This window comes from Arthrobacter sp. HLT1-20, assembly GCF_054510895.1.
On the sequence record NZ_JBTNDR010000002.1, the window covers coordinates 1 to 115,003 of the forward strand.

The window sequence follows — 115,003 nt, forward strand, 5'->3', positions numbered from 1 at the left end:
AGTACCCCCCCTCCCCGTTCGGCCCGGGTTTCACTCCATTTTTAAGTTGGCCCCACATCCGCCGGCAACCGTGCGCAGGCGCAAAGACTTATTGCCCGATTTCGGTCCGCACCGCAAACAACTCCGGGAAGAACGTCAGTTCCAGCGCGCGCTGCAGGAAGCCGACGCCGGAGGAACCGCCCGTGCCGTGCTTCATGCCGATGGTGCGCATCACGGTTTTCATGTGCCGGAAGCGCCACAGCTGGAAGTTGTCCTCCAGGTCAACGAGCTCCTCGCAGGCCTCGTACAGGTCCCAATGCTCATCCGGGGCTTCGTAGACAATCTTGAACAGCTGCACCAGTTCGGCGTTGAAGACATGTGCCTTGGTGACGTCGCGGTCAAGGATTTCGGCGGGGACGGCAAAGCCGCGCCGTGCCAGCAGGCGCAGGAATTCGTCGTAAACGCTGGAGCTTTCCAGCAGCTCCGCGAGCAGGTTCTGGGCTGCGGGATCCCCGGCGAACACCTTGAGCATGCCAGCGTTTTTGTTGCCCAGCAGAAACTCCACGGCACGGTACTGGTAAGACTGGAACCCGGAGGAGGCGCCCAGATCGCCACGGAACTGTGCGTATTCGCTCGGCGTCAGCGTGGCCAGCACGCTCCACTGCTCCGTCAGGGAGCGCTGGATGTGCTTGATCCGGGCCACGCCCTTCATGGCCGCCCGCAAATTGTCCTCGGCGAGGTACACGCGGACCGCGCGCAGCTCGTGCAGCACCAGTTTCAGCCACAACTCTGAGGTCTGGTGCTGGATGATGAACAGCATCTCATCATGGTGTTCGGGCGTGCTGACGGGCTGCTGGGCGCTGAGCAGCGTATCCAGGGCCAGGTAGCTGCCGTAGCTCATCTTGTCGCTGAAGTCCGTCTCAATGCCGGATTCGATCTTGCGGGTGTTCTTGGGCATGCCTGTTCCTTTTCCCTCAGGTGTTCACCACCAACCCTACGCCCGGCCCAGCAGCCCCAGCGCAAGCTCCCGGCAGACGGCGTACGACGCCGAGCCGACGTCGATCAGGTCCATGTGGCCCCCCGGCACCCTGACGAGCCGCGCGTCTGCGCCCGCCGCCACCGCAGCGGCAACGTAACTTTCGCTCTGGGAGGCGGGGACGTCGGCGTCGTGCACGGCATGGACGGCAAGAACCGGCACGGGCAGGGGAATCGCGGCGAGCGGATCCGCCAGCGCAACGTTCGGCCCCAGCAGCGCCGTCACGGCATTGTTGCTGAGCCCCAGCGCCTGCGCCTGGCCCAGGTTCAGCAGCCCCGATTGACTCACGACGCCGGTCACCGCCACGGCGGGCTGCGCACCCACCGCTCCGGCCGGGAAGGTGGACCGGCCCGCGGCCCAGACGCCCAGCTGCCCGCCGGCGGAATGGCCCAAGGCCACCACGGAGCCAAGGTCCAGGCCGTGCTGGGCGGCCACGATGGCCAGGGCGTCAATGCCCGCGGCAATGTCCCAGAACGTGGTGGGCCAGCCGCCGCCGTTGCCCATCCGCCGGTACTCCAGGTTCCACGCGGCCACCCCGTGCCGGGCCAGATCGGCCGCCAGCGGCGCACCCAGATCGGCCGAGTAGGCGCTGCGCCAGTACCCGCCGTGGATCACCACCACCACCCCTGCCACTCGCGGTCCGGCCGGGAGGTATAGCTCCGCCCATTGCGCCGGATCGGGCCCGTAGGCATGGCGTTGCACGGTGATGTCGCTCATAGTGGAAGCCTACAGTCCTGCCCGCAAGGCATCCGTCCGGGCCCCAGTTTCCGCGGATTTTCCACCAGTCCCGCTCAAACGGTTATGGACCGTCCAGTACAAAATTTTCCGCAGTGGGGAATCATCGGCACGACCCGCGGGTTTGCACCTACATAAGCCAAGGTATTCCCACGACGACAAGGACTAACACCATGAGTTCAACCATGAAGGCCATGACCTACGCACAATACGGCGGCACCGAGGTTCTGGAACAAACCGAACGCCCCACCCCCAAAGTTGCTCCCGGCGCGGTGCTGATTCGCGTCAAGGCGGCAGGGGTCAACCCCGTTGACTGGAAGATCATGTCCGGCGGGCTGGACCCGTACATGGACCTCAACTTCCCCGTCACCCCGGGCTGGGACGTGGCCGGCGTGGTGGAGGCCGTGGGCTTTGACACCCCCGAATTCACGGTGGGCGACGAGGTTTACTCCTACGGGCGCCGCGACACCGTCCAGGGCGGCAGCTTCGCCGAGCTGATCGCGCTGCCGGCAGCCATTGTGGCGCACAAGCCCAAGTCCCTGTCTTGGGAACAGGCGGCCGCCCTGCCGCTGACGGGCATGACAGCCCAGCGCACACTGGATGCCTTGGGCGTGGCAGCGGGCCAAACCCTGTTGATCCACAACGGTTCCGGCAGCGTTGGCCGCACGGCCATCCAACTGGCAGCACTGGCTGGCGCACGCGTCATCGCCACGGGCTCGGCCAGGAACCACAGCCGCCTGCGCGAACTCGGCGCCGAGCCCGTGGAATACGGTGCGGGATTGGTGGAGCGCGTGCGCGCACTGGCCCCCGCAGGGGTGGACGCCGTGGCTGACTTTGCCGGCGGCGTCCTTGAAGACACCTTGGCCCTGCTCAAGGACGGCGGCCGGCACGCATCCATCGCGGACTGGACTGTGCTTGGCCACGGCGGGCAGTACATTTGGGTGCGCCCGGAGGCTGCGGAACTGGAGCGCCTGAGCATGCTGGTTGAGGACGGCAGCCTCAGCGTGGACGTTGCGCAGACGTTCCCCCTGGAGGAAGCTGCCGCGGCGTTCGCGGCCAGCATGTCGGGCCACGGCGCGGGCAAGATTGTGCTCACGCCCTTCACCGCCTAACCCCTTTCCGCCGAACCGCCTTCCGACGCTATCGCAGCAATGGTCAGAAATTTGCGGACGCTATCGCAGTCAGTGCGATAGCGTCCGCAAAAATCCAGCCATTGCCGCGATAGCGTGTGTTGGGGTGGGCAGCGCGGCATCGGCATTGGCGCTACCTTTAAGGGAACCCTCCCGCGAACCCCAAGGAATGCAGTGGCCAAGAAGCCCAAGAGCACCAAGAAGTCCCGATTCGGCAACCCCGCGAAGGCGGCTGCCGACGCGGCCACCCGCGCCGCTGAACGACCGTCGGCCGATGCCCGTTTGGAACGGGCCATGCTGGCCCTGTCGCCGGGCTTTGTCGCCTGGCTGGAATCCCAGGGCCGCCCGAACAAGTCGATCGACATGAGCCTGCTGATCCTGGACGACTTCTTCGACATGTACCGCATTGTGGAGCCGCACATGGACCCCACGGCACTGGTGCCCGCAGCGGTCCAGGAGGTCATGGATGTGACGGCCGACGCCAACCCCGTGGGCGTCATGGGCATGCGCAGCGGCGTGCGCGACTATGTGAACTACCTGGAGTCGATGCGGCTCTGGACCGGCGCACCGGAGGACCTGATTGTTGTCCGGGACGTGTGCCACCAGACTGGCGGTCCCGGCGCGGACTTCGAAAGCGCCGAAGCGGGCCCGGCGGACTGGGAGTTCGCCGATGTCTTCATCCCGGAGCTCAGCCGGGAGGAAATGGTTGAAACGGCCACGACTTCCCCGCTATGGAAGAACACGCAGGCCCTGCTTGCCTGGCTGGGTGAGGGCCGCGAGTTGACCGCCGACGGCGTCATGGACGCGCACCCGGACGCCCTCGCAGCCCTGGCACACCACGGGATGGGCAAGCTCGCAGCCAACGCCACCACGCCCGAGGACGAGCTCGCCGCCCGGTTGGACCTGTATTGGGAACTGTTGAACGTGGTGGGTCTGGTCTCCGTGGCGGACAACTACCTCCGCCCCACCCCGGCCGCGTTGGCCCTTGGCGGCGAGGACGACATGCTCCTGGCCATGCGTGACCTCATGGGCCAATTCATCTACATCATGACCCTGGAAGGTTCCGAGGAAGGCAGCTACGAGGAGTGGCACCTGGACATGGCCGACTGGCTGACGCAGGCCGCTTCCGAGTCCCCGCCCGAGGCCGCGTTGCTCATCCAGGCGCTGGCGGAGCCGGACGCCGCGGACCCGGATGTGCTGGCGATCGCCCAAAACATTGCCCAGTGGGCGCAGGAGGGGCTGGTCACCGTGGGCGAGTTCGTTCAGGTGCCGCCGGCCTGGCGCCCCGATGTTTTCGACATGCTCAAGGACGATTTCCCCATCAAGGCCACAGGCCCCGGCGCTGCGGACCAGATCCAGCCGGGCACCGACTGATTTTCCCTTAAAGTACGACGGCGGCAGGCATCTTCCACACGGAAGGCGCCTGCCGCCGAAAGAACTTTCGAAAGAAGTCAGTGCCCCACCAGCGTGGCCAACTGGTCAAGGGTGTTCTCGTAGCGCTCCTGAACAATCCGGGTGTGCAGCCAGGTATCCACATGGCGCACGCCATCGAGGGACCGCAGCTGGGCCACAATTTGGTTGTAGTCGTGCTGGGAGTCCGCGGCGATGGTTGCCACCATGGAATACCTGCCAATGGTCCGGGCCACAAATTCAACTCCGTCAATGGTGGCCAGCAGGCGCACCACCTCCGGCGACGCATCACCCACCAGTGAGATGCCGCAGCCAAAAACTATTGACCCGGATGTCCCGTTGCGCCGCGCTATGGCCCCAATTTGCATGACGTTGGCGTCAATGAGCCGCAGCGCGCGCGTCCTGCAGGTACTCATGGAAACACCCACGGCCTCCCCAATCTCGGCAAAGCCCATCCGCCCATCCTGCTGCAGGATCCGCAGGATGTCGATGTCCGTCTGGTCCAGGGACAGGCGTTCCAGCACAGGCTCCTCACCGAGGAAAAGGCTGCGGATGACCCGTTCGTAGAGCAGGACGTTGACGCCGGTGACTGCGGGCAGGGCGCTGACAAAGGCCACCGTTTCATACAACTCACCCATGGTGCCCATGCGGACTTCAACCACTATCTGGTGCGACCCTGTGGTTTCGGAAATGTAGACGGCCGAATCCAGCGAATCAATCCCGAGCAGCGCTGCCTCATTGTTGCCGGACACTTGCACGGCCAGGTGGGCCAGCACTTCCAGGCCAAGAACCCGCGGATGCACGGCAGCAATGACCTTCACCTTGCCCGAGCCCAGCAGGTCATTGACCCGGGCGGCCACCAAGGCGCGGTTGCTGCCCACAGACTTCGCCAGGTCGCTGTAGGAGGCCCTCCCGTCGGCTTGCAGCTGCAGTACAAGCGATCTGTCCAAAGTATCCATTCATTCTTTATATCAGCCATCCCCACCGTGCTGACAAATAATTAACAAGTTTGCCGAAATTCCAACATCTTGCACGCACTTACTGGCAAATCCCCTGCAACTTTGGAGAAGATTTTGAGATATGCCAATAATTTGTTGACTTAACGTGCCTTGTGTCACACACTTGAAGGAGACGCTCCTTGCTATGCACCACCCCACCTGGCCTACCTTTCGGACGTCACGGAGTCCGAGTATGTCCGCCAACAAGCCCAAAACGTGGCCTCGTGGAAGTCCACTGGACGCCCGGACTCGCCCGTCGTCGAACTCCCCTAAACCATTCACCCACCCTCCGATTCCCAGGAGAGAAGTTCTTGCGTAAACTCACAGCCTTTGAAAGCCGCCCGTTTGGGCACCGCCCCACCATCGTCACGGCCGGGCTCATCCACACCATGGACCCCGCAACCCCCACCGCCGAGGCGTTCTTGATGATCGGTCCGGAGATTGTGGCCGTCGGATCCCTGGCGCACTGCCGCAGCGTTGCGGCCGGGCACGGCAGCCAGGACCCGGATGTCCGCGACTTTGCCGGGGCCACCATTGTGCCCGGGTTCATTGACGCCCACGCCCATCCCCTCATGTACGGGCAGATGATGAGCTGGGTGGACTGCGGGCCTGACAAGGCCTCCACGATCGGCGAAATTGTGGCCCTGCTCCAGGAGGCGGCCGCGACAATCCCCAACGGCCTGCCCGTGCGCGGCTACGGTTATGAGCACAGGAACCTCCTCGAGGAACGCCACCCCACACGCTTTGAGCTCGACGCCGTCGCCCGTGACCGTGAGGTGTACCTGATGAACGCCTCCGGACATGGCGGCGTGGTCAACTCCTACACCTTTGAGCTCAACGGCATCACCGCCCAGACCCCCAACCCGGACGGCGGCGAGTTCTTCCGCGACGCCAACGGCGAGCTGACGGGTGAACTCTCCGACGCCGCCTGCAACATCCTCACGGGCGTTGACGGGGTCAAGATTGGCCACCACGGACCCAACTTCCACCTGGCCGACGAGCCTGCCGAGCACCTGCGCCAGCTCGGTGTGGCCCAGGAGAGTTTCCTGGCCGGAGGTGTGACAAGCATTGGCGACGCCCAGGTGTCCCGCCGCGAGTTTGACATGTACCTGCGCCTGGCCGCGGCGGACCAGCTCAAGGTTCGTGTGAGCATGTACCTGCTCTCCCACCTGCTCGACGACGCCCTCGACATGGGCCTGCACAGCCAGTTTGGCAACGCCCACCTGAGCTTCGCCGGCATCAAGTTGTACGCCGACGGCACCTTGGGCGGCTGGACTGCCTACTTCCCCGACGGCTATGTGGGCGATCCCTGCCGCACCGGCCAGCTCTACCACGAGCCGACAGCGTACAAGGAGCTGATCCGCAAGGCCCACGCGGCAGGCTTGCAGACAGCAACGCACGCCCAGTCACCCACGGCCATCGAAATGGTCATCGATTCCATCGAATCGGCGCTGGCGGAGCATCCCGACGCCGACGCCCGCCACAGGATTGAACACTGCGGGCTGCCCACGCTTGAGCAGATTGGCCGGATGGCCGCGGCCGGGATCTACCCTGTCAACCAGCCGCAGCACTACTACAACTGGGGCGAAGGCGTGCAGCAGGCCATCGGCACCCCCGGCGAACGGTTCAACCCGCTGGGTGAATTCATTGCCGGCGGGGTCCCCGTCACCATCAGTTCAGACGCCCCTGTGGCCGAGCCCCGCCCCTTGGAAGCCATTCAGGCCGCCGTGACCCGGGTGACCCGCAACGGCCACAAATTGGGTGCCAACAACCTGTGCATCACAGCGGCCGAGGCGCTGGCCGCCCACACCATCAATGCCGCCAAGGCGTTGGGGCGTGAGGATGATCTGGGTTCGCTCGCCGTGGGCAAGAAGGCGGATTTCGCCGTCCTGGCCCACGACCCCCTCACCTTCGCCGCCGATCGAATCTCCTCCATTGGCGTCCTGGCCACCTGGATCGACGGGACCTGCCAGTACACTGCCGATCAGGCTGCTGCCAGCAACCCGGCCCAACAGGTGCCGGCCCACCCCGCTTCCGCCCTTCACACAGTGAATTCCTGACAGGAGAACCCCATGCAGACCCAAGCAACAGAGCTCACCACCGCCGTTGAGAGCATGCCCATCACCGACAACGCCGGTTACTCCATCCTGAAGACGCTGCGCAACTATGGCGTTGACACCATCTTTGGGATTCCAGGCACCCACAACCTTGAGTTTTACCGCCACCTAGCCCCCCTGGGCATGCGTCCGGTCACCACCCGCCACGAGCAGGGCGCGGGCTACGGTGCCGACGGCTGGGCCCAGCAAACAGGTTTGCCCGGTGTTGTCATCACCACTTCCGGCCCCGGCCTGTTGAATGCCCTCTCGGCTGCCGGCACCGCCTACTGCGAGTCACGGCCCCTGATCATCCTCTCTCCCGGTGTCCCCGAGGGCGAGGAGTTTGCCGACATTGGTTCGCTGCATGAAACCAAGGATTCCACGGCGGCTGCCGGAGCCATTGTGGAGTGGAGCCGCCGCGTCCACTCGGCCACCGACGCCGTTGCCGCTATTCACGACGCCTTTGAAATGTTCCGCTATGGCCGCCCGCGCCCCGTGCACATTGAAGTGCCGCTGAACATCTTGGAAAGCGCCTCCGATTGCGACGCTGAGTTGCTTGCGGCCCGGCCGTTGCGCGCCGGCCAGGGCGCCGAGGCGGAAGCCCTAACCACGGCGGCAAAGCTCCTGCGCGAGTCGGCCAGCCCCGTCATTTTGGCAGGCGGCGGCTCCATCCGCGCCGGCGCCCACCTGGCTGCCTTGGCACAGCTGCTGCAGGCACCCGTGGTGACAACTCTCAACGGCAAGGGCAGCTTGCCCGAGTCGCACCCGCTATCCTTGGGCTCGGACATCCGGCTCCCAGCCGCGCAGGACCTGTGCGACGACGCCGACGTCCTGTTGATCATTGGTTCCAAGGTGGGCGAGTCCGAAATGTGGGGTGGCAAGCTGGCCCCTCGCGGCACGGTGATCCGCCTGGACATCCTGGGCTCGCAGGCCAACAAGAACGTCAGCTCGGATGTGGCCCTGATTGGCGATTCGGCCGTGATTGTTGAGCAGCTGATTGCAGAAATTGGTAGCCAGGACCGCCCCGTGGCGGATGTAGCCGCAGTGCGCGCAGCGTTGCGCACCCAGGCCCGGGCCCTGTCCCCGGAGTTGAGCCGCATCGCCGAGGAGGCTGCCTCGGTGGTGCCCGCCAACACCATTGTGGGCGGGGACTCCTCGCAGATCACCTACTTGGGGACGGCGTCGTTCATCCCGCAGGACCACCCACACTCCTTCCTGTACACCCCGGCCTATGCAACGCTGGGGTACGGCCTGCCGGCGTCGATCGGGGCAAAAATTGCCGCCCCGGACCGCCCCGTGGTCTGTATTCTGGGCGACGGCGCGCTCATGTTCGCCGTGCAGGAGCTGATCACGGCCGTGGAGCAGCGCCTGGACCTGGTGGTGGTGTGCGTTGACAATGGCGGCTACGCGGAGATCCGCTCCAACGAGGCCGACCGCGGCATCCCAGCCGTGGGCGTGGACCTGGTCCAGCCCGACTGGGCGGCACTCGCCACAGCCTTCGGCGGCACCGGCCACCGCATCACCGATGCTGCCAGCTTTGCCCCCACCTTGCAGCGGGCAGTCCAGGCCCGCGGCCTGCAGCTACTGCACGTGCCCGTGGAACTGTTCAGCGCCGTCGCACCCTTCACTCCGGAAGGGAACTAGGAAGCCGCCATGACCCTTTCTTCAACGGAACTCGACGCCGGCCCAGCCCTGAACGCCGAGGCCAAGGCCACCGCGCAGGCGTGGATCGATGACAACATGGACAGGCTCTCCGTGTGGCACAAGCACATTTGGGACCTGGCCGAGCCTGCCTGGCGCGAATACAAGTCAGCCCAGTGGTATGTGGAACTGCTGCACGCCGAAGGATTCGCCGTGGAGGCCGGCAGTGCCAACATGCCCACAGCCTTCAGCGCGGAATGGTCCTTGGGCAGCGGCGGCCCCGTGCTGCTCAGCTACGCAGAATACGACGCCGTGCCCGGCAACTGCCAGACCGCCGGCACCGAACCGGCACCCCGTGGCGGTCTGAGCCCCTACGCCCCCGGGCACACCGACCCGCACTCCGCCCTGGGCATCTCCACCCTGGCCGGGTTGCTGGGCACCAAGCACGCCATGGAGGTGCACGGCATTGCCGGCACCTTGAAGTACACGGGCGAGCCCGCCGAGAAGGTGCAGGGCTCCAAAGTAGTCCATGGCCTGCGCGGCTACTACGACGGCGTTGACGCCATTGTCAGCTTCCACCCCTTCTACATGCTGCCGCTGTGCAACACGGCCCGCTGGGACACCCAGTGCGGCAGCTACTACAGCAAGGTGTACACGTTCGTGTGCGACGAGCCGGAGACTTGGCAGCTGTCCGCCAACCCGAACTCACCCATCCCGGCGTCGCACTCGGCCGCGCGGGCTCCGGGCGCCAATGTTGCCTTGATGTCCATGTACACGTCCTCGCGGATCATGCAGGATGCCATGCTGCCCAGCTTTGGCGGCTGGTCTCTCTCCGATGCCATCTTCACCCAGGGCCAGGCAACGGCGGACAACCTGCCGGCCCGCATTGCGCAGATCCAGTATTCCTGGCGCTGCCCCACCCTGGACATGGCCGAGCACGTGCTCACGGTGCTTGACCGCAACGCCGAGCACGCGGCCGCCATGGCGCACTGCCGGCTGGAAACCACCTGGGTGGCCCGCAACCGGCCCGGCCGCACCAACCATGCGCTGGCCCAGGCGCTCTATGACAATCTGGAGCGGGTGGGTGCCCCGCAATATGGTGCCGACGCCATTGCCGCCGCCCAGCAGATCCAGAAAACCCTGGGCCTTGAGCCCATGGACAAGCCGTTCCTGGACGAGTGTGAATCTTTGATCACCCCGCAGGATGCCGAGGCTGCGCTGCGTGAACACTTGGCCCCGTGGCAAAAGAACTGGACCAGTGATGACTATGTGGAGATGACCCACTACGCCCCCACAGTCCGCTTCTACGTGTCCCGGCCGGCGCTGAAGCCCGCTCCCGGACAGGGCGCCTACCCGGGCTGGGTCATGAACGCCCTGGGCGGGATCGCGGCAACCATTGACCCCACCATCGAAGTGGCAGGCAAAACCATTGCCGGCACCTTTGTTGACCTGTTGACCCGCCCCGAGCTGGTGGCGGCGGCCAAGGGCGAATTCGACCGCCGTACGGCCGAAGATCCCATGCCGGCGCTCCTGCCCGTTGACTTCATGCCACCCACGGAATTCGCCTGGCCCGACTATTCGCTGGCCCCCGGCGGCGAGCGAGTCTGGTACCCCAAGGTTGCCGGGCCGTAGTCTTTTGCAGCCTCGTGCCTAGCCTGTGGCGTGGGATGGTTCAACGCTTGTCCATGGGGCATGCTTTGAAGCATCCCGCGCCACAGCCGTTTAGCAGCCCCACCACCATCTTCAAAGAAGAGGACGCCCCCGTGCCCCAAGCATCAGTTCCCAGCAACAGCTCTTCCCTGCGCTACCGGGTCACCAACCCGGCCACCGGCGCCGTCGTCGAAGAGTTCCCCACCGCCACGGACGCCCAGATCCAGGCGGCCCTGGCCCTGTCCGAGCAGGCGTTCAACACCTGGCGTCAGGTCCCCATGGCCGAGCGTGCCGCCGTCGTATCCCGCATTGCAGAGCTGTTCCTGGAGCGCAAGGAGGAGCTGGCCGCCATCATCACCGAGGAGATGGGCAAGCGGCTCGCGGAGTCCGTGGGCGAGGCCGAGTACTGCGCCGAAATTTTCAACTACTACGCGCAGGAGGGCCCTGGGCTGGCTGCGGACCAGCCCATCAAGGCCATCGGCGGCGCGCGGGCGCTCATCCAAAAACGCCCCATTGGCCCGCTGCTGGGGATCATGCCCTGGAACTACCCGTACTACCAGGTGGCCAGGTTTGCGGCCCCCAACCTGGTGCTAGGCAACACCATCATTCTCAAGCACGCAGAGAACTGCCCGCGTTCGGCACAGGCCATCGAGGCGCTCATGCTCGACGCCGGCCTGCCCGCGGGCGCCTACATCAACCTTTTCGCCTCCCACGCGCAGATCGAGACCATCATCTCCGATCCCCGCGTCCAGGGCGTTTCCCTGACCGGTTCCGAGCGGGCGGGGGCAGCCGTGGCCCAAATCGCCGGGCGCAACCTGAAAAAGGTGGTGCTGGAGCTGGGCGGCTCCGACCCCTACATTGTCCTGGCCAGCGACGATGTAAAAGCCTCCGCGCAGGCCGCCTTTGCCACCCGGATGGAGAACGCCGGGCAGGCCTGCAACTCCAATAAGCGAATCATTGTCATGGCTGATATTCACGACGAGTTTGTGCAGGAACTGGCGACCCAGGCTGCCGCCCTGACGCCGGGGAACCCTGTGGAGGGCGACGCCGAAACGTACGTTCCGCTGTCATCCGAGGCTGCCGTGGAGGGCCTGCTGGCCCAGATCAACGATGCTTTAGGGAAGGGTGCAACCCTGCATTCCGGCGGTGTGCGGGCGGATACGCCGGGCTACTACCTGGCCCCCACTGTGCTCAGCGGTGTCACCCCCGCGATGCGCGCGTTCAGCGAGGAGCTCTTTGGCCCCGTGGTAGTTGTTTACAAGGTCTCCAGCGACGCCGAGGCCGTGGCCCTGGCCAACAATTCCGACTACGGCCTGGGCGGTGCGGTATTCAGCCCCGACAGTGAGCGCGCATTGGCTGTGGCACATCAAATCAACTCCGGCATGGTGGCTGTCAACGCGCCCTCCGGCGAGGGTGCCGGCATGCCCTTTGGTGGTGTGAAGCGCTCGGGCTTTGGGCGGGAGTTGGGGCCGCTGGGCATGGAGGAATTCGTCAACAAGCAGCTCCTGTTCGTGGCCCAACCCTGAGACCCTCTCGCAGCAATGGTTGGTTTTTCCCGACGCTATCGCAATGGTGGGCGGCGGGCTAGGCCGGGGTCATGAGCCGGAGACGTTGTTGGGGATCGCTGGCCAGATCCACGCAGGTCCAGGCCATGGCCAGTGCCCCGTCCCAGACGACGCGGTCCCCCTGCACCGAGGCTGCAACATCAGCAAAGGAGCTGTCGTGGATACCCGGGCAGCCCTCCCCCAAGCTGATCATGGGGTGGATGGTGGGATAGGCGTGCGAAACATTCGCCATGTCGGTGGAGCCGCCGCGCCTTCCGGCAGGTTTGAGCGGCCGGCCCAGACGCGCCGAATTTGCGCCAAACAACCCGGCCATGGCGGTGTCGGTGCGCAGCTCCGCGTAAATGGGGCCGTGCTGGACCATCTCCAGCCGGGCTCCCGTTGCCAGCGCACCAGCTTCCATGCAACGCGTCAGAACAGCTGTGGCCCGAGCCAGTGATTCAACATCGTGGGCACGGACCATCCACTCGCCCGCGGCATGATCGGGGATGACGTTGGGCGCGGTGCCGGCGGAGTCAATGTAGCCGTGAATTTGCTGGCCGGGTTCCAACTGCTGCCGCGCCAAGCCCACCGCTGTCATAGCAACCGTCATGGCGTCCAGCGCATTGATGCCCTCCCACGGGCTCGCCGATGCATGGGCTCCCCTGCCAAAATACTGGATCTGATAGCCGGCACAGGCATAGGGGAGCATTTCCAGTTCATCAACATCCCCGGGATGGATCATCATGGCCGCGTGCGTGCCTGCAAAATCCCCCTGCTCCAGCATGAGGACTTTGCCACCGCCATTTTCCTCCGCCGGAGTGCCCAGGAGCCGCACTGTCAGACCTAGGACATCCGCCACAGGTGCCAAGGCAATGAACGCCCCCAAGGCCGCCGCGGCAATGACATTGTGACCGCAGGCGTGTCCCAAGCCGGGAAGGGCATCGTATTCGGCACAAATGGTGAGCACCAGTGGCCCGTTTCCCACCTCCGCCCGCAACGCAGTGGGCAGCGAACCAAGACCTGCCTGCACCCGTGAGCCCGGCACCGCAGCAAGCTCCTGCGCCAACCACTGAACGGCTTGGAATTCCTCGAAGCCCAGTTCCGGGTTCTCATGGAGATTGTGACTGAAAGCCAACACCCGGGGCAGATTCTCCCGCAGTGTTTGTTCGGCCAGGGCTTTGTGGTCAGGGGCGTTCTGCAAGGTCAAGGGCATACTTTCCGTAGGTTTTGGCGGGCCTGCTCCATTGCAGCCGTGCTACAGCACTTTGGCTAGGAAAGACTTGGTGCGCTCATGCTGGGGGTTTCCCAGCACCTCGTGGGGATCGCCTTGTTCAACAATGACACCGTTGTCCATGAAGACCACAACGTCGCCCATTTCGCGTGCAAACCCCATCTCGTGGGTAACAACTATCATCGTCATGCCGTCCCGTGCCAGTTGCTTCATCACGTCCAGCACCTCACCCACCAGTTCGGGGTCCAAGGCGGACGTGGGTTCGTCAAAGAGCATGACTTCGGGTTTCATGGACAACGCCCTGGCAATGGCCACCCGTTGTTGCTGCCCGCCGGAGAGCTGCGAGGGGTAGTTATCCATCCGGTCGGCGAGGCCAACTTTCTTCAACAATTCCTCGGCGTGCGCCTGCGCATCCTTTTTGCTCATCTTGAGCAGTTTGATGGGCCCAAACATCACGTTTTCCTTGGCCGTCATGTGGCCAAAGAGGTTGAATGACTGGAACACCATCCCAATCTTGGAGCGGCGCCTGTTGATCTCCAGCTGTGACGCCTCCCTGAGCCTGTCGCCGTGCACGTCGTAGCCGATCATGCGCCCGCCCACGGTGATGGCCCCGGATGTTGTCATCTCCAGATGGTTGACGCACCGCAGCAGGGTCGACTTCCCGGACCCGGAAGGACCAATCAGGCACACCACCTGCTGCTCTTCAACCGTCAGGTTGATGCCTTTGAGGACTTCCACCGGGCCAAAGCTCTTATGGACGTTGAGAAATTGCACTGTGGACATTATCTTTGGGCCTTTCCAAGCAGGAGGGCGTTGCCTTTGGAGTACTTCTTTTCCAGCCGGGACTGGCCAAGGGTCAAAATGGTGGTCAGCAGGATGTACCAAAGGCTGGCGACGATGAGCAGCGGGATCTGCTTGAGATTCTGGGCGTAAATCTGTTGGGTGTTGTACAGCAGGTCGCCCACACCGATAACTATCACCAGCGATGTGGTTTTCAGCATGGAGATGACCTCATTGCCCACGGGCGGGATGATGACCTTCATGGCCTGTGGGATCACCACGAACCTCAGGGTGCTCATATGGCTAAAGCCCATGGCTCGGGATGCCTCCGACTGGCCGGGCGAAACACTGAGCAGGCCGGCCCGCACAATTTCCGCCATGTAGGCGCCCTCGTTCAAGCCAAGCCCGAGGATTGCTGCGGCAAAAAGCGGGATCAGGTCATTGGTGTTCCACTCAACAAAGGTTGGACCCCAGGGGATTCCCAAGCCAATCGTGGGAAAAAGGACTGCAGCGAAGCCCCAAAACAGCAGCTGGACAAGGAGCGGCGTCCCACGGAAGAACCAAATGTAGGCGCCGGAGACGCCGCGCAGCAGCCAGTTGTCCGACATGCGCATGACAGCCACCACCAGCCCCACAACAAAGCCGATCACCATGGCGATGATAGTCAGTTCCAGGGTGACCACCAGGCCGCCCAGGATGCGCTTGTCAAAGAGATACTTGCCCACAGTGGGCCAGCCAAATCCCGGGTTGGTGAACAGGACGTAGACACCGTAAACAATGGCGAACAGCACCACAACAACGGCAACAAGCTGGCCCGGTCGGCGCCGCTTGAGGATCGGCTTGGTGGTCAGGGATAAGAAATCGTGGGAGCGGCCCACCGGGATATCCACTACTGGTTCAGCCATCTAGCTCGCCACCGTCGGGTTGATCTCTGAAGACTCGATCGATGAGGGGGCCAGATTCCAGGCCCCCATGATCTTGCCATATGTGCCATCATCCATGAGTGACTGGATGGCTGCCTGGAAGGCCTTGGCCAGTTGTCCGTCACCCTTGGCCATCGCCACGCCCACCAGGGACGGATCCACCAGGATGGAGTCGATCTGGGCAAACGCCTCCGGCTGGATCTGGGAGTAGTAGGCCGTCAATGCGTTATCGGCCAGCATGGCCTGGGCCCGGTTGGAGGCGATGGCTTGGTTGGCACTGTCCTGCTGCGGGAGCAGGAGGGGCGTGATGGGTTCTTTTCCGGCGTCGATGCAGGCTTTTTCAAAGGCCGGCATCACTGTCAATGCCTGGGTTGTACCGGTTTGTGCCGTCACAGTCTTGCCGCACAAATCAAGCTGCTCGCGGAAGTCCCCCTCGGTGCCCCGCTTGACGATCACTGAGGTGCCACCCTTCATGTAGCTGACCATGTCCACCACGGCAGTCCGGTCCGGCGTGATGGAGAAGGCTGCCCAAGAGGCGTCGAAGCGCTTGGATTGCAGGCCTGCAAGAATTCCGTTGAAATCGCCCTTGCTGATCTCAATTTTGATGCCCATCTTGTTGGCCACAGCTAAAGCCATATCCGGCTCCAGGCCAATGATGTTGCCGTTATTGTCGGTGAAATCGATGGGAGCGTAGGTGGGGTCGGTCACCAGCTTCATGGTTCCAGCGGCCTTGATATTCGCTGGCAGCAACGCCTGCACGGCGGCATCGGCTTGGACAGCCTTGGCCGCGTCCTGACCTCCCCCTCCCAGGACTTGGGCTGTGCCGCCCGATGAGTTGGCCACCGGCTCCGGGGCCTCCGAATTGGTGCAGCCGGAAGCGGTGAAGACCAATGCGGCGCATGAGATGACCAGTACTGTCCTGGTCACGAGGGTGTTCTTATTCATCAGGTCTCCAGGGGGGAAATGTAGAGTTGTGTAAATAATATGTGTAACTTATTATTTATGTGACAGGGAACACTGTCAAGCTTTCAGTTGGACCAACTTACGGTTTACTGAAAACTGATCGGGCAGGCAGTGGCCCGATCGAAGGCACGCCAAGCAGCATCCGCGGGTGGGCATCCAACCGTTGAACTCCAAGGGGGACACCATGAAGCAAGAGTCACGCAAGCGGACTCACGCCGTGACGGATGAGGCCATTGCAGAGCGCCGCGAAACCATCGTGGCCCATGCTGCGGGCATCATCGCCAAGAAGGGCGTGGATCGCTGCACCTTTGGTGCGGTTTCCGAATCCACCAGCTTCAGCGTGGGAATGATCCAGCACTACTTCCGGACCCGCGAGCGCCTGGTCCTTGCCACAGTGGAATACCGGACCAGCGCCTCGGTGCGGGAATGGCAAAACATCCATTCGGCTGGCACGGGCACCTTGGAGCGACTGTACGATCTGCTGACATTCGCCGTCGAGGGTGAAACAAGCTTTGAGCAGGCTTGGGGGTTCTGGATCGAGGTTTATTCGGCTGCGCACAAGGATGAGAACATCCGGGCGCACGTGGCGAAGGCGCTGCTGGCCTGGCGGGGCATCTTTGAAGCGACCCTCGATGAAGCCGTCCAGGAAGGGCTCATCCGCCCCTTCCACGATCCGGAGGTGCTGGCCACGCTCCTGCTTGCGGTGGTTGACGGGCTGGCCATCCAAACACTCAGCGGCATTTACAACCACAGCCCGGCGAAAATGATCGAAACCCTCAGGCGCTTCGCGGCCCATGAATTTGGCATTGACGAACAAGATTTTGTCAGCCACAAACCACACGCCGCGGCAGCCGCGCACTAACCGTTGCCCGACCCACCCACCACTTCCCAAAGGACGTCATGACTGAGATTGCCACCGCATCGTTGCACACCCACCGTTTTGCCGACCGGGCTGATGGCTACCACCCGTCCCCCGTACGTGAAGTTTTTGAAGTCTCCATGCAGCCCAACATGATTTCCCTGGCCGGCGGCAACCCTGACCTGACCGGCCTACCCATTGGGCAGATTGCGGATATGGCGCACACCGTCATTTCCGAGCACGGCCTAGACGCCCTGCAGTACGGTTCGGGCGCCGGCACCCCCGAGCTGCAGGCCCTGATCTGCCAGGTCATGGCCGTGGAAGGCATCACGGCCCAGCCGGAAAACGTCCAGGTGACGTCCGGTTCGCAGATGGGCCTTGAACTCATCACCAAGCTGTTTTGCAATCCCGGGGATGTCATCCTGGCCGAGGGACCCACCTATGTGGGCGCCCTGGGAACCTTCGAAGGATTGCAGGCCGACGTCGTCCAAGTCGCCATGGATGAGAAGGGGCTGGTTCCGGAGCTGCTCCAAACAACCATTGACTCACTCACGGCGGCCGGGAAAACCATCAAGTTTCTGTACACCATCCCCAACTTCAATAACCCGGCCGGAATCACTCTTGCCGTGGAGCGGCGCCAGCGCATTGTGGACATCTGCCGAGCCGCGAATGTGGCCATCGTTGAGGACAACCCCTATGGGCTGCTGAGTTTTGACGGCTCCTACACGGCCGCCCTGCACACCCTGGATCCCGAGAACGTGATTTACCTGGGCTCGTTTTCAAAGATTTTTTCACCGGGGTTGCGTGTGGGCTGGGTTCTTGCCCCCGACGAGGTGCGCCGGCGCCTCCAGCTGGCGGCCGAGGCAACCACGATCTGCCCCTCAGTGCTGAGCCAGATGCTGGTGGAAAGCTACATCACCGGATTCGACTGGCGCCAGCATGTCAGGGAAGCCTGCCTGATCTATGCCAGGCGGTGCGACGCCGTCATGACCGCCCTGGCGGAGTTCATGCCTGCCGGCACCACCTGGACCAGGCCAAGCGGCGGATTCTTCACCTGGATCACCCTGCCTGAGGGAATTTCAACGGATGCCCTGCTTCAGCCGGCCATTGCCTCCGGCGTGGTCTTTGTCCCGGGCAGCGCCTTTTTTGCCCATTCCGCAGGAGAAAACCAACTGCGCGTGGCCTTCTCCTTTGAAACGGAGGAAGCGCTGCGTGAGGGTGTCCGCCGGCTGGGTACGGCCATGAAGACCCTGCGCTAGCCGTTGCTGCGCGAGCGTTGAGCAAAAACCAACCATTGCTGCGAGAGGGTTTGATGCGGGCGCAACGGCGTCACGCTGCTGGCCCGGGGCAGCCAACGGAGCGTGCGGAGAGGTCAGCCGCCAAACGCCTGGCCGGGCCGCTCGTGGTACCCCTCCCGGACATGCGAATAGTCGCGCGCCGTTTTCGCGAGGCCAGCTTCATTGAATGTCAGGACTGTGCAACCGTAAACCGTTGTTGGCTGGCCGTTGATATGGATGACGGCCCAATATTCGACGTACGCTCGGCCCCCGTCCACGGCAGGTTCATCGAACCAGGTTTCAGCGGGCTGGGTCTCTTCGGCGAAGCATTGCTCCAGGTACTTGCGTAGGCCGTTGCGCCCCCGCAATGGCCTGAACATGGAAGCCCAGTGGTCACCGTCTTCGGCTTGCAGTTCCGCAATGGCTTCGACGTCTTTGATTGGCCAGGCCGCGGCCCACGTCCGTGCCCACCGTTGCGCCGCTTCGATGGTTTGCATGCAGGTCTCCTTTGACATCGCTGGTCAGCCGCCGGCCGCGACGAGCTCAATTTCGAAGCCGTCGGAGTTCACCAGATACGCGGCATAGTGGTCCGGACCGCCTGCGTGGGGAAACTTCTCCGCAAAGAGGGGCTGCCAGCCGTTGGCCTGGCCGTCAGCCATCAGGGCGTCGACCCGTTGCCTGCTTCCGGCATGAAATGCCAGGTGATTCAAACCCGGCGCCGTTCGTTGATGTTCGTTGCTGCTCAGCGCTGGCGATTCCTCGACGACGATGTAGGTGGCACCGCGCCGCCAACTGGTCCCCTGGTCCCAGTCTTGATCCGTGACGTATCCCAAACTGCCTAGGATCCAGCCCCATTCTGCCTTGGCGCGTTGAAGGCTTGGCACCCACAGCTCTACATGGTGCAGGGCACCCATTGAATCGTCGTCCACTTCATCAGTCTCACACACCGGGGCTCGCCGCAGTGGGAGCGGATTCGCAGGGACGGTCCGTGGCCTACATCCCTGACACGGTGTAGCTCCTTTTGGTGCCGGCCGTGGCATGACCCCAACCCGGTCACACATCCGGGATTGACGTGGCCCGCGAGCAATCCCAATGCCGCAGTCAGTCTACTGACCTGGGCTCCGGAGGCGGACGAGCGGGACCGGATTGACTACGTTTTCCACCTTCCCGACGCTCGTTTGAAGCTGAAGGACGCATCCGTCGTTGGACCGCGGGAAACTATTGTGCGGAACCGGCGGGTCCTTGAGTCCGGAAAAGACCCGTTCGTGCTGGCCGTCGCGCAGTGGCCAACGGACCACAAGGGTGTTCTGGCGAGCTACACAGTACGCGGATAGGTCTTTCCCTGTGTACCTGTAACCAGCTGGTTGCTGGTGCACAGACCCGTGCCGCCCGCGGCTCGGCTCTTCCTCGCTGCATGAATCCGCCGTAGGTTCGCACGTGGGCTGCGTAGGTAAAACAAACGCTGGGAGGCTGTGCTCATGTCACGGATCATTCGCTTCGACCACGTCGGTGTCACCGTTCAAGATCTGGAGAAGGTAGCGGCGTTCTTCGTCGGACTCGGGCTCGACATCGAGGGCCGGACCTTCGTGGAGGGCGAGTTCATCGACACCGTCATAGCGATCCCTGATTCGCGCACGGAGATCCTCATGTTGCGAACGCCCGACGGCGGCACGGCAGTGGAGCTGTCCCGCTTCGTCCGGCCTGACCCCGTGGAGGGCTCGGCCGCCGCCATGGCCAACGAGCTCGGGCTGCGCAGTTTGTCCTTCGAGGTCGATGATCTCCAAGGACACGTCGATCGCATGGCCGCTGAGGGCTACGGGCTGGTCGGCGGCATCGGCCAGTACGAGGACGTTTGGCGCATGGCGTACGTGCGCGGCCCGGAGGGGATCATTGTGGCTTTGGCGCAGCGGCTCGGCTGACCGCGTCGTGGCGGCAACGCACGGCTTCTTCCGGGCAGTCAGCCGAACCCGACCATACAGGCACTGCGGGTTTGCGTTGGCGGAGGCCCCAGCGGCGCACCTTTCGTTCCGGAAAAAACGGCGCCGGCTATGACTTTGAACCTCACCCCCATGCGCCGTAAGGGGGTCCCTGATGAAACCCCTTTTGGTCGCAGACTCCCTCGTGACGTCGGGACATGATGATATATGAAAGGAGAGCAAGAAGAACCATCGCGGGAGCACGGTCGAACCATCCCCGGTACTCAGCGGACATCAAGTCCAGCGCCGCAGTAACGATAAACCTTGGAAGGGATACCACCATGGAGTACGCACACCTTGGCCGCACCGGCTTGGACGTGAGCAGGATCGCCCTGGGCTGTATGAGCTATGGAAACCCGGGTGCCGGGCTGCACCAATGGACCCTAAACGAGGACGCTTCCCAGCCGTTCTTCCGCCAAGCCGTTGAACTCGGCGTGACGTTCTGGGACACCGCGAACGTCTACCAGCGCGGCAGCAGCGAGGAGTTCGTTGGGCGCGCCATCAATCGCTATTCTCGCCGGGAGGACACCGTCCTCGCCACGAAGGTCAGCGGCAAAATGCACGACGGCCCCGGCGGACACGGGCTCTCCCGTAGGGCGATCCTTGAGCAGGCGGATGCCTCCCTGCACCGCCTGGGCACCGACTACATCGACGTCTACTACATCCACCGTTTCGACCCGATGTGCCGGTCGAGGAGACGATGGAGACCCTGCACGACGTCGTCACGGCGGGCAAGATCCGCCACCTAGGTGCCTCGTCCATGTTCGCGGGGCAGTTCGCGAAACTGCAGGCTGCGGCTGCTGTTGGTGGCTGGACTCCGTTTTCCGCAATGGAGGATCAGTACAATCTGCTCAAGCGCGAGGAAGAAAGGGAAATGATTCCGATGTGCGCCGATATGGGTGTCGGCCTGACCCCGTACTCCCCGCTCGGGAAGGGCAGGCTGACCCGGCCATGGGGTGCGCAGACCAACCGTGCGGACTCGGATGCCGTAGCCAGAACCTTCGACTCGCCCGTCGATGAACCCATCGTCAATGCAGTGCGAGACGTTGCCGACGCCCGTGGCCTTCCCAAGGCCCAGGTTGCCTTGGCCTGGGTGCTCCACAACCCCGTCGTGGCCTCGTCCATCGTCGGCGCCACCAAACCCCACCACCTGGTCGATGCAGTTGCCGCGCTCAACGTGAAGCTCACCGAAGACGAGGTCACACTGTTGGAGCAACGGGATGTGCCACAGGTCCCCTATTGGTACTAGCCTGATCCGCTACCCGGTCGCATCCAGGCCACACCGAATTGGCCAACCCTCACTATCGGCAGCTGTTTGAAGCGCTAAAGGAACCCGCGAAAGACCGCCAACCGAGGTTTACAGTCACTGGCGCCACGCTGGGGCGTGCGCGCCGAAACTAGGTGCCATACCTCTATTAGATGATGGCCGCCCTGGCCCGAAGCGGGGCGTCGGCGAAGCGAATGTGCCCCATGCCGACGCATTCGCGTGCCAGTTCGATCGTGTCGAAAAGCGTCTTCTCGTCGGGGCACCACGGCGATTTCGCCACGAGGCTTCCATTGTCGGTGACCACCTTAAACCGAAAACCACGTTGTTCATCCGCGAAGACGATGAAATTTCCCGACATATTGCCTGCCGCTCCTCTGCTGGTCGGGTTAGTTCTCACGCAACCCATGTGTCCCGCGCCACTAAGGCGCTCCTTACGAGTTTGCGCCACGGCCCAAGGTACTACCAAGTAACCGACGCAGGCCCGCCATGCCGCGCGGGGTGCCGCACGGGCCGGATTCCTGGCAGCCCGGACGACCCCGAGGACCGCTCCATTCATGGGTGCCTGGAGCCACGGCAACCCCCGGACAGTGGCCATCGGGTCCGCCGGCTACAGGTCCTGGCAATACGCTCAGAACCGTGCGGCCGGGCGCGGCGGATGACTCGGGTGGCCGCAGCGTCGCGACCACCCCTGAACGGACGAGGCAGCATGAACCACAAACTCCGGGTATTGGTTCGCGTCGGCTTCGACCGGAGTTGCGCCCGCTTCGAGAACCGGGGCAGGTGCCCGCCGGCGGTGTCCAGGCCCTCTGCACCATTGCTAGGCGTGCCAACCCCCTTGTGCCCGGCACTACTCTCGGGCTTAATCTGACGCGCCCCATGAGACAGTCACCCGACACCCATAGCGTAGGTGCGATTGTTCAACTCGACGATCTGCTGCTTCTCCTCGGCCGTGAGGTCCGGGGCCGCCAATCGGTCCTGAAGTACTGCAGACTTCCCCGCTATGGAGCGAACCACGTCCAATGTCGGCATCGCTCGCGAGTTGCCTTTTCATTTCTGCATATTGGCCTCGGAGCTCCGCTCTTCGGCAAAAGTAGCCTTGCGACCGTAAGTATTCAAGTGGCTTGCACGAGGCGTTGCTGAAAGCCATCGAGTATGAGGTCGAGGCCCACATCGAACTCGTCGGCAAATGAGTACGTTCCGTCGCTCATGAGCTCGCCGAGCATCCGCACGAGATACGGGTACTCCTCTGGACTCGGCGCGACATCCTCGGCGAATGTCCTCTCCGCCCCGTCGGCGGGGGTGAAAGGAAGGGTGGACTCCGTGAGGGCGAACCCGTACACGTAGGCATCGATCGCCGAGAACATGTGTGTGGCGAGAGCGGCCGAGAAACCGGAATTCAAGAGACATCCGTAGACTCGATCGAAGTTCCGGAGCAGCGGTGTGCCGGGCCGAGGCCGCGCCTCAATCATGCCGAGCGCCCACGAATGCCGCACGAGCACCGTTCGCGCCGACTGTGCCCGGCCGACCATCGCCGGTCGCCAGGGGGTATCGACTTCGGGAGCGCTGATCTGCTCGAATGCCCAGTCTGCGAGTGAGTCCAGCAGCGCGTTCTTGTTCGCGACGTGGTGATAAAGAGACATCGCCTCCACGCCCAGTTCGGCAGCAACGGAGCGCATGCTGACCGCATCGATGCCGCCGCGATCCGCGACCAGCGCGGCCGCCTCCACGATTCGTTCCTTGCTGAGTACCGCTCGTGTATTCATATTCCATTGACTCCTTACGAGTGTAAGACTACTATCATTTTCATCCTTACAGTCGTAAGGATGAAGCAACGGAGCCCATCGTGAAAACTCGTCAACCCGCCACCACCCTGGAAGACCAGCGGATGCCGGTACAAGCCAGGCTCGCGACAGCCTGGACCAGCTTCATGTTCCTGGTCATCTACGTCGACTACTTCGCCCTCTACAAGCCCGGCTTCATCGACGACCTCCGCGTCGGCGTCGTATTCGAGTTCGACACCAGCCCGGCGCTGATGACCGCGTTCCTCGCGCTCATCGCGATCCCGAGCCTGATGGTGGCGCTCTCCATGATGCTTCCCGCCAAAGTGAACCGCGCCACGAACGTCGTCGTGGCATCGCTGTACATCCCCGTTTCGATGTACAACGCGGTAGGTGAGTCCTGGTCCTGGGCCTCCTTCTATGGCCTCTCCATCGGAATCGAGGTGCTGCTCCTGGCCTACATCCTGCGCTCCGCCTGGACCTGGCCCCGCGCCGCGGGGCGAAACCTGGAACGCGTGAATGACCGCGCCGCCTACGCCACGACTATAGAAGGAAGCCCCCGGTGACCGGCGTGATCGAGGTGCACGACCTCACCCAGCGTCACCGCGCGACCCTCGCGGCACAGAACTTCGCCACCAGCGGGAATGTCCGCCTACTTGGCATTAAACCGTACGAGAACGCCAAGGCCTTCTCGCGCATGCGCATCGGGCGTGAGAGCCAGATCGCGACATGTCCCAACAGATGAGGGCCACCCGCCCCATTGCTGAGCAGCAGGGAGAGCGGCAGCGACCGAAGAGCGGATGGCTGGCAATCACCGGCCTCCTGCTGCTCAGCGCACTCCCCGTGCTGGGCGGCGCGCTTCGCCTGAGGGACGTGAGCGCCGAACCCGAAAGTACACTGTTCTTGGCCTCATCGGCGCCGATAGTTGCGCACATCGTGGCGATGAGCGTGTACTGCCTTCTCGGCGCATTCCAGTTCTCTCCGGCATTGCGAACTCGGCGTGGTTGGCACCGTACCGCCGGCCGTGCACTGATTCCCGCTGGATTCATCGCGGCACTGTCAGCCGTCTGGCTCGCTGTCTACTTCGGTGGCCCCCTCGATGAGCTTGCACTTGCGATGGTTCGTCTCGTCTTCGCCGTAGCGATGACCATGTTTCTTGTGTTGGGAGTGATCGCGATCAAGCGTCACGACTTCGCTGCGCACGGTGCATGGATGACGCGGGCCTTCGCCATCGCTGTCTCCGGCGGAACCCAAGCGCTCGTCTTCGCGCTGTGGACGATCATCATCGGTGAGGTCGACGTATTCGGCGAGGCAAGGCTCGTTGCGGCGGGTTTCGTGATCAACAGTGTCGTAGCGGAGTTGCTCCTCCGACGACGGTCCGGCCGGCGGATGCGCGGGGCGCCGTGCCCCCTGTCATTTTCCGAAGACGACTGCACGGAGTGTCTGAAGTCCTCTGCACTTGAGTGCCGCGGCTGCAAGCCGAACGGTCTGCGGGACACTACCCGCGAAGCTCTCCCCAACCGAACCCACTCTCCGCAACGAAATCCTGCAATTCGCTGCGCAAACGGGCCGTGAATCCGCTGGCGCCTTCGGGCGGATAAAGCCAGAACCCATTTGCTCCTCGTACACGAAGACTCGCAGAAGCAAGTCCTCACTGATGATCGTTGCCTGCGTGACCGGCTCGCCCTTCGTCGTCACCACAACCATACTGGTGCGCTCAAGTTCATTCGGAGTCAGAATAGCCTCAAGCGCTGGCCGTGCAGCGAGCAAAACATCTTCCACGATCATCATGTGTCCATGCTCGCAGCCGCCGAGAGCCTGGGCAAGGGAGGTGCCTGTTCAAGGAACCTCCACCGGGATAGCTCGCGTTGCCCGGCACGCGATCCCCCACTGAATCCTGCTCATCGGTCAGCGAAAGGTCGACGGGCATTGGCGGCGCAACGACGCACCGCACCGTGGCTTGAAATCGGAGCCAGGCACAGCAGTGCCGTAGTACATCACGGAAGGTCTGTCGTGGCGGTGCCTGGTTGTCTGCGCCGGGTGGTCAGCTCAGGAGTCCGCGAGGGCGCGCACTGCGCGTTCAATGGCGGGGCGCATGTCAAGCTCGGGGTCGACGGTGAGCCGGTGCAGGAGCAGTCCGTCACCTAGTGCCATGAGTGCCCTCGTCGCAGGCACGGGGTCGGCGATACCGACGGCGATTACGATCCCCTCAGTCCACCGCTCGAACTCGCGTCGCTGCCGCCGCAGCGGCTCGCCAAGCTCAGGGTCGTCGGCGAGTTCGAGGAAAAGGGCGTAGCGTGCGCGGGTGCGCGCGGCGAATGGCCCTGTCTGCAGTTCTGCCATGGCGCACAAGCCCTCGATCAGCTCGTCGACTCCCGAGATCGTAGGCATCGCGGCCGGCTGCAGATCGGCGCGCTCACGCTCGGCGATCCAGTTGACAATGCCGCCAAGTAGCGCCCGGCGGGTACGGAACCAGTTCGAGGTGGTCCCGGGCGGCAGGCCCGCTCGCTCATCAACCCGCGCATGGGTCAACGCGCGCACGCCCTCCGCGCCAAGCAATTCCACGGCCGCCTCAAGTCCGCGCACCCGGGTAGTTGCAGTCATCGACACCCCCTTCGGAAAGGTCTACTATGAACATAGTATCTCCGCCGCACCAAGGAGTCGCCATGTCAACGCCCACCCCGGCCTGGTCGCCACCGCTGCCGGAGGCCCCCGGCTTCGACCATTTCGTTGTCGAGACACCCGGTCTGCACACTCACCTCGCCGTAGTCGGCGAGGGCGAACCGGTCGTGCTGTTGCACGGATTTCCCCAGCACTGGTGGCAGTGGCACGCCATAGCTCCAGTCATAGCCGCAAGCGGCTACCGTGTCTACTGCCCCGACCTGCGCGGGGCCGGCTGGACCGTGTCCGACGACCCGCGCGTCGAACGCGAGACCCGTCTCCAGGACCTGCTCGCCCTCTTCGATGCTCTCCACATCGAGCGAGCCCACCTCGTCTCCCACGACATGGGTGCCATCACCGCGATGCAGTTGACCTACGAGCACCCCGAACGGGTTCGCACGGCAGTGGAACTCTCCGTGCCGCCGGGCTTCATGACGTTTAGCCCGAAGATCGCCTCGGGCTTCCGGCACCTGCCCCAGTTCATCTGGCACCGTCCCGGCACCTCGCTCCGTGGAGTCTTCTCCGAGGCGTACCTCGCCCACCCGATGTCGGAGGCAACCGCCGAAGCCCACCTCGCCCCGATGCGCCGACCCGACATCGATGGCGCGGTCCGTCCACTGAACCGTGGCATGATCCTGCCCGAAGCCATGCGCTTGAGTCGCGGAGTCTACCGCCGCCGGCGGCTCACTGTGCCGACCCTCTTCGTATTCGGCCGCCGCGACCAACCTTGGACGGAGGAGAATATGGGGCGCATCTGCCGCAATCCGGAGCGGTACGCCGATCGAGTCGAGTTCACTTACGTCGACGACGCAGCGCATTTCATCGCCGACGACGCCCCCTCCGCAGTCGCCGACCTCGCGATCGACTGGTTCGAACGAGCAGCTTGACGGGGCGCATCGCCGAACAGCAGGTCCGTTCCGGTCGAGGAACCCTCAGTGGGACGGACTCGTCCTCCGTTCGGAGATGACCGTCGTGTCGTGGACGGACTCATCTACCGGTCCCGGACCACCACGCAGTGGCGCAATGTGCCGCGGCAAGAGCTCGGGTCCTGGCAGATGCACGATTCGCGGCAGCTATTGCTCGACCGCCATCAGGCCCGGACGAATCACCTCATGCCGCTGGCGCTGTTCGATTCCCTACTCGCGGCCTTGGGAGAAGTCCGGGACCATGACGCTGGTTTCGTCGTCACGGTCGACCGCGGAGTAGGCGAGCTGGTTCGGGAAATCGTGCAGTGGATGCCGGCGCTCGGTCCGTGAGTGAGAAGTTGCTTAACCATTAGTTAAGTGATTGACTTAACCGCATGGAAAATCATTTGGAGGATCGGCGTGACCCGGCATCCGTGCGCGGGGCGCTCGAGACGATCAGCACTGACCGCGGCCGGATCGGCGAACGGGTTACCGCCGAAACATGGTGGGGTGCGCCTGCGCAGGGCTTGGGTGTGGCGCTTATGGTCGTGGCTCCCGCGGCCGGGCTGGCTTGGGCGTGGTTGCCCTTTGTCTTCAGCGTGGGGATCTTCGTCGGTGTTGAGGTGCTCTTTCGTAAGCGCAGTGGCCTCGGCATTACCCGACCGGCTGGTCCGCGCGGGCTCTGGTTGTTGGTTGCGCTCTTCTTGATCATCTTCTGCTCGTTTATGATCAGCATGGGACTCGCCCTGTTCGGCCTGACCGGATGGGTGGTTGCCATCGCTGTGGCTGCGGGTGTCGCCACCGCGCTCGTCGTCGTGGCATATGACCGCGCGTATGCTGCCGAGGTGCGCCGTGCGGGCTGACCCCCGTTTTGACGAGGCGATCCACGCGCCGACGCGGCTGCGCCTGTGTGCGATGCTGCGCCCCCTCGCCGACGCGGACTTCGCGGCGATTGCCGCGACGCTGGAGCTCAGTGAGGCAAACCTTTCAAAGACCGTGAGAAACCTCGTCGAAATTGGCTATCTCGTCACGAGCAAACAGGCCTCCCCGCAGCGGACGGACGCGCGCCAGACGACCACAGTCAAACTCACCGCGCAGGGTCGCCGCGCCTTCGATGGGCACCTCGCGGCGCTGCGGGCGATGGCGGGCGATTAAGGCGGGCCTCCCACTGGTGCCTTGATTGACGCCCGAGTCTGAGTGTGTGGCTTCTACTCTGGGTTCTCTTTCTCGTCGTTTGGGTAGCCTCCAGTGGGACAGCGAATCCAGTGGAGCCGTCAGAGGGCAAGCCGTCAATCGCCCGCACTTGGCGGCAGTTCGTCTCGATCAGCTCGCACCGACGAGCTGTCGATTCGGGGATCGTGTACTAGTGGCCGAGAGATGCGTGACTCGGCGGCCACGATCAACGACTCTGGGTGTAGCCGACCACCCCAATCGCATCACGCAGGGCGTTCGCGGTTTCTTCATCCACCTCGCCCATGCAGGAGAGGAGGCCGTGAACGGAAGGCTGATCCTCGGCGAGGAAGGCAGGCAAAGGCGCAGCATCGGTAGGTCACGATGCGTTGCCGGGATGAAATCGCGCGCCTGAGTCGCCCATCCTGACATCACAACTGGGCGGGTGTGTCATGGTCAGAAGGCGTCAGCACAGGCGGCCCCGTTCGTAGGCGGCGCGTTGAGCGGGATGTTTCATGTCAGGACGAGCTTGTTGCGTTCGGAAGCGGCTTGCTTGGTCTGGGTTCCTGCTACATTCGTGGTTACAGCCGGGATCGTTCTATGGGGGGAAATTTAATGTCTGAATCCAATGTACTCATGCCCACCACGCTTGAACTTTTGGTGACGCTGGGGTGGATTGCTTCTGCAATTCTGTTTGTCTGTGCACTCATTAGCCTGGGCCGCCACAGCAAGACACTAACGACTGGCGCGACGTCACTTTGGGCTGCAGTGATCATCGTTTTCCCATTTATTGGAGCAATCGCATGGTTGGATGCTGGCCGTAGGTCAGCTCGGCGACTCAACGCGACTCCGTAGAAGAAAAGTAAAGTCCGAGCCTGCCAGAGGGTATTGCGTCGATCGTTCAGCATGACGAAGCCACGCACAACGCCGTATCTGCAACAGGCACTAACCCCGTCGCAGCATGATCCCATCGAAGAATGCTGTCAGCTGCCGCGTGACCCCCAGCGGCAGCACGTTCGCAACATACTGGTCCGGACGGACCACCACCACGGCACCGCCGCGGCTGATCCCGCTGGCCTCGAAAATGTCGCGGGCAGGATCGGAGGCGTACACCAGCTCGTAGTCGATGAGCCCAAAAGGACCGGTGCGCGGCATGAACGTTGCCGGCACCCGGCGCAGGTCAACGCCTTCAAAGTCCTGCTGGGCAATGAGTTTCACGTCAAACACACTGTCAAGGTCAGCACCCGCAGGCGTGTACCGAAGCAGCGGTGACCCTGGCGAAAAGGACAGCCAACGCGCCCAATCCGCCAGTAAGGACGGCTCCCCCACGGCCGGGGAATCCGCAAAGACGTAGATGCGCCAGCGGCCGTCGGCCCGGTGGTGGTGGCCCAGCTGCACCGGGTTGGCATCGGCCACCCTGAGAACCGGCGCGGATTTGAACCGCTTGCCAATGGGAAACCCCGTGGCCAAGTCTTGGTGCACGGCGTCGCCAATAATCATGGACGGCTGGTACTGGGTCATGAAGCCTGCCGGAAACTCAAACGTCCGCACGTAGAAGTCCTCAAGCTCCGTGGGGTCCTCCATGTCCTCCGGCCGCATGGCCATGAGCGCTGACCACTGGAGGTCAAAGTCGATGAGGTTCTTGGCGATGACCTTCCGCTCAGCCGAATAGGTGGCCAGCAAGCTCGCGGGGCTGCGACCCGCCAAAACGTGCGCAATCTTCCACGCCAGGTTGAAGCCGTCCTGCATGGAAACATTCATGCCCTGGCCAGCCTTGGCGCTGTGCGTGTGGCAGGCGTCGCCCGTGATGAAGACCCGCGGCAGGCGGGTGTTGAGCTGGTCCAGTGGGACGTCGTCGAACCTGTCAGTGAGGCGGTGGCCCACCTCGTAAACACTGTTCCAGGCAACGCTCTTCACCTCCAGCGTGTAGGGGTGCAGGATCCGGTTGGCCTTGGCAATAATCTGCTCAACCGTGGTGTTGCGGACGCTGCCCATGCCGCCCTCCACCACATCGCCGAGGTCCACATACATGCGGAACAGGGAGCCACCCTCGCGCGGGATCAGCAGGATGTTGCCGCCGTCGCCGGACTGGATGGCGCATTTGGAGCGGATGTCCGGGAAGTCCGTGACGGCCAGAACGTCCATGACACCCCACGCGTGGTTGGCATGAATGCTGCTGTGCTTCGCCCCGATCGATTCACGAACCACACTGTGCGCCCCGTCAGCCCCCACCACATACTTTGCGTGGACAACCCGTTCGACGCCGGCCGCCTCGCCTTCCGTGCGCACCAGCGTCACGGCGACCGGATAATCACCCGAATCTGCAATGGACAGGCTGCGGAATTCCCAGCCGTAATCGGGTTTGATGCGTGCCGGTGAGTACGCCATGACCTCGGCAAAGTAGTCCAGCACCCGCGCCTGGTTGACTATCAGGTGCGGAAATTCGCTGATGCCCGTGGTGTCATCCGCGGCCCGCGCCGCCCGGACAATGGTGCTGTGGTCCGCGGGGTCCGGCTTCCAGAAAACGGTGGCCGTGATCCGGTAGGCCTCGGCGGTGATGCGCTCGGCAAAACCAAACGCCTGGAAGGTCTCAACGCTGCGCGCCTGAATGCCGTCGGCTTGGCCAATCGCCAACCGCCCGCCGCGGCGCTCCACAATGCGGGTGTTGATGTCCGGGAACGCGGACAGCTGGGCAGCGGTGATCATGCCCGCAGGCCCCGTACCCACAATCAGCACGTCCATCACCTCCGGCAACTCCGCCGGCCTGCTGATCCCTGTCCCGGCCGCGGGCTTGATGCGCGGATCCCCGGATACATAGCCGTGCTGGTGGAACTGCACCATCAACCCCTTCGCCGCGCACTCGATTCACTGTGATCATCATGTGCCACCTACGCACCCCAATCAAGGGGCGGAGGAGCTTCCTGCTCGCACGACGGCGTGGCTCGCCCGCGCCCGGACCCTCACCCCCACGCCGGAATCCGGCTACGGTTGAAGCTAACAGTCTCCGTCCCCAAAGGAATCACGTGGCCAAGAAGTCCAAGACGTCCAGCTCCGGCAATCCGGCAGCGTCCGCCAAGCCGAAAACAGTCCTCTCTTTCACGGATGCTGTGGCGCAGCGGGCACTGGATCCCCTCATGCCCGGGTTCCGCGCGTGGGCCAACGCAGAACGCGTGGACCCTGACCAACTCGACTGGCTGTGCAATCTCTTGGTCAGCTTCTTCAAGAACTACGCCCAAAACGTCCCTGCCGTGGAGGCATGCAACCTTGAGGTCCCCATGACGGCCAAGATTCTTGAATCTGCGGGCGAATTCCACCCTGAAATGCGTCTGGGGTTCGGCTTGGCACTGAACTCTTACCTGGAGTTCCTGTCATCAACGCGCACCTGGACGGGCACGCAAAACGATCTGACACAGCTATTGCACATGACAAACCCGGAACGCGCCGCAGCCAGTCACACGCTGTCGAAATATGTGGCACTGCCACAGCTCACGCCGCAGGAGGCCGGCGACGCACGCGCGGAACTGCCTTTCGTCCAGCGCGCCGTGGCCCTGCTGGAATGGATTGGCGAGGGCCGCAAGCTCACGGACACGCGCCTCTTGCCCCGCAAGGACATCGCCGAGGCTGCGGCCTGTGTCGGCATGAACGCCGTCGGATCAAATACCTCCCGGCACGACCCCCTCGCAGCGGCCGACGCTCCACGGCGCGTGACCTCCATGGTCCAGCTGCCGCTCCTGATGCAATATTGGCAGGCACTGATTGACACCAGGTTGATGGTGGTCTCAGCCAATCACGTCAAAGTGACCCGAATCGGCAAGGAACTGTGCGCCAATCCGGCCGCTGCCGAGCACGACACAGCAGTTCTGGCCTACTTCCTGTTCTACGACTTCGTCATCCCCTACGGCACTTTCGATCCCCAGGAATCCTTCCAAGCCTTGGTTGCCATCGCCCTGGCGGACGCCGCATCCAACAAGCCGGTGGAAGCGGAAACCCTCTTTGGGTCAGGCATCCTCACCGATCCCAAGGCGTTTCAGGCAGTGGCGGTGGCTTCCCAGCTCCGGCAGGCAGCCGAGCAGGGACTGGTGGAGATCGGCACGCACATCGTGGTCCCGCCGGCCCTGCGCAGCCCACTCGCCTCGGCGCTCCGACTCCTCGATGACAAGTGCGCTGAATTCGCCGCGAAAACCGCAGACCAAACCCGAGCAGCCAACCGGGCGCCGTCGGAAGCCACCTACCAACTCAAGATCCAGATCGATAACATCATCCCGGCCGTGTGGCGCACCGTGGACGTCCCCGCCGCGATCGCCCTGGACGAGCTACACCACGTCATCCAGCGCCTGTTTGCCTGGGAGGACACACACCTGCATGAATTCCGAATCGGCGACCACACCACAGGGGTTCGCTATGCCCCCGACGACCCCGAGGCCGATCACTGGGGCATAGCTCCCCTTAACGAAAGGGATGTCCCCTTGAATTCCCTGCTGGCCGCCCCCGGAGCAGCCATGCACTACCACTACGACTTTGGCGACGATTGGGAGCACACCATCACGCTGGCGGAAATCCTGCCGCCTGCCGGCCCGGGCAAGCTACCGCAGCTCACCGAGGGTGCCGGCCACGCACCCCAGGAAGACTCCTTCGGACCGCACGGTTGGATGGAAAAGGTGGCCATTTCCGGCGACCCCAGCCACCCGGAGCACCGGGACATCCGCGCATGGCTGGGGCTGCGGAAGGGCCAGGACATCGACCCGGACGCGTTTGACGCAGGCGCCGTCAAGAAGCGGCTGAAGGGGCTGGCCCTGTAGAGCTGCGGGCTGCACCTGCGGCAGCCAGGCTGCATGGGCGGCAGCTGTCTCCAAAACACTAGGTAGCGGCCAGTCTAGTTCGGCGGAACTCTGAACGTCTCGACCGTGAAATCAAGCAGCGCCTGTGCGCGGGGGCTGAGCCGGGAGCCTTCGAGCCAAATAGCCGACATGGTGGTCCGGCTGACCGGTGGATCCAGCGGGCGCACGGCCACGGGGAATCCCTCGAGGCTGACCGGAGCCCAGTTCGGACGGGACATCAAGAGCCCGTAGCCCAAACCGCGACCCACAAGGGCCTGGACCAAGATGACCTGTGGCATGTGTGCCACGATGGTCGGATGCAGGCCACGGTCAGCAAAGACTCGGTGGGTGTTGGCAGTACTGGGACTGGAGTCGTACATGATCAGCGGTTCCGGGGCCAGCTCGGGCAGATCGACGGTTTTCTGCCGCGCCAGCGGATGGTCAATGGGCAGCACCGCCTGCAACTCGGTCTCGTAGATGGTTTGGCGCTGGAACCCAGGCGGCAGCTCCATATCGTAAACAATGGCCAGATCCAGCCGGCCGTTCTCCAGCGCGGGCAGCAACTCGTCGTGGGTCCCCACCACCACCTCCACATCCACGCCGGGATGTAGCTTGGGGAATCCTCCCAATATGGCGGGCAAAACACTGGCGGCAAAACTGGCGAAGCAGCCCAGTTTCACCGGCCCCTTCAGCTGCCCGGCCGCCCCGCTCATCTCAGCCACCAGGTCCTCCGCCTCGGTCAGCAGTGCCCGGGCCCGCACGGCAAAGTATTCTCCGGCAGGGGTCAGCTTCAGCCCCCTCGCCTTACGGCGGATGCACAGCTGCTCACCTACGGCGCGTTCCAGTCGTGTGATTGCCTGTGAGAGCGCGGACTCGGAGAAATGCAGGGAGGCGGCCGCTTCGCTGAGCGTGGCAAAGTCAGCCAGCGCCACAAACAGCTCCAACTGGCGGAGAGTGAACTTGGACAAGGCATCCTACTTTCATAAAACCGAATAAGTTTGTCTGATTTTATAAGTTTACCCACGGAAATCTTGCTGTGACACTGATTACATACCGCCACTCGGTCCGCAACCGCAATGGTGCACATGGGCCGGCCGGTATCTTCGGACCAAATTCAAGGACTACGACCATGAGCAGCTCAAGAGCAGTCGACACACGGCGCACGCAGCGACGCGTCGCGTTTGCAACCCTCATCGGCACCACCGTCGAGTGGTACGACTATTTCATCTACGCCACGGCCGCCGGCCTGGTGTTTGCCCAGCTATTCTTTGGGCCGGCCGGTGCCCAGATCGGACTGCTGCTTGCCTTCGCTTCCGTGGGCATCAGCTTTCTGTTCCGTCCGCTCGGCGCTTTTTTGGCCGGCCACTACGGCGACAAGATCGGCCGCAAGGCCATGCTCGTGCTGACCCTTTTGCTGATGGGCCTCAGCACCATGCTCATCGGCCTGCTGCCCACCTATGCGACGGCGGGCGTGCTGGCTCCCGTGCTGTTGCTGATCCTGCGCATCCTGCAGGGCATCTCGGCAGGTGGCGAATGGGGCGGCGCAGTCCTGATGGCTGTCGAGCATGCGCCCGCGGACAAGCGCGGACGGGCTGGCTCGTTCCCGCAGCTGGGCGTCCCGCTGGGCCTGCTCCTGGCCTCCGGCATCATGGCGCTGATGACAGGAGTCATCGCCCCCGGTGATGCCTTCCTGGAGTGGGGCTGGCGCATCCCATTCCTGCTCAGTTTCGTCCTGATCGGCGTTGGCTACTTTGTGCGCCGTGCCGTGGAGGAGAGCCCGGTGTTCCTGGAAATCGCGGAAAAGAAGCTGCAGCCCAAGGTTCCCATCATCGAGTTGTTCCGCAAGCATTGGCGTCTGGTCATTCTGGCGGCCCTGGTCTTTGTCGGCAACAACGCCGCCGGTTACATGGCCACGGGAGGCTTCATCCCCAGCTACGCCACCAACCCCGATGGAATCGTGGGCCTGGAAAAGACGCCCGTGCTGATCGCGATGACCTTTGCGGCAGCCACTTGGCTCATCTTCACGGCCTTGGCGGGCGGCATGGCCGACAAAATTGGACGCAAGCGCACCTACATTATCGGTTACATTGTCATGGCCCTGACGGTGTTTCCACTGTTCCTGCTGATCAACACCGGCGAACTCTGGGCCTTGTACCTGGCGCTGCTGCTGCTCACTTTTGGCCTCGGCCTGACCTACGGCCCGCAGGCCGCCTGGTACAGCGAGATCTTCCCGGCCTCGGTGCGCTTTTCCGGCGTTTCCATCTCCTACGCCCTCGGCGCCATTCTGGGTGGCGCATTCTCCCCCTTGATCGCCCAGTGGCTGCTGCAGGCCACCGGCACCAGCCTCGCCATCTCCGGCTACCTGCTGCTCACCACGCTTATCGGCCTGGCCGCGGTCATCATGCTCAAGGACCGCTCCGGGATCGACCTCAGCATTACTAACCAGCCAGAGCAGGAGGTTGGTGCCACCATCTTTGACAAGCGCCAGCCAGCCGCGGTTTCCGCGCGGTAGTACTCAAGAAAAGTACGACGGCGGCACCCACCTTGCGTGAGTGCCGCCGTCGGGCGTTAAGACAACGGTCAGGGACGGGAAAAGCTTCTGGCCGCGCAGTCCCGCGAGCGCCGCATCGCCCACGCTGCCAGCATTGCCACTGCAAGCTCAAGGGCAATCACACCCAGCATCGCGATCGGCTGCGGATGCGAGCCAGTCGCCCGGGTGACCATCGACCCCCTGCCAGCGTGGTGGGAGCCCGCCATGGAACTCGACCCCAGCAGCAGAGCAGTGTGCAGGGCAACCATAAACAACGCCATCACGAAAAGAGCCTGCACTGCCCGCTCGTGGCCGCGGCGCCACACGGCCACGGCGCACGGAAGGCAGGCGGCGGCCATGAGCAGCATCAGCGCACTTTCCCACGGGATGGCGCGATGCCCCCACGCCATCCACACATGTGCGCCGACTGATGCCACTGCGACGGCCGCGCACAGGCGCACAGGCACGCCGGCCCGCCCGGCGCTAGTGCTGGTGGCACTGTTTGCCGTGTCAGCAGTGGCAGTGGTCATCGCCGTCATCTCCACCGCAGTGTTTGGTACCGGCCGGGCTGCTGGCCGGGACGTCAAGGACCGGGCTGCGGTCAAAGAAGCCTTCCGGGCGGAGTTTGAAGCCTACGGTGTCGACCGGCATGATGGGCCAGTCCTCCACACGAGGGAAATGCGTCAGACCGAAGGTGTGCCAGAGGACAATGTCCTGGCCGTCGAGATCGCGGTCCGCCGCAATAAATGACGGAAGCCCCGCCCCGCCTGCATGTTGGTTGACGAAATCACCCGTTGGGTAGCGCTCTTCTTCGGCAAATTGCGTGACCCACAGGTCTTTCGTGGCGAAGGTTGCACGCTGGGCTACCGAAGATCCCGGGTCCGCCAACAGCATGGGCTGGCCTTGGGGATGGAGCTTGTAGGCCACCGGCTCCCCCAGGCGGTTCAGTGAAGTTGGGTTGGAAATAACCCAGGTCCGGCCGCTGCGCATGTCCGCCTCACGGACAGCCTCGGACTCTCGCGCAAGGACTGTGCGTTTGCGGGTGAACGCGTTGCCGCGCTCGTTCCCCACACCCATCGGCACGCGAACCACATCTTCCTCTTCCACCCGGTTGACCAGACCGTCCACGGCCATGTCTAGACGGGCCCCGAACAGGTGCTGATGGTACGGCGCGCCGAGCCCTGGCGCCAATTCGGAGGCGTACGGGTACCCTTTTCCGGGGTAGGCGCTGGTGAAGACGATGCCGGTGGCCTTGGCTTCGAACTCGATGGTGCCGTCCAGATAGAGGTACCAGTAGAAGCCGTAGTCGTAGTTGCCAATGGTCGTGAAGAAGGAGATCACCATGCGGCGGTTGCGCCGGGTGTAGTCAATCCCGGTCCACAGGTCCGAGTGCTTGGAAAGGATGGACCAGTCTTCCTCGTGCATGCATATGCCGTTGCGGATCTCGCGGGGGTTGCCGAAGGCGTCGCTGATGACGGGGCTTAGGTAAGTGATTTCACCGAGGCAGTCGCAGCCAAGCTCGAGGGAGTTGGCGTATTGGCCTACCTGGTATTCCCCGGTATCGAAGTAGTTTTGCCAGGACCGCACCGGGGAGGGGTCGCCGTAGGGGACCACCATCTCGGCGATGGAGGCGCGGTTGATGATGGAACGTTTCTGCCCGCCGTCATTGAAGGCCACGTTGTGCAGAATCACGCCTTCACGGGCATCGAACCCAACATCAAGACTCCATTTCTCCCACTCGATGTGATTGCCGCCCGTGAGCACAAAACTGGGGCCTTCAGGTTGCGTGATGCTGATCGGCTTTTGTGTTTCCCGCAGGGGACCCGTCAGACCGGAGTCTGTGTAGTTGCCATGTTCGGCAGGGACGGGGACTGCGCCAAAGTCCAGCACCGCATCGACGGTCTTGTTCGTCACATCAACGTAGGCGACAAGCCCGTCCACCGGGTGCGCCCAGGCGCTGTCTTCCGGGAAGTCCTGAACAAACGCGAGACCCCGCAGCATGCGCCGGCCCTTTTCCTCGGGGTAGTCAAAGACGCCCGCGGACAGGGGCGCCACGCGCACAGTAGCAACGTCCAACTTTCGAATCTCAAGTGCCTTGAGCCATTCGGGGTGCGTGGCGAGAATTTCCTCCACCACAGCGAATTCTTCTTCCAGAACGGGCAGTTCCCCCGTCACCGCCGTATCCAGCTCGACAGCGGACTCCACGGCGCCCCTTGTCACCGAGACCACAGCATCCTTGGGCACGCCGCCGGAAACGTCGTGCAGGAATACGCGGTATCGGCGGTTCACTGGAGAGTCGTCCTGCTGCCCCCGAGGCGGATCCAGGAGACCCAGGTAAGCAATGCGTGCTGACTCTCCCAGCAGCCCGGCGGACTGAAGGATTTCCCGCACCGAGCTAATTTCAGCGGCCGAGGCCAGCGCGAGGGGCGCGACGTCGACGTCGTTGGTGACTGTCATGACTGCTCTTTTCGTGGGTGGGCGGCCGAAGACCGGTCGCTCGTGTTTTTTATTCTATGGTTGTAGAGAATACACACACGTAAGATGCATCACAAGGGATCGAGCTAGATCGCCCGGTCCGCACCACCCGTCTGGAGAAATTAGTTGCCGAAAATTGTCGACCATGACCAGCGACGGCTTGAGCTGGTCGACGCCACTTGGCGCATTATTGCCCAGCACGGGATCGAGGGCGCCACTATGCGAGAGATCGCTGCGGAGGCCGGATTTACCAACGGGGCACTCAAGCCGTACTTTCACACCAAGGATGACCTGATCACGTTCGCCTTCGAGCACGTGTTCAACAGGACAAGCAGAAGAATCGCCGACCAGACTGCAGACAAGGTGGGCATGGACGCCCTGCGCGCGTTCTGCCAGGAGGTGCTGCCTCTGGATGAGGACCGCATCAACGAGGCCCGGATTGTCATCCCCTTCTGGCAGAAAGCCCTCACCGATGCCACCAAGACCGAACTACACGAATCATCCATGCACCAGTGGCGCGCCGGACTGCAAGTGCACCTGCACCAGGCGCGAAAAAGGGGGGAAGTCTCAGTACCAACCAAGGACGAGGACATCATCAACCAGCTAATGAGCATGCTCTTGGGCGCCCAGATCATTGCCGCCATGTCACCCGGGGAACACTTGCCAGCACAATTGAACGCCCAGCTGGACGCATACCTGCTCCTCCTGGCCCCTGCGGACGAGGCCGGGCGTCGGTGACGGAAAGTTTTATTCGCCAGTCGTCGAAAATAAGTGACAGGAGACACAAAAGTCACTAAAGTGGGGGAAAAGTGTTGCCCAACATAAGGGAAATTTCGAATGAACGCCGCACTTGAAACCGCCGACGGCGTCCAAACCGCCGTGGCCCATTCCTTTGCCGCATGGCACGACCTCATTTCCAGGTCGTTTGTGCCGCTGCACGTCCGCTCCAGCGACCCGGACCACTTTCACGGACGGCTGCGCTCCCGACTCCTGGACGAACTGTCCATCATTGAGGTGACGGCCACCGGTCACAGCGTGCACCGCACCCCGTCGCTCATTGCCAGTTCCGACCGTCTCTATTTCAAACTCAACCTGCAGCTGGCTGGCACCGGAATCCTGCTCCAGGACAAACGAGAAGCCGTCCTCCAACCCGGTGACCTTGCCGTGTACGACACCAGCCGCCCTTATACGCTGGCCTTCGAATCCGATTGCCGCACTCTGGTGTTGATGTTTCCCCACGACGCCCTTGACCTGCCGGCAGGTTCAGTGGGCCAACTGACAGCTACACGGATGGCCGCCGACAAGGGGCTTGGACGGATGATCAGCCCCTTCATGACACAACTGGCAGACAACCTCGATGTACTGTCTGGACCCAGCGGGCACCGCTTGGCCCACAACACCGTGGACCTGCTGAGCACCCTGTTTGCGGCGGAACTGGACCAGGCAGAGCGCAGCCCCGCGCACCCGCACGAGGAGCTTTTGGGAAGGGTCCGCCGTTTCATCGAGGCCAACCTGGCCGATCCGGAACTGTCCCCGGCAAGCGTCGCCTCCGCCCACTTCATCTCCACGAGACATCTGCACAACATCTTCCAAGAGGCTGGAACCACGGTGGCCCACTGGATCCGCACACGACGGCTGGAGAATTGCCGACGTGAGCTCCGAGACCCCCTGCTATCCCACCGCCCGGTCAGTACCATCGCCGCCCGGTGGGGTTTCCTGGATGCGGCCCATTTTAGCCGCGTCTTTCGCGCCGCCTTTGGCGAACCTCCCAGCACGTACCGCCGCCCCGCCTGAGCCTGGGCCTGAAACGGCCCGGCGGCTCCCGGCGGCAGTGATTGTTCGCCTTGAGGCAACTGTCATTCGCTCAACGACAAGACTGCGGTCCGGCGCTCCAGCAAACTTGGGTTAGTACCGCCACGCCCGACGGGCGTGGCACTGACCGACCCGAACTGGAGCTTCCATGGAAACGTTCACTGACCTTCTCACGGCAATCATGCCCTTCTCCGGCGAAACCCGGACCATATTGGACCCCGCCACAGGGGAACCCGTTGGCGAGGCGCCGGTGCACGGTATTGAGGACCTGGAGCGTGCGGTTGCCGCCGCCACAGCCGCCCAGCCGGCGTGGGCCGCTCTCGGCCATGAGGCGCGTAGCGCGGTCCTGCTCAAGGCAGCGGACGCCGTCGACCGCTCCGCCGAAGAACTTGCCCGCCTGCTCTCCCGCGAGCAGGGCAAGCCGCTCAACGGCCCCAACGCCCGCTTCGAGGTGGGCGCCTGTTCGGCCTGGTTGCGGGCCACCGCAACCACCGAGCTGGCCGCGGAGACCGTGGTTGACGATGGCACAACGCATGCCCAAATCCACTACCGGCCCATCGGCGTGGTCGGCGCGATCGGCCCGTGGAATTGGCCCATGATGATCACCATCTGGCAGATCGCCCCGGCCCTGCGCATGGGCAATGCCGTGGTCGTCAAACCCTCCGAGTACACCCCGCTGAGCGTGCTGGCGCTGGTCCACGTGCTGAACCAGGAACTCCCCGAGGGCCTGCTTTCCGCTGTCAGCGGCGGCAGGGAGGCCGGTACCCGCTTGGCCGAACACCCCGCGATCGGCAAGATCATGTTCACCGGGTCCACAGCAACAGGCAAGGCGATCATCAAGTCCTCAGCCGGCACGGTCAAGCGCCTGACCCTTGAACTTGGTGGCAACGACGCCGGAATCGTCCTCCCGGACGCCGATCCGAAGGCCATCGCCGAGAACCTGTTCTGGGGTGCGTTCATCAACACCGGCCAGACCTGCTCGGCCCTGAAGCGCCTTTATGTCCATGAGGACATCTACGACGCAGTCTGCGAAGAACTCACGGCCGTGGCGGCCACCAAGCCCATGGGCGTGGGCCTGGACGAAACCAACATGCTCGGACCCCTGCAGAACAAGGCGCAGTTCGACATCGTAGCCCAGCTTGTGGAAGCCGCCAAAGACTCGGGAGCACGGGTGCTACTGGGCGGAAACCCGCAAACAGGACAGCCGGGCTACTTCTACCCCACCACACTCGTGGCCGACATCGAGAACAACAATCCGTTGGTTGTTGAGGAACAATTCGGCCCGGCCCTGCCCATCATCCGCTACAGCACCGTTGACGAGGCCGTGGCGATGGCCAACGGGCTCGACGTCGGGCTCGGCGCCTCCGTCTGGTCCTCCGACCTAGACCTGGCCCGCAGTGTCGCGGCGCGCATCCAAGCCGGCACCGTCTGGATCAACTCCCACGGCGGCGTGGACCCCCGCATCCCCTTTGGCGGCGCCAAGCAGTCCGGCTACGGCCTCGAATTCGGCGTCGAAGGCCTCAAGGCCCTCGGCGTCCCGCAAGTCATCAACGGCTAAGGGGTCACCACTGGAGCAGGAGGGGCCGGGGGCGTCGCCACATGTGTGGCGGCGGCCCGGTCCTCTTTTGGCCCGATAGACGTTCTGCACTGTTAGTCAATGGCGTTGCAGCGAACAACAAGCCACTAGGTGTGATAGGTGACACACTCAAGACATCTTTATTCTCCCAATGGAGGTTTTAATGTCACAGGAACAAACCCTCCCGTCCACCGGCACCAACGCCGGCCACGGGACCGGCAAAGGACTAAGCAAGCGCACGCTCGGTGTGCCCGCCCTCGTCTTCATGATCATCGCAGCATCCGCCCCGTTGACGGTGGTGGCGGGCGGTATTCCCAGCAACTTCGCCGTCACCGGGAACGTCGGAATACCCCTGTCCTTCATCGTCCTCGGCGTTTGTCTGGCCCTGTTCGCCGTTGGCTACGCAGCCATGAGCGCCCATATCCGCAACGCCGGCGCTTTCTATGCCTACATTGCCCAGGGCCTTGGCCGGGCCACGGGGGTGGGAGCCGCCTGGGTGGCGCTGATCTCCTACAACGCGATGCAGATCGGAATCTATGGACTCTTTGGCTTTGCCGCGGCGTCCTTCGTCAATGCAAAGCTTGGGCTCAGCGTGCCCTGGTGGGCGGCGGCGCTGGTGGGCTTCGTCATTGTCGGCTGGCTGGGGGTCAACAAGGTTGACCTGTCAGCCAAGATCATTGGTGTCCTCGTGGGGCTGGAATTTGTGGCCGTCATCGTTTTCGATGTGATCGCCTTCGCTGTGAGCCCGGAGGGTGTCAGCGGCGCCGGGTTGGCGCCGTCGAACCTGTTCACGGCGGGCGTCGGCGCAGCCCTGGCGTTCAGCATGGCGGCCTTCATGGGCTTTGAATCGGCCGCCATCTACAGTGAAGAGGCGAAGGATCCCGCCCGGTCCATCGCCCGGGCCACGTACATTGCGGTTGGCATCATTTCCCTCTTCTACGCATTCTCCGCCTGGGCCATGACCATCGGCACAGGCCCCAGCCAGATCATTGGAGAATCGCAAAAGCATGGCCCCGACTTGCTGTTCGCCTTCCTCTCCAGTCACGGCGCCGTGTTTGTCTCCGATATCGCCCAGGTCTTGTTCATTACGAGCCTGCTGGCCGCCCTGATCGCGTTCCATAATGCGGTGGCCCGGTATGTGTTCTCGCTGGGACGCGAAAGCGTACTGCCGCGCAGTTTTGCCCGCGTCAACGCCCGGCACGCCCCGGTGGCCGGCTCGCTGGCTCAGTCCACACTGGCGCTGATCATGCTGGCGGTGTTTGCCGTCGCCGGGATTGGGTCCCAGCTCGGCGAGCTGTACCCTGTACTCACGTTCTTCACGTGGCTGACGAACACCGCGGCCTTCGGCCTGGTGCTGCTGCTGGTCCTGATTTCGGTGGCCGTCATAGGCTACTTCCGCAAGCACACGGGCGGGTACTCCCTGTGGACCCGGGTGATCGCGCCGGCACTGTCTGCCCTGACACTCGGTGCGGTGTTCGTGCTGATCGTGGCCAATTTCAATGTCCTGATCGGCTCGGACGGCAACTCGGCACTCTCGTGGATCCTGCCGGCACTGGTTGTGGTGCCCGGTATTGCCGGGCTGTTCTGGGGCCTGAAGCTCAAGGAGGACCGCCCGGACATCTACCGTGGCATCGGCTATGGCGGGGTACCGGACACCTCCGAGGTCAACTGAGCCAACAGTGCTGCCAAGGGCGCTCGGTCCCGCCGGGCGCCCTTGGCGTCTCAAGCCGACGCCGTCAGTTTGGTTCCCACGACAGCCCAAAGTGCTGCTCAACGCCACCAGCTCAGTTGGTCAAGGCAGCCAAAACAGGGGCCATACTTTCTTGCATGTACTCAGCCACCACCGTTTGGGAGACAGCCACGTCCAGAACAAAAAGCCCCCTGGCGCCGTCGTCCAGCCAAGAGCGCAGCTGGTCCAAGTCCGCCAGTGAACGCATCTTGGTGCCGGACGCACCCAACGCCTTGCCCAGGGCGGCGAAGTCAACTTCGTCAATTTGCATGGCCGTGTCATCGAGGCCGCGCACAGCGTATTGGTGCAGCTCCGCCCCGTAGGCAGCATCGTTGAACACCACCATGACGCCGCTGGAGACGGTGCGAATCACCGTGTCCAGGTCGGCCAGGCCCATCAGCGCCCCGCCGTCGCCAGAGACCAGAACGGTGAGCCGGTCGGGCCGGGCGGCAGCGGCACCCACAGCGGACGGCAGGCCCAGGCCAATGGTCTGAAACGCGGTGCCCACCATCATCAGGGCGCGCGGATCCGGGACCTGGCAGTACATGGGCGCCCACCCAATGAAGTGCCCGCCGTCTTGGACAATGGTCCGGTTGGCGGGAAGCACCGAGTCAAGCCTTTGAGCCACCGCGCGTGGGTTCAGCCTGCCGTCGTCGGCGAATTCTTCCTCGGGACGTTGCTTCGACATGGACCCGTCGGAGATTTCCGGATAATCATCCCGCCAGCCCCGGCCAGAGCGTGGAGGTGCGGCGGCCAGCAGGGCTGCCGCGAACTCACCGGCGTCGGCGCGCACAAAGTGGGAAACACGGGCGCTGGTGGCCAGCTCAGCTTGATCCACCTGAATCACTGTTGCGCTGGCATCGAACAAGGTCCCATACCGGGTTTGGAAGGTGTTCAGGCTTGCACCAACCACAAGAACCACGTCCGCACGCCGCATAATCTCCACGGCCGCCATCGTGGCGAACCCACCGGCAATCCCCAGGTCCCAGGCTGAGGAGAAGATATTCCTGGCCATGACCGAGGTGGCGAAGAGCGCTCCCAGCCGGTCGCCGAGATCCTTCAGTGCCGGGCCAGCTCCGGCGAGAAGTGCGCCCCGGCCTGCGATGATCAAGGGGCGTTTGGCCCCGGCCAGCACCTTGAGAACGTCCCGGGTTGCGGCTTCGCCCGCTGTGGGGTGGGCGGCATCGTCAACGGGCATCACCGGTTTCTGGGGTCCGGCGTCGATTGCTGCGAGATCATAGGGAATCGCCACAATCACGGGGCGCATGTCGCGGGCCGCCAAAGCCCAAGCCTGCTCCGTCACAGCCATGGCACTGTCCCGGGCCACCGTCAGTGTCTGCACACCGAGCCCCCGTGCCACGGTTTCCTGATCGATGTCCCAGGGGCGAGGTCCGGTGGTGGGGACCTCCCCGACCACCACCACCATGGGAACCCGCGCCTTCGCTGCCTCTGCCAACGATGTGAGGCAGTTCGTAAAGCCTGCTCCATAGGTCACCGTGGCCACAGCAATTTTTCCGGAGGCCCGGTGGTAGGCGTCCGCCATGGCAACAGTGCCTGCTTCGTGGCGGGCACTGATGTAGCGCAGGCCACGCCGGGTGACATTACTCGTGAAAAACGCATTGCCGTTGCCCATCAAGCCGAAGATTGTCTCGGTGTGACGGGCGCAGCTGTCGGCAACGACGTCGGAGACGGTCAGTGCTGTGGTCATGGAACTTCCTTTGTGTATGTGGGTCACAACGCTGGCAGAAGCAGGGCTGCAATGTGACCGGCGGTTTCCAGGACACGGTTGTTGGCTTCGGGCTCCCCGACGGAAATGCGCATTCCTTCGCCCGGGAAGACGCGAACCGAGATCGCATTGGCGCTAAACAGCTCCGCCATGGCAGCCGTGTGCCCACCGCTTTCGAGCCACACGAAGTTTGCTTCGGACGGCAGCACGGGCAGTCCGGCCGCTGCCAGTCCCGCAGATAGCCGGTCCCGCTCGGCGACGATGCCCGCGACGCGTTCGGCCAGTTCGGCAGGCGCCCTGAGGGATGCCAGGGCAGCACTTTGGGCCAGGTTGGTGACGGTAAAGGGAACAGCAACTTTGCGCAGGTTGCCGGCGAGCTCGATCGGGGCAATGGCATAGCCTAGGCGAAGCCCTGCCAGCCCGTACGCCTTCGAAAAGGTGTGCAGGACCACGACGTTGGGGTATTTCCTAAACAAATCAATCCCCACCGCCGTGAGTGGATTCTTGTTGAACTGCACGTAGGCCTCGTCAATGACCACCACGACGTCGCTCGGCACGGCCCGGACGAACTGGTCCACGGCATCGGCGCTCAACATGGCCCCGTTGGGATTGTTGGGGTTGCAGACAAAGACCAATTTGGTGCTCGGCGTCATGGCCGCAACCATAGCGGGGAGATCGTGGCCGCCGTCGGCGTTCAAGGGGATGGGCTGCGGCACGGCGCCAGCCACTGTTGCCAAAATCGGATAGGCCTCAAACGAGCGCCAAGCGAACATGATCTGGTCCCCGGGATTGGCCACCGCGTGGATCAGCTGGGAAGCAACTTCCACGGATCCCGCCCCAAAGCAGATGTTCTCTTCCCTGACGCCCCACTGTGCGGCCACTGCCTGAGCAAGTTCCGATGCTGCCATGTCCGGATAGCTGTTGATGTCCGTGGCGGCAGCTGCCACGGCCGCCAGCACCGAAGGCAGTGGCGGGTATGGGTTTTCGTTGGAGGAAAGCTTGTAAGGGACCAACCCGTCACTGTCCTCCGGCGCCTTGCCTTGTTGGTAGGCCGGGATTCTCTCAAGCCCGGCGCGCTGCGGGATGCTCATGTGGTCCTCCAACTTTTTCGGCCAGGTAGCCGCGAACAAGATTCCAAACACAATGTAGGGAGACCAGCCACGAGTGTGCAACCGTCAGCAAACCAACCCACCAACATGTACAGAATGACGGGCAAAACCGGCCAACGACTAGACAATTTGTCTAGTCGTCGGCAGGAAGGGTGGGACGATCAAGATCCGGCGGCGGCCCTCAACAAGGGAAGGTGCCGGTTTTGCAGGTGCGTTTCCAAAACAATCACGCTGGAGGTGCGGGCCACGCCCGGCGCCTGGGACAGGGCGTCAAGCACCCGCTGGAGGTCCGTGGTGGACTTGGCCACAATCTTCACCAAGATGTCGCTGGCTCCGGAGACCGTGTGCATCTCCAGGATTTCGGGAATCGTGGAGATGGCCTCGAAGACAACGCCGTGGCCTATTCCCTGGGCAATTTCAATGGAGCAAAAGGTAATGACGGGGTAGCCGAAGGCTGCGGGGTTGATTTGTGGAATGATCCCGCTGATGACCCCGCCGTCATGCAGCCGGTCAAGCCGGCTCTGCACTGTGGCGCGGGCAATTTTGAGTCGCCGCGAGCATTCCAGTACGCCAATTCCAGGGTCTTCCGTGAAGAACTCAACAATGGCGGCATCCAAGGCGTCAACTTTCATGAGTCCATTATCTGTGATGGGTGGCACCCTGCAGTCAATCCGGCCGGGGCGAGCCGGGAGAAGGCCAGCAAAGTTCTATACTTGAACTCACTGTCCTCGCGGAGCACAGGGCCACGCCGGCCGTGGGGCACATTCGCACCGGGCTGTACGCTCCCGGGCCGGGGAGCAAACCAGCCGACGGCGACTGAAGAGGATGATGAAGTGAGCACAGACGCAGGAGAAAGCCGCCCCACGAAAGTGCCGGCCCATTCACAAACCCTGTCCCGCGGCATCCGCGCCCTAGAAATCCTGGCGGACGCCGCGGCCCCCATGACTATCGCCGAACTCTCCGAGGCACTGGGCGTGCACCGCTCCATTGCGTACCGGATATTGCGCACGCTGGAGGACCACTCGCTCCTAACGAGGGACGACGCCGGCCGTGTCCAGGCCGGCCCGGGACTAGCAGCCCTCGCCCGCGGTGTCTCACGCGACCTGCAGACGGCCGCCTTCCCGGAACTGACGGCGCTTGCCAACGAGTTGGCCATGACGGCGTTCATTGCCGTTTGGGACCACCGCGATTCTGTCACCCTCCTGACGGTGGAGCCCCGCCATTCAGGGGCAACCCTGGCCCAGCGGCCGGGCACGCGCCATTCCTTCAGCTCCGGCGCTCCCGGCATTGCCATCCAATCTGCCATCAGCGAGGACGCTTGGGCTCGGCTGGCACCTGGCCTGCCCTACCGGCACGAAGCACTGGCCGCCCGGGCTGCGGGATTCGCCACCAGCCACGACGAAGTGCTGCCGGGAGTCTCCGCAATCGCCGCGCCCATCCACATTCCCGGGCGCATGCCAGCGGCCATCTGCGTGGTCTTCCTGGGCCCCGGCGCGGATCCGGCGGCCATTGGCGCCCGGCTGGCCGAAAGTGCTCACACCATCGAATCGCAGTTGCAGTAGCGCGCTCCGGCGCGTCCCCCAAGCCACCCTCCCGAAGCGGAGGCGGAAAGGCACCTGTGGGGGCGCCGACCCCGGCTCCGCACTCCCCCAAGAAACTTCACACCCAATGGTTGACGTGACGGCGGTAACACGGCTACGGTGATTGTATACGATTTCGTATCTTATCTTTAGGGCAGTCGCCCACCCACCCCAGGAGCATTCCGTGGAACAAGTCACCGCAGCCACCGTCAAGCAGACCGGCAAGGTTATCGCCGTCCACCTGGCCTACCAGTCGCGGGCCGACCAGCGCGGACGAACCCCTGCCACGCCGTCGTACTTCCTGAAAGCGTCCTCGTCACTGAGCCTCAGCGGCGCACAGATTGAGCGCCCCGCCGGCTGTGAGCTGCTCGCCTATGAGGGCGAGATCGCCCTCATCATTGGCACGGCGGCCCGCCGCGTGCGCGTCGAGGACGCCTGGGGCCATGTTGGGCAGGTCACGGCGAGCAACGATCTGGGCGTGTACGACCTCAAATATGCTGACAAGGGCTCGAACCTCCGCTCCAAGTCCGGTGACGGCTTCACCCCGTTCGGCCCGGGTCTCCTGCCCGCGGCCGGGCTTGACCCGGCCGGCCTGCGCGTGCGCACCTGGCTCAACGACGAACTCGTCCAGGACGACTCCTCGGCAGGGATGATCTTCTCGTTCAGCCAGATCGTGGCCGACCTGTCCCAACTCATGACGCTGGAACCAGGGGATGTGATCCTGACGGGAACCCCTGCAGGCTCCTCGGTTGCCGTCCCCGGGGACGTCATCGACGTCGAAGTCGACGCCCCGGCCGCCGGGCTGAGCACGGGGCGGCTGCGCACAGTCGTCGTCCAGGGCGAAACACCCCTGGCGGACTTCGGCAACAAGCCCAAGGTCACCGACACCGACCGCGAGGAAGCCTGGGGCTCCGCCGAGGCCGCCGGACTACCCCCGAAGGGCCTCAGTGCGGAGCTCAAACGCAAGCTGACCAGCGTCGGCACTGCCACCCTCAGCGCCCAGCTACGCCAGCGTGGCCTGAACAACGTCAGCATCGACGGGCTCAAATCCACCCGGCCGGAGCTGCGGATCGCCGGCACGGCCCGCACCTTGCGGTACGTGCCCAACCGGGAGGACCTGTTCAAGACCCACGGCGGCGGTTACAACGCCCAGAAGCGCATCATCAACACCCTCAACGAGGGCGAGGTGCTGGTCATGGAGGCTCGCGGCGAACCCGGCACCGGCACGGTCGGGGACATCCTTGCCCTGCGGGCTCAGATCAACGGCGCCGCGGCCATTGTGACCGACGGCGGCGTGCGCGACGTTGCCGCCGTGGCTGCCCTGGCGATGCCCACCTTTTTCACCGGCGCACACCCTGCCGTTTTGGGCCGCAAGCACATTCCCTGGGACACGGACTTGACCATCTCCTGCGGTGGGGCCACCGTCCAGCCCGGCGACATCATTGTCGGGGACGCCGACGGCGTGCTGGTGATCCCGCCGTCGTTGGTTGAGGAAGTGGCCGACGCCGCGATCGCCCAGGAACACCAGGAAACCTTCATCGCCCAGATGGTCACCGAGGGCCACGGCGTCGAGGGCCTGTACCCGATGAACGCGGCGTGGCAGGCGAAGTTCGCCGATTGGGCCACCACGCATCCCAACCCGGCGGCGCAGCCGTGACCGCCCCGGAGGAAGGCACGGCAGCCGGCAGTAAGTCGGAGCGTGCCTACGCCGCCATCAAGGAGAAAATCCTGGTCGGCGAGTACACCCCCGGTCACAGGCTGGTGCTGGCGAAGCTGGCTGATGATCTCGGCTTCAGCGTGGTGCCGGTGCGCGAAGCCCTGCGGCGGCTCGAGGCCGAACACTTCATCACGTTTGAGCGCAACGTCGGGGCCACCGTGGCCGGGATCGACCCCACGGAATACCTGTACACCATGCAGACCCTGGCGATCGTCGAGGGTGCCGCCTCGGCACTGTCCTGCCCGCTGATCACAGCCTCCGACGTGGCCCGTGCCCGCGAGATCAACAAGCAGATGCGCGAATGCCTGGAGAATTTTGACCCGGTTCGTTTCACGGCGCTGAATCAGGAATTCCACAGTGTGCTGTTTGAAAACTGCCCCAACCCGCACATTCTGGAGCTAGTCCACCGCGGTTGGAACCGGCTCCGGGCCCTGCGTGCCTCCACGTTCAGCTATGTGCCAGGCCGGGCGCGGGAATCCGTTGCCGAGCACGAGTCGATCCTGCACCTCATTGAAAGCGGGGCGGGGCCCGACGACGTCGAGCGCGCCGCCCGCGCCCACCGCACGGCCACGTTGGACGCCTACCTGGCCCGCAGCACCCCCGAACAGCGGGCCCACACGCCCCTCGCCCCCAGCATCTAAACCCCCGAAGCACGCGAAGAAAAGGACAATCTCCATGGCCGAGCACTACCTTCCGGACAACCTGCCCACCCACATCCAGCACTACATTGACGGTAAATTTGTTGATTCCGTCGGCGGCGAGACCTTCGATGTGCTGGACCCCGTCTCCAACAGCAACTACGCCACGGCGGCCGCCGGGCAAAAGGCGGACGTTGATCTGGCCGTGGCCGCCGCCACCGAGGCCTTCACCAACGGCCCATGGCCGCGCATGAAGCCGCGGGAGCGCGCCCGCGTCCTGAACAAGATCGCCGACGCCGTCGAGGCGCAGGAGGCGCGGCTTGCCGAACTTGAAACGTTTGACTCCGGCCTGCCGATCACCCAGGCCCGCGGCCAGGCGTTGCGGGCCGCGGAGAACTTCCGCTTCTTCGCGGATTTGGTCGTGGCCCAGTTTGATGACGCCATGAAGGTCCCCGGCGCCCAGATCAACTATGTGAACCGGAAACCGATCGGCGTCGCCGGTCTCATCACCCCGTGGAACACGCCGTTCATGCTGGAGTCCTGGAAGCTCGCCCCGGCGCTGGCCTCGGGGTGCACAGTCGTGCTCAAGCCGGCCGAGTTCACGCCCCTGTCCGCCTCCTTGTGGGCCACGATCTTCGAGGAAGCCGGTCTGCCGCACGGTGTCTTCAACCTGGTCAACGGCCTGGGCGAGGACGCCGGGGACGCGCTGGTCAAGCACCCGGACGTGCCGCTGATCTCCTTCACCGGAGAAACGACCACCGGCCAGACCATCTTCCGCAACGCCGCAACCAGCCTCAAGGGCCTGTCCATGGAACTGGGCGGCAAGAGCCCCTGCGTGGTGTTCGCCGATGCAGATCTCGACGCCGCGATCGACTCCGCCCTGTTCGGCGTCTTCTCCCTCAACGGTGAACGCTGCACGGCAGGCTCCCGCATCCTGGTGGAGCGCTCCATCTACGCCGAATTCTGTGAAAAGTACGCCGCCCGGGCCAAGAACATTGCGGTGGGCGACCCGCACGATCCGGCAACCGAGGTGGGCGCGCTGGTACACCCGGAGCACTACAACAAGGTCATGCGCTACGTGGAGATCGGCAAGACCGAGGGCCGCCTACTGGCCGGCGGGGGCCGCCCCGAGGGCCTGAAAACAGGCAACTATGTTGCCCCCACAGTCTTCGCCGACGTCGCCCCGGAGGCGCGGATCTTCCAGGAGGAGATCTTCGGCCCCGTTGTCGCCATCACGCCCTTTGAGAACGACGAGGAGGCCTTGGCCCTGGCGAACGGCGTCAAGTATGGCCTGGCCGCCTACATTTGGACGCAAAACCTCACCCGCGCCCACAACTTCGCCCAGAATGTCGAGGCCGGCATGGTGTGGCTGAACAGCCACAACGTCCGTGACCTGCGCACACCGTTCGGCGGGGTGAAAGCCTCCGGTCTGGGCCACGAGGGCGGCTTCCGTTCGATCGACTTTTACACGGACCAACAGGCCGTGCACATCACCCTGGGCACCGTCCACACCCCCAAGTTCGGCGCCTCAAGCGCCACCTGACCACCCCCACTCAACGAGGAGTTCCCCATGACTGACTTCATCCCCACCCCCAGCATCCCGGCCCCGGACATTGTCCGCTGCGCTTACATGGAACTAGTGGTCACCGACCTGGCCAAGTCCCGCGAATTCTATGTTGGTGTGCTCGGCTTGCACGTGACAGAAGAGGATGAGAACACCATTTATCTGCGCTCCCTGGAGGAGTTCATCCACCACAACCTGGTGTTGCGCCAGGGCCCGGTGGCCGCCGTTGCCGCTGCCGCCTTCCGGGTGAAGTCCCCTGCCGAGGTGGACGCCGCTGAAGCATATTACAAGGAGCTGGGCTGCCGCACCGAACGCCGCAAGGACGGCTTCGTCAAGGGCATCGGCGATGCCGTCCGGGTGGAGGACCCGCTGGGCTTCCCCTACGAATTCTTCTACGAGACCACCCACGTGGAGCGCCTCACCCAGCGCTACGACCTCTACTCCGCTGGAGAACTGGTCCGCCTGGACCACTTCAACCAGGTCACCCCGGACGTACCCCGCGGCCGCAAGTACCTTGAGGACCTCGGTTTCCGCGTCTCCGAGGACATCAAGGACTCCGACGGCGTCACCTACGCGGCGTGGATGCACCGCAAGCAGACAGTTCATGACACCGCTCTGACCGGCGGCGACGGCCCGCGCATGCACCACATCGCCTTCGCCACGCACGAGAAGCACAACATCATCCAAATCTGCGACAAGATGGGCGCCCTGCGCATCTCCGATCGGATCGAGCGCGGCCCCGGCCGCCACGGCGTCTCCAACGCGTTCTATCTTTACATTCTGGACCCGGACAACCACCGCGTGGAAATCTACACACAGGATTACTACACCGGCGACCCGGACAACCCCACCGTCACCTGGGACGTGCACGACAACCAGCGACGTGACTGGTGGGGCAACCCCGTGGTCCCGTCCTGGTACACCGAAGCCTCCCTGGTCCTGGACCTGGACGGAAATCCCCAGCCCGTCATCAAGCGCACCGAATCCTCCGAAATGGCCGTCACCGTCGGCGCCGACGGCTTCTCCTACACCCGCGAACCGGGCGAGGAACGCGGTTTCAAGATGGGCAACCAGCTCTAAATCCAAAGGCCTTCGCGGGTACTGCAGCCGCCTTCGCCGATGGGGCATTTGCCCGCCGCCCGCTTCGCGGGTGCCCGATGCCACTCCCGCGGGCAAAATGCCCCACCGGCTCCCGTCGGTTGCATCGCCGGGAGCCGGCACTAGGATCTAAGCCTTCGAATTAGAGGAGACACCATGCTTGATGACGAAACGATTGCCCGCATTGCCGACGAGCTCGTGGCGGCTGGAAAGAGTCGGGTGCCGGTGCCTCGGCTGACGGCACGGTACCCGGAGATGACGGTGGAGGATTCCTACCGTGTACAGAACCTGTGGCGCCAGCGCGGCGAGGCTGCCGGGCGGGTGCTGGGCGGACACAAGATTGGCCTGACGTCCAAGGCCATGCAGTATGCCACGGGCATCACCGAGCCGGACTACGGGATCATCTTCAAGGACATGATCCTAGAAAACGGCGCCACGGTGGAGTGGAAGCAGTACTCACACCCGCGCATCGAGGTGGAGCTGGCGTTCCTGCTCAAGGAGGACATCAGCGGCCCGGACGCCACCATCTTCGATGTCCTGCGCGCCACGGAGTATGTGGTGCCCGCACTGGAAATCCTCGATTCGCGCATCGAGATGGAAGGCCGGACCATCGTGGACACCATCAGCGACAACGCCGCCATGGGTGCCATGGTGGTGGGCGGCACGCCAGTGAAGCCGGACGCCCTGGACCTGCGCTGGGTCTCGGCCCTGCTGTTCAAGAACCAAACCATCGAGGAGACAGGGGTGGCCGCCGGCGTGTTGAACCACCCGGCCCAGGGCGTGTCCTGGCTGGCCAACAAGATCGCCGCGCACGGGGACGTACTCAAGGCCGGGGAACTCATCCTCGCCGGATCCTTCACCCGCCCCATGTGGGTCCATGAGGGCGACACCGTTTTTGCCGACTACGGAAAGCTGGGAACCATCACATGCCAGTTCGTCTGACACCGGAACCCTCGTTCAAGGACGACTTGGCCGCATCCGGTCGGCCACTAGCTGGCATGTGGGTCTGCTCAGGCAGCCCGCTCGTGGCGGAAATCTGCGCGGGCGCCGGGCTTGACTGGCTGCTCATCGACGCCGAACACAGCCCTAATGGGCTGGAGGGGATCTTCGCGCAGCTGCAGGCGGTCAACGGCTACCCGGTCACCGCCGTGGTGCGCCCGCCAGCCAACGACACCGTGCTCATCAAGCAGTACTTGGATCTCGGTGCGCAGTCGCTGCTGGTCCCCATGGTGAACACGGCCTTCGACGCCGCCTCCGCGGTGTCCGCCGCCCACTACCCCCCGCTCGGCGTCAGGGGCGTGGGCTCCGCCCTGGCCCGCTCCGCACGGTGGAATCGCATCCCGAACTATCTGGCCCGCGCCTCGGAGACCATCACCGTGATCGTCCAGATTGAATCGGCACAAGCCGTGGAGAATGTGGCGGAAATCCTCGCCGTGGACGGGATCGACGCCGTCTTTATCGGCCCCTCGGACTTGGCCGCTTCCATGGGCGTGCTGGGACAGCAGGAACACCCTGATGTGGTGGCCGCCGTCGAACACTGCATCAAGGTTGCCAAGGCGGCCGGAAAACCGGTGGGTGTGAATGCCTTTGCCGAGGCCACGGCTCGCCGCTACCTGGCCGCTGGTGTGGACTTCATCCTGGTCGGCGCGGACGTAGCACTACTGGCACGGGGCAGCGAAGCCCTCGCCGCCAGTTTCGTGCCTGCGCCCGACGCCGGACCCACCGCCAGTTACTAATCCCCACGCCCCCCCTGCCACTCGCACGCTCGCGGCGGGGCCCTCGGGCGGAACCCACCACACATTTTAAGGGAGCACGTCCATGACAATCACCATTGAGCGCGAAGCAGAGTTACTTGCCTCCGTCCCCACCGGTCTGCTCATCAACGGCCAGTGGCGTGACGCCGCCGGCGGGCGGACCCTGGACGTCCACGACCCCGCCACTGGGAAGCTGCTGGCCTCCATCGCCGACGGCGGCAGCGAGGACGCCCTCGCCGCCCTCGATGCCGCCGCCGCAGCCCAGGCCGGCTGGGCCCGGACCGCCCCGCGCGTGCGCGGGGAGATTCTGCGCAAGGCCTTCGAGCTCGTCACCGAACGGGCCGAAGATTTTGCCTTGCTCATGACGCTGGAAATGGGCAAGCCACTGGCCGAGGCCCGCGGGGAGGTGGCCTACGGCGCCGAGTTCCTGCGCTGGTATTCGGAGGAGGCTGTGCGTGACTACGGCCGCTACCTCACCAGCCCCGAGGGTAAAAACAAGATCCTGGTCCAGCACAAGCCTGTGGGCCCGTGCCTGCTGATCACGCCGTGGAATTTCCCGCTGGCCATGGCCACTCGCAAGGTCGGCCCCGCCGTCGCCGCAGGCTGCACCATGGTGCTCAAGCCGGCGAAGCTCACCCCGCTGACTGCGCAGCTGTTCGCGCAGGTCATGCACGAGGCCGGCCTGCCCGATGGCGTGCTGAATGTGGTTTCCGGCTCCAGCGCCGCGGCCATCTCGGCGCCGCTGCTGAAGGATCCGCGGCTGCGCAAAATTTCCTTTACCGGTTCCACGGAGGTGGGCAAGCGACTCATGGCCGACGCCACGGCGAATGTGCTGCGCACCTCCATGGAACTGGGTGGCAACGCCCCCTTCATCGTGTTTGAGGACGCGGACATGGACAAGGCCGTAGAGGGAGCCATGGCAGCCAAGATGCGCAACATGGGCGAGGCGTGCACGGCCGCCAACCGCTTCCTGGTCCACGAATCCGTGGCCACAGAATTCACCACCAAGCTGGCCGCCCGCATCGGGGCCCTGACGGTGGGCCGAGGCACGGAGGCCGGCACCGACGTCGGACCCATGATCGAAGAAAAGGCGCGTAACGGCATTCATGCCCTGGTGACTGCGGCTGTTGCCGAAGGTGCCACGGTCCTGACCGGCGGCGACGTCGTGGAGGGCGGCGGCTGGTTCTACCAGCCCACGGTCCTGGGCAACGTTCCCAACGACGCGGCAATCCTTTCGCAGGAGATCTTCGGCCCGGTGGCCCCCGTGACCACGTTCTCCGACGAGGACCACGTCATCCGGGTCGCCAACTCCACCGAGTACGGACTGGCCGCCTACCTGTACACGCGGGACTTCTCCCGCCTGCTGCGGGTCAGTGAGCAGTTGGAATTTGGCATGGTGGGCTTCAACGCCGGCGTCATCTCCAATGCCGCTGCACCGTTTGGCGGCGTCAAGCACTCGGGCCTAGGCTGTGAGGGGGGGGTTCCGAGGGCATAGCCGAATACACCAGCACGCAGTACATCGGCATCGCGGACCCGTACGCATAACTAGAACTGGCGCCCCTTAAAGGTGGTGTTGCGCGGCCCCTGGCTTGATAGCCGGGGGCCGCACTGTTGTATTCGGCACTGCCCCGCACGACAGCTCTGCCGGGGCCTGCCCATTTTGTGTGCCGGCGATGCCCGCTGTTGAAGCCGCTAGACGCGTGCGCCCGAGTGGATCTGCGCGAAGAACTGGGCCAGTTCGGCCGTGGCCGTGAGCGGCAGGATGTTGGCCACGTATTGGTCCGGGCGGACCACGACCACCACACCGTCGCGACTGAGCCCGCGCTCGTCGAAGATATCGGCGCCGGGGACCGTCCCGTAGACCTTCTCGTATTCGGTCAGTTTGAACGGTCCAACCTCGGGCTTGAACACTGCCGGAACAGCGTTGATGTCGATGTCCTCATGCCTTTGCTGGTAGATAACCTTCACATCGAACCAGGCATCGGCGTCGAGTCCCTTGGGTGTTGCCGCGAGGGGTGACTCCGGCGAAGTGGACAGCCATTCGGCGAAGTCCGCGACAGGCGAGGCAGCGCCGGCCGGAGAAGGGTCGGCGAAGACGTAGATGCGCCACCGGCCGTCAGCCGTGGCATGGTGGCCCAGGTGCATCGGATTCGTGTCGCAGACCCGGGCGACAAGTGCCGACTTGAAGCGCTTGCCCAGCGGGAACCCGGTGGCCAGCGACTGGTGCGTGGCAACGCCTGTGATCAGCGAGGGGGTGTACTCGGTCATGAAGCCAGCAGGGAATTCGGCGGTGCGCACGTAGAAGTCCTCCAGGGCTGAGGGGCTGTCAAACTCCTCGGGCTTCTTGGCCATCATCGTGGACCATTCCTTGTCAAAATCGATGAGGTTCTTTGCCACGACCTGGCGTTCGGCCGAGTAGGTGGCCAGCAAGCTCTCCTGGCTGCGCCCCTCAAGGACGTGGGCGAGCTTCCAGCCGATGTTGAACCCGTCCTGCATGGAGACGTTCATGCCCTGGCCGGCCTTGGCGGAGTGCGTGTGGCAGGCGTCGCCGGTGATGAAAACGCGCGGGGTGCGCTCGCCAAGCTGCTCGGGGAGCAGGTCATCGAAGCGGTCGGTGAGTCGGTGGCCCACCTCGTACACGCTGTGCCAGGCGACGTTGCGCACCTCCAGCGTATAGGGGGTGATAATGGCGTTGGCCTTGGCGATCATTTCCTCCACGCTTGTCTTGCGGACGTTGCCATTGTCGCCCTCGGGCACCACGCCGAGGTCAACGTACATGCGGAAGAGATGCCCGCCCTCGCGCGGAATGAGCAGGATGGAACCGCCGTCGTGCGACTGGATGGCGCACTTGGTGCGGATATCGGGGAAGTCGGTCTTGGCCAGCACGTCCATGACGCCCCAGGCGTGGTTGGCCTGGTCCCCGGCCATGGTGCAGCCGATCGAGGCGCGGACCTTGCTGCGGGCACCGTCGCAGCCCACCACGTATTTGGCGTGCACCGTCTTCTCCATGCCCTCGTCCGGTCCAGCGCTCCGCACAAGTGTGACCTTCACCGGATAGTCGCCCTCGTCGGCAACTTCGAGGCCTTGGAAATCCCAGCCAGAATCAGGGGTCAGTCGGGCGGCGGAGTTCTTGGCGACGTCGGCAAAGTAGTCGAGCACGCGGGCCTGGTTGACGATCAGGTGCTTGAACTCGCTGATGCCTGTCGCGTCGTCCTTGGCGCGGCCACCGCGGACAATGTGTGTGGGGTTCTCGGTGTCCGGGCGCCAGAACGCCATCTCGGTGATCCAGTAGGCCTCCGCAGTGATCGCCTCGGCAAAGCCAAAGGCCTGGAAGGTCTCGACACTGCGGGCCTGGATACCGTCGGCCTGGCCGATCGCCAGCCGTCCGTCGCGGCGTTCCACAAGGCGCGTGGTGATGCCGGGGAACTGGGCGAGCTGGGCAGCGGTCAGCATGCCAGCCGGGCCCGAGCCGACAATAAGCACATCCACCTCGTCGGGAAGCTCCTCGGGACGGTCAATGCCGGTACCTGCCGCCGCTTGAATGCGCGGGTCACCGGATACGTATCCGTGGTGGTGGAACTGCACAAGAATCTCCTCACTGCACTGTGGGCGGCTTGTTCACCACCATCTAAAATCGTTCACTATCTGAACACAAAGTTCCAATAGTGCACACTAAGCATAATTGTGTGTGCCACCTCACGCAAGCGTGTGGTTCCGAATGCCTTGCATTCCGCCGAGGTGCCCGCCAGTCCCCTCGAGTTTCTGGCCCGCATCTGGAAACGGCGCTGCCGTGGGGATGGACGCAGTTGGTGCCGGCCGCTTCGTGGTTGTCCATGGTGAGTAGACTTCGAACAGAGTGTTCCAATAGCTGATGGGGGAGAAGCTGCCGTGATTGATCCGCGCCGCCAAGCTGTCCTTGTCCGCCCCAGCGCCGGAGGGGAATTCCAGGACAAGACCCGGGATGTTGTCACCTATCGAGCGGACCCGTCCTACGTTTACCTCACGTTCGAGACACGGCATGGCGAAAAGGAATACCGGTACCGCGCAGATCGGGTCGCAATTCTGTGGGACCCTGCGGCTGTTCCTCTCCACACGGGCATCAGAGTCGCGGTAAGCGGCGCCCTCTGGACGGGTGTGACCGAGCTGTGGCGCTTCGAGGGACCTGATGGCCCCTGGTGGCGAATTTTCTATGGCACGTCTGCGCAGCAGGACTACCGAGGCTACCCAGATCACGAGATCGATTTCCGCCAGAACGCCGCGGGGTCACCCCAGGCGACGAGCATTCTCGACTATTGGCGGGGCATCGTCTCAAGTTTGGCAGCAGACGACCCGATCCGGCCGTCATATGAACGTTTGAGCTTCGTCGATTCCAGGAGCGTGCTGGGCAGGTACCTCAACGGGGAACCCCTCGAATCGTCGCACAGGGCGGGCACAATGATCTTCCCGTTCTCCGCAAATCTTAGCCAGCGCGAGGCCCTCGGAACGTGCTTGAGTCACCCTGTCTCGGTGATCGACGGGCCGCCGGGTACCGGAAAGACGCAAACGATCCTGAACCTGATCGCCAACATCATTGCCACGCCCGGCGCCACTGTCGGCGTCGTCTCGTTCAATAATTCGGCGGTGGACAATGTCCGGGAAAAACTTGCCCAGGAAGGAATCGGTTACGTGGTTGCGGGGTTGGGCCGCAAGGAAAAGAGGGCGGAGTTTTTCGCCAGCCAAGCATCCAGAAACGCCGAAGTCGCCGGCCTTTTCGACGGCGGGGCGGTGCCGATGCCGCCGAACGAGCAGATCGCAAGCGTCGACCAGCGCTTGCAACAGTTGCAGGAGACCGAGAGGCACTTGGCCCGGTTGCGGCAGCAAAATGATGCCTTTGAGCTCGAACGCCGCCACTTCAACCGATATCTCCAGCGCCACGAGCCAGCCGAGCTCGGGGGTCTCCCGCTCCTGCGGCAGTCCTCGGGACGCATCCTTGACTACCTCGCCGAGACCTCACTGTGGCGTGCCGATGATGGTCCGATCCTGCGCCTGCGCCGCAAGGTCAGGGGATACTTCCGGTATGGATCTGCCAGATCCTTGGATCCGTATGACTCTGACTCGATGCTTTGCCTGCAACGTGGGTACTACGACAACAAGATCAGCGAGCTTCAGCACGAAATCCGGCAGGCCGAGCAAACGCTGGAGCAGGCTGACATGCCATCGCTGGCCCAGGAACACCGCCGGCTTTCATCGCAGGCGCTTCGGGCGGGCCTTCAACAGCGTTACTCCCCATTGTCAGCGGAAATTTACGAGCCGCCGACGTACAAGCGGCAGTTCGCGAAGTTCACCCGGGATTACCCCGTCATTCTCAGCACGTGCCATTCGCTGGGCTGGAGCCTCCCCGAGGGATATCTGCTCGATTATCTGATCATCGATGAGGCGTCCCAGGTCGATTTGCTTGCGGCCGGGCTTGCGTTAAAAAATGCCCGGAATGTGATCGTTGTTGGTGATCTCCGCCAGATCCAGCACATCGCCAACAAGTCGGCGCGTGCGGGTGCACCACCGGCACCGGCTTACGACTATCAGCAACACAACATCTTGTCTTCCTTGATCGCGCTTTATGGCGATGACCTCCCCCGAACAATGCTGCGGGAGCACTATCGCTGTGATCCGGCAATCATCGGTTTCTGCAACAAGAAGTTCTACGACGGACAGCTGGTACCGTTCACGAGCAGTGTGCCAGGATCGCATCCGCTGAGAATAGTGCGCACCGCTGAGGGAAACCACATGCGGGAACATCAAGGAGGCGGGCGTTCAAACCAACGGGAGATTGACGTTGTGGTCCAGGACGTCATCCAGCAATACTTTGCCGACACCGACAGGGACAAGATCGGCATTGCAACGCCGTACCGGCTTCAGGCCGGCAAATTCACCGAGCAGTTGACCGACATTCGGGCAAGTACAGTCCACAAGTTCCAGGGCCGGGAGAAGGAAGTGGTCATCATGAGCACGGTCTTGAACGAGAACGTCAAGGGGAGAAACGGCCTGGACTTCGTGGACGACCCCCATTTGGTCAACGTGGCAGTCTCACGTGCGCAGAAGCACTTCGTGCTCGTCACCAACAGCGGCATGCTGCCCAAGAGCCGCAACCTTCGGGATCTGATTGACTACATCCAATATCACGATCCCGAGCAGGAGGTTTTTGAGAGCACAATCGTGTCCGTTTTCGACCTGTTGTACAAGGACTACTCACCTCGCCTGAGGCCGCTCGCAGGCCGGCTGAGGCGCAGGACCGGATTCGCTTCTGAAAACATTGTTTGGACTATGCTCAACGAGATACTCGAAGAAGGGCCGTATGGCGATTTCACTGTGGCCGACCAGGTCGTCCTGCGAAACCTTCTCCCGGACCTGACCAGGCTCACCGCCGAGCAGGCAGCCTACGTCAGGCACCGGGCAACGACTCTCGACTTCGTGGTGTACAACCGAATCAGCAACAGGCCTGCCTTCGCAATCGAAGTCGACGGCTTCGCATTCCATGAAAACGACCCCCGGCAACAAGTTCGGGATGCCCACAAGGATGCGATCTGCGCCATCCACCAGATCCCCCTTCTGCGGCTGCCCACCACAGGCAGCGGAGAGGAACGACTAATACGGCAGTGGCTTGACGCCAGTGCGTGAGCCAGGGCCGCCGCACCCATTGCCAGGATGCGATGGAGGATTACGGCAGCCTGGCGGCGTGGGCGGCCGCCGTTTCCAGCAGCCGCGGCACGCCAGCTTCCAGGGCGGCCCCGAACGCCGACCCATCCGCACGCTCCCCGCGCTTCCACCGCGTGTGGATGGCCTCGCTGAAAATGGCCGCCTTCCACAGTGCCAGCGCCTGATACCAGGGCAGCGCGGACAGGTCCAGGCCGAAGTGCGCGTTGTAGCGCTGCGCCATTTCGGTGCGGTTGAGGTAGCCGGGCTGCGCTGTCACGGGTGTCATTTCCAGCAGCGTGGACGGCGTGCCAGCCTGCGCATAGGTTGCGGTGAGGTAACCCAGGTCCGCCAAAGGGTCGCCCAACGTTGCCATCTCCCAGTCCAGCACCGACTTCACGTGCGCGGGGCCCTGCGGGCTGAACATGAGGTTCCCCAGCCGGTAGTCGCCGTGAATCAGTGCATGGCGCTGGGTGTTCGGCCGGTTCTCCTCAAGCCACCGCGCCAGCTCAGCCACCTGCGGCAGGTCACGGGTGCCACCCATCTCCCACAGCGCCGAAAACCTCTGCACCTGCCGTTGCAGGTATCCGTCGGGGCGCCCAATCCCGGCAATGTCACCGCTTTCAATATCCACCGAATGCAGCGTGACGAGCATGTCGGCGGCCGCTTCGCTCGTGGCGCGGCGCTGCTCCGGGGCGTCCAGATGCGCCGGAACGGTATCCGTCACCACGTCACCGTCCACATGGCTCATCACATAAAACGGCACACCCAGTACGTTGGCGTCCGCACACACAGCCAGGATTTTCGGCACCGGAATGCCCAGCGGCGCCAGCAGCGACTGGAGGTGCGCCTCCCGGACCATGTCGTGCGTAGTGGGCGGCAGCGGCGGCCGCGGTCCCCTGCGAAGTACGACGTCGGCCCCGTGCCTTTTGATGCGAAAGGTCACGTTGGACTGTCCCTCGCCAATGCGGTGCGCGTGCACGGGTCCGGACCCGATCCCGGCAGCATCCAGGAATTCCGCCACACGTTCAAGGATCAGCAGGGGCTGTCGGTCCGCCTGGGAGGCTTCCGCTGTTGTCTGGACAATGTCCGCCATGCCGCCCATCAGCGTTCCCCTTCGTGGATGTGGGCTGCGCCCTGAAACAGTTCGCCACCCTCAACGGCACGGCGCCGGTCTGCGGCTGCCCGCCGGGCGATGGCCCATTTGTGGGTTTCCGTGGAGCCGTCATAGATGCGGAAGGGGCGCACCTCGTTCAGGTACTGCGCCAGCGGCAGGGCGTCGGACACGCCGTCGCCCCCGCACAGTTGCACGGCCCTGTCGATCACCCGGTAAACAGCTTCGGAGCAGTGCACCTTGGCGATGGAGGACAACGCCGAACCGGCCTTCGGATCCACGGCCAGCAGTAACGCACACTTGGTGATGATCGCGTCGGACGTTTCAATGTCAATAGCCGACTGCGCAATCATCTCCTGCGCGATGCCCAGCTGTGAAAGGTGCGCACCGAAGATCTCCCGCGTGTTGGCACGGTCCAGCATGATGTCCATGGCCCGCCGGGCCAGCCCCAGCCAGCGCATGCAGTGCGTCAGCCGGGCCGGGCCCAGCCGCAGCTGCGCATACTTGAATCCCAGTCCTGCCTCCCCAAGAACCGCCGAGCCCGGGACGTGGACGCCGTCGAAAACCACATGCGGATGCCCGCCGGGCAGATACCTGTCGGTGGTGTGGATGGGGGCACCGAGCCGCACGCCCGGCGTATCCATCGGCACCAGAAACATGGTGGCACCAGCCAGCGCCTTGCCGCCATCACCGTCGTTGCTTGTACGCGCCATGACGATGGCAAATTGGGCGAAGGTGGCGCCGCTGGTGAAACGCTTGCGACCGTCGATCCGCCACCCACTGCCGTCGCGGACGGCCGTGGTGGCCAGGGCCTCCGGGTCGGATCCGGCCCCGGGATGCGGCTCGGACATGGCAAAGCATGAGCTGATGTCTCCGGTGGCCAGCGGGACAAGGAACCGCTTCTTTTGTTCGGCGGTGCCGATCAGGTTCAGCATGTGCATATTGCCCTCATCCGGCGCCATGCAATTGAGCACCGCCGGGCCAATGGGCGAATATCCTGCCGCCTGAAACACGGGCGAGTAGTGCTCCAGGGCCAGCCCCTGCCCGCCATATTCCACGGGCATGTGCGGGGCAAACACCCCGGCTTCCCGCGCAGCCTGCGCCAATTCGCGCCGGACCGTCAGGTTCAGGGCCTGGCCCGGCCGAGGCTCGGCGGGGATCACGGCGCTGCGGATGAAGTCCCGCGTGCGCTGCCGCAGGTCCTCAACGGACTCCGGGTACAGCCCGGCCTGGGGTGTGCTGTTCACGTGCTGCTCCTTGCATGGAAGTTGCTTGACTGCCGTGTCCGCCTCACAAAAGCCGCGCTCAGCCGAGCCCGCCCGCGTTGCGCAGACCGCCGTCGAGCGTGAGGATTTGGCCCGTCACCCAGGAGGCATCGGAGGAGGCGAGGTAGGCAACTGCGGAGGCAACGTCGTCGGGCTCCCCCAAACGCTCCAGCGGATAGGCAGCAGCAACCTCGGCTTCGCGGCCCTCGTACAGGGCCCGGGCAAACTTGGTCCTGACCACGGCCGGTGCCACGGCGTTCACCCGGATGTGCGGCGCCAGCTCCACGGACAGCGTGCGGGTCAGCTGGGAAACGGCTGCCTTGCTGATGCCGTACAGACCCAAACCCGGGGCGGGGACGTCGCCACTGACGGAGGACATGTTCACCACGTTCCCGCGCCGCGCCCGGAACCCCAGCCCGGGGTGCGCCAGCACGGCCTGCGTCCAGGCGAGGGTGCTCAGGACATTGACCTCAAAAATCTTGCGCCCCGCGTCCAAGTCCGCCGTTTCCAGCGGCCCGAACACGGGGTTGATGCCGGCGTTGTTGACCAGGACGTCCAGCCCGCCAAAATGATGTTCGGCTGCGGCCAACACCTCCGCGCGGTGGTGCGGGTCCTCCGCGTGGCCGGCCATGGCTATGGCGTTTCCGCCGAGGGCCGCGAGCGCCTCATCCAGCTGTTCCTGGCGGCGGGCTGTGATGAGGACGCTGGCGCCCTCGGCGGCGAGCCGCTGGGCCACGGCCAGCCCGATCCCCCGGCTGGCGCCCGTAATGACGGCCGCCTTGCCCAGGAACCTCTGGGCAAGGTGCAGTGGTGCGGGCGGGCCGTGGTGGGGCATGGTGGTCCTCTTCGTTGAGTCTCCGGCTTACTTGGCAGTAACTACTGCCAGCATGCTGCGGAAACCAGCAACGGTCAAGGGATCGGGCTCTTGCTAGTCATTGCTGCGAACTGCTCAGCCCTTGTCGCGAAGGGCGTTGCGCTGCGCGGCGCCCGCGGCCTCCGAGACGTGCAACTGCTCGGGGGTGCGGCCGTCACGGTTCAAGGGCGGGCAGAGTTCCTCGCGCATGGCGTCCTCGAGGCCGGCTACGGGCTCAAGGCTGTCCACCACGGCAAACGCCATGCCAAGGTTGGCCACTATCCAGGCGCTGAGCACCTCTTCGTCCACGTCGGTCAGGCGCGGGTGGGCGGATTTTCCGTGCCACTGCGCCTGCAAGCCCAGAATGGCAGCCAGGGAACGGCGGAGCGTGGACTTGGAGGTTTGCACCGCGTGGTGCTTGGCACGGCTGCGTAAGTTCGTCGCCTTGCCCACATACAGCAAGTCACCGCGCTTGAGCGGGGCCAACTCGGCGGGCCAGTTCGCGTCCTTGGGCAGGGCACCTGTCAGGTAAATCTTGTAGATGCCGGGGGCGAAGGGCATCGCCTGCCAGGCCTTGTTGGCAGGGGCCGTGGCTGTCCATTTGAGATCATTCATGCGATTGACCCTACGGCAACGCTGCACCAAACCACTCTTCAGACCGCTCGTCAGATAGCTCTTCAGATCGCCGCCGTCCTTCCGCAACCACCGGGTCCGGGGCACCTCATGCAGCTTCCGGGCATTCTATTGGGCACCTGATGCGGGTGTGGGCATTCTGTTGGGCACCTGATGCGGGTCCCGGCATTCTATTGGGCACCTGATGCGGGTGATCGAACGGATCACCCGCATCAGGTGCCCAACAGAAAGTGCTGACCTCGTGGAACCGGCGACTAGGCGTCGGCGTAGTCCTCTTCCAGCTCAAATTCCACCGTGGCAAGGATTTCCTTGGTTTCCGGGTGGATCATGACAGCCTCGGCGTCGCCCTCGAGCATGATGAACTCACCCTGATCCGTCCTGAAGTGCCAGGCCAAAACAGTCTCGCCTTGGTGCTCAAAGTTTGGATCGCCCATGGTGATCTTCTCCAGCTCGTGGCCTGCCTCGGCGCAGAGTTCGCGGATGATGAGCTCAAAATCGGGCGCATCCTCCAGCTCTGCCTCCTCGGCTTCGGCCTGGCGCTGCGCCAAGTTCGGAATCCCGGCCACGCGTGCAGCGATGTGCGCCTCAAGTTCCTGCTCATCCAGCACCTGCAGGCCCGGCTGGCTTCGCAGCCACACGGCATTGAGCCCCGTTACGTCTTCGGACTCCAGCAGTTCCTCAAACTCACCGTCGAGCGCTTCCATGGTGGCGACGGCGTCGGACGGGCCGGACTCCTCGTCACTTTCACCTTCAAGGTAGGCCTCCATGTCCGTCTCGGACAGGGAGTCGTAGTGTTCAATGGTGCGCTCGAACAGTGCCAGGTGTTCCTTGGCGCCCATGCCCTCCAGGCCCTCGCGAATGTAGTTGTCCAGTTCGTCCCGGTCGGGGGTCATGAACACATACTGGGCAAAGCCACCCTCGAGCATCTGGGTCAGGTAAAAGTCAACGAAGTAGCTACGCAGGGCGTTCGGGGCGATTTCCTCTGCGCTCAGAAGCGACTGGTACATGGCGTTCACCACCTCCACGTTGTCTCCCACAACATCTTCGTTGCTGGCAGCTGCGCCTTCGGTGGTCAAAATGACAGGGAGTTGTTGCGTGGTCATGAAAGTTCCTCACTGTTGGGAGCCAAGGTGTTGCTGACACCTTCACGCTATGTCTCCCCCGGCCCATTCTGGCTGTGCACCAGGTGAACGTCAGGCGAAGACTTGACAGCAGTCCGTTTACCGCCCCTCGTGGGCAGCAAGGAATTTGTACACCTCTGTCTCGTCGACGCCGGGAAACGCCCCTTGCGGCATGGCTGCCAGCAGGTGCGAGTTGGCCCGCGTGGACGGCCAGGCATTGCCGGCCCACTCGGCTGAAAGCTCCGCCGGAGGCCTGCGGCAGCAGCCCGGATCCGGGCACTTGGACTGCGATCGCTCGGTGGTTTCCCTGCCCCGGAACCACTTCACATGCGCATACGGCACCCCGATGCTCAGTGAGTACTCGCCCGAGGAATGGCGCTCGGTGCGGGCCGTGCACCAATAGGTGCCCACGGCCGTGTCCGTGTACTGGTTGAAGGCGCGGAACTTATCCGGCACCTCGAAAACCGCCCGTGAAGTCCAGAATCGACAAACTGCCTGCCCTTCGATGGCGCCCGTGTGATCGGCAGGGAAGTTCACGCCGTCGTTCTCATAAGCCTTGTGGATGATCCCGGATTCATGAACCTTCTGGAAGTGCGTGGTGATGCCTAAATGCTCGGTGGCCAGGTTGGTGAATCTGTGCGCGGCCGTCTCATAGGAAACAGCAAACGCATCCCGGATGTCCTCGATGGCCAGCTCCTTGGCGGCCTTGGCTTCCTTGAGGAAGTCCACGGTGGCCCGCTCGGGCATGAGTAGGGATGCGGCGAAATAGTTGGTGTAGACGCGCTGGCGCAAAAAGTCTGCATAGTTCGTTGGCGTTTGATGCCCCAAAACGTAGTGCCCCAGCGCCTGCAACAGCACCGAGCGGGGATCGTGGTCGGAGCGCTGGCCCTGCGTGAGATAAATTCGGCGATTCTTCAAATCCGTCACCGAGCGGGTGGAGTGCGGCAAATCCCCCACATAGTGCAGGTCAAAACCCAGGTGCTCTGCCACGTCGGCGGCCACATGGTGGGACAGCGGCCCGCGGTCATGACCCACCTTAGTCAACAGCTCCTGGGCTTGGCGTTCAATCTCCGGGTAGTAGTTGTTGCGCTCGCGCATTTCCATCCGCAACTCATTGTTGGCCCGGCGTGCTTCCTCCGGCGTGGCCGACTGCTCATCCAGGCGCCGTTCCAACTCGTGCTGCAGGCCCACCAGCGACTCCAGCACTTCAGTGGAAAGCCGCGAACTGACGCGAACTGTGGGCAGTCCCAGCGACTGATACAGCGGACCCCGCTGGGCCCTTTCGAGCTCGATTTCCAGCGCCGCGCGCCGACTGGGCGGCTCGGCTCCCAGCAGTTGGTCAAGCCCCACGCCGAGCGCCACGGCCAGGTGCTGAAGCAGCGTCAATTTGGGCTCGCGCTTACCGTTTTCAATGAGGGAAAGTTGCGACGGCGCCGCCCCCACCTTTTCGCCGAGGTCGTCCAGGGTCATGCCCAGATTCTTGCGCAGGTGCCGCACCCGCCGGCCCAGGGAAATAATGTCCAACTCAGCGTTTGCGTCGGCTGCCTTGCCACGCGACTCCCGCACTTCGGCTGTGTTCCATCCCACATTAGTCATTTCTTGACAATACGTGAAGAAGTGCCAATCTTTCCAGTGTTTACCCCTAGAAACTCCTTGAAAACCTCTGAATAGTAGAAATCACGAAGAAGAACCACAGGATCCCGGGATTTCGGTCACCGACATCCCCATCGCAAAGGAGCGAGAACCATGAGCGCAGCATTTGAACCCGCAATGACCCCGGAGCAGAGCAATGCACAAGCTGCCGCAGCACTGGAACTCGAGTGGTCGGCCAACCCCCGCTGGGACGGGATCGAACGCACGTACTCAGGTGCCGACGTCGTAAAGCTGCGCGGACGGGTCACCGAGGAACAGACCCTGGCCCGCCGCGGAGCGGAAAAACTCTGGGACCAGCTGCGCAATGCCGGCCCCGACGGCTACACCAACGCACTCGGCGCCCTCACCGGCAACCAGGCCGTGCAGCAGGTCAAGGCCGGGCTGAAGGCCATCTACCTTTCCGGCTGGCAGGTTGCCGCCGACGCCAACACCTCCGGCAACACGTACCCAGACCAGTCCCTCTACCCGGTGAACTCGGTCCCCACCGTGGTTCGGCGCATCAACAACGCCCTGCTGCGGGCCGACCAGATTGAATTCTCCGAAGGCAAGCAGAGCGTTGAAGACTGGCTGGTGCCCATTGTGGCCGACGCCGAGGCCGGCTTTGGCGGGCCGCTGAACGCCTACGAGCTGATGAAGTCCATGATCGGCGCCGGCGCGGCGGGCGTGCACTGGGAAGACCAGCTGGCCAGCGAAAAGAAGTGCGGTCACCTGGGCGGCAAAGTTTTGATCCCCACGGCCCAACATGTCCGCACGCTGAACGCGGCAAGGCTCGCATCCGACGTCGCCGGCGTCCCGTCGGTCATCATTGCCCGCACCGACGCCGAGGCCGCCACCTTGATCACCTCCGATGTGGATGACCGCGACAAGCCGTTCATCACCGGCGAGCGCACCCCCGAAGGTTTCTACCATGTGCGCAACGGGATTGAACCGTGCATTGCCCGGGCCCTGGCTTACGCACCGCACGCCGATCTCATCTGGATGGAAACCGGCACCCCGGACCTGGAGTTGGCAAAGAAATTTGCCGACGCCGTCCACGCAGAATTCCCCGACCAGATGCTTGCCTACAACTGCTCGCCGTCGTTCAACTGGAGAAAACACTTGGACGACGCCACCATTGCCAAGTTCCAACGTGAACTCGGCGCCATGGGCTTCAAGTTCCAGTTCATCACCCTGGCTGGCTTCCACGCCCTGAACTACTCGATGTTTGACCTCGCCCACGGTTACGCCCGGGATGGGATGAGCGCCTACGTCGAACTGCAGGAGCGCGAATTTGACTCCGAAGACCGCGGCTATACCGCTACCAAACACCAGCGCGAAGTGGGCACAGGCTACTTTGATCTGGTGGCGAGCGCCCTGAACCCCAACAGCGGCACCCTCGCCCTGGCCGGCTCCACCGAAGCCCAGCAGTTCCACTAACCTCCCCCAACTGTGACGCACTTGTTGCTGAAAATGTACACGTTTTCAGCAACAAGTGCGTCACAGTTCCCCAGACTTGGAGCGCATCCCATGAACTCGACGAACAGCCTGAACGGAATCACGTTCAACGGCATCACCCTGACCGAACCGCCCATCCACCGCCAAAACGAGATTCTCACCCCCGAGGCCCTGGATTTCATCGCAGCCTTGAACCGCAGCACCACGGCACGGCGCACGGAGCTGTTGGCAGCCCGCAAAACACGGCGCACCCAGATCCTCAGCGGCACCGATCCCCGCTATCTGAGCCACACCTCTCACATCAGGGCGGATCCAAACTGGCGCGTGGCCCCGCCGGCACCGGGTTTGGAAGACCGCCGGGTTGAGATCACGGGACCGGTTGATAAGAAGATGACCATCAACGCCCTGAATTCCGGGGCCAAGGTGTGGCTGGCCGACATGGAGGATTCCTCCACCCCCACCTGGGGCAATGTGATCCGTGGCCAGCTGAACTTGATCGACGCCCTGGAGCGCCGTATCGATTTCACCAGCCCCGAGGGCAAGGAGTACAAGCTGGCTCCGGCTGCGGACCTGCCCACCATTGTGGTCCGTCCCCGCGGCTGGCACCTGCCGGAGAAGCACCTGCTCATCAACGGCAAGCCCATGGCTGGCGGGATCGTGGATTTCGGTTTGTACTTCTTCCACAATGCCCGGCGTTTGATCGCCCAGGGCAAGGGCCCGTACTTCTACCTGCCGAAGATTGAAAACCACTTGGAGGCACGCCTCTGGAACGACATCTTCATCCAGGCCCAGGATCTGCTCGGCATCCCGCAGGGCACCATCCGTGCCACAGTTTTGATTGAGACCATCACGGCCGCCTTTGAGATGGAGGAAATCCTCTACGAACTGCGCGACCACGCCTCGGGCCTGAACGCTGGCCGCTGGGACTACTTGTTCTCGGTGATCAAGAACTTCCGCACCCGTGGCCCGCGCTTTGTGCTCCCGGACAGGAACCAGATCACCATGACGGCCCCGTTCATGCGCGCCTACACCGAACAGCTGGTCCGCGCCTGCCACACCCGCGGCGCCATGGCCATTGGCGGCATGGCCGCGTTTGTCCCCAACCGCCGCGACCCGGAGGCCAACGCGAACGCCATGGCAAAGGTCCGTGCCGACAAAACCCGAGAGGCTAATGACGGCTTTGACGGCTCCTGGGTGGCCCACCCGGACCTGGTTCCCGTGGCCATGGAGGTCTTTGACGAGGTTCTTGGCTGGAACCCGAACCAGCTCAGCCGCACCCGGGATGAGGTCGAACTCGATGACAGGGCCCTGCTGGACATTGCCGGGACCCAGGGCAACATCACCGAGCAGGGCATCCGCGACAACATCTGGGTGGGTATTCAGTACATCGAGTCCTGGCTCCGCGGCCATGGCGCCGTCGCCCTGAACAACCTCATGGAGGATGCCGCCACAGCGGAAATCTCCCGGTCCCAGATCTGGCAGTGGATCCACAGCCAGGCCATCACCGACACCGGCGAACTCATCACTTTTGACTGGGTGAAGGAGATGCTGGAGGAGGAATTTGGGAAGATGCCTCGCTTCGACGCCGACAGGTTCGACGACGCCCTGGAGATCTTCGAGGCGGTGGCCCTGGGCGAGGACTTCCCGGCCTTCCTGACCACCTCCGCCTACAACAACTACCTGCGCGAAACCCCCGAACCAGCTCCCGTTGGCGAGAGAGAACTGGCCGCAGCATAGATTTGGTTGATTCACCGGACGCGTCGCCACTGCAAGCCCGAGATCCGGGTTCCGGTGAATCACCATTAATTCCCGTCGAACGGGGAGTAGTTGTTGATGTTCACGGCGAACATCAACAACTACTCCCCGTTCGCGTGGCGGGGGGCGGAATAATCGCCGCACTCCGCCGGTTGGGCGAAGTATGAAGATTGAGATCTGGTCCGATGTGGCCTGCCCCTGGTGCTATATTGGCAAGCGCCGTTTTGAAACCGCACTGAACGCGTTCCCGCACAAGGATTCCGTGGAGGTGCAGTGGCGCAGCTACCAGTTGGACCCCACCATCCCCGAGCACTACGACGGCACCGAGCTGAGCTACCTCAGCGAGCGCAAGGGCATGGACCCGGCACAGGTAAAGGGCATGTTCGCCCACGTCACCGAGCAGGCTGCCGCCGAAGGCCTGAACTACAAGTTCGACGACGTGGTGGTGGCCAACAGCTTCAACGCCCATCAGTTGCTGCACTTGGCTGCTGCCCAGGGAAAGGGCGACGCCGTTAAGGAAGCCCTGCTGTCGGCCCACTTTGAGCACGGGGTGGACATTGGCTCCCGCGAAGCCCTGGTGAAGATCGGCACCGACGCTGGACTGGACGCCATTGAGATCATCGAGGCTCTGGACACCGACCAGTACGCCGACGAGGTCCGCCACGACTTTGCCGAGGCCCGTGCCATTGGTGTGACCGGAGTGCCGTTCTTTGTCATCGACAGGAAATACGGCATCTCCGGCGCCCAGCCAGCAGCCATGTTCACGCAGGCGCTGGAGGAGGCCTGGCGGGAGGCCAACCCCCTGACCATGGTGGGCACGGGCGACTCCGAGGCCTGCGGCCCCGACGGCTGCGCCATCTAAAGCAGCACCTCCCTGCAGGCCGGCCGGTTTCCACCGGCCGGCCCGCTTTTTGCTTGGGCCCCGATTCTGGGTAAAGGGCAGATCCGGGGTGGCACGGCGCTGCCTGCTGTGACGTAGGCTGGGATTTCTTGCAGTTCCCGCTGTTGTTTCGAACGGAGCCCTCCATGCACCAAACGCCAACCGTCCCCTGGTTCAGGCGCCTGCCGCTGTCGGCAGTCATCGCCAGTGCTGTTGCCGTGGCGCTTGTGGCGGGGTTGGCCGGAGGCTGGATCGCTGCCCTGTTGACGCGTCCCGCAGCTGACACCAGCGTTTCTGCTGGTGCTGGAGTGTGTGATTCCACGGCAGTTGCCAATCAGGTGCTGCCCGGAGTGGTCACAGTCTCCGTCAGTAGTGGCGAGGCGAGCGGGGTGGGAAGCGGTGTCATCGTCCGCAAGGAGGGTTACATCATGACGAACAACCACGTCATTTCCCCGGCAGCAAACGGCGGCACCATCGAGGTGCTGTTCAGCGACGGCACCAGCTCCGAGGCCGAGCTTGTGGGCCGCGACCCCAAGTCGGATCTTGCTGTCCTGAAGGTAAAGTCCGGCAAGGCCCTGCCAATCGTTGGGCTGGGCAAGTCCGCCAGTGTTTTGGTGGGACAGCCGGTGGTGGCGCTCGGCGCCCCCCTGGGCCTCTCCAGCACTGTCACCTCGGGTATTGTCAGCGCGCTGGGCCGAAACGTTCCCGTCCCGAGCGACGACGACTCAACAGCCGTATTGGTCGGCGCCATCCAAACCGATGCCTCCATCAACCCAGGAAATTCCGGCGGCGCACTGGTTGACTGCTCCGGGAAACTGATTGGCATCAACAGCGCCATCGCCACCATCCCCAATGATGCCAATGTTTCCACCGGCAGCGTGGGCATCGGATTCTCCATCCCAGTCGATCTGGCGGCCCGGATCACCGAGCAACTCATCGACACGGGCAAGGTTGCCTACCCGTTCTTCGGCGTGAGCGCCGTTCCGCTCCCGCCCGAAGCCGCAGCAAAGTTTGGCGTACAGGATGGCCTGTACTTGCAGGCCGTGGCCACCGGCGGCCCCGCAGCCAAGGCCGGCCTGAAGCCCGGCGATGTGGTGACACTTTTGGACAAGCAGCCGGCCACCAGCATCGCCGTCCTCACCGAAGTCACGCTGGCCCGCAAGGCCGGCGACACCGTCCAGGTCACCTACGTCCGGGACGGCAAGACAGCCACCACCAAGCTCACGTTGGGAACCATCCCCTAGGATCCGGGGTGGGAATAGGCGACGATCGCAATCCTGCTGCCGTCGGGCGACCAGCTGGGCACATTCATGGTGCCCTGCCCGCCAAACACATGGGCAAGATCGCGGGTGGTCCCGTCATTTTCCAAGAGCCGTACGACGACGTCCACGTCCGCCGGGTGCCCCAGCGTGCCGGGCGGAAAGCTCACATAGGCCAGCCGATTACCATCCGGTGACGGATGCGGGAACCAGTTGACGCGCTCGTCATGGGTGAGCTGCTGGGGAGCGCCGCCGCTGGCTGGCATGCGGAAGAGCTGGGCATGTCCCGGGACAGTGGAGCCACGTTCGGAGTTGAAGTAGATCCACTGCCCGTCGGGCGAAAACTCGGCGCCGTCGTCAGGAAAGTGATCGTCGGTGAGTTGTAGATCCGGCCCGCCCGCCGATGGCACAAGGTAAACGTTGGTGCGGACCTGGCCGTCGCTGACCGCCAGACCAATGTAGGCAAGCATGGTGCCGTCCGGGGAAACCCCGTGCAGATAGTGCTTGAAATTTGCCCCACGGTCATTGGTAACCCGACGCGGTGGGCCTGCACTTCCAGCGTCGAGGCCGACGGCGTAGATGTGGCCGTCCTCGCTGGAAACGTAGGCGGTTCGCCCGTCGGGGCTGATGACATGGTCATTGTTGATTTCGGCAATGCCGCCCAGGTCGACCTCCTGGAGGCCTCCGGCGTCGACCCCCAGCTGGAACAGCCGGCCGCCACCATTGATGAGCAGTGACGAGCCGTCCGGGCTCCAATTCGGGGCCTCAAAGAGCACGGTGCCGCTGGAGTGCCGCAGCGTTGCAGCGCCGCTCTGTACATCAACGACGTAAAGCTCGGCGCGCTGGCCGGGCTGGAGCATTCGTACCACGGTGGTTCCTCCATCTATTGGGCGGCGTGCCAATCGTTGATGCCCGCGGCGTGCCAAACTGGCGGGGGCGTATCAAATTTCGCACGCCCCCGCCAGTTTGGCACGCCGTCGAGCATTGGTGTCCGGCTAGGGTCAGGCCAGAAATGATTCCCGGGCCGGGTTGCTCACCACGGGGACAGCCCGGAGCTGGTTCGGCTGAGCCACCCAACCAACACCGTTGGCCAGGACACGCTGCACCTGCGGGTGGTGGTAGACGGGGTATTCCTGATCGCCCGGGCTGAAGTAAAAGATCCGGCCCTTGCCGCGGGAGAAGGTCACGCCGGAGCGGAACACCTCGCCCCCGGCAAAGGAGCTGATGAAGATCAGATCATCCGGCTCCGGGATGTCGAACAGCTCTCCGTACATCTCCTGTTCCGGGATCACGATGGGACTTTCGACGCCGGCCGCGATGGGATGCGACGGCTTGACGGTCCACACGAGCTCGCGTTCGCCCTCATTGCGCCACTTCAGCGAGCAGGTGGTGCCCAGCAGCCGCGTGAAGATTTTGGCAAAGTGCGCCGAGTGGAGCGCCACCAGGCCCATGCCGCCCAGCACGTGGCGCTGCATGCGCTCCACCACTTCCTCGGAGACGGCGTCGTGGGCAATGTGCCCCCACCACAGCACGACGTCGGTCGCCGCCAGGGTTTCCTCGCTCAAGCCATGCTCGGGGTCGGCCAAGGTGGCGGTGGAAATGTTGGCGTCCGGGTAGTACTCGCGCAGGGAATCGGCGATGGCGCCGTGCATGCCTGTGGGGTACATGTCCTTGATGGTGGCGGGCTCGTTGTTGAGCTCGTGGACGCCCTCGTTCCAAACAAGAATATTGAGCCTTTCAGCCATGGCTAGAGCCTCACTTCACGCTGTTCGAGGGCGGATTTGTAGCACGCGTCAATGATAAGTGCCCGGGTCAGCGCCACGGAGCCGTCGTATTGGCGCCACACTTCTGCACCGCCACGGATGGCTGCGACGAATTCATCCACCACTGCCTGGTGGTTGCCGTCTTCGAGGGGCTCTGCCGCATAGTCGGCGTTGACCTCATCCTTGTCCGTGAAGATGCGCAGCCCCGAATCGGAAATCGCATGCGAGTGTGCGGCCCGCAGTTCGGCGCCGCCGTCGGTCCCGTAAACACGGAAGCCCATGAGGTCCGCGGGGTCGCGGTAGCTGGCCCAGCCGGCCTCAATGACCAAGGTGACACCGCCTTCCAGACGAATGAATGCCGAGGCGAAATCCTCCACCTCAAACTTGTTGTTTGACGACGCCGCAATGTAGGTGGCGTCGCCGCCGCGGCCCTGGGTGCCTAGTTCCGAGTACGTGGATGCGGAGACGGAGACGACCTTGGGCTCGCCCAGCAGGTGTAGTGCGTAGTCCAGGACGTGCACGCCGATGTCGGCCAGCGGTCCGCCGCCGGAGAGTTCGGGGTTGGTGAACCAGCTACCCAAGGTGGGGATGCCGCGGCGGCGCAGCCAGGAAGCCTTGGCGTAGTACGGGCGCCCCAGTTCGCCCTGGTCAATGATGGACTTGAGCTTCTTGACGTCACCACGGCGGCGGTGGTTGAACACCACATCCAAAACGCGGCCGGCCTTGCGGGCGGCGGCCACCATGGCCGTGCCTTCCTCGCCGTTGCGGGCTAATGGCTTTTCGCTCAGGACATGCAGCCCGCGTTCCAGTGCGGCGACGGTGATGGGCGCATGCAGAAACGTGGGGACGGCAACGCTGACGGCATCCAGACCGTCCAACTCCAGCAGGTCCTCCCAGCGGGCAAACCCGTGCGGGATGCTGTAGTCGGCCTGGAGCTGGGCCAGAAGTTCGGCTTCCATGCCGGCCACGGCAACAACCTCAACTCCGGCAACTTTGCTGAAGGCCTTGATGTGCTGCTGGCCGGCCCAGCCAACACCCACCACGCCGATTTTCAGCGGTGCGGACCTACTCATACGCGTTTCACTCATGGATTGCCTTTTCTTGCTTCGACGAGGCAGGCGGACGGGACCCAATCTGGGCGAACGGATCACGGGCACCGGCTGCTGGCGATTGTGCAAGCCGGCGCGTCCAAGGACGGGCCGGCTTGCCGAACAAGAACTAAATCTAGAGGAACTTATGACGACGGTCAATCAAAAGTGCTCGTCATTGGAAAGTTACTGAAAACAGGAACATTTTTTGAGACTGGCAGATCGAACACATTCGATGCCACCGACTTATGCCACAAGCCTGGCAAAAGTGCCGCAAGCAGCCATGCTGCACCCCCGGGTAGAGTTTCACTGCCTGGGGTGCGGCATGGGCACCCTCTACTTCACGGCACCGGCCGTCAGTCCTGCCACAAAGTTCTTTTGCAGCAGCAGGAAGCCGATCACGATCGGAATGCTGACCACCACCGAGGCGGCCATGATCTGGTTCCAGTAGACGTTTGTCTGGGTGGAATACAGCTGCAGACCAACGGCCAGGGTCCTGTTGGCGTCAGTTGTCATGACGGAGGCGAACAGCACCTCACCCCAGCTGGTCATGAAGCTGTAGATGGCCACGGCAACCAGTCCCGGCCGGGCGGCGGGCAGGATCACCCGGATCAAGGCGCGCATGGGGCCGCAGCCGTCAACTTTCGCCGCTTCATCGAGTTCTCGCGGGATGCCGTCAAAGTACCCTGCCAGCATCCAGATGGAGAACGGCAGTGAGAAGGTCAGGTACGTGATAATCAACCCGACCCTGGTCCCCACCAGCTGCACGCCGAAGTTCGTGTTGATGTTCACGAAGATCAGGAACAACGGCAGCAGAAACAGCACGCCAGGCAGCATCTGGGTAGACAGCACAGTCCCGGAGAAGAGGTTCCGGCCACGGAAGGTGTACCGGGAAATGGCGTAGGAGGCAAAGATGGCGATGATCAGCGAGAGTACCGTGGCCGCACTGGAGACGATGACGGAGTTCACGAAGTAGTCGGCCAGGGGGACCGTTTTCCACATATCGATGTACGGCTGGATGGTCAGTGTGGTGGGCCACCAGGAGAATGCCCCCTGAACATCCTGGAGCGGTTTCAGCCCGGAAATCACCATGACGTAGATGGGGATGATGGTGAAAATGCTCAGCAGCGTGAGGGTGAGCACCCTAAAGACTTTGGTGCCGGTTGTTTCATGCACGGTCTTTCCTCCGGTTCATGAAGAGAAGGTAGATTCCGCTGGCAACCAGCAGGAACAGCAGGAGCAGCACTGACATGGCGGCACCCGAGCCAAAGTTCCAGGTTAGGAATGAGGCGTTGTAAATATGGAAGGAGATCAAGTCACCGGCCGGGGGTTGCGAGCCGCCAAACAACACGAAGGGCGTGTTGAAGTCGTTGAAGGTCCACAGGAACATGACCAAAACTAGAACCATGTTGACGGGGCGCAGCAAGGGAAGCGTAATGGACCACCACTGGCGCAGCGGCTTGGCGCCGTCAACTGCGGAGGCCTCGTACACGTCGGTGGGGACGGACTGCAGTCCTGCCATCAACATCAGGAAGGCGAAGGGCCACAGCCTCCAAATGGCCACAAGGACGACGGCGGCGAACGCGTTGTCGCCGATCAGCCAGAATGGCTTGTCCCCCGGCAGGCCCAGGTTGTCGAACAGGAGGTGGTTGAGCGCGCCACTGTCTTTTTGCAGCATGAACTTCCAGGCGATGACGCCGGCATACATGGGCAGGGCGTAGGGGATCAGAAACAGTGTCCGGAAGATGGCACGGCCGCGGAAGGTTTTTTGCAGGGCCACGGCGGCTGCCATGCCAAGCCCCCAGGACAGGCCCACCACAAGAACGGTGAAGGCTGCTGTGATGCCAAATGATTTTAACAGGCCCAAGCCAACGGCCGAGTTGAAATCAAGGGCTACTTCATAGTTCTTGAGGCCAACAAAGGGGGCGTTGCCCCAGTTGGCGATGAACATTTTGGTGAGCTTGAGAAAGCTCATCCAAATGCCTGTCACCATGGGGATCACATGGATGACAAGTTCAAAGATGACGGCAGGGGCGAGCAGCGCGTAGGGCAGCCACCAACCGGCACGGCGGGGCTTGCGGGCCTTCTTGCCGACTGGCGCAGGTGCGGGGTCGAACTTCTTTACGGCGGTGGTTGCAGACACTGCGAACACTCACCTTTCTTTCATGAACAGTTGAGGGGCCCGGCGGCGGGTGCGTATGGCAACCCGCCGCCGGTCATGCTGTGCAGCTTGATGTCAGGAGCCGGATGGGCCCACGGCTCCGAGGGGTCCCCGGCCGAGCGTGCGAGGCTGGGGAGGAGCCGGGGATCAGCCCGCTGCTTCGACCGCCTGCTGGGCTGTGGTGAGTGCCGCCTTGATGTCGTCCTTGCTGACAGTGCCACCGGAGGCAACCGTGGCGAACATCTGGTTCATGGCCTTGCCCACTGTGCTCTCAAACTGGTCCTCCGCTGGCACCAGGGGAAGGGGCTTGGACTTGTTCTCGTAGATGTCGGAGAACGTCTTGGCAAGTTCGGCATCCTCGGTGAAGCTGGGAGTTACTCCGGCCAACACGGGAAGTGCTGCGAAGGGCTTGTCCAGTGTGGCCTGGGTGGCCTCGCTGGTCATGAACTTCACGAACGCCAAGGCGGAGTCCTTGTTTTTGGTGTTCTTGAAGATGGACATGTTGATGCCCGCCACCATGGTGGCAACGTCCTTGGCGCCGGCCGGTGCCGGGTAGGCCACAACACCAAAGGCATCGTCCTTCATGCCCTGGGAGGCGATGGAGCTGTTGGCGTTGTTCTGGCTGAGCATCATGGCCACCTTGCCGTTGGCAAAGTCATTGACGGCCTTGGTTGCGTTGTCGTATTGGGCGTTGCCCGGGTCAACCACCTTGTCCGTCTGCATCAAATCCAGGTAGCGGGAGATGCCGTTGACCACGCCGTCGGAGGTGAAGGTGGGCTTGCCCTCGCCGTCGAAGAATTCACTGTCGTTCTGAGCGGCATTGATGAACGCAAAGTGTGAGTTCTCCGTGTAGCTGCCGGCAGCCAGGGCGAAGCCATGCTTATCCCCTACTGTGAGCTTCTTGGCAGCAGCCACCATGTCTTCCCATGTGGTGGGCGGGGTCAGGCCGGCATCCTTGAACATGGCCTTGTTGTAGTACAAGCCATAGGCCAGGCCGTACAACGGAACGGAGGTGGGGTCCTCACCGGGGACGCCACCGGTGTCCATGGCTGTCTTGACGAACTTGTCCTTGCCACCAATGGCATCGAAGGCTGCCGAATCGAAGGGCATAAACGCCCCAGTGGACTGCAGTGAAGCCGCCCAGGTGTTGCCAATGTTGAGCACATCCGGGGCCTGCCCCGAGGTGACGGCCGTCTGGATGCGTGTTTGGAGGTCGTTCCAACCAATGACTTCAAGGTTGACCTTGATGCCCGTCTCTTCCTCAAACTTCTTCAACTGAGGTGCCAGGACTTCCTTGTCATTGTCCAAGCTGGTGCCCTGGTTGCTGGCCCAGTAGGTCAGGGTCTTGCCTCCAGCATCGGAGGAGGAGCTGTTGGCTGTGCCGCTGCAAGCAGTGGCTGTGAGTGCAAGAGCAGCGATGGCCGCAGCTGCGGCAAAAGTTCGACGTTTCACTTCTTTGACTTCCTTGTCTGTGGGGGCGAGCCCGTGAAGAAACTAATGTGCCGTGGCCGGGGAAACCCCCAGCAGGACGTGAAACCAAACCTAGACGAACTTATGTCGACGGTCAATCAAAAGTTGATTAATATTTTGCAACTTATGAAATTGACACCAATGAATTGACCTTTTCAAAGTGCCGCCGAACCCGATTCTGCGCGAAAGTTCACGCAAATTCCCCGAAATAGCGGGGTTTACTCCACTTCTAGGTAACGTGACCCACCATACTGAACCGGTTAATCAATTGTCCCGAAAGAAGCGTCATGTTTCCCATGTGACGCTAGTTGGGGGCTGCGCCCAAACTGCCCCGCCGCTGCAGAATTCCCGCTGGCATCGCCACATTGGAGGCTGCGTGGCCGTCAACAATATCCAACAGCAAGCGTGCCGATTGCCGGCCCAACTCGGTGATGTTCCTGGCCAGCGCGGCAACGGGGGGCGAGCTGAACTGGCAGATGATGGAATCGTCCCAGCTGACCACTGAGACTTGCTGTGGCACGGCGATCCCCAACCTTTTGAGAGCTGCCAATCCCCCCAAGGCCATCAAATCGTTGCCATAGACAATGGCCGTGGGGAAGTTTTCGGCGCGCGAATCCAGCCCGGCCACCATGGCGATGGTGGCTGCCTCGCCGTCCTGGGCGGTGTAGTCGGACGCAGCCAAAAGCGCCACCATTCCCACACCGCGGGCTTGCTCCACCATCAGGGCTCTCCGTGCCTGTTCGTGCGCCAGTTCTTCAGGCCCGGAAACGTAGGCGATGCAACCATGCCCCAAGCCGCGCAAGGCCTGGATCACAGCAGCCGCGTCCCCCGCCTGGTCCACCACAGTGGCAGCGCTGCGGGCCGCAGGGGCGGCGGATGCACCCACCAGCACAAACGGCAGGCCCAGCTCTTCAAGCAGGGATGCGCGGGGATCGTCAGCAGTTTCATCGAACACCAAAACGCCATCCACCCGCCGTTCCCCCACCCACCGGCGGTACACGGCCAGGTCCAGGCGGGCTACGGGCTCCGCCGCCACACCCGAAACCAACCCCGGCACCCATGGCGGGGCAGGCAACGCGGGCCGGGACCCGCCGTCGGGCGCCACGATCCGCAGCAGAAGGTTGTGTTCACGTTCGCCGAGAACTGCCTCAATGCCCGCCAAGACATTCATGTAGAAGGGCTCGGAACCAACATGCTGCGGGTCCCGCAGCAGCACAATGCCCACGGTTTCGCTGCGCGATTGGGACAGGGCGCGGGCACTGGAGCTGGCGTACCACCCGAGCTCAGTGGCCAGCGCAAGCACGCGTTCCCGGGTTTCCCGCCCCACCCCGGCCCGGCCGTTGAGCGCGTAGGAGACGGAAGCCTTGGAGATCCCCAGCTGCTGCGCCAGATCGGCGATGGTCACATTGCCCATGGGCCGCTCCTACTGCTGCTGCGCTTGGACCAGGTGCTCCACGCTGGCGGCGGACAGCACGTGGTCAATGACCATGTGCCCGGCACCCAGCACACCCGCGTGGCCCGCAGCCATGGATTGCACTATGCGCAGGCGGGCCGTGGCCAACGGAAGTGAACGTTGGTACACAATTTCGCGCACGCCGGCCAGCAGGTATTCCCCCGCCGAGGCCAGCCCGCCGCCAATCACAATGACCGAAGGGTTGAGCAGGTTGACGCAGGCTGCCAGCACGTCACCGATGTCCCGGCCGGCCTGGCGCATGGCCGCTATTGCGGCCAGATTCCCTCGCCGGGCCAGGTCCAACACGTCCTCGCCAGTTGTTGCGGGAACGCCGGCAGCCGCCAGTGCCGCCGCCACGGCGGGACCGGAGGCCATCGCCTCCAGGCAGCCGAAGTTGCCGCACCGGCACATCACCTCGCCGCCACGGGGGACGCGCACGTGGCCAATGTCGCCGGCCGTTCCGTCGGCGCCGCGCTGGAGCAGTCCGCCGCTGATGATGCCTGCCCCAATGCCCGTGGCCACTTTGATGAACAGGAGATTCTCGGCGTCGGGCCAGTAAGAGGCGCGCTCACCCAGGGCCATGATGTTCACGTCATTGTCCACCAATACATCAACGGCGAAGCGCTTTTGGACGTAGGCCGGTACGTCAAACCCGTCCCAGCCCGGCATGATGGGCGGGCTGGCGGGCTTCCCCGTTGAGTGCTCCACCGGCCCCGGCAGGCCCATCCCCATGCCGACCAATTCACGTTCGTGCCGGCTGGCCTGGGTGAAAAGCTGGCCACAGAGCTCCAATACCTGATCCAGCACCGCGGTGGGCCCGGTGGCGACGTCAATGGTCTCGCGCAGCTCGCTCAGCACTGTGCCGCGAAGATCCAGCAAAGCAATTAAGACGTGCGTTGCGCCAACATCAACAGCCAGGATGACCCGTGCCGATGGCTGAAAGGCAAAGCGCGACGGCGGCCGGCCGCCCGAGGAGACGGCCTCACCGGCGGGACCAATCAGCCCAGCTGCGGTGAGGGAGTCAATGCGGGCCGCCACCGTGGAGCGCGCCAGGCCCGTTATCTCCGCCAGTTCCGCCCGGGTCCGGGCCCGTCCGTCGCGCAAAAGTTGAAACACGTCCCCCGCACGCGAGTAGCCGTAGGGCTGCCCACTGGAATCGGGCCCCTGCGCAGTGGTGGCGGATGCGCTGCGGGGCAGGGGTTGCACTGGTGTCATTGGCATTCACAATAAATAACACACCGGCTTCTATCTGTCACAATCCGATAGTCCCGCGACGTTTCACAAACTTTTGCTTGACGCTCGGCAAAAGTTCCCCTAGCTTGGAGTGGAACACCCATCCACGCTTTTCAGGAGACCCCAGTGACGTATTCTCTGCAGCTGTACACCGTGCGCAAGCCCCTCGAGGAAGACCTGCCCGGAACCATTGCCCGCGTGGCAGAACTCGGATTCACAAAAGTTGAGCCGTACAACTTTGTCGCCACGGCGGACGCCCTCGCCGCCGCCTTCAAGGAAAACGGCATCACGGCCCCTTCCGGCCACGCGCCGCTGCTGAACAATGACCAGGATGAAATCTTTGCCGCAGCCAACAAACTGGGCATCACCACCGTCATCGACCCCTATATTGCCGCCGATCAGTGGCAGACGGCGGAAGACATCCAAAAAATTGCCGACGGCCTCAACGCCGCGGCAAAGAAGGGCGCCGAGTACGGTGTCCGGGTGGGTTACCACAATCACGCCTGGGAGCTGGAGTCCAAGATCAACGGCACCACGGCGTTGGAGTACTTTGAAACTCTGCTGGATCCGGAACTAATTCTGGAAGTGGACACCTACTGGGTTTCCGTGGGTGGCGAAAGCGCCGTGGACATCCTGGGCAGCCTGGGTGAACGCGTGAAGTACATCCACATCAAGGACGGCCCCTTGAACAATGACACCAAAGCCCAGCTGCCAGCCGGCCAGGGCGAGGTGCCCATCTGGGACGTCATTGGCGCGGCCAAATCGCTGGAAGTTGGCGTGGTGGAATTTGACGATTACGCCGGTGACATCTTCGATGGCATCGCCCAAAGCCTTGCCTTCCTGAACAGCGGAAAGGCCTGATAATCGTGGCAAAAACAGGACCCGTAGGCGTAGCCGTCATTGGCGCAGGCAACATCAGCAAGCAGTACCTGGACAACCTCACCACGTTCCCGGACGTGAAAGTCCTGGTGGTGGCCGACCTCTTCGAGGAGGCAGCCGCCGACCGCGCCGCCGAATACGGCATCGAAATCTCCGGCGGCGTTGACGTTGCCCTGAACCACCCGGACGTTGAGATTGTGGTCAACCTGACCATCCCGGCCGCCCACGTGGAAGTTGCCACGGCAGCCGTCAAGGCCGGCAAGCATGTTTGGACGGAAAAGCCGTTCTCCCTGGACCGCAGCAGCGGCCAGGGGTTGTTGAAGGAGGCACAGGCCGCCGGCATGCGTCTGGGTTGCGCCCCGGACACCTTCCTCGGCGCGGGCCTGCAAACTGCACGCCGGCTCATCGATTCCGGCGCCATCGGCACCCCGTTGACGGCACTGACCATGTTCCAGTCCCCCGGGCCTGAGTCCTGGCACCCGAACCCGGCGTTCCTGTTCCAGGAAGGGGCGGGCCCGCTGTTCGACATGGCCCCCTACTACCTGACAACACTTGTGCAGACCTTTGGCCCCATCACCAAGGTCGCCGCCGTGGGCTCCACCGCCTTCCCCACCCGCACCATTGGTTCCGGGCCCAAGGAAGGGGAGGTGTTCGACGTCGAGGTTCCCACGCATGTGAGCGCCATGGTGCAGTTTGCTTCCGGCGCCTCCTCGCACAGCGTGTTCAGCTTTGAATCCCCCAAGGCTCGCATGGGTTTTGTGGAAATCACGGGCACCGAGGGCACCCTTTCGCTGCCGGATCCCAACAATTTCGACGGCGAGATCCAGCTGTGCAAGCGCGGCGAGGACGAGTGGACCACCCTTCCCTCCGAGGGTCCCAGCAACGGCCGCGGCATGGGCGTGCTGGACATGGCCCGCTCCATCCGGGCAGGCGTGCCGCACCGGGTCCCGGGCGAGCTGGCCTATCACGTGTTGGACGCCATGGTCTCCATTGCGGAGTCCGTGGACAGCGGCGAATTCGTCTCCGTCCAGAGCACAGCACCAGCTTCCCCGGCACTGCCCGTGGACTGGAACCCCACCGAAGCAACCCTCTAGGAATCGCTGACATGACCTCCCCCCAGACCTCCCGCACCCTGGGTGTTGCCGCGATTGGCTATGCGTTTATGGGCCAGGCACACTCCAACGCCTGGCGCACCGTGGCCAATCACTTTGACGTCCCCGACTTTGAACAAAAAGTCTTGGTGGGACGCGACGCGGCCGCCGTGGCAGCGGCCGCGCGCAAGTACGGCTGGAGTGAATCCGCCACGGACTGGCGGGAGGTCATTGCCCGCGATGACATAGACATTGTGGACATTTGTGCCCCGGGCTGGCTGCACGCCGAGATTGCCACGGCGGCACTTGCCGCGGGCAAACATGTTCTGGTGGAAAAGCCGCTGGCCAATTCCATGGCCGAATCTTTGGCCATGGTGGCGGCGGCACAGGCCGCCCGCGCCGTTGGCGTGCGGTCCATGGTTGGCTTCAACTACCGCCGGGTGCCGGCCCTAGCCCTAGCCCGCAAGCTCATCGCCGCCGGTGAGCTGGGCACCGTCCGCCAGGTCCGCGCGTCGTACCTGCAGGACTGGCTAGTTGATGATTCAGCCCCCATGACCTGGCGGCTGCGCAAGGAAACGGCCGGTTCCGGCGCCCTGGGCGACATCGCCTCACACGCCGTGGATCAGGTGCAATATCTGCTCGATGACACCGTAGCCGACGTCTCCGGCCGACTGCACACGTTCGTCACCGAGCGCCCCGGCCCTGATGGCCCCGAGCCCGTGACGGTCGACGACGCCGCCTGGGCCACGCTGACCATGGCCGGTGGCGCTGTGGCCAGTGTGGAGGTTTCCCGGGTGGCACTGGGCCAAAAGAATGCTCTGCGCCTGGAAATTTATGGCACGGCCGGGTCAATTACTTTCAATCTTGAAAACCCCAACGAGCTGTTCTTCCTCAACGGCACCGAGCCCGTTGAGGTTCAGGGGTTCCGGCGCATCTTGGTCACCGAACCCGAACACCCCTACATTTCCGGCTGGTGGCCGCAGGGTCATGTGATTGGCTGGGAACACAGCTTCACCCACCAGATCCGCGACTTCCTGCTGAACATTGCCACCGGGACCGACCCGTCGCCGTCGTTCGAGGAAGGTTTGGGCGTGCAACGCGTCCTGGCCGCCATTGAAACTTCCTCAGCAGCCGGCGGGGCCACAGTTCCCACCGCCGCACCCCAACTCGCCTCGAAGGACTAACTCCATGCCCCGCCCCTACACCTTGTTCACCGGCCAGTGGGCCGACCTGCCCTTCGAGGACGTGGCACGCCTGGCCGCCGAGTGGGGCTATGACGGCCTGGAAATTGCGTGCTCCGGCGATCACCTTGACCCTTGGCGGTGGGACGAGCCCGGCTACGTCTCCGGCAAGTTGGCCGTGCTGGAGCGCTATGGCTTGAAGGTCTGGGCCATCTCCAACCATCTCAAGGGCCAGGCCGTGTGCGATGACCCCATCGATTTCCGCCACCAGGCCATTGTGGGCACCAGGGTGTGGGGCGACGGCGATCCCGAGGGGGTGCGCCAGCGGGCCGCCGAGGAAATGAAACTCACCGCCCGCCTGGCACAGGCCCTGGGCGTCAAGACAGTGGTGGGCTTCACCGGATCCTCCATTTGGCAGTACGTTGCCATGTTCCCGCCCGTGCCGGAATCCGTGATCGAGGCCGGCTACCAGGACTTTGCGGACCGCTGGAACCCCATCCTTGACGTTTTTGACGAATGCGGGGTGCGGTTCGCCCACGAGGTCCACCCCTCCGAAATCGCCTACGACTACTGGACCACAGTCCGGACCCTGGAGGCCATCGGCCACCGTCCCGCGTTTGGGCTGAACTGGGACCCCTCCCACTTCATGTGGCAGGGGATCGACCCGGTCTCCTTCATCTGGGACTTCAAGGACCGGATCTACCATGTTGACTGCAAGGACACGAAGCTGCGCCCCACGGGCCGAAACACCGTCATGGGCTCGCATCTGCCGTGGGGCGATCCACGCCGCGGCTGGGACTTTGTCTCGGCCGGACGCGGCGACGTGCCCTGGGAATCGTCCTTCCGGGCCCTGACGGCCATTGGCTACGACGGCCCCATCTCCATCGAGTGGGAGGACGCTGGCATGGACAGGCTCCAGGGAGCTCCGGAGGCGCTGGCGGCGCTGAAGAAGTTCGACTTTGCCCCGTCCGCGCTGTCCTTCGACGCCGCCTTCAGCAACCAGGACTAGCACCGCCTGCCCGCCTGCCTGCCTGCCTGCCTGCCTGCCTGCCTGCCGAACGGGGAGTAGATGCTGATGTTCTTCGCAAACATCAGCATCTACTCCCCGTTCGGCAGGCGTTCTGTGTGACCCGGCGTCCGGCGCTAGAGTGGATTCCATCATGAGCATTCCAAAAACTGTCCGGGCCTCCGTCCGCATTGACGCGTGGCTGTGGGCCATCAGGGTGTACAAGACGCGTTCACTGGCCACGGCCGCCTGCCGCGCGGGCCATGTGAAACTCAACGATGTCAACGCCAAGGCATCGCACACCGTGGTGCCCGGGGATACTGTCCGGGTCCGCCAGCCTGGCTATGACAGGATTCTGGAAGTCCGCCAGCTCATCAACAAGCGCGTGGGTGCCGAAGCCGCATCACACTGTTTCACCGACCACACACCCCCGCGCCCCGTCCTGCCGGCCCTTGGCCTGCCCCAGCGCGACCGCGGCACGGGCCGGCCCACCAAGAAGGACCGCCGGGAGATGGACAGGTTGCGCGGGGACCACTAGACCCCCTGCGATCGATGCCACGCACCCCCTTGCCGTAACCTGCCCCGCGGGGAAAAATTGACGTTGAGGAGTTTTTCTATCTTCAAGCACCCGCAGCGGAGGGTTGTGCAATGTTGCCCCTTAACAGTTTTAATCTTGAAGATCTGGCTCAAGCGTTGGAATTCAACTTCATGGATTTGGAGACATTCTTCTGGCTGGATCCAACCACCGGCAAAATTGAGCTCTGGGGCGAAGAAGCCGCAGACGAAGCGGAGGCGGAAGGATGGGATCTGGATGACCGTGGCGGCATCCGAATCGACCCAATTCAATCCTACGAAGGCTATTCAGACATGGAAGGCTTCATTTCCACTGTCCAGGACCCCACCTGCCAGGATCGCCTGATTCGTGCCATTGAACGCAGCAAACCGTTCCGCCACTTCCAAGATGCCCTCCACCAATATCCTGGGTTGCCCTCGCAGTGGTACGCGTTTCATGCTGCGGCCATGAAAGAACGCGCCATTGAGTGGCTCCGGGACAACGATCAAGTGGAGGACACCGAAGCTGAGGGCGCACTGGCGCAACTGCGAGCAGAAGCACAGTAGCCGCTGCTTTCGGGGACCGCCGCTGAGTGGAGGAGGTCCCCTGCCACGAACACCATTCCCGGCAGATTGGGCCCAAGCTCTCTCACGGGGTCCGGCCGGTCCCCGACTGGGCCGGTCAGCGGTTGGGCGTCCAGCCAATCGCCGGGGCAATGTATTTGGCAATGTTCTCCAACATTTTGGTGTTGTAGGCAACCCCAAGCTGGTTGGGCACTGTCAGCATCACGGTATCGGCAGCCTGCACGGCCGCGTCGGCCGCCAACTCCTCGGCCAGCGCGGCAGGATCGCCAATGTAGCTCTTGCCAAAGCGTGAGACCAGGCCGTCAATGATGCCCACCTGGTCCTTGCTGTCGGCCTGCGCGCGGAGGCCAAAGTACATCTGGTCGACGTCGTCCACCACGGGAATCACGCTGCGACTGACGGAAACGCGCGGCATGAAGTCATGCCCGGCAGCAGCCCACTCATCCCGGAACAGCTGAATCTGCTCGGCCTGGAGCTGGTCAAAAGGCACGCCCGTGTCCTCGGTCAACAGCGTGGAACTCATCAAGTTCATGCCTTGTTGGGCCGCCCACACTGCCGTACCGCGGGATCCGGCACCCCACCAAATACGCTGTGACAGCCCCGGCGACTGCGGCTCAATGCGCAGTAGCCTTTCGCCACCCATGTAGGCGTGCTCGCTGGGCTCGGCCACACCTGCTCCTGAAATGGCGTGCCTGAAGGCTGCTGTGTGGCGCCGGGCCATGTCGGCGCCCGTCTCGCCGTCCAGCGGGTAATACCCAAAGTCAGCCGCACCGTTGGCAGCAGGCTCGGGTGAACCACGGCTCACACCGATCTGCAGCCGGCCATCGCTGATCAAGTCTGTGGCGGCCGCCTGCTCGGCCATGTAGAGCGGGTTCTCATAACGCATGTCGATGACGCCGGTACCGATCTCGATCCGGCTGGTGCGCGCGGCAATGGCCGCCATCAGGGGGAACGGCGCAGCCTGCTGGCGGGCAAAGTGGTGCACCCGAAAGAATGCCCCGTCAATGCCCATCTCCTCCGCGGCCACGGCCAGGTCGATGGCCTGGTGCAGGGAATCGGCTGCCGTGTTCGTTTGGGAGCCCCGGCCCGTGCCGTAGTGGCCAAAGGACAGGAATCCTATGCGTTTTTTGAAGTTTGTTTCCATACTGGGCACAACACAGGCCCGCGGCCGGCTATTCCATGCATACGCATATAGCTGGCTGCGGGCCTCGCTGGGTCAGCGCTTCTTGACTATGTGTGCCACGGGATCGGCGGACTCATCCGCGGCACCGCGCGCTTTTTTCTGGGCACGCTTGGCCTTGATGGCGTGGCCCTTGTCCAGCTTCTTGTGTTCGTGGTGGTGTGGCTGTTTGTCAGGCATTTCTTTGAACGCTCCTGCCGTTGTAAAACCAGTTTCGGCTCGGGCCGTACAGTCCAAACCGCCCCTTCCGCCCACGTTACGCCCAATTCGCGCCGTGCAGTAGGGCTGGGCAGTAGGCCCTGCTCTAAGCGTCCTGCCGCCAGGAGTTCCACAGCGCCGCATAGGCTCCGCCTTGTGCCAGCAGCTCGTCATGGGAGCCGAGCTCGGAGATCCGCCCCTTTTCCACCACTGCCACCCGGTCGGCGTCGTGCGCGGTGTGCAGTCTGTGGGCAATGGCCACCACAGTCCGACCGCTCAGCACAGCACTCAGCGAGAATTCCAGTTCGCGCGCCGCCGCCGGGTCAATGAGCGAGGTGGCCTCATCCAGCACCAGTGTGTGGGGATCGGCCAGCACCAGTCGGGCCAGCGCCATTTCCTGGGCCTGCCCCGGCGTCAGCGTGTGGGCGCCCGAGCCCACCTCCGTGGCCAGCCCCTGAGGCAACGCGTGCACCCAAGCCAGGGATCCGACATCGGCCAGGGCCTTTTCCAGCTCGGCGTCGGTAGCGCTGGCCTTGCCCAGGCGCAGATTGTCCGCCAGAGTCCCCACAAAAATGTGGTGCTCCTGCGTCACGAGGGCCACCTCACGATGCAGCTCATCCAACGGCCTGTCAACCAGCGGAACCCCGCCCACCTTGACCGATCCAGCGGTGGGCGGGTGGATGCCGGCAATGAGCCTCCCCAGCGTGGACTTGCCCGCGCCGGACGGGCCAACCATGGCCAGCCGCTCCCCGGGCACCAGCGTCAGATCGATCCCGTGGAGCACGTCGCGGCCCTCCCGGTAGGCGTAGCGAACCTCATCCACCACCAGGGATTCATCCACGGGCTGGGCGTCGGTGGCTGTCCTGTCACCGGCCACGTTGCGGATGCCCACAATGCGGGCCAGCGAGGACGCGCCCACCTGGATCTCATCAATCCACATGATCAAGGTGTCCACGGGGTCAATGAGCTGCATGGCGTACAGCGCCACGGTGGCCACCATGCCGGCGCTGACAGTACCGTTGGAGGCGAGCCAGCCACCCCACAGCAGCACGGCAGCCACGGGAAGCCAGAAGGAAAAATCGGCTACGGGGAACAGCACTGTGCGCAGGCCCAGCGTGTACTTCTCAACGTCAAAGCAGCGGCGCAGCGCCGCGTCGATCCGGCCGCGGCGCTGGGGGCCCAGACTCAAGGCGTCAACGGTGCGGGCGCCCTCGATGGTCTCGGTGATGGCACCGTTGAGGACAGCGTAGCTTTCCCGTTCACGCAGATATCCGGGGGTGGCGCGTTTGAGGTACCACCGGGTCACGGGGATCAGCATGGGTGCACCCACCAGCAGTGCCAAGGCCAGCACCGGGCTGGTGAACACGGCCGCGGCAATGGTCAGCACAATGGTGGCCACGGAAACCAGCACCTGCGGCACACCGAACCTGACCGTGTGGGAGACGGCATCGACGTCGTTGGTGGTGCGGGAAACTAGATCGCCAGTGCCGGCCTTTTCCACCGTGGAGAGCGGCAACGAGGTCACCTGCTCCATGAATTCCTCACGCAGCTGGGCGAAGACTTTTTCGCCGAGCACCATGCCCTTGCGCCGGGCCCAGCGGGCCAGGAAGGTTTGTGCCACCACAAAGACCGCCAAAACGAGGGCCACATTGCTGACGAAGCCGGCGGTGGTGCCGTGCGTGATGGCGTCCACCAGACGGCCCAGCAGGAACGGGCCGGCCAAACCCGCAATGGCGGCCAGGACATAGAGTCCCACCACCATGGTTAACGGCTTGCTGTGCTGGCGCATGAGCCGGGCACCTTCGGCCTTGACCTGTGCCGAATCCGCAACGGGAAGCTTGTTCTCAGCCATTAGCGCTGCCCTTCCGTGTTTGGGGTGCTGTGGTTGTTGTCTTTGTCGTTGTGGCCCTTTTTGCTGTGACCTGCATGACCGTCCATGCCGGCGCCGCGGATCACCACGTTGCGGTAGTCCGGCACGGTCGCCAGGAGTTCGTGGTGCGTCCCCTGGGTGAGCCGCTCCTCCCCATCCAGGAAGTAGATGGTGTCCATGGCTCCCAGCATGAGCGGGCTGGCCGTCACCACCACAGTGGTGTTGGACTGCGTTCCTCTCTCAGCTTTCAGCGCGGTGGCAATCCGGGATTCCGTGTGGGCGTCAACGGCACTCGTCGGCTCAATGAGCACCAGGACCTCCGCCCCGGTCAGGATGGCGCGGGCCAGGGCCAGGCGCTGGCGCTGGCCGCCGGAGAAGCCGCGGCCTTTCTCGGTGACTTCATCGTCCAAGCCGTGCTCCAGCCCGTCAAAGACATCCGCGGCGCTGGCCACGTCGAGGGCCGCCATGATGCCCGTATCACTGTGCCGCCCGGACGGATCCAGCTCCTCACGCAGGGTGCCGGTGAAAAGCTGCGGCTCGGCGTCGGAAACCACAATGCGTGAGCGCACCTCGGCCAGCGGAACGTGGTGGAGGGCCGATTCTCCCCACAACACCTGAGCCTCGCGCAGCACCGCGTCTTCAAAACGGCCAAGGCGGCGGGCAAGGTCCGCCGACGCTGCGGGGTCCGCCGAGACGATCCCGGTGAGCAGGCCGGGCTGGATCAGCGCGCCCGTGGTGCTATCCAGCAAGGCGCTCGGCGCGGCAGGAGCACCAACTGTTGTGCCGCCGTCGTGCACGGCAGAGGGCGTGGCGAGGACATCGATGATGCGCCGGGCCCCCACGTGGGCGCGAATGAAGCGGGACACGGCGTCGGATGCTGTCCGGATGGGTGAAACCAGGAACACGGCGTACCCGTACAGCGCCACCAGCTGGCCGGTTTCAATTTGGCCGGAGAGTGCCTGCATGGCGCCAATCCAGGTGAAGGCAACACTAAAAATGCCCACCACCAAGACCTGGGCGGCGTCAAGGTCGGCGAGCGAATACGCCACCTTGTTGCCGGCCAGCTGGGTTTCCCGTGAGCGCTCCCGGTACCGCTCCACGAAGATGTGCTCGCCGCCAATGCCGCGCAGCACCCGCAGGCCCGCCACGGTGTCTGCGCCCAGCGCCGTCATCTTGCCGGAGGCATCGCGCTGTTCCTTCTGCCGTTTCTGCAGGGGGCGAATAACGAACAGCAGCATGGCGCAGCAGAAGGGAACACCAAGGAGTACCACCAGGCCCAGCTGCCAGGAGGACTGGAACACCAGGAACGTCACCAGCAAGTAGCCCACCAGGGAGCCGGCCAGCCGGGCGGAAACGTCAAAGATCTCGCCAATGCGCATGGCGTCGGAGGCGGACGTGGAGACAACCTCGCCGGTGGAGAATTTTTGCGGCAGGGCGTCGCCGCTGCGGGTCACCTTGTAGCCAATCAACTGCGAGCACCTGTAGGCGGCCTGCATCCAGTTACTCACGGCGGCCCGATGCCGCAACGTTGACGTCACCGCCTGGATAATTGTCAGGCCAAGGAGAACTCCCACCCACGCGGTAAGTGCGCCGAAGTTCCCGGCCACAATGCCGGTATCCACGGCCTGGCCCAGGACGTACGGAATCAGCCCCTGAGACACGGTCCAGATGGAACCGTAGGTGATGCCCAAGAGCAGCGTGGCCCGCTGGGCTTTGGCAAGCCACCACAGGAATCGGGAGGGTGAACGCAGATCGGCGGTGCCTGCATCGGGATAGGGAAATGAGCGCAAAAGGGCCTTCTAAGAATGGTGGATTGGCAGGCGTGACGAACGCGATCAAGCGGCGCATCAGGGCGCGGCGATCAACAGGGCGTATGGGGCTGCTGTTCTCTAACTCACACTAAGCACTCTAACGCAAAAATCCGGCCCCTTGGAAGAGCCGCGCTGGGGCAACAGATACCGCCCCACACCCCACCCCCACAAACGCTCTCGCAGCAATGGCTGGTTATTGGGCAACGCTCTCGCACTTTTCGGAGGGCGCAGCGGGCACGACGGCGGCAGAAGGGGGCCGCCGTCGTGCTTGGATCAGCGGAACAGGCCGCTGTAGGCGTTCAGGGCAAGCTGTCCGCCCAGGTGAGCGTAAAGGACGTTGCTGGTGGCGGGGATGTCCTTGCTGCGGACCAGGTCAATGAGGCCGGCCATCGATTTTCCTTCGTAGACGGGGTCGATGATCATGCCTTCGAGGGAGCCGGAGAGGCGGATTGCCTCCATGGTGGACTCCACGGGGATGCCGTAGCGGTCACCGGCCCAGCCCTCCAAGACCGTGATCTCGTCGTCCCTCAATTCGCGGCCCAGCCCTATCAGCTCAGCCGTATGGCGGGCAATCCGGGCCACCTGCGCGCGGGTCTTCTCGATGGTGGCGGAGGCATCAATGCCAATCACGCGGCGGTGGCGGTCCTGCCCGGCAAATCCTGCGATCATGCCGGCGTGGGTGGACCCTGTGACGGTGCAGACAATGATGGTGTCGAAAAAGACGCCCATTTCTTCTTCCTGCGTCTGGACCTCATAGGCCCAATTGGCGAATCCCAAGCCGCCCAGATGGTGTTCGGAGGCGCCTGCGGGGATGGGGTACGGCTTGCCGCCGGCGTCTTGAACATCCTTGATGGCCTGCTCCCAGCTGCTGCGGATGCCAATATCAAAGCCTGCCGCATCGAGGCGGACATCGGCGCCCATGATCCTGGACAGTTGAATGTTGCCCACGCGGTCGCTGAGCGGATCCGGCCAGTCCACCCAATTTTCCTGCACCAGGCGCGCCTTCATGCCAATTTTTGCTGCAACGGCGGCCACCTGTCGGGTGTGGTTGGACTGGTAGCCGCCAATCGAGACCAGGGTGTCGGCACCTTGGGCGATGGCGTCGGGCACAATGTATTCAAGCTTGCGCGTCTTGTTGCCGCCAAAGGCCAGTCCGCTGTTGACGTCCTCGCGTTTGGCCCAAATTGTGGCCCCGCCCAGGTGGTTGCTAAGCCGGGGCAGATCGTGAATGGGGCTGGGCCCGAACGTCAGCGGATAGCGTGCAAAGTCAGTGATGGCCATGGGATTTCCTTGTCGATTCGGAACGCCATTTGCGTATGCAATATATTGCATACGCATATCGAGTGACTGTCAAGGGTTTTCGCAGAACGATTGGCCTTCTTGGAGTCAATAAGTGGGAGGGGCGCCAGGGTCGGGCTGCGGCGATATATCCTATGTTGCATGCCCACTCCCCTGCCGCACGGCATTCACAAGCGGTCTCTGCTGCGCGATGACGTCTACGATTCCATCCGCAACGCCATTGTTGACGGCACCTTTGCCCCGGGCGAACGCCTCAAGGACCCCGAGCTGGAATCGTGGCTTGGCGTGAGCAGGACTCCCATTCGCGAGGCGTTGCTGCGCCTTGAACGGGCCGGCCTTGTTGTCACCACGCCGGGCCGGGCAACCATCGTGGCGCCACTTGACGCACAGTCAACACGCAACGCCCAGCAGGTGGTGGCCGCGATGCATGAACTTGCCACCCGGCTGTCCGTGCCCGCCCTGACTGCCACGCAACTGGCCGAGATGACGGCAGCCAACGCCAGGTTTGCCACTGCCCTGGAGGACGACGACGTCGACTCCGCCTTGGCTGCAGACGACGACTTTCATGAGGTCCTGCTCAACGCCTGCGGCAACGACATGATTCCCACAGTCCTGGACGCGTCCCTTCCCCTGCTGCGCAGGGTGGAGCGCCAGCGCTTCAGCTCTCACGCCGCCCGCCATTCGATCGCGGCGCACGCACGGATCATCACGCTGGCCGGATTGGGCGATGCCGACGGCGCGGCACTCGCCACGAGGGAAAACTGGCTGTCACTGGGTGCGGCGCTCGAAGACTAACTCGCCGCAGAGGCGCCGCAGAGAGCGGCTACTTGCCCAGCATCTGCTCCACAGCTTCGCAGGCACCCAGATCATGCCCGGATGCGGCCGGTGCATCACACGCCACGCGGCGCAGCAGCGTCCGGAACAACTCGCGCTCTTCGGCCACCAAGGCACCCAGCACAGTAATCTCAGCCTCCGCCACGCGCTGTTGCAAAGCAGCGAGCACCTTCTCGCCGGCGTCGGTGGCCACCACAATGCGGGCCCTGCGGTCGGCCGGATTCAGCTGGCGTTCCACCAGCCCCTCCCTGACAAAGTCATCGATCAAGTACGTCATGACCGTGCGGTCAATACCCAGGTGCTGGGCCAGCGCCAGCTGATTGGGCAGTTCCCCGCCCACCACGGCAACAAGCACCTGGTAGCCACGCGCGCCGTGGGGGAATTCCCCCATGGCCGCCGTGGAGGCATTTTGGTAGTTGCGGACCAAAACGCCCAGCGTCCAGCCAAAGTCTTCCTGGGCGTCGACGGAGGGGCGATGCTGGGTTGCACTGTTACTCATGGCACCCAGCATATCCGAGAACTGGGCTTTACAACAGATCATATTGAGATAATATGATCTGTAGAACAACACTTATGAACGGAGTTTGATCAAATGACCACGCAGACCATCGGCATCCTCGGCGCCGGCAAGGTGGGCACGGGTGTCGCACGGCAGGCCCTGAAGGCCGGCTACCGCGTGCTGATAGCGGCATCGGGTGACCCCAAGGCCATTTCATTGATCATTTCCGTCATGGCCCCCGGCGCCGTTGCCGTCACCGCCGAGCAGGCCATGGCCGAATCCGATCTGGTGGTTTTGTCGGTTCCGCTGCACAAGTTCCGCACCCTAAACCCGGGCGCCCTCGCCGGAAAGCATGTGGTGGACACCATGAACTACTGGCGCGACACCAACGGTGACATGCCGGAGCTGGAGGATGCGCCGTCGAGCTCCGAAATGGTGCACGCCCACGTGCCCGGTGCGTTCATGGCCAAGTCCCTGAACCACATTGGTTACCACGAGCTTGAGTTGGATGCCCGCGATCCCGGCGCACCCGATCGCCGTGCGTTGGCCGTCGCCGCGGACGACGCCGATACCCGCGCTTTGGTGTTGGGGTTTGTGGACCGCCTAGGTTACGACGCCGTGGACGCCGGCACCTTGAACAACGGCACAGCTTTTGAGCCCGGCACCCCCATCTTCACCGGCAGCTACACTCGCGCAGGCATGGAGGCTGAATTGCAGGCGCAGCGTGATGCTGGCGATGAACTGGAGCTCAGCGCCAGCATCCGCTAACAATTTCTTTCATGACCCACTGCGCGGTGCCGTCGATTCCCTTTGCTTATTCCTCGATCTCGCATCCGGTGCGGGGATGAAACGCTAGACCTGGGCGGCCATGGCGCTGACAGGTGTCGCGTCGGTACACCTAGTTGATTCAGTCATGGGGTTCCTTCGGGTGAAGGCGAGTGCTGGGCACCGCGCCATACTTACACCGCGCAGTCCTTCGCCGCACGAGTGTCGAATCGTCACCAGGGGCACCCCACTATGGTTTTGAGGGTTGCCGCCCGACCGGCCTGGGCCGCATGATCGGGACTCTTGATTCTGTCCACCAGTCTGCCCGCCACCGGGCGCCGGACTCAAGCGCTTCGTCACACGCTGCAACATTCCCAACGCATCTGCTGCACCCCACCCGCCCATCCCCCATCTGTGACGCACTTGTTGTCGAAAAACGGCGCAATTATCACAACAAGTGCGTCTCAGTTGGGTGGGGCGGGGCGAGACATGGGCCACCGCCGTCAGGGCCGCCTCCGGAAGCAACTTAAGATTGAACCATGAGCGCAACACTTGTGGTGAAGGACCTCTCCGGAGGCCACGCCCACCGCACCCTATTCAGCAGTCTTTCCTTCACGGTGGCCCCGGGCGACGTCATTGGCGTGGTGGGTGCCAACGGCGCCGGAAAATCCACGCTGCTTCGTCTGCTGGCCGGGGCGGACAACCCCCTAGCTGGCACCGTGAGCACGGCGCCGCAGGACGCCTTTGTTGGCTGGTTGCCGCAGGAGCACGAACGCCTTGAGGGCGAGAGCATTGCCGCCTACATTGGCCGGCGCACGGGCTGCAGCGAGGCCACCGAGGCCATGGAGTCCTCGGCCGAGAAGTTGGGCACTGGCAACTCCGAGGACGACGACAATTACTCCAACGCCCTGGACCACTGGCTCGCGTGCGGAGCCGCCGATCTGGAGGACAGGATCCCCGCCACCCTTGCCGAGCTTGGCCTGGATGTTGGCCCCGAGGCGCTCATGACGGGCCTTTCCGGCGGCCAGGCTGCCCGTGTGGCCCTTGCCGCATTGCTGCTGAGCCGCTTCGACATTGTGCTGCTGGACGAGCCCACCAATGACCTGGATCTGGCCGGCCTGGCCCGCTTGGAGGAGTTCGTCAAGGGCCTGCGCGGCGGCGTTGTCCTGGTTTCGCACGACCGCGAGTTCCTAGCCCGCACCATCACCAGCGTGGTTGAGCTGGACCTTGCCCAGAACAAGGTTGCCGTGTACGACGGCGGGTACGATTCCTTTCTGGAGGAACGCGCCATCGCCAAGCGGCATGCCCGTGAGGCGTATGACGAGTTTGCCGACAAGAAGGCCGACCTGGTGGGGCGCGCCCGCACCCAGCGCGAATGGAGTTCCCAGGGCGTGCGCAACGCCATGAAGAAGTCTCCCGACAATGACAAGATCCGCCGCCGCGCAGCCAGCGAATCCAGCGAAAAGCAGGCCCAGAAGGTCCGTCAGATGGAGTCCAGAATTGCCCGCCTCGACGAGGTGGAGGAGCCACGCAAGGAGTGGGCGTTGCAGTTCAGCATTGGCGCCGCACAGCGGTCCAGCACAGTTGTTTCCACCCTGAATGAGGCTGTGGTGCAACAGGGCGAATTCACCCTGGGACCGGTTTCCGCACAGGTCAATGCGGGCGAGAGGATCGGCATCACCGGCCCCAACGGCGCCGGCAAGTCCACCCTGCTGCGGCTCCTGCTGGGCCACACAACCCCGGACAGCGGCACAGCGTCCCTGGGCGCCAATGTGGCCCTGGGTGAGATTGACCAGGCCCGCAGCCAATTCCCCGAGAATACGCCGCTGGGTGCGGCCTTTGAGCTGCTGGTCCCCGAGTTGAACCAGGCCGAGGTCCGCACGTTGCTGGCAAAATTTGGGCTCAAGGCCGATCAGGTGACCAGCACAGTGGATGCGCTCTCCCCTGGCGAACGCACCCGGGCCTCCCTAGCCCTGCTGCAGGCTCGCGGCGTCAACGTTCTGGTGCTCGATGAACCCACCAACCACCTTGATCTGCCGGCCATTGAGCAGCTTGAAGAGGCGCTGGAAAGCTACGAGGGCACGCTGCTGCTGGTGACCCACGACCGCAGGCTGCTGGAAAACGTCCGCCTGGACGCCCGCTGGGACGTTAGCGATGGCAAGGTCACCGCACTGTAGCCAGCACGTCAGCAGTCAAAACGCCGCTCGACAGCTCCTTGGGGGGCCGTTGCACACCCGCAATGAGTTAGCTTTCCTTATCTATTGCTTGACTTTGACTTACCATTTCTAAAATGTTGCAATAGGTAACAAGTTGTTGTTTCTTGGATTTGCAGCAACTGCTTGACGAATCTTGGCGCATCCCACGCACCAATACCCGGTTCCGGACCACCATTTGACGCCCCTTGTGGCCTCGATGTGTATGAGTTCCTTGGGGAACCACTGGCGGCCATCCGCCAGATTACTGCCGCAGCCACCTCTGCCGCCGCGCACCCTGCGCCTTGATGTTCCGCCGCGGATACGCCCATGGGGCCCTGTCCATTTTCCGGCGGACATGGATTCGAAGCATCGTATTTACCAGCGACACAAAGAATCCAAGGGATCAGGAGAGCACCATGACATTGCGAGTCGGAATCATTGGAGCAGGCCCCAGCGGCATGGCACAGCTGCGGGCATTTGAATCAGCACGCCAAAACGGCGCGGAGATCCCGCACATCATGTGCTTTGAAAAGCAGGACGATTGGGGTGGCCAGTGGAACAGCAGCTGGCGCACGGGCCTGGACGCACACGGCGAACCCATCCACTCCAGCATGTACCGCCACCTGTGGTCCAACGGCCCCAAGGAATGCCTGGAATTCTCCGACTACACCTTCGATGAGCACTTTGGCCGCGCCATTTCCTCCTTCCCGCCGCGCGAAGTCCTCTTTGACTACATCAAGGGACGCGTGGAAAAATCCGATGTCCGCAAATATGTGCAGTTCCAGACGGCCGCACGGTGGGTTTCCTACAATCAGCTGACGCAGGAATTCACCCTCACAGTGGAAGACCTCCCCACCGGAACCACCGCCGAGCACATCTTTGACAAGCTGGTTGTCTCCACGGGGCACTTCTCCTTCCCCGCAGTCCCCGAAGTCACGGGGATCAATTCCTTCCCCGGCGAGGTCCTGCACGCCCACGATTTCCGTGGCGCGGAACGCTTTGCCGGCAAGAGCATCCTGCTGATTGGCAGTAGCTATTCGGCCGAGGACATCGGCATGCAGTCCCACAAGATGGGTGCCGCGTCAGTCACCTTCAGCTACCGTTCAGCCCCCATGGGCTTCGACTGGCCGGAGAACACGGCGGAGCGCCCGCTGGTCACACACTTTGACGGGAATACCGCCCACTTTCGCGACGGCACCCAAGGCGACTTTGACGCCGTCGTACTGTGCACGGGATACCAGCACAAGTACCCGTTCCTGCCCAGTGACTTGGCACTGAAATCCAAGAACGTGCTGTACCCGGCCAACCTGTACAAGGGCGTGGTGTGGCAGCACAACACCAACCTGTTCTATTTGGGTGCGCAGGACCAGTACTACACGTTCAACATGTTTGATGCGCAGGCCTGGTTTGCCCGCGACGTCATGACCGGCAAAATCGAGCTGCCCACCGAGCAAGCCCGTGAGGCGGACATCGAACGGTGGTTGGGGCTTCAGGCCGCCTTACTGGATCACAACGCCGAGGCGGATTTCCAGTCGGCATACCTGCGGGAGCTCATTGCCGCCACCGACTACCCGCCGTTTGACCTGGCCGCCGTCTCGCAGCTGTTCAAGGACTGGATGGGCCACAAGGAAACTGACATCCTGGGCTACCGGGACATGACCCACCGCTCGGTTGTCACCGGCACCATGGCCGCCAAGCACCACACACGCTGGCTCAACGCCATGGATGATTCCCTGCGGCGCTACCTGGACGGACCGTCCCAGGACGTGGACACCTCAGCCCTGGCCGCTGTCGCCGCGGAGACCAGCACCAGGTAGCGTTCGGCGGCGGGCAGGAAACTCCGAAGGCCCGGCCGCTGTCCCACCTCCATGACGGAGCGGGGGCAGCGGCCGGGCCTTCTACGTGTGGTGCGTTTTAGGACTCGACGATGATGACCGTGTAGACCGGCTTGCGGCGCAGCGCGCGGTCGGACCAGCGCAGCAGGGCCTCGCCCACGGCCTTTTCGGCACCGTGGCCCGTCTTCTCGCCGCGGAGCCCGGAGATGGTCTTCTCCACGATCACGGTGGCCTTTTCAATGTCCTTCTCCGTGAGGTTGAAACCTACGGCGAAGTACTCCGGGTCCTCTTCGATTTTGCCGTTGTCCGGGTTGACGATCAGCAGGACGGTGACGGCGCCGTCCTCGGCCAGGCGGAGGCGGTCCTGCAGGGACTCCTCCGTTGCCGCGCCGGGGATCATGTTTTCCACGTAGACGTAGGCTGCGGGGACGCTGCCGGTGACCCTGGCGACGCCGTCCTTGAGGTCAATCGTGGTGCCGTCCTCAACGATGAACGCGTTCTTGGGGTCGACGCCGGTGCGGATCGCGAGTTCCGCGTTGGCCTTCAGGTGGCGGTACTCGCCGTGGACCGGCATCACGTTCTTGGGGCGAACCAAGTTGTAGCAGTAGACGAGCTCGCCGGCGCTGGCGTGGCCGGAGACATGCACCTTCGCGTTGCCCTTGTGGACAACGTTGGCACCCTGCTTGGTGAGGTCGTTGATGAGGCGGTAGATCGAGGACTCGTTGCCGGGGACCAGCGAGCTGGCCAACAGGACGGTGTCGCCGTCGGTCAGGTTGATCTGGTGGTCACCGCTGGCCATGCGGGCCAGGGCGGCCATGGGCTCACCCTGTGAACCGGTGCAAATGAGTACGGCCTTGTTGGGGGCCATGCGCTCGAGTTCCTTGGCATCGACGAGCATCCCGCGCGGGATCTTCAAGTAGCCCAGTTCGCGGGCGGTGCCCATGTTGCGGACCATGGAGCGGCCCACAAAAGCGATCTTGCGGTTGTACTTGTGAGCAGAGTCAATGATCTGCTGGATGCGGTGCACGTGGCTGGCGAAGCTGGAAACAACAACGCGGCGCGGCGCTGTGCGCATGACCTGGTCGATGGCCGGAATCAGATCGGCCTCGGCGGCCAGGAAGCCGGGGACCTCGGCGTTGGTGGAGTCGGGCATGAACAAGTCAACGCCCTCCTCGCCCAAGCGGGCGAAGCCGGCAAGGTCGGTGATGCGCTTGTCCAGCGGGAACTGGTCCATCTTGAAGTCGCCAGTTTCCAGCACCAGGCCGGCGGGCGTGCGGATGGCAACTGCCAGGCCGTCCGGGATGGAGTGGTTGACGGCCAGGAATTCGACGTCGAACGGGCCAAACTTGCGGCGGTCGCCTTCCTTGACGGTGATGAGCTTGCCCTTGATGCGGTGCTCGTCGAGCTTGGTCTTCAGGAAGGCCAAGGTCAGCTTCGCGGAGATCACGGGGATGTCGAGGCGGTGCTTGAGCAGGTACGGGACACCGCCAATGTGGTCCTCGTGGCCGTGGGTCAGCACCAGGCCAACCACGTCCGCCCAGCGGTCCTTCAGGTAGGAGAAGTCGGGGATGATGACGTCGACGCCGGGGTGGTGCTCCTCGGGGAAGAGCACGCCACAGTCAACGATCAGCAGCTTTCCCGCGAATTCGAAGACGGTCATGTTGCGGCCGATCTCCCCCAATCCACCGAGGGCAACGATGCGCATGGCACCTTCGGCAAGGGCGGGGGGAGTTTGGCGAGCAGTTCTTCTCATGGGATTCCAGACTTTATTGGTGTTATGGGCGTCAGGCCGTCGACGGAGCGAGGCCTTCTAGTGCGATTCTTTCGGCCAAAGGCTAGACCGGTATCGCTAAAAGTTTGTGCGTGCTAGACCCGATTTTACCACCGCACCCGCCGATGCATTCGCGCCGGTGCGTCGGCGTCAGTCCGGGGTCTCGGTGGTGGCCAGGTAATTGATCGCCGGAACATGGCTCACGCCCGTGTTGAAGGCGGTGACGGCCGTGAGCAGCGGCGCCTCACCCTCGAGGTGAATGATCAGCTTTGCCGCCTTCACGGGCTCGACGACGTGGATTCGCTGGGTTCCGATGGTGCCCGCCTCAACCAACAGCTGGCCGCCCTCGGTAAGGACTGTATGGCCTGCCACTCGCTGGCCCGCCAGCAATTCCTCCTCCAGGCGCAGGTGGTCAAAATCAATGTCGGCGCCAAAGTCGGCAAGCCAGGTACCGTCACCCAGGGCGCTCAGTGCGGCTGTAAGGGGAGCCTGGAACCGGCGCGCAACTTCTGCCGAAAATTCTCCCAGCCGGGCAACGTCCTCGGCCGGAATGAGCCCACGCATGTCCGGGGGCAGGTTGAGCAGCAAATTGGCGCCCAGCCCAATGGAGCGGTAGTAGATGGCCAGCAGGTGTTCCAGTTCCTTAGGCTCGTCCTCCGGGTGCCAGAACCAGCCGCGGCGCAGCGACACATCGCATTCCGGCGGCAAGTACAGGGCCTCGGTGAGGGCCGCCGAATGGATCGTGTAGTTGGAGAAGTTGGTTTCAGCCACCACGTACTGCACGGGGTCGGCGGCCAGGCCGTCCTCATTGCCCACCCAGCGGATAGTGGGGGCGCCCATATTGAACACCATGGCTTCTGGCTGCAGCTCGGCGATCAGGGCGCTGATGCGCTCCCAGTCGTATTCGCGCCCCTGCGAGCCGGCGCCGTCGAACCACAGCTCCGCCAGTTCGCCGTAGTTGGCGCACAGCTCACGCAGCTGGGCGACATAGAAATCGTCGTACGCTTCCGCATCCGGGTAGCATGCGGCATTTCTGTCCCACGGGGAGAGGTAGATGCCCAGCTTCATGCCGAACGTGCGGCACGCCGCAGCCACCTCGGCAACAACGTCCCCCTCACCTCCGCGCCATGGAGAGGACGCCACGGAATAGTCCGTGGTGGCCGTGGGCCACAGGCAGAAGCCGTCGTGGTGCTTGGCCGTGACCACAACGTACTTGGCACCCAGGGAGGCGGCCGTTTGGACCCATTGTTCGGCGTCGAGCGCTGTGGGGTTAAAGGACGCCGCGGGCAGGGTCCCGTCACTCCATTCCTTGCCGTGGAAACTGTTCAAACCGTAGTGGAAGAACACACCCATGGCGTCGCGCTGCCAGGAAAGTTGTGCAGGGGTGGGGATCACGGAATGCATGGACCAAGCCTTTCACAACTTTGGCGCCGGCTGGGTCCAGCGAAAAATCTAGCTGCCAACGCCGGCGTAGGAGTGCAGGCCAGAGAAGTACATGTTCACAATGGTGAAGTTGAAGACCACGCAGAGGTAGCCAACGATGGACAGCCAGGCCGCACGGGTGCCCGTCCAGCCCTTCGTGGCGCGGGCGTGCAGGTAGCCGGCGTAGACCACCCAAATAACAAACGTCCACACTTCCTTGGTGTCCCAGCCCCAGAACCGGCCCCACGCCTTTTCGGCCCAGATGGCACCGAACATGAGCGTCAACGTCCAGCCGACAAACGCAATGCCATTGATCCGGTAGGAGAGGTTCTCCAGGCTCAGCGCGTTGGGCACAAGGCGCATCACCGGCGCTTTGTCCTTCTTGCCGGCGGCAATGGAGGCTTCGCGGCGGGCCTGGAAAAGTTGCAGCACGGACATGGCAAAGGTAATGGTGAAGAACGCAGAGGACAGCACGGCGATGGAGACGTGGATGATCAGCCAGTAGCTCTGCAGCGCAGGCACCAGGTGGCCCACGGGGGTCCAGAACGCCACGGACGCGGCAACCACCATGACCAGCACCAGGCCGATCACAAAGGTGCCCAGGAAGCGCAGGTCACGGCGGGTCAGCACCAGCAGGAACACCACGGCCACGGCAAAGCTGCCCGTGGTGCAGAATTCGTACATGTTGCCCCACGGGACACGCCCTGCCGCGAGTCCACGGAAGAGCACCGCTGCCCCTTGTACGACGGCGGCAACAACAGTGAGTGCCACGGCCACCCGGGCCACGACGCGGCGCTGTTTGCCGTAGCGCATGGAATCGCCGGCGGTAATACCGTCGGAGCCGGCATGGGTTTTGCTGCTGGGACGCACTCCGCGGTCCTGCGGGCCGGAATCCAGGCCCTGGCCTGCCGCGCCACGGGCACCAACCAGCGCCGCTTCCTTGCTGTTCAGGGCATCGCTGGCGGCCTGTTCACCGGCCAGACCCTTTTTGACGGCCTGGCTAAAGGTCACCAAGTCCCAGGCGTAGGCGCAAAAGGCCACAGCGTAGGCCAACCCGGCAACCAGCATGAGCTGCTCACTGAGCTGGGCGAAGCCTTCATTGATCTCTGGCATTACTGATCCTTACTTGCCGCGGGGACGTGCTGCGCGGAGTCTGTTGGTGCGGAGTCGTTGTTGATTGTTTGTGCCTGCTCACCATTTTGCTCCTGCGCCGCCAATGGCACCAGCCATTGGGCGTGCAGGGCTTTATTGATGGCTGCGTATTCGCCAGCCAGGCGGTGGTCCTCGCCGCGGGCCAGGAGGCCAAACTCCACCATGGTGCGCCCGTCCGGGTGGTTGCCCGTCCGGACCCACACTCGGCGGCGGTTCAGGAACAGGGAGCCGATGAGTCCGGCCAGTGCCAGGACCGAGAACACCAGGACATAGATCTGGCCGGGATCGTGCCTGATGTCCAGGGCGGCGAACCGCTTGATGCCGTCAAAACTGATGCTACCGTTGCCCTCCGGCAGCGTGTAACTCTGACCCGGAACCAACACAATGCCGCCAGCATCGACGTTGCGTGAGTTGATCTCGGTCATCTTGGAGGTGTCCAGGGTGTAGACATTCCGGGGCACACCGTTGTCCAGGCCAAGATCGCCCGTGTAGGCGTTGAGGTTCAGCTGAGGGTTGAACGGATCGGGGTCCGAGCCAAAAGCCACACCCTTTTCATCGATGAGTGCCGTGGGCAGGAAGAAGCCCACAAATCCAAGCTGGTTGGGTTTGGCGTCGGGCACCTTAATGACCATCAAGGAGGTGTAGGCGCCGTCCGTGGGGATGGTGATGACGGGGCCCTGGAAGGCAACGTTGCCCTTGCCATCCTTGATGGTGACCACGGGGGCGTAGCCGTTGCCCACCAGGTACAGGTTGGTGCCGCCGAGGGAAACAGGCTCGTTGACCTTGAGCGTCTTCTTTTCGGGCTCGGCGCCGGGGCCGTCCTTGACGGTCAGCGTGGCGGTGAAATCCAACGGCTGGCCATAGTGGGCCTGCGTTGACCTGTCATACTTGACCACCAGACGGTCCAACTGTGCCGAGTAAGGGCTCAATTTGCCGTCGCTGAAATTGGCTCCCGGTGTGAACGTGTCATAGCTCGTGAGGGTGTTGACAAAGGTTTCACCCTCCACCAAAACACGCTGGCCGCTGTAGCCGAACAAGCCGCTGAATCCAACGGCCGCCAGAACGCCAATCATGGCCGTGTGGAAAATGAGGTTTCCCACCTCCTTGAGGAAGCCAATCTCGGCTCCCACCGAGGGCCGCTCGGTGTCGAGATCACGCACATCAACCCGGTAGCGGCGGGCCTTCAACACAGCTGCGGCGTCCTTGACGGCCTGCTGCGCGTCCACGCCGCTGCCGGCCGGGATTTCCACCGTGCCGTATTCGGCAAGCCGGGAAAGCCGCTTGGGGGTGCGCGGCGGCGCTGAGCGCATTGCCTTGTAGTGGATCTTGGCGCGCGGCAGAACACAGCCAATCAAGGAGGTGAACAGCAGCAGGTAAATGGCGGCAAACCACGGCGAGGAGTACACGTCGAACAGCTTGAACCAGTCCATGATGGGCCCCGAGGTGGGGTTGTCCTTCAAATACTGGGTCACCTCTGCGGCGTTGGTGGAGCGCTGCGGGAACAAGGAACCCGGCACCGCCGCCACTGCCAGCATCAGCAGCAGGAACAAGGCCGTGCGCATGCTTGTCAGCTGCCGCCAGGCCCAGCGCAGCATGCCGATGAACCCGAGTTGCGGCAGCACCACATCGCCGCCGGCCGGCTGCGGCTTCTTGCGTTTGGGCTCTTTCGCCGGCTTGGGCTCTTCCACCACTGTCTCTTTCATTAGATGGGCAATCTCACTTCATTGGCAAACCAAAACTGCAGCTGATTGATCCACGTGCCCCACAACCCGGAAACCATCAACAAGCCCAACACAATCAACACGCCGCCACCAAAATACTGCAGCCCGCGGCGGTGCTTGCGGAAGAACGCCAAGGCGCCCAGTCCCTTGCGCGCACCCAGGGCAATCAGCAGGAACGGCAGGCCAAGCCCCAGGCAGTAAATAAAGGTCAGGAATGCGCCCTTGGCGGCGTTGGGCCCGTCCGAGAACGCCAGCAACTGCACGGCGCTGAAGGTGGGGCCGATGCACGGCGCCCAGCCCAATCCAAAGGTTAGCCCCAAAATGGGCGCACCCCACAGTCCTGCCGGGGGCTTGGCATGAATCTTCGCCTCACCCTGGAACCAGCTCATGCCACCTAGGAACACAACACCCATGAAAATGACCACCACGCCCAGCACCTGGGTGACCCAGGCGGCGTCGGGCCCCATGAGCCAGGCACCCAGCTGGCCGAAGACCGCCCCGATCAGCATGAAGACCACTGAGAAGCCCAGCACAAACAGGCCAATCCCGGCGAACATTCGGCCGCGGCGCTGGTCCGCCAGATCGGCCCCGCTGAGCCCGCTCACATAGCCCAGATAGCCGGGTACCAGCGGCAGCACGCAGGGTGAGAGGAAGGAGACAAGCCCGGCCAACAGGGCAACAGGCATGGCCAGCAGCATGGAGCCGCTGAGGATTGTCTCGGCAAATGGATTGTTCATGAGGTGTGGGCGGCCGCTAGTTTTCGGCCAGGGCCGTGGTGATGAGGGCCTTCAGGGTGCCCTTGTCCGCAACACCCAGGATGCGGGCAGAAACGCGGCCCTTTTTGTCCAGCACAAGGGTTGTGGGGACGGCGGCCGGTGGCACAAACTTGGTCAGCGCCAGCAAAACGCCGCCATCCTTGTCCACAATGCTGGGGTACGTCAGGCCAAAATTGCGCTCAAAGGCCTCGGCCGTGGCCTTTTCATCGCGCACATTCACGCCCAGAAACTCCACGCCATTAGCGCCATTAGCGCCGAACTCGGTGTTGAGCGCCTGCATGTCCGGGGCTTCCAGCCGGCACGGGGCGCAGGCCGCATACCAGAAATTCAGCACCGTGACCTGGCCGGGGAAGTCCGCGGCGTCAACTTTCTTACCGTCAAACAAGGTGCCCGTGAACTCCACCGGGTCCTTGCGGTCGGCGGCACCATATTCGGTCACTGAGCCGTCGCCGGCAATGTAATTCTTGTTGTCTCCGGCGTTTGCCTGCTCGGCCAGGGGGTCCTTGCCGGTGCAGGCAGCCAGGACAACCGCCAACGCGGCGCCACCAGTGGCCAGCAATGCTCGCCGGCTCATCGAGGAAGTCACGATGGTGCCTTTCATTCTTGGGGGAAGCCATCGCGCAGGCGCAGAAGTGGCATTTTGTTCTACGCTACGTCGAAAAGCTGATTGTCAGCTGTGTGCCTTGTGCCTGAAAGGGGCTAGGCGCCGGGGGTGGTTGCGGCGCCGGGCAGCAATACCGCCGCGGGTTCGCTGTAGACAACATCCACTATGTCGTCGCCGTCGAACGTCAATGAGGTCAGGGACGCCAGTGTGCACTCGCGGTGGCGTGGATCATGCCACAGTGGCTTGCCCTCGGCGCTGCGCCGGGTGGCCCAGATGGGCAACTGGTGGCTGACCATGATGGCCTGCGCGCCGTCGCCGCCCAATTCGAAGGCACGACGGCGGGCATCACCTGCCGCCTCCAGCATGCGTTCTGCCTGGGCCGCGTACGCCTCACCCCAGGAGGGCCTGAACGGGTTCACAAAGTACGGCCAGTGCTTGGGCTTGCGCAGCTCGGCCTTGCTCATGACCAGGCCCTCAAAGTGATTCTCGGCCTCGATGATGCGCGGATCCGTCACAATCTCCAGGCCCAGCGCAGCAGCCGTGGGCTGCGCCGTTTCCTGCGCCCGCGTCAGCGGTGAGGCCACCAGATAGACGGGGGCAGCGCCGTCGACCGCCTGGGCCACAAAATGCTCGGCAACCATGTCAGCCATGGCCCGGCCACGCTCCGAAAGGTGGAACTCGGGAAGCCGGCCGTAGAGCACGCCGTCGGGATTAAATACCTCACCGTGGCGCAAAAGATGAACTGTTACTCGTGACATGCTTCCAAGTTTCTCAAAGTTAGCCAGCAAGGGGTTAATCCACCGGTTGAAAAGTTTTTTGCCAACCCGGGAATATTAGATACAAACGCATGCTTATACCTCTCGAAGGACAACCACTGCGGATGTCCTAATCACAGATTTGCCCAAACTTCCAAGGAGACTCCCATGTCAGTAACCACCATTGAATCAACCGGCCTCTCACAGGGCACCTGGAACCTCGACGCCTCACACAGCACAGTGGGCTTCGTTGTTCGCCACGCAGGCATCTCCAAGGTCCGCGGCCAGTTCACCGAACTTGAGGGCGCATTGACCCTCGGCGAAACCCTCGCCGAGTCCTCCGTGACGGCCACCATCGCCGCCGCCAGCTTCAGCTCGGGCGACGCCGGCCGCGACGGCCACGTCAAGAGCGCCGACTTCTTCGACGTCGAAACGTTCCCCACGCTGACCTTCGTCTCCTCCGCCATCACCGGCGATCAGGAAGACTTTGAACTGGCCGGCGAACTGACCATCCGCGGCATCGCCAAGACCGTCACCTTCAAGGGCGAGTTCAACGGCGTGGCCGTTGACCCGTTCGGCGCCACCCGCGCAGGCTTCGAAGCCAAGACTGTCATCAGCCGCAAGGAGTTTGGCCTGACCTGGAACGCAGCCCTGGAAGCCGGTGGCGTACTGGTTTCAGACAAGGTCACCATCACCTTGGACGTGGCCTTCGTCAAGGCCGCATAACCTACAGCACCCGTCTCACGAATGCCGGTTCGCCACTGTGGCGGGCCGGCATTCGCACTACCCCTTAGTACATCTATACAAGTGCTTAGGCCAGGACTAGGGTACTGCTATGAGTACACCGAATGAGTTTGAAGGTACCGAGCAACCAGGCTCGCAACCGTCTCCTGCCGGTTCCCAGCCTGATCCCAACACTCCCGCCACCGGCTACCAGGCACCCGGGCCGCAGGCGCCGCCGCCGGGGTACCAAACACCCGGCCCGCAAGCACCCCCGCCGGCCGGATCCATGCCCCCGCCGGGGTATCAGCAGCCGGGCTATCAGACCCCTCCTCCCGGCTACCAGCAGCCCGGGTACCAGCAGGCTCCGCCGCCACCGGCCGGGGACTTCAAGTTTGAAATGCCCAAGGACACCCCCCATTCAATGAATGAGGTCATGCCGGTGGGTGGTTTTGGCGGGATGTTCAAGATGGACGGCCTGCCGCAGCTGCTGAAGATCTCCTACATCATCTGGCTGGTCTCGGCAGGTCTGTGGCTTCTGAGCACGTTCTTCCTACTGATTGGTTCCCTGTTCGCCTTGGGCGCCAGGGACAATTCCATCTTCGGCATCACCGTCCCAGGCAGCGGAGCGGAAATCCGTGCCCAGGGCGTCATGGGAATTGTTGTGGCCATCATTTCCCTGGCGTTGATCCTGGCCGTCGTTGTCTGCGCCATGAAGCTCAAGGAGGGCATGCAGTGGGCGCGCATGGCGTTGTCCGCCATCGCCTTCCTGAGCATCGTCCTGTTGTTCTTCGGCGCAGGTGGTGGCTTGCTGAGCATTGTGGCCACTGTGCTGATGTGGCTGCCCGAATCAACGGCTTGGTTTAACTCCCGGGCCAAGGGAGTCACCCAATAGCTCCGGGAAGTAGAGAGCTGGGAGAGAGGTCGCGTAGGGTTTAGAGCAAACCCCACCGCGGCCTTTCTCTTTGCTTGGCCAGCTTCCTGGCCCCAGTCTTCAGCCCGGCCGCGGCACAACCGAAAGAGCAGCTGCCATGACCACGCCCGGTGAAGAACCCCAAGAGCACCCCACATCCCGCCCGGGAAGCTATGGGGAAATAGCCCCAGGTGTCCCCCGCTATGGCCAGTACGCCCCCGCCGGGTGGGAGCCGCCGCAGGACGTCAAGGATGCCCAGGCTGCCCTGAGCCCATCCTCCGATTTGCCCGCGGCACCCCAGTATCCAGGATTCCGTGGCGGACTAGCCGCCAATGCCGGCTCCGCTGACGCACAGTCACCCTTGGCTCCCCCTGCCCGCGTCATCTTGGCTGTCCGCTTGATCATGGCCGCCGGCATCCTGCAGGCGGCCTCCGCGGTGGCGCTTCTGCTGGTGCTGCTGGTGCCGGCGGTCAAGACCAGCGTCATGGAAACCCTCCGGGCCTCCATGGCGGACTACCCTGCCTTGGTGGAGGCCTATGCGGATCCGGCCATTGTCAACGCTGCCTTGTTCATGGCCTTTGTCATCAGCATCGCCATGACAGCGGTCTACTTTTGGTTGGCCATCAAGATTCGCCGCGGAGCCACGTGGGCCCGGACTACGGCACTTGTTCTGGCGTGCCTGTCGCTGCTGATGCTGGGGCAGCTGAATCCACTCAGCTTCATCCAGATTGCCTTGGGACTCGTTGCAGTGGTTTTCTTGCACCGCTCCCCGGCCAAGGAGTTCTTCCTGGCCCACAAGGCCCGCAAGGGTGCCGCCAAGCGCTAAAACCCGCCGCCGGGCCTGCCGGGCCTGCCGGGCCTGCCGGGCCTGCCGGGCCTGCCGAACGTACAGTTGATGCTGATGCTGCGCGCAAACATCAGCATCAACTGTACGTTCACGAGGCAGAAAAGGGCGGGTGGCTTAGACGCCGGGGCTGTCCTGTCCCAATAGCGGATCCTGCAACCGCTGGGCGTGGTACGCCAGGATCTGCAACTCGGTGGCCATATCCACCTTGCGGAGGTTCACGTCTTCCGGGACACTCAGGGCCACGGGCGCAAAGCTGAGAATGCTGTGGACTCCGGCCGCCACGACCCTGTCACACACGGACTGTGCCACCGCGGCAGGAAGCGCCAGGACCACCATGTTGGCGCGGGTGCCTGTCAAAACCGATTCCAGGTTGGCCACGTCACTGACGCGCAGCCAACCAATCTCGGTCCCCACCAGCATTTGGTCGGCATCGAGCAGCGCCACCACATCAAAGCCGCGTGATTCAAACCCGGCGTAGCGGGCCAGGGCCCTGCCCAGGTTTCCGGCACCAACGATGGCGACCCGCCACTCATGCGTCAGGCCGAGCGCCTGGGCAATTTGCCGGCTCAGATTCGCCACATCGTAGCCAACACCGCGCGTCCCGTAGGAGCCCAGATGGGAGAGGTCCTTGCGAACGTTGGACGCGCCCACACCCGCGGATTCGGCAAGGGCCTCGGAGGAGACGTTCTCAACGCCGTCAGCCAGCAGGGCATTGAGTGTGCGCAGGTACAGTGTCAGGCGGGACACCGTGGCAGGGGGCAGCTGCCGGGCCTGTTCGGCCGGCTGGTCGCCCGGGGTCTGCACTGGGATCAAGAAAACACTCCACATTCTCAAGCTAGGCCGCCCCAGGTGAGGAACAGGTGTCCGCAAGTTCCGCCGTCGGCCTTGGACCGTTTAGAACAACTGTAGGACCTGTCCTCGGTCCCCACCAAAAGCCGCACCCTTGACCCGTCGGCCGCGCGTCGGCCGCGCTCCGTCCCAGGGCCGGCACGCAGCTTGGGCCGCGCTAGGCGCCCGCCATGGCCCGTTCCAGGATGGCGCGGAGGCGGATGGGGTCGATCTGCCAAAAATCTCGCTGAATTCCGTCCACCAGCACCACAGGAATCTCCTCGCCGTAGCGGGCCGTCAGCTCGGCATTGCCGTCAAGGCTGAGTTCCGAATAGGCCAGGCCCAGTCCGCCGGCCACCTGGGTAAGCACCTCACGGGCGTCGTCACAAAGATGGCAGCCATCCTTGGTCACCAGCTCCAGCAGCGGAATACGACGCGCGGGAACGGCGTGGTTTGTGATGTTTTCGGGGACAGAATCCATGCCTACAACGGTACCCAGTCGGAACAGCTTCGCACAGTCGGCCGTCGATTTGCCCGGCAAATGAAAGTTTCACCACAGTTAAGCCCCGCTTCAAGTGGCGTGAGCGGCACAGACGGGCTGGATTGACTAGACTCATTCCATGCCCGACGTGACTACCAACAGTGCCGAGGCCGCCTCGACCACTGCGCACCACCAGGGCGAGGCAGCTTTCTTTGACGTGGACAACACCCTGATGAAGGGTGCCAGCTTGTTCCATGTGGCCCGCAAGATGTATCAAAAGCGCGCCTTCACCCTTGGTGACGCCGCTGGCTTCGGGTGGAAGCAAGCCAAATTCATCCTGCGCGGCGAAAACATGAACGACGTCCACTCGGTCCAGGATTCCGCCCAAAAACTCGCAGCCGGCATCAGCACCGAATTTGTGCGCCAGCTGGGTGAAGAAGTCTATGACGAAATGATCGTCTCCAAGATCTGGCCCGGCACCAAGGCCCTCACCCAGGAACACCTGAAATCCGGACGGCAGGTTTGGCTGGTGACAGCCACCCCGGTGGAAGTTGCTGGCGTCATCGCTAAGCGCCTGAACCTGACGGGCGCCCTGGGCACCGTGGCAGAAATTGACGACGGCGTGTACACAGGCCGCCTGGTGGGCGAGATCCTGCACGGTCCTGCCAAGGGACGGGCCGTTCGTGAACTGGCCCAGAAGCAGGGCCTGGACCTCACCCGGTGCTGGGCCTACAGCGATTCCTACAACGACATCCCCCTCCTCACGGCGGTGGGAAACCCGGTGGCCGTCAACCCGGATGCCAAGCTGCGCAAGCATGCCCGCGACAACAATTGGCCCATCTACGATTACCGCTCCGGGAGACGCGCAGCAACACTGGGTTTGAAGGCTGCCACCGGAGCTGGTGCTGTTTATGGCCTGTGGAAGGGCATCTCGATCGTCCGCCGCCGCTAATCCCCAGCTCCTCCCCCATTCCAGCCGCTGGCGCGTCTCCCGCCGTCGGGCATGAAAAAAGCACCCGCCCACCAAATGGTGAACGGGTGCTTTCGCAAAAAAAGAAGATTTACTTCTTGTTACGACGCTGGTGACGCGTCTTGCGAAGCTGCTTACGGTGCTTCTTCTTGGACATCCGCTTGCGGCGCTTCTTAACTACTGAACCCATGAAAGTTCCTCACAAACTGCATAGAAGGCCTCAAGTGAGGCCCAAACGATTAGGTCGACCGATCGCAGGAATCGGTCAAAGCCGAAAATGGATCTTTCCTAGACTACCGTGCCTACCCGGTCTGCGCCGAACCGGAAGTTCCGGCAGGTCCTGTGCCATCTACCACCGCACCCTTGAGGAAGGCCTCAACGGCGTTTTGCGGCACCCTATACGACCTGCCAAAGCGGACAGCGGGGAGCTCCCCTGCGTGCACCATGCGGTACACGGTCATTTTCGACACGCGCATGAGGGCGGCGACTTCTTGAACTGTCAAGAAGTGCACATCGGAGACATTTTGCTCCTGTGTCATGGCCGGACCTCGATGTTCATTGCCTAAAACTTGTCTAGCGTCCGGCCCACAGCGCCTTCTGCCTCTAGCTCTAACTCTAGGGGCAGAAGGGGCCACTGTGGTAGGCGTTCAGTGGTTCTTTGCCAACAGTCCGTGTCAGGCCGCGCTTGCGTTGTTGTTGCGGCGCGCGCGCGAGCTGCGGGCCAGGTTGGCCAGCACCTCGGCACTGACATCCCAGTCCATGCAGGCGTCGGTGACGCTCTGGCCGTAGTTCAGCTGGGCGGTTCCGGCCGCAACCTGCTCCACATTGAGGTTTTGGGCCCCGCCCATCAGGAAACTCTCCAGCATGATCCCGGCAATGTTGTGAGCAGAGGCGTCATCGGCTTCCAATTGCGCACCAATTTCCAGGGCCACCTCGGCCTGGCGGTGGTGGCTCTTACCGGAGTTGGCATGGCTGGCATCAACAATGAGTCGCGGGTTGATACCGGCGCCGGTGGCCTGCGCGGCGGCGCCGGCCACGTCGGCCGCACGGTAGTTGGGCCCCTTGCGCCCGCCGCGCAGGATCACGTGGGTGTCCTGATTGCCCTCGGTGCTGACTAGGGACGCGCGGCCGTTGCCGTCGATGCCCAGGAACGACTGCGGCGCACTCGCGGCGTTGCAGGCGTCGAGCGAAACTTGGAGGTCGCCGTCGGTCCCGTTCTTGAAACCGATGGGCATGGACAGCCCGGAGCTGAGCTGGCGGTGAATTTGACTCTCGGTGGTCCGCGCGCCGATGGCACCCCAGGAAATCAGGTCGGCCGTGTACTGCGGGCTGATCGGCTCAAGGAATTCGGTGCCCGTGGGCAGTCCCAATTGGGCCACCTGCAGCAGGAAGTGCCGCGCCATTTCAAGCCCCTTGGCCACGTCGTGGCTGCCGTCCAGCAGGGGATCGTTGATCAGGCCCTTCCACCCCACTGTGGTGCGCGGCTTCTCGAAGTAGGCGCGCATCACGATCAGCAGGTCTTCCTCGTGCTCCTTGGCCGTGGCGGCCAGCCGCCGGGCGTATTCCAGCCCAGCCTCGGGGTCGTGGATGGAGCACGGGCCCACAATGACCAGCAGCCTGTCATCCACACCGTCCATGATGGCCCGCACCTGGTCACGGCCGCGTTCGACGACGTTGCTTGCGTGGGCGTCCAGCGGCAGCACCGCTTCCAACTCAGTGGGGGACGGCAATGCGGTGAAGCGGCTGACGCGCAGATTGGCAGTGGTTTGGGGCGCCGAGGCGGCTGTGATGCTCATGGGGGTCCTTTGCTGCAAGATGGCAGCGGACCCCTCTTCGGAGCCCGCCTGAAAATGGCGAAGGACAGAGAATGAATTCTCTGTCCTGTTGGCTCTGAAGGTGATGGGATGCGTGTCAGTTAGACGCGGGCCCCTCCAGAGCCAACGAAAAATACGCATACCAACGGTTTGTCATGCCCACACCATACGCCGAAATTTAGCCGGCCAGCAAATCGGCCACGTAATGCAGCTGCCGGAGCCAGTGGTGCTCCTGCCCGCCCTCATGGTTGTTGAAGCGGTAGTACGCCATTTCCTTGGCCGGCGTCTTGTCCGGCGTCTGAGCCGCTGACTGGGCCGCCAAGGTGCCGTAGCCGTTGTAGGAGCCAAACACGGTGGTTGGCGGGCACGCGTCGTCCTGGCCGGCGCAGGAGTACAGCGCGGGGACGCTGGCGCGCGCGGCGAAGTGCACGCCGTCGAAATAGTTCAGCACGTCCAGGAAGGGCTCATAGTCCGTGCGGTGGCGCTTGAGGAAGGTAGCGATTTCCGGATA

General features: G+C 63.4%; 103 protein-coding genes, 2 pseudogenes and 1 riboswitch (1 of these 106 cut by a window edge). Of the genes and pseudogenes, 51 read left to right on the top strand and 54 right to left on the bottom strand.

Annotated features, from left to right (window positions below; translation table 11 throughout):
* Positions 1–88: 88 nt before the first annotated feature.
* Both kynA and ACX80Q_RS01335 read right to left on the bottom strand, forming a co-directional pair.
* Positions 89–937, bottom strand: coding sequence for a tryptophan 2,3-dioxygenase (gene kynA, locus ACX80Q_RS01330; RefSeq protein ID WP_459328718.1), 849 nt, complete (start codon positions 935–937; stop codon positions 89–91).
* Between the two features lie 36 nt (positions 938–973).
* Complete coding sequence (locus tag ACX80Q_RS01335) at positions 974–1,723, bottom strand: alpha/beta hydrolase family protein (RefSeq protein ID WP_459328932.1); 750 nt, start codon at positions 1,721–1,723, stop codon at positions 974–976.
* Positions 1,724–1,935: 212 nt separating this feature from the next.
* Between ACX80Q_RS01335 and ACX80Q_RS01340 the strand changes: the two genes are divergently transcribed.
* Together ACX80Q_RS01340 and ACX80Q_RS01345 are read left to right on the top strand one after the other, a co-directional pair.
* On the top strand, positions 1,936–2,862 hold the full coding sequence (locus tag ACX80Q_RS01340; protein ID WP_459328933.1) for an NADP-dependent oxidoreductase: 927 nt from the start codon (positions 1,936–1,938) through the stop codon (positions 2,860–2,862).
* A 192-nt stretch (positions 2,863–3,054) separates the two neighbouring features.
* Positions 3,055–4,254 (top strand): hypothetical protein, encoded by a 1,200-nt coding sequence (locus tag ACX80Q_RS01345; RefSeq protein WP_459328719.1) that lies wholly within the window; start codon positions 3,055–3,057, stop codon positions 4,252–4,254.
* A 77-nt stretch (positions 4,255–4,331) separates the two neighbouring features.
* Here the strand turns inward: ACX80Q_RS01345 and ACX80Q_RS01350 are convergent, their stop codons facing one another.
* Positions 4,332–5,249, bottom strand: coding sequence for an Lrp/AsnC family transcriptional regulator (locus ACX80Q_RS01350; RefSeq protein ID WP_459328720.1), 918 nt, complete (start codon positions 5,247–5,249; stop codon positions 4,332–4,334).
* A 350-nt stretch (positions 5,250–5,599) separates the two neighbouring features.
* Between ACX80Q_RS01350 and ACX80Q_RS01355 the strand changes: the two genes are divergently transcribed.
* The 4 genes from ACX80Q_RS01355 (at position 5,600) to ACX80Q_RS01370 (ending at position 12,201) form a co-directional block, all read left to right on the top strand.
* Positions 5,600–7,348 (top strand): amidohydrolase, encoded by a 1,749-nt coding sequence (locus ACX80Q_RS01355; protein WP_459328721.1) that lies wholly within the window; start codon positions 5,600–5,602, stop codon positions 7,346–7,348.
* 12 nt (positions 7,349–7,360) lie between these two features.
* Positions 7,361–9,028 carry a thiamine pyrophosphate-binding protein gene (locus ACX80Q_RS01360; RefSeq protein ID WP_459328722.1) on the top strand — a complete coding sequence of 556 codons (1,668 nt, stop codon included), beginning with the start codon at positions 7,361–7,363 and terminating at the stop codon, positions 9,026–9,028.
* A 9-nt stretch (positions 9,029–9,037) separates the two neighbouring features.
* The gene (locus ACX80Q_RS01365) at positions 9,038–10,657 is read left to right on the top strand and encodes a zinc-binding metallopeptidase family protein (protein ID WP_459328723.1); all 1,620 of its coding nucleotides are present in this window, start codon (positions 9,038–9,040) and stop codon (positions 10,655–10,657) included.
* Positions 10,658–10,788: 131 nt separating this feature from the next.
* Entirely contained in the window at positions 10,789–12,201 is a 1,413-nt protein-coding gene (locus ACX80Q_RS01370) for an NAD-dependent succinate-semialdehyde dehydrogenase (RefSeq protein ID WP_459328724.1), read from the top strand.
* 58 nt (positions 12,202–12,259) lie between these two features.
* On the opposite strand, the gene ACX80Q_RS01375 is transcribed toward ACX80Q_RS01370, so the two are convergent.
* From ACX80Q_RS01375 to ACX80Q_RS01390, 4 genes are read right to left on the bottom strand one after another with little or no spacing between them, the layout of a single operon-like run.
* Positions 12,260–13,426: an amidohydrolase gene (locus ACX80Q_RS01375; protein WP_459328725.1), complete on the bottom strand. Its 1,167-nt coding sequence runs from the start codon at positions 13,424–13,426 to the stop codon at positions 12,260–12,262.
* A 48-nt stretch (positions 13,427–13,474) separates the two neighbouring features.
* Complete coding sequence (locus ACX80Q_RS01380) at positions 13,475–14,233, bottom strand: amino acid ABC transporter ATP-binding protein (RefSeq protein WP_459328726.1); 759 nt, start codon at positions 14,231–14,233, stop codon at positions 13,475–13,477.
* Complete coding sequence (locus tag ACX80Q_RS01385) at positions 14,233–15,135, bottom strand: amino acid ABC transporter permease (RefSeq protein WP_459328727.1); 903 nt, start codon at positions 15,133–15,135, stop codon at positions 14,233–14,235. Before ACX80Q_RS01385 ends, ACX80Q_RS01380 begins: the two co-directional genes overlap by 1 nt.
* Positions 15,136–16,098, bottom strand: coding sequence for an ABC transporter substrate-binding protein (locus ACX80Q_RS01390; RefSeq protein ID WP_459328728.1), 963 nt, complete (start codon positions 16,096–16,098; stop codon positions 15,136–15,138).
* Between the two features lie 202 nt (positions 16,099–16,300).
* Here ACX80Q_RS01390 and ACX80Q_RS01395 point away from each other — a divergent pair, with 202 nt between their 5' ends.
* Both ACX80Q_RS01395 and ACX80Q_RS01400 read left to right on the top strand, forming a co-directional pair.
* Positions 16,301–16,978 (top strand): TetR/AcrR family transcriptional regulator, encoded by a 678-nt coding sequence (locus ACX80Q_RS01395; protein ID WP_459328729.1) that lies wholly within the window; start codon positions 16,301–16,303, stop codon positions 16,976–16,978.
* Between the two features lie 38 nt (positions 16,979–17,016).
* The gene (locus ACX80Q_RS01400) at positions 17,017–18,234 is read left to right on the top strand and encodes an aminotransferase-like domain-containing protein (RefSeq protein WP_459328730.1); all 1,218 of its coding nucleotides are present in this window, start codon (positions 17,017–17,019) and stop codon (positions 18,232–18,234) included.
* Positions 18,235–18,347: 113 nt separating this feature from the next.
* Here the strand turns inward: ACX80Q_RS01400 and ACX80Q_RS01405 are convergent, their stop codons facing one another.
* The gene (locus ACX80Q_RS01405) at positions 18,348–18,749 is read right to left on the bottom strand and encodes a nuclear transport factor 2 family protein (RefSeq protein WP_459328731.1); all 402 of its coding nucleotides are present in this window, start codon (positions 18,747–18,749) and stop codon (positions 18,348–18,350) included.
* Positions 18,750–18,773: 24 nt separating this feature from the next.
* On the bottom strand, positions 18,774–19,181 hold the full coding sequence (locus ACX80Q_RS01410) for a VOC family protein (protein WP_459328732.1): 408 nt from the start codon (positions 19,179–19,181) through the stop codon (positions 18,774–18,776).
* Between the two features lie 549 nt (positions 19,182–19,730).
* Here ACX80Q_RS01410 and ACX80Q_RS01415 point away from each other — a divergent pair.
* Together ACX80Q_RS01415 and ACX80Q_RS01420 are read left to right on the top strand one after the other, a co-directional pair.
* On the top strand, positions 19,731–20,171 hold the full coding sequence (locus ACX80Q_RS01415) for a VOC family protein (RefSeq protein ID WP_459328733.1): 441 nt from the start codon (positions 19,731–19,733) through the stop codon (positions 20,169–20,171).
* Between the two features lie 398 nt (positions 20,172–20,569).
* Positions 20,570–21,477: pseudogene (locus ACX80Q_RS01420) on the top strand (aldo/keto reductase).
* A gap of 166 nt (positions 21,478–21,643) precedes the next feature.
* Here ACX80Q_RS01420 and ACX80Q_RS01425 read toward each other — a convergent pair.
* From ACX80Q_RS01425 to ACX80Q_RS01435, 3 genes are all read right to left on the bottom strand, one after another.
* Positions 21,644–21,853 carry a hypothetical protein gene (locus ACX80Q_RS01425; protein WP_459328734.1) on the bottom strand — a complete coding sequence of 70 codons (210 nt, stop codon included), beginning with the start codon at positions 21,851–21,853 and terminating at the stop codon, positions 21,644–21,646.
* A gap of 527 nt (positions 21,854–22,380) precedes the next feature.
* Entirely contained in the window at positions 22,381–22,524 is a 144-nt protein-coding gene (locus ACX80Q_RS01430; protein ID WP_459328735.1) for a hypothetical protein, read from the bottom strand.
* Positions 22,525–22,607: 83 nt separating this feature from the next.
* Positions 22,608–23,258, bottom strand: coding sequence for a TetR/AcrR family transcriptional regulator (locus tag ACX80Q_RS01435; RefSeq protein WP_459328736.1), 651 nt, complete (start codon positions 23,256–23,258; stop codon positions 22,608–22,610).
* Between the two features lie 80 nt (positions 23,259–23,338).
* On the opposite strand from ACX80Q_RS01435, the gene ACX80Q_RS01440 reads away from it, so the two are divergent.
* The 3 genes from ACX80Q_RS01440 to ACX80Q_RS01450 are packed head-to-tail and all read left to right on the top strand — an operon-like array spanning position 23,339 to position 24,848.
* Positions 23,339–23,839: a DUF6326 family protein gene (locus ACX80Q_RS01440; RefSeq protein ID WP_459328737.1), complete on the top strand. Its 501-nt coding sequence runs from the start codon at positions 23,339–23,341 to the stop codon at positions 23,837–23,839.
* Positions 23,836–24,018: a hypothetical protein gene (locus ACX80Q_RS01445; protein WP_459328738.1), complete on the top strand. Its 183-nt coding sequence runs from the start codon at positions 23,836–23,838 to the stop codon at positions 24,016–24,018. The genes ACX80Q_RS01440 and ACX80Q_RS01445 overlap by 4 nt, the downstream gene beginning before the upstream one ends.
* Entirely contained in the window at positions 24,003–24,848 is an 846-nt protein-coding gene (locus ACX80Q_RS01450; RefSeq protein ID WP_459328739.1) for a DUF2306 domain-containing protein, read from the top strand. Before ACX80Q_RS01445 ends, ACX80Q_RS01450 begins: the two co-directional genes overlap by 16 nt.
* Before the next feature lie 474 nt (positions 24,849–25,322).
* Here ACX80Q_RS01450 and ACX80Q_RS01455 read toward each other — a convergent pair whose 3' ends face one another.
* Positions 25,323–25,877 (bottom strand): TetR/AcrR family transcriptional regulator, encoded by a 555-nt coding sequence (locus ACX80Q_RS01455; RefSeq protein ID WP_459328740.1) that lies wholly within the window; start codon positions 25,875–25,877, stop codon positions 25,323–25,325.
* A 62-nt stretch (positions 25,878–25,939) separates the two neighbouring features.
* Between ACX80Q_RS01455 and ACX80Q_RS01460 the strand changes: the two genes are divergently transcribed.
* From ACX80Q_RS01460 to ACX80Q_RS01480, 5 genes are all read left to right on the top strand, one after another.
* Positions 25,940–26,821 (top strand): alpha/beta fold hydrolase, encoded by an 882-nt coding sequence (locus ACX80Q_RS01460; RefSeq protein WP_459328741.1) that lies wholly within the window; start codon positions 25,940–25,942, stop codon positions 26,819–26,821.
* Between the two features lie 90 nt (positions 26,822–26,911).
* Positions 26,912–27,190, top strand: coding sequence for a hypothetical protein (locus ACX80Q_RS01465; RefSeq protein WP_459328742.1), 279 nt, complete (start codon positions 26,912–26,914; stop codon positions 27,188–27,190).
* Positions 27,191–27,234: 44 nt separating this feature from the next.
* Entirely contained in the window at positions 27,235–27,702 is a 468-nt protein-coding gene (locus tag ACX80Q_RS01470; protein WP_459328743.1) for a hypothetical protein, read from the top strand.
* Complete coding sequence (locus ACX80Q_RS01475) at positions 27,692–27,994, top strand: transcriptional regulator (protein ID WP_459328744.1); 303 nt, start codon at positions 27,692–27,694, stop codon at positions 27,992–27,994. Before ACX80Q_RS01470 ends, ACX80Q_RS01475 begins: the two co-directional genes overlap by 11 nt.
* A 651-nt stretch (positions 27,995–28,645) precedes the next feature.
* Positions 28,646–28,864, top strand: coding sequence for a PLDc N-terminal domain-containing protein (locus ACX80Q_RS01480; RefSeq protein WP_459328934.1), 219 nt, complete (start codon positions 28,646–28,648; stop codon positions 28,862–28,864).
* 90 nt (positions 28,865–28,954) lie between these two features.
* Here the strand turns inward: ACX80Q_RS01480 and ACX80Q_RS01485 are convergent, their stop codons facing one another.
* Entirely contained in the window at positions 28,955–30,847 is a 1,893-nt protein-coding gene (locus ACX80Q_RS01485; RefSeq protein WP_459328935.1) for an FAD-binding monooxygenase, read from the bottom strand.
* A gap of 185 nt (positions 30,848–31,032) precedes the next feature.
* Here ACX80Q_RS01485 and ACX80Q_RS01490 point away from each other — a divergent pair, with 185 nt between their 5' ends.
* Entirely contained in the window at positions 31,033–32,808 is a 1,776-nt protein-coding gene (locus ACX80Q_RS01490) for a plasmid pRiA4b ORF-3 family protein (protein WP_459328745.1), read from the top strand.
* A 74-nt stretch (positions 32,809–32,882) separates the two neighbouring features.
* Here ACX80Q_RS01490 and ACX80Q_RS01495 read toward each other — a convergent pair whose 3' ends face one another.
* A complete protein-coding gene (locus tag ACX80Q_RS01495; protein ID WP_459328746.1) occupies positions 32,883–33,794 on the bottom strand; it encodes a LysR substrate-binding domain-containing protein in 912 nt (303 codons plus the stop codon).
* Positions 33,795–33,955: 161 nt separating this feature from the next.
* Between ACX80Q_RS01495 and ACX80Q_RS01500 the strand changes: the two genes are divergently transcribed.
* Positions 33,956–35,338 carry an MFS transporter gene (locus ACX80Q_RS01500; RefSeq protein WP_459328747.1) on the top strand — a complete coding sequence of 461 codons (1,383 nt, stop codon included), beginning with the start codon at positions 33,956–33,958 and terminating at the stop codon, positions 35,336–35,338.
* Between the two features lie 68 nt (positions 35,339–35,406).
* Here ACX80Q_RS01500 and ACX80Q_RS01505 read toward each other — a convergent pair whose 3' ends face one another.
* Together ACX80Q_RS01505 and ACX80Q_RS01510 are read right to left on the bottom strand one after the other, a co-directional pair.
* Entirely contained in the window at positions 35,407–35,886 is a 480-nt protein-coding gene (locus ACX80Q_RS01505; RefSeq protein WP_459328748.1) for a hypothetical protein, read from the bottom strand.
* Positions 35,867–37,813, bottom strand: a complete 1,947-nt coding sequence (locus tag ACX80Q_RS01510; RefSeq protein ID WP_459328749.1) for a primary-amine oxidase — start codon at positions 37,811–37,813, stop codon at positions 35,867–35,869. The genes ACX80Q_RS01505 and ACX80Q_RS01510 overlap by 20 nt, the downstream gene beginning before the upstream one ends.
* Before the next feature lie 144 nt (positions 37,814–37,957).
* Between ACX80Q_RS01510 and ACX80Q_RS01515 the strand changes: the two genes are divergently transcribed.
* The 4 genes from ACX80Q_RS01515 to ACX80Q_RS01530 all read left to right on the top strand — a co-directional run bounded on the left by ACX80Q_RS01515 (position 37,958) and on the right by ACX80Q_RS01530 (position 42,891).
* The gene (locus tag ACX80Q_RS01515) at positions 37,958–38,569 is read left to right on the top strand and encodes a TetR/AcrR family transcriptional regulator (protein ID WP_459328750.1); all 612 of its coding nucleotides are present in this window, start codon (positions 37,958–37,960) and stop codon (positions 38,567–38,569) included.
* Positions 38,570–38,668: 99 nt separating this feature from the next.
* A complete protein-coding gene (locus ACX80Q_RS01520; RefSeq protein WP_459328751.1) occupies positions 38,669–39,625 on the top strand; it encodes an AraC-like ligand-binding domain-containing protein in 957 nt (318 codons plus the stop codon).
* 166 nt (positions 39,626–39,791) lie between these two features.
* Positions 39,792–41,201 carry an aldehyde dehydrogenase family protein gene (locus ACX80Q_RS01525; protein WP_459328752.1) on the top strand — a complete coding sequence of 470 codons (1,410 nt, stop codon included), beginning with the start codon at positions 39,792–39,794 and terminating at the stop codon, positions 41,199–41,201.
* 181 nt (positions 41,202–41,382) lie between these two features.
* Positions 41,383–42,891: an APC family permease gene (locus ACX80Q_RS01530; protein WP_459328753.1), complete on the top strand. Its 1,509-nt coding sequence runs from the start codon at positions 41,383–41,385 to the stop codon at positions 42,889–42,891.
* A 112-nt stretch (positions 42,892–43,003) separates the two neighbouring features.
* Here the strand turns inward: ACX80Q_RS01530 and ACX80Q_RS01535 are convergent, their stop codons facing one another.
* From ACX80Q_RS01535 to ACX80Q_RS01545, 3 genes are all read right to left on the bottom strand, one after another.
* On the bottom strand, positions 43,004–44,656 hold the full coding sequence (locus tag ACX80Q_RS01535; RefSeq protein WP_459328754.1) for a thiamine pyrophosphate-binding protein: 1,653 nt from the start codon (positions 44,654–44,656) through the stop codon (positions 43,004–43,006).
* A 23-nt stretch (positions 44,657–44,679) separates the two neighbouring features.
* Entirely contained in the window at positions 44,680–45,765 is a 1,086-nt protein-coding gene (gene hisC / locus ACX80Q_RS01540; protein WP_459328755.1) for a histidinol-phosphate transaminase, read from the bottom strand.
* A gap of 179 nt (positions 45,766–45,944) precedes the next feature.
* On the bottom strand, positions 45,945–46,415 hold the full coding sequence (locus tag ACX80Q_RS01545) for an Lrp/AsnC family transcriptional regulator (RefSeq protein WP_459328756.1): 471 nt from the start codon (positions 46,413–46,415) through the stop codon (positions 45,945–45,947).
* A gap of 201 nt (positions 46,416–46,616) precedes the next feature.
* Here ACX80Q_RS01545 and ACX80Q_RS01550 point away from each other — a divergent pair, with 201 nt between their 5' ends.
* The 8 genes and pseudogenes from ACX80Q_RS01550 (at position 46,617) to ACX80Q_RS01585 (ending at position 55,679) form a co-directional block, all read left to right on the top strand.
* Positions 46,617–47,345 (top strand): IclR family transcriptional regulator, encoded by a 729-nt coding sequence (locus tag ACX80Q_RS01550; RefSeq protein WP_459328757.1) that lies wholly within the window; start codon positions 46,617–46,619, stop codon positions 47,343–47,345.
* 202 nt (positions 47,346–47,547) lie between these two features.
* Complete coding sequence (locus ACX80Q_RS01555) at positions 47,548–49,020, top strand: fumarylacetoacetate hydrolase family protein (protein WP_459328758.1); 1,473 nt, start codon at positions 47,548–47,550, stop codon at positions 49,018–49,020.
* Entirely contained in the window at positions 49,017–49,721 is a 705-nt protein-coding gene (locus tag ACX80Q_RS01560; RefSeq protein WP_459328759.1) for a GntR family transcriptional regulator, read from the top strand. Before ACX80Q_RS01555 ends, ACX80Q_RS01560 begins: the two co-directional genes overlap by 4 nt.
* 34 nt (positions 49,722–49,755) lie before the next feature.
* A complete protein-coding gene (hpaE, locus tag ACX80Q_RS01565) occupies positions 49,756–51,261 on the top strand; it encodes a 5-carboxymethyl-2-hydroxymuconate semialdehyde dehydrogenase (protein WP_459328760.1) in 1,506 nt (501 codons plus the stop codon).
* Between the two features lie 27 nt (positions 51,262–51,288).
* Complete coding sequence (hpaD, locus tag ACX80Q_RS01570; protein WP_459328761.1) at positions 51,289–52,362, top strand: 3,4-dihydroxyphenylacetate 2,3-dioxygenase; 1,074 nt, start codon at positions 51,289–51,291, stop codon at positions 52,360–52,362.
* 174 nt (positions 52,363–52,536) lie between these two features.
* Entirely contained in the window at positions 52,537–53,322 is a 786-nt protein-coding gene (gene hpaH / locus ACX80Q_RS01575) for a 2-oxo-hept-4-ene-1,7-dioate hydratase (RefSeq protein ID WP_459328762.1), read from the top strand.
* A complete protein-coding gene (locus ACX80Q_RS01580; RefSeq protein ID WP_459328763.1) occupies positions 53,307–54,116 on the top strand; it encodes an HpcH/HpaI aldolase family protein in 810 nt (269 codons plus the stop codon). Before hpaH ends, ACX80Q_RS01580 begins: the two co-directional genes overlap by 16 nt.
* Before the next feature lie 82 nt (positions 54,117–54,198).
* Positions 54,199–55,679 (top strand): annotated as a pseudogene (locus ACX80Q_RS01585) (NAD-dependent succinate-semialdehyde dehydrogenase).
* A gap of 147 nt (positions 55,680–55,826) precedes the next feature.
* On the opposite strand, the gene ACX80Q_RS01590 reads toward ACX80Q_RS01585, so the two are convergent.
* Entirely contained in the window at positions 55,827–57,719 is a 1,893-nt protein-coding gene (locus ACX80Q_RS01590) for an FAD-binding monooxygenase (RefSeq protein ID WP_459328764.1), read from the bottom strand.
* A 303-nt stretch (positions 57,720–58,022) separates the two neighbouring features.
* On the opposite strand from ACX80Q_RS01590, the gene ACX80Q_RS01595 reads away from it, so the two are divergent.
* Positions 58,023–60,788 (top strand): AAA domain-containing protein, encoded by a 2,766-nt coding sequence (locus tag ACX80Q_RS01595; protein WP_459328765.1) that lies wholly within the window; start codon positions 58,023–58,025, stop codon positions 60,786–60,788.
* Positions 60,789–60,828: 40 nt separating this feature from the next.
* Here ACX80Q_RS01595 and ACX80Q_RS01600 read toward each other — a convergent pair whose 3' ends face one another.
* The 6 genes from ACX80Q_RS01600 to ACX80Q_RS01625 all read right to left on the bottom strand — a co-directional run bounded on the left by ACX80Q_RS01600 (position 60,829) and on the right by ACX80Q_RS01625 (position 67,385).
* Entirely contained in the window at positions 60,829–61,908 is a 1,080-nt protein-coding gene (locus ACX80Q_RS01600) for a phosphotransferase family protein (protein ID WP_459328766.1), read from the bottom strand.
* Positions 61,908–63,164, bottom strand: a complete 1,257-nt coding sequence (locus ACX80Q_RS01605; RefSeq protein WP_459328767.1) for an acyl-CoA dehydrogenase family protein — start codon at positions 63,162–63,164, stop codon at positions 61,908–61,910. The genes ACX80Q_RS01600 and ACX80Q_RS01605 overlap by 1 nt, the downstream gene beginning before the upstream one ends.
* 58 nt (positions 63,165–63,222) lie before the next feature.
* Complete coding sequence (locus ACX80Q_RS01610; protein WP_459328768.1) at positions 63,223–64,017, bottom strand: SDR family oxidoreductase; 795 nt, start codon at positions 64,015–64,017, stop codon at positions 63,223–63,225.
* 114 nt (positions 64,018–64,131) lie between these two features.
* Positions 64,132–64,650 (bottom strand): GIY-YIG nuclease family protein, encoded by a 519-nt coding sequence (locus ACX80Q_RS01615; RefSeq protein WP_459328769.1) that lies wholly within the window; start codon positions 64,648–64,650, stop codon positions 64,132–64,134.
* Between the two features lie 272 nt (positions 64,651–64,922).
* Complete coding sequence (locus ACX80Q_RS01620; RefSeq protein WP_459328770.1) at positions 64,923–65,771, bottom strand: DMP19 family protein; 849 nt, start codon at positions 65,769–65,771, stop codon at positions 64,923–64,925.
* Between the two features lie 117 nt (positions 65,772–65,888).
* Positions 65,889–67,385 carry a helix-turn-helix domain-containing protein gene (locus tag ACX80Q_RS01625; RefSeq protein ID WP_459328771.1) on the bottom strand — a complete coding sequence of 499 codons (1,497 nt, stop codon included), beginning with the start codon at positions 67,383–67,385 and terminating at the stop codon, positions 65,889–65,891.
* Positions 67,386–67,535: 150 nt separating this feature from the next.
* Between ACX80Q_RS01625 and aceA the strand changes: the two genes are divergently transcribed.
* From aceA to ACX80Q_RS01645, 4 genes are all read left to right on the top strand, one after another.
* The gene (aceA, locus tag ACX80Q_RS01630) at positions 67,536–68,858 is read left to right on the top strand and encodes an isocitrate lyase (protein ID WP_459328772.1); all 1,323 of its coding nucleotides are present in this window, start codon (positions 67,536–67,538) and stop codon (positions 68,856–68,858) included.
* A gap of 90 nt (positions 68,859–68,948) precedes the next feature.
* The gene (gene aceB, locus ACX80Q_RS01635) at positions 68,949–70,613 is read left to right on the top strand and encodes a malate synthase A (protein WP_459328773.1); all 1,665 of its coding nucleotides are present in this window, start codon (positions 68,949–68,951) and stop codon (positions 70,611–70,613) included.
* Between the two features lie 181 nt (positions 70,614–70,794).
* Complete coding sequence (locus ACX80Q_RS01640) at positions 70,795–71,493, top strand: DsbA family oxidoreductase (protein WP_459328774.1); 699 nt, start codon at positions 70,795–70,797, stop codon at positions 71,491–71,493.
* A 164-nt stretch (positions 71,494–71,657) separates the two neighbouring features.
* Positions 71,658–72,755: a S1C family serine protease gene (locus ACX80Q_RS01645; protein WP_459328775.1), complete on the top strand. Its 1,098-nt coding sequence runs from the start codon at positions 71,658–71,660 to the stop codon at positions 72,753–72,755.
* Here ACX80Q_RS01645 and ACX80Q_RS01650 read toward each other — a convergent pair.
* The 8 genes from ACX80Q_RS01650 to ACX80Q_RS01685 all read right to left on the bottom strand — a co-directional run bounded on the left by ACX80Q_RS01650 (position 72,752) and on the right by ACX80Q_RS01685 (position 81,920).
* A complete protein-coding gene (locus ACX80Q_RS01650) occupies positions 72,752–73,630 on the bottom strand; it encodes a TolB family protein (RefSeq protein WP_459328936.1) in 879 nt (292 codons plus the stop codon). The two genes, ACX80Q_RS01645 and ACX80Q_RS01650, sit on opposite strands and share 4 nt — an antisense overlap.
* Before the next feature lie 141 nt (positions 73,631–73,771).
* Positions 73,772–74,515: a ThuA domain-containing protein gene (locus ACX80Q_RS01655; protein ID WP_459328776.1), complete on the bottom strand. Its 744-nt coding sequence runs from the start codon at positions 74,513–74,515 to the stop codon at positions 73,772–73,774.
* Between the two features lie 2 nt (positions 74,516–74,517).
* Positions 74,518–75,621, bottom strand: coding sequence for a Gfo/Idh/MocA family protein (locus ACX80Q_RS01660; protein ID WP_459328777.1), 1,104 nt, complete (start codon positions 75,619–75,621; stop codon positions 74,518–74,520).
* A 336-nt stretch (positions 75,622–75,957) separates the two neighbouring features.
* Entirely contained in the window at positions 75,958–76,797 is an 840-nt protein-coding gene (locus ACX80Q_RS01665; protein ID WP_459328778.1) for a carbohydrate ABC transporter permease, read from the bottom strand.
* Positions 76,790–77,764 (bottom strand): carbohydrate ABC transporter permease, encoded by a 975-nt coding sequence (locus tag ACX80Q_RS01670; RefSeq protein WP_459328779.1) that lies wholly within the window; start codon positions 77,762–77,764, stop codon positions 76,790–76,792. Before ACX80Q_RS01670 ends, ACX80Q_RS01665 begins: the two co-directional genes overlap by 8 nt.
* A gap of 165 nt (positions 77,765–77,929) precedes the next feature.
* Entirely contained in the window at positions 77,930–79,234 is a 1,305-nt protein-coding gene (locus ACX80Q_RS01675) for an ABC transporter substrate-binding protein (protein WP_459328780.1), read from the bottom strand.
* Between the two features lie 322 nt (positions 79,235–79,556).
* Entirely contained in the window at positions 79,557–80,666 is a 1,110-nt protein-coding gene (locus ACX80Q_RS01680) for a LacI family DNA-binding transcriptional regulator (protein ID WP_459328781.1), read from the bottom strand.
* Positions 80,667–80,675: 9 nt separating this feature from the next.
* Positions 80,676–81,920, bottom strand: coding sequence for an ROK family transcriptional regulator (locus ACX80Q_RS01685; protein ID WP_459328782.1), 1,245 nt, complete (start codon positions 81,918–81,920; stop codon positions 80,676–80,678).
* Positions 81,921–82,064: 144 nt separating this feature from the next.
* Between ACX80Q_RS01685 and ACX80Q_RS01690 the strand changes: the two genes are divergently transcribed.
* The 6 genes from ACX80Q_RS01690 (at position 82,065) to ACX80Q_RS01715 (ending at position 87,214) form a co-directional block, all read left to right on the top strand.
* Positions 82,065–82,799, top strand: a complete 735-nt coding sequence (locus ACX80Q_RS01690) for a sugar phosphate isomerase/epimerase family protein (RefSeq protein ID WP_459328783.1) — start codon at positions 82,065–82,067, stop codon at positions 82,797–82,799.
* Between the two features lie 5 nt (positions 82,800–82,804).
* The gene (locus ACX80Q_RS01695) at positions 82,805–83,911 is read left to right on the top strand and encodes a Gfo/Idh/MocA family protein (protein WP_459328784.1); all 1,107 of its coding nucleotides are present in this window, start codon (positions 82,805–82,807) and stop codon (positions 83,909–83,911) included.
* An 11-nt stretch (positions 83,912–83,922) separates the two neighbouring features.
* The gene (locus ACX80Q_RS01700) at positions 83,923–85,092 is read left to right on the top strand and encodes a Gfo/Idh/MocA family protein (RefSeq protein WP_459328785.1); all 1,170 of its coding nucleotides are present in this window, start codon (positions 83,923–83,925) and stop codon (positions 85,090–85,092) included.
* A gap of 4 nt (positions 85,093–85,096) precedes the next feature.
* A complete protein-coding gene (locus tag ACX80Q_RS01705; protein ID WP_459328786.1) occupies positions 85,097–86,098 on the top strand; it encodes a sugar phosphate isomerase/epimerase family protein in 1,002 nt (333 codons plus the stop codon).
* Between the two features lie 151 nt (positions 86,099–86,249).
* On the top strand, positions 86,250–86,633 hold the full coding sequence (locus ACX80Q_RS01710) for an RNA-binding S4 domain-containing protein (RefSeq protein WP_459328787.1): 384 nt from the start codon (positions 86,250–86,252) through the stop codon (positions 86,631–86,633).
* 110 nt (positions 86,634–86,743) lie between these two features.
* Complete coding sequence (locus ACX80Q_RS01715; protein WP_459328788.1) at positions 86,744–87,214, top strand: UPF0158 family protein; 471 nt, start codon at positions 86,744–86,746, stop codon at positions 87,212–87,214.
* A gap of 115 nt (positions 87,215–87,329) precedes the next feature.
* Here ACX80Q_RS01715 and ACX80Q_RS01720 read toward each other — a convergent pair whose 3' ends face one another.
* The 5 genes from ACX80Q_RS01720 to ACX80Q_RS01740 form a co-directional block, all read right to left on the bottom strand.
* Complete coding sequence (locus ACX80Q_RS01720) at positions 87,330–88,376, bottom strand: LLM class flavin-dependent oxidoreductase (RefSeq protein ID WP_459328789.1); 1,047 nt, start codon at positions 88,374–88,376, stop codon at positions 87,330–87,332.
* Positions 88,377–88,448: 72 nt separating this feature from the next.
* On the bottom strand, positions 88,449–88,592 hold the full coding sequence (locus ACX80Q_RS01725; RefSeq protein WP_165788021.1) for a hypothetical protein: 144 nt from the start codon (positions 88,590–88,592) through the stop codon (positions 88,449–88,451).
* Positions 88,593–88,716: 124 nt separating this feature from the next.
* Positions 88,717–90,462, bottom strand: a complete 1,746-nt coding sequence (locus ACX80Q_RS01730; RefSeq protein ID WP_459328790.1) for an ABC transporter ATP-binding protein — start codon at positions 90,460–90,462, stop codon at positions 88,717–88,719.
* The gene (locus ACX80Q_RS01735; protein ID WP_459328791.1) at positions 90,462–92,270 is read right to left on the bottom strand and encodes an ABC transporter ATP-binding protein; all 1,809 of its coding nucleotides are present in this window, start codon (positions 92,268–92,270) and stop codon (positions 90,462–90,464) included. Before ACX80Q_RS01735 ends, ACX80Q_RS01730 begins: the two co-directional genes overlap by 1 nt.
* A 294-nt stretch (positions 92,271–92,564) precedes the next feature.
* Entirely contained in the window at positions 92,565–93,572 is a 1,008-nt protein-coding gene (locus ACX80Q_RS01740) for a 1-aminocyclopropane-1-carboxylate deaminase (RefSeq protein WP_459328792.1), read from the bottom strand.
* A gap of 159 nt (positions 93,573–93,731) precedes the next feature.
* On the opposite strand from ACX80Q_RS01740, the gene ACX80Q_RS01745 reads away from it, so the two are divergent.
* Positions 93,732–94,385, top strand: a complete 654-nt coding sequence (locus ACX80Q_RS01745; RefSeq protein ID WP_459328793.1) for a GntR family transcriptional regulator — start codon at positions 93,732–93,734, stop codon at positions 94,383–94,385.
* Between the two features lie 28 nt (positions 94,386–94,413).
* On the opposite strand, the gene ACX80Q_RS01750 is transcribed toward ACX80Q_RS01745, so the two are convergent.
* Positions 94,414–94,923, bottom strand: a complete 510-nt coding sequence (locus tag ACX80Q_RS01750; protein WP_459328794.1) for a MarR family winged helix-turn-helix transcriptional regulator — start codon at positions 94,921–94,923, stop codon at positions 94,414–94,416.
* A 93-nt stretch (positions 94,924–95,016) separates the two neighbouring features.
* Between ACX80Q_RS01750 and ACX80Q_RS01755 the strand changes: the two genes are divergently transcribed.
* The 3 genes from ACX80Q_RS01755 to ACX80Q_RS01765 all read left to right on the top strand — a co-directional run bounded on the left by ACX80Q_RS01755 (position 95,017) and on the right by ACX80Q_RS01765 (position 99,700).
* On the top strand, positions 95,017–95,691 hold the full coding sequence (locus tag ACX80Q_RS01755) for an NADPH-dependent F420 reductase (protein ID WP_459328795.1): 675 nt from the start codon (positions 95,017–95,019) through the stop codon (positions 95,689–95,691).
* Between the two features lie 182 nt (positions 95,692–95,873).
* A riboswitch (SAM riboswitch) is annotated at positions 95,874–95,997 on the bottom strand.
* A 230-nt stretch (positions 95,998–96,227) separates the two neighbouring features.
* Positions 96,228–97,865, top strand: a complete 1,638-nt coding sequence (locus tag ACX80Q_RS01760; RefSeq protein ID WP_459328796.1) for an ABC-F family ATP-binding cassette domain-containing protein — start codon at positions 96,228–96,230, stop codon at positions 97,863–97,865.
* 434 nt (positions 97,866–98,299) lie between these two features.
* Positions 98,300–99,700 carry an NAD(P)-binding domain-containing protein gene (locus ACX80Q_RS01765; RefSeq protein ID WP_459328797.1) on the top strand — a complete coding sequence of 467 codons (1,401 nt, stop codon included), beginning with the start codon at positions 98,300–98,302 and terminating at the stop codon, positions 99,698–99,700.
* A 97-nt stretch (positions 99,701–99,797) separates the two neighbouring features.
* Here the strand turns inward: ACX80Q_RS01765 and ACX80Q_RS01770 are convergent, their stop codons facing one another.
* The 7 genes from ACX80Q_RS01770 to ACX80Q_RS01800 form a co-directional block, all read right to left on the bottom strand.
* Positions 99,798–101,471 carry a ribonuclease J gene (locus tag ACX80Q_RS01770; protein WP_459328798.1) on the bottom strand — a complete coding sequence of 558 codons (1,674 nt, stop codon included), beginning with the start codon at positions 101,469–101,471 and terminating at the stop codon, positions 99,798–99,800.
* Positions 101,472–101,639: 168 nt separating this feature from the next.
* The gene (locus ACX80Q_RS01775; protein ID WP_459328799.1) at positions 101,640–102,893 is read right to left on the bottom strand and encodes an alpha-L-fucosidase; all 1,254 of its coding nucleotides are present in this window, start codon (positions 102,891–102,893) and stop codon (positions 101,640–101,642) included.
* 48 nt (positions 102,894–102,941) lie between these two features.
* Positions 102,942–104,024 (bottom strand): c-type cytochrome biogenesis protein CcsB, encoded by a 1,083-nt coding sequence (ccsB, locus tag ACX80Q_RS01780; RefSeq protein WP_459328800.1) that lies wholly within the window; start codon positions 104,022–104,024, stop codon positions 102,942–102,944.
* Complete coding sequence (resB, locus tag ACX80Q_RS01785; protein WP_459328801.1) at positions 104,024–105,766, bottom strand: cytochrome c biogenesis protein ResB; 1,743 nt, start codon at positions 105,764–105,766, stop codon at positions 104,024–104,026. Before resB ends, ccsB begins: the two co-directional genes overlap by 1 nt.
* A complete protein-coding gene (locus ACX80Q_RS01790; RefSeq protein WP_459328802.1) occupies positions 105,766–106,521 on the bottom strand; it encodes a cytochrome c biogenesis CcdA family protein in 756 nt (251 codons plus the stop codon). The genes resB and ACX80Q_RS01790 overlap by 1 nt, the downstream gene beginning before the upstream one ends.
* A gap of 16 nt (positions 106,522–106,537) precedes the next feature.
* The gene (locus ACX80Q_RS01795) at positions 106,538–107,161 is read right to left on the bottom strand and encodes a TlpA family protein disulfide reductase (RefSeq protein WP_459328803.1); all 624 of its coding nucleotides are present in this window, start codon (positions 107,159–107,161) and stop codon (positions 106,538–106,540) included.
* Positions 107,162–107,259: 98 nt separating this feature from the next.
* Positions 107,260–107,922: a histidine phosphatase family protein gene (locus ACX80Q_RS01800; protein WP_459328804.1), complete on the bottom strand. Its 663-nt coding sequence runs from the start codon at positions 107,920–107,922 to the stop codon at positions 107,260–107,262.
* 165 nt (positions 107,923–108,087) lie between these two features.
* Here ACX80Q_RS01800 and ACX80Q_RS01805 point away from each other — a divergent pair, with 165 nt between their 5' ends.
* From ACX80Q_RS01805 to ACX80Q_RS01815, 3 genes are all read left to right on the top strand, one after another.
* The gene (locus tag ACX80Q_RS01805) at positions 108,088–108,645 is read left to right on the top strand and encodes a YceI family protein (RefSeq protein WP_459328805.1); all 558 of its coding nucleotides are present in this window, start codon (positions 108,088–108,090) and stop codon (positions 108,643–108,645) included.
* Between the two features lie 109 nt (positions 108,646–108,754).
* Entirely contained in the window at positions 108,755–109,534 is a 780-nt protein-coding gene (locus ACX80Q_RS01810) for a hypothetical protein (protein WP_459328806.1), read from the top strand.
* A gap of 136 nt (positions 109,535–109,670) precedes the next feature.
* Positions 109,671–110,378, top strand: coding sequence for a hypothetical protein (locus tag ACX80Q_RS01815; RefSeq protein WP_459328807.1), 708 nt, complete (start codon positions 109,671–109,673; stop codon positions 110,376–110,378).
* A 135-nt stretch (positions 110,379–110,513) separates the two neighbouring features.
* Here the strand turns inward: ACX80Q_RS01815 and ACX80Q_RS01820 are convergent, their stop codons facing one another.
* Positions 110,514–111,212: a redox-sensing transcriptional repressor Rex gene (locus tag ACX80Q_RS01820; RefSeq protein ID WP_459328808.1), complete on the bottom strand. Its 699-nt coding sequence runs from the start codon at positions 111,210–111,212 to the stop codon at positions 110,514–110,516.
* 193 nt (positions 111,213–111,405) lie between these two features.
* Positions 111,406–111,708 (bottom strand): glutaredoxin family protein, encoded by a 303-nt coding sequence (locus ACX80Q_RS01825; protein ID WP_459328809.1) that lies wholly within the window; start codon positions 111,706–111,708, stop codon positions 111,406–111,408.
* A 139-nt stretch (positions 111,709–111,847) separates the two neighbouring features.
* Here ACX80Q_RS01825 and ACX80Q_RS01830 point away from each other — a divergent pair, with 139 nt between their 5' ends.
* Positions 111,848–112,660, top strand: a complete 813-nt coding sequence (locus tag ACX80Q_RS01830) for an HAD family hydrolase (RefSeq protein WP_459328810.1) — start codon at positions 111,848–111,850, stop codon at positions 112,658–112,660.
* 109 nt (positions 112,661–112,769) lie between these two features.
* Here the strand turns inward: ACX80Q_RS01830 and ACX80Q_RS01835 are convergent, their stop codons facing one another.
* The 4 genes from ACX80Q_RS01835 to ACX80Q_RS01850 form a co-directional block, all read right to left on the bottom strand.
* Positions 112,770–112,868: a 30S ribosomal protein bS22 gene (locus ACX80Q_RS01835; protein ID WP_074712200.1), complete on the bottom strand. Its 99-nt coding sequence runs from the start codon at positions 112,866–112,868 to the stop codon at positions 112,770–112,772.
* A gap of 112 nt (positions 112,869–112,980) precedes the next feature.
* On the bottom strand, positions 112,981–113,217 hold the full coding sequence (locus ACX80Q_RS01840) for a helix-turn-helix domain-containing protein (RefSeq protein ID WP_459328811.1): 237 nt from the start codon (positions 113,215–113,217) through the stop codon (positions 112,981–112,983).
* Positions 113,218–113,352: 135 nt separating this feature from the next.
* Positions 113,353–114,474 (bottom strand): 3-deoxy-7-phosphoheptulonate synthase, encoded by a 1,122-nt coding sequence (locus ACX80Q_RS01845; RefSeq protein ID WP_459328812.1) that lies wholly within the window; start codon positions 114,472–114,474, stop codon positions 113,353–113,355.
* A gap of 196 nt (positions 114,475–114,670) precedes the next feature.
* Positions 114,671–115,003 carry the final stretch of an acetylxylan esterase gene (locus ACX80Q_RS01850; protein WP_459328813.1) on the bottom strand. The gene runs 702 nt beyond the window's last position, so 333 of the gene's 1,035 nt are visible here — the last part of the coding sequence; its start codon lies off the right edge, out of view — the gene reads right to left on this strand; the stop codon is at positions 114,671–114,673.

Bases quoted from the DNA above. Each gene is read 5' to 3' on its own strand.
- kynA (WP_459328718.1), bottom strand. From the start codon at position 937: ATGCCCAAGAACACCCGCAAGATCGAATCCGGCATTGAGACGGACTTC.
- ACX80Q_RS01340 (WP_459328933.1), top strand. From the start codon at position 1,936: ATGAAGGCCATGACCTACGCACAATACGGCGGCACCGAGGTTCTGGAA.
- ACX80Q_RS01350 (WP_459328720.1), bottom strand. From the start codon at position 5,249: ATGGATACTTTGGACAGATCGCTTGTACTGCAGCTGCAAGCCGACGGG.
- ACX80Q_RS01360 (WP_459328722.1), top strand. From the start codon at position 7,361: ATGCAGACCCAAGCAACAGAGCTCACCACCGCCGTTGAGAGCATGCCC.
- ACX80Q_RS01365 (WP_459328723.1), top strand. From the start codon at position 9,038: ATGACCCTTTCTTCAACGGAACTCGACGCCGGCCCAGCCCTGAACGCC.
- ACX80Q_RS01380 (WP_459328726.1), bottom strand. From the start codon at position 14,233: ATGTCCACAGTGCAATTTCTCAACGTCCATAAGAGCTTTGGCCCGGTG.
- ACX80Q_RS01385 (WP_459328727.1), bottom strand. From the start codon at position 15,135: ATGGCTGAACCAGTAGTGGATATCCCGGTGGGCCGCTCCCACGATTTC.
- ACX80Q_RS01390 (WP_459328728.1), bottom strand. From the start codon at position 16,098: ATGAATAAGAACACCCTCGTGACCAGGACAGTACTGGTCATCTCATGC.
- ACX80Q_RS01395 (WP_459328729.1), top strand. From the start codon at position 16,301: ATGAAGCAAGAGTCACGCAAGCGGACTCACGCCGTGACGGATGAGGCC.
- ACX80Q_RS01400 (WP_459328730.1), top strand. From the start codon at position 17,017: ATGACTGAGATTGCCACCGCATCGTTGCACACCCACCGTTTTGCCGAC.
- ACX80Q_RS01405 (WP_459328731.1), bottom strand. From the start codon at position 18,749: ATGCAAACCATCGAAGCGGCGCAACGGTGGGCACGGACGTGGGCCGCG.
- ACX80Q_RS01415 (WP_459328733.1), top strand. From the start codon at position 19,731: ATGTCACGGATCATTCGCTTCGACCACGTCGGTGTCACCGTTCAAGAT.
- ACX80Q_RS01425 (WP_459328734.1), bottom strand. From the start codon at position 21,853: ATGTCGGGAAATTTCATCGTCTTCGCGGATGAACAACGTGGTTTTCGG.
- ACX80Q_RS01430 (WP_459328735.1), bottom strand. From the start codon at position 22,524: ATGCCGACATTGGACGTGGTTCGCTCCATAGCGGGGAAGTCTGCAGTA.
- ACX80Q_RS01435 (WP_459328736.1), bottom strand. From the start codon at position 23,258: ATGAATACACGAGCGGTACTCAGCAAGGAACGAATCGTGGAGGCGGCC.
- ACX80Q_RS01450 (WP_459328739.1), top strand. From the start codon at position 24,003: ATGTCCCAACAGATGAGGGCCACCCGCCCCATTGCTGAGCAGCAGGGA.
- ACX80Q_RS01455 (WP_459328740.1), bottom strand. From the start codon at position 25,877: ATGACTGCAACTACCCGGGTGCGCGGACTTGAGGCGGCCGTGGAATTG.
- ACX80Q_RS01460 (WP_459328741.1), top strand. From the start codon at position 25,940: ATGTCAACGCCCACCCCGGCCTGGTCGCCACCGCTGCCGGAGGCCCCC.
- ACX80Q_RS01470 (WP_459328743.1), top strand. From the start codon at position 27,235: ATGGAAAATCATTTGGAGGATCGGCGTGACCCGGCATCCGTGCGCGGG.
- ACX80Q_RS01480 (WP_459328934.1), top strand. From the start codon at position 28,646: ATGCCCACCACGCTTGAACTTTTGGTGACGCTGGGGTGGATTGCTTCT.
- ACX80Q_RS01500 (WP_459328747.1), top strand. From the start codon at position 33,956: ATGAGCAGCTCAAGAGCAGTCGACACACGGCGCACGCAGCGACGCGTC.
- ACX80Q_RS01505 (WP_459328748.1), bottom strand. From the start codon at position 35,886: ATGACCACTGCCACTGCTGACACGGCAAACAGTGCCACCAGCACTAGC.
- ACX80Q_RS01510 (WP_459328749.1), bottom strand. From the start codon at position 37,813: ATGACAGTCACCAACGACGTCGACGTCGCGCCCCTCGCGCTGGCCTCG.
- ACX80Q_RS01520 (WP_459328751.1), top strand. From the start codon at position 38,669: ATGAACGCCGCACTTGAAACCGCCGACGGCGTCCAAACCGCCGTGGCC.
- ACX80Q_RS01525 (WP_459328752.1), top strand. From the start codon at position 39,792: ATGGAAACGTTCACTGACCTTCTCACGGCAATCATGCCCTTCTCCGGC.
- ACX80Q_RS01530 (WP_459328753.1), top strand. From the start codon at position 41,383: ATGTCACAGGAACAAACCCTCCCGTCCACCGGCACCAACGCCGGCCAC.
- ACX80Q_RS01535 (WP_459328754.1), bottom strand. From the start codon at position 44,656: ATGACCACAGCACTGACCGTCTCCGACGTCGTTGCCGACAGCTGCGCC.
- hisC (WP_459328755.1), bottom strand. From the start codon at position 45,765: ATGAGCATCCCGCAGCGCGCCGGGCTTGAGAGAATCCCGGCCTACCAA.
- ACX80Q_RS01545 (WP_459328756.1), bottom strand. From the start codon at position 46,415: ATGAAAGTTGACGCCTTGGATGCCGCCATTGTTGAGTTCTTCACGGAA.
- hpaE (WP_459328760.1), top strand. From the start codon at position 49,756: ATGGCCGAGCACTACCTTCCGGACAACCTGCCCACCCACATCCAGCAC.
- hpaD (WP_459328761.1), top strand. From the start codon at position 51,289: ATGACTGACTTCATCCCCACCCCCAGCATCCCGGCCCCGGACATTGTC.
- hpaH (WP_459328762.1), top strand. From the start codon at position 52,537: ATGCTTGATGACGAAACGATTGCCCGCATTGCCGACGAGCTCGTGGCG.
- ACX80Q_RS01580 (WP_459328763.1), top strand. From the start codon at position 53,307: ATGCCAGTTCGTCTGACACCGGAACCCTCGTTCAAGGACGACTTGGCC.
- ACX80Q_RS01600 (WP_459328766.1), bottom strand. From the start codon at position 61,908: ATGGGCGGCATGGCGGACATTGTCCAGACAACAGCGGAAGCCTCCCAG.
- ACX80Q_RS01610 (WP_459328768.1), bottom strand. From the start codon at position 64,017: ATGCCCCACCACGGCCCGCCCGCACCACTGCACCTTGCCCAGAGGTTC.
- ACX80Q_RS01615 (WP_459328769.1), bottom strand. From the start codon at position 64,650: ATGAATGATCTCAAATGGACAGCCACGGCCCCTGCCAACAAGGCCTGG.
- ACX80Q_RS01620 (WP_459328770.1), bottom strand. From the start codon at position 65,771: ATGACCACGCAACAACTCCCTGTCATTTTGACCACCGAAGGCGCAGCT.
- ACX80Q_RS01625 (WP_459328771.1), bottom strand. From the start codon at position 67,385: ATGACTAATGTGGGATGGAACACAGCCGAAGTGCGGGAGTCGCGTGGC.
- aceA (WP_459328772.1), top strand. From the start codon at position 67,536: ATGAGCGCAGCATTTGAACCCGCAATGACCCCGGAGCAGAGCAATGCA.
- aceB (WP_459328773.1), top strand. From the start codon at position 68,949: ATGAACTCGACGAACAGCCTGAACGGAATCACGTTCAACGGCATCACC.
- ACX80Q_RS01640 (WP_459328774.1), top strand. From the start codon at position 70,795: ATGAAGATTGAGATCTGGTCCGATGTGGCCTGCCCCTGGTGCTATATT.
- ACX80Q_RS01645 (WP_459328775.1), top strand. From the start codon at position 71,658: ATGCACCAAACGCCAACCGTCCCCTGGTTCAGGCGCCTGCCGCTGTCG.
- ACX80Q_RS01650 (WP_459328936.1), bottom strand. From the start codon at position 73,630: ATGCTCCAGCCCGGCCAGCGCGCCGAGCTTTACGTCGTTGATGTACAG.
- ACX80Q_RS01655 (WP_459328776.1), bottom strand. From the start codon at position 74,515: ATGGCTGAAAGGCTCAATATTCTTGTTTGGAACGAGGGCGTCCACGAG.
- ACX80Q_RS01660 (WP_459328777.1), bottom strand. From the start codon at position 75,621: ATGAGTGAAACGCGTATGAGTAGGTCCGCACCGCTGAAAATCGGCGTG.
- ACX80Q_RS01680 (WP_459328781.1), bottom strand. From the start codon at position 80,666: ATGGGCAATGTGACCATCGCCGATCTGGCGCAGCAGCTGGGGATCTCC.
- ACX80Q_RS01685 (WP_459328782.1), bottom strand. From the start codon at position 81,920: ATGACACCAGTGCAACCCCTGCCCCGCAGCGCATCCGCCACCACTGCG.
- ACX80Q_RS01700 (WP_459328785.1), top strand. From the start codon at position 83,923: ATGACCTCCCCCCAGACCTCCCGCACCCTGGGTGTTGCCGCGATTGGC.
- ACX80Q_RS01705 (WP_459328786.1), top strand. From the start codon at position 85,097: ATGCCCCGCCCCTACACCTTGTTCACCGGCCAGTGGGCCGACCTGCCC.
- ACX80Q_RS01710 (WP_459328787.1), top strand. From the start codon at position 86,250: ATGAGCATTCCAAAAACTGTCCGGGCCTCCGTCCGCATTGACGCGTGG.
- ACX80Q_RS01715 (WP_459328788.1), top strand. From the start codon at position 86,744: ATGTTGCCCCTTAACAGTTTTAATCTTGAAGATCTGGCTCAAGCGTTG.
- ACX80Q_RS01720 (WP_459328789.1), bottom strand. From the start codon at position 88,376: ATGGAAACAAACTTCAAAAAACGCATAGGATTCCTGTCCTTTGGCCAC.
- ACX80Q_RS01725 (WP_165788021.1), bottom strand. From the start codon at position 88,592: ATGCCTGACAAACAGCCACACCACCACGAACACAAGAAGCTGGACAAG.
- ACX80Q_RS01730 (WP_459328790.1), bottom strand. From the start codon at position 90,462: ATGGCTGAGAACAAGCTTCCCGTTGCGGATTCGGCACAGGTCAAGGCC.
- ACX80Q_RS01740 (WP_459328792.1), bottom strand. From the start codon at position 93,572: ATGGCCATCACTGACTTTGCACGCTATCCGCTGACGTTCGGGCCCAGC.
- ACX80Q_RS01745 (WP_459328793.1), top strand. From the start codon at position 93,732: ATGCCCACTCCCCTGCCGCACGGCATTCACAAGCGGTCTCTGCTGCGC.
- ACX80Q_RS01750 (WP_459328794.1), bottom strand. From the start codon at position 94,923: ATGAGTAACAGTGCAACCCAGCATCGCCCCTCCGTCGACGCCCAGGAA.
- ACX80Q_RS01755 (WP_459328795.1), top strand. From the start codon at position 95,017: ATGACCACGCAGACCATCGGCATCCTCGGCGCCGGCAAGGTGGGCACG.
- ACX80Q_RS01760 (WP_459328796.1), top strand. From the start codon at position 96,228: ATGAGCGCAACACTTGTGGTGAAGGACCTCTCCGGAGGCCACGCCCAC.
- ACX80Q_RS01765 (WP_459328797.1), top strand. From the start codon at position 98,300: ATGACATTGCGAGTCGGAATCATTGGAGCAGGCCCCAGCGGCATGGCA.
- ACX80Q_RS01770 (WP_459328798.1), bottom strand. From the start codon at position 101,471: ATGAGAAGAACTGCTCGCCAAACTCCCCCCGCCCTTGCCGAAGGTGCC.
- ACX80Q_RS01775 (WP_459328799.1), bottom strand. From the start codon at position 102,893: ATGCATTCCGTGATCCCCACCCCTGCACAACTTTCCTGGCAGCGCGAC.
- ccsB (WP_459328800.1), bottom strand. From the start codon at position 104,024: ATGCCAGAGATCAATGAAGGCTTCGCCCAGCTCAGTGAGCAGCTCATG.
- resB (WP_459328801.1), bottom strand. From the start codon at position 105,766: ATGAAAGAGACAGTGGTGGAAGAGCCCAAGCCGGCGAAAGAGCCCAAA.
- ACX80Q_RS01790 (WP_459328802.1), bottom strand. From the start codon at position 106,521: ATGAACAATCCATTTGCCGAGACAATCCTCAGCGGCTCCATGCTGCTG.
- ACX80Q_RS01795 (WP_459328803.1), bottom strand. From the start codon at position 107,161: ATGAAAGGCACCATCGTGACTTCCTCGATGAGCCGGCGAGCATTGCTG.
- ACX80Q_RS01800 (WP_459328804.1), bottom strand. From the start codon at position 107,922: ATGTCACGAGTAACAGTTCATCTTTTGCGCCACGGTGAGGTATTTAAT.
- ACX80Q_RS01805 (WP_459328805.1), top strand. From the start codon at position 108,088: ATGTCAGTAACCACCATTGAATCAACCGGCCTCTCACAGGGCACCTGG.
- ACX80Q_RS01810 (WP_459328806.1), top strand. From the start codon at position 108,755: ATGAGTACACCGAATGAGTTTGAAGGTACCGAGCAACCAGGCTCGCAA.
- ACX80Q_RS01815 (WP_459328807.1), top strand. From the start codon at position 109,671: ATGACCACGCCCGGTGAAGAACCCCAAGAGCACCCCACATCCCGCCCG.
- ACX80Q_RS01825 (WP_459328809.1), bottom strand. From the start codon at position 111,708: ATGGATTCTGTCCCCGAAAACATCACAAACCACGCCGTTCCCGCGCGT.
- ACX80Q_RS01830 (WP_459328810.1), top strand. From the start codon at position 111,848: ATGCCCGACGTGACTACCAACAGTGCCGAGGCCGCCTCGACCACTGCG.
- ACX80Q_RS01835 (WP_074712200.1), bottom strand. From the start codon at position 112,868: ATGGGTTCAGTAGTTAAGAAGCGCCGCAAGCGGATGTCCAAGAAGAAG.
- ACX80Q_RS01840 (WP_459328811.1), bottom strand. From the start codon at position 113,217: ATGACACAGGAGCAAAATGTCTCCGATGTGCACTTCTTGACAGTTCAA.
- ACX80Q_RS01845 (WP_459328812.1), bottom strand. From the start codon at position 114,474: ATGAGCATCACAGCCGCCTCGGCGCCCCAAACCACTGCCAATCTGCGC.